This is a genomic window from Myroides phaeus, from assembly GCF_900099675.1.
Classification (GTDB): domain Bacteria; phylum Bacteroidota; class Bacteroidia; order Flavobacteriales; family Flavobacteriaceae; genus Flavobacterium; species Flavobacterium phaeum.
The window spans coordinates 1-94,485 of the sequence record NZ_FNDQ01000012.1; the positions used below are offsets into that span (position 1 = coordinate 1).

Genomic DNA, 94,485 nt, shown 5'->3' on the forward strand with positions numbered 1-94,485 from the left:
TAAAGTATAATCTCGTTGACTACGCTTTTCCCTTGTGTTTTCTGTCTCTTTCATAAATAAGTCTATTTTGTGTAAACCTATTTTAGGACGGGACATTTAAACATAAAAAAGCCACAATGTTCATTGTGGCTTTTTCTATATGCGATTAAACTTGTTCTCCTTTCATCATTTTCTCCCAATACAAATAAGGCAATAAATGTTTCTTCAACATCCATAGTCTCCAGTGTTCTTTATGACTTGAGAAGACAAGCATTTGTTTTAATTTAGGATCAGGAATAAACTCATTTTTATAGTTGAACTCCGCCAACACCATTTTGCCATATCCCGTAACCAACGGACAAGAAGAATATCCTTCGTATTCCTTGTTGTCAGCTACTTTCTTTTGAATTAGCTTACAAATATTATCAACTACAACCGGTACTTGCTTACGCACTGCTGCTCCCGTCTTAGCGGTTGGCAATCCTGCTACATCTCCTAATCCAAAAATATTAGCAAACTTCTTGTGCTGTAAACTATTCAGATCTACATCTAACCAGCCTGCTTCATTAACCAAAACAGACTCTTTTACAAACTTTGGCGCAGTTTGCGGTGGCGCTAAGTGTAAAAAATCGAATGACATTTCTACCACACCATCTTCTAAGTGGCGAACAGCTGTATCATCTGACGTTACAAAACAATGATTGTCTTGTGTATTGGTCATTTTGAAGTAAACCTTCTTATTAGCTGCATCTATCTTAATCGGATTGTGAAACGGTTTAAAGTCGATACCATATCGCTTCACGACATCCAGAAGTGTATCTGCAATTTTCTTTACCCCAAATATCACGCTACCTGGCATTGGAAAATATACCTTTGTCTTTGTGTCTAATCCGTTCTTGCGGAAATAATCACACGCTAAGTACATAATCTTTTGAGGTGCTCCTCCACATTTTATAGGTGTACTTGGTTGTGTAAAAATAGCTGTTCCCCCTTTAAAAGCTTGCAACTGTTTCCACGTATATTCAGGATCAATGTAATTACTACAAACCACCCCTTTATCTACTGCCTCTTGCAGTCCTTCTATCATTGTTAAATCGTTCACCAAACCAGGGCATACCACTAAATAATCATACGTTAATACCGTATTTTTATCTGTTGCCACACTATTGTTATCCACGTCAAAAGAAACCACCATCTCTTTAATCCATTCCACACCAGTTGGAATTAAATCCTTTGTATTTCTAATTGTCTTTTGCTTGTCATACGCTCCCGCACCAACTAATGTCCACGCAGGCTGATAATAATGTAGTTCAGAAGGATCTATAATTCCAATTTCAAGAGATGAATCCTTCTTTTTCAGCTGAGCCGCAGTCATAATTCCCGCAGTACCAGCCCCTATAATTAATATTTGATAATGAGTTTTCATTTGTTTGATCTTTTTTGGTTGGTTACCAAAATATAAAAATATACCCTTTTCTTCTGTAACATTTGTTACAAACTAACCAATACTCCTTTATTTTTACTATTAACGCAAGACATACATCAAATCGTATTATTTAATGTAAATACGACAATCGCCTAAATAGTTTATTTATGTTTTTCGCAATCAAATTTACTGTAATTATAAGGGGTATCGCAATTTTTGAAGATTAAAAACACAAACAAGACCAATTATTAAACATAAAAAAAAGAGACACAATCTCTTGTGTCTCTTTTCTATAATCTAAATACGAAATGTGCTTATTCTCCTTTAAGTGCTTTACGAGAACGCGCTAATAGCGTATTTTTTAATAACATTGCAATTGTCATTGGTCCTACTCCTCCAGGAACAGGGGTAATGAATGCTGCTTTTTTACTTACCTCGTCAAAGTCAACATCACCAGCGATAACGTATCCTCTTGGCACATTAGCATCAGCGACACGAGTAATTCCAACATCCACTACTGTAACTCCCTCTTTTACCATATCTGCTTTCAAGAAATGAGGCACACCCAAAGCAGAGATAATAATATCTGCCTCTCTTGTGATAGCTTCAATATTCTTAGTACGGCTGTGCGTTAAGGTAACAGTAGCATCTCCAGGATACCCTTTTCTACTCAAAAGAATACTCATCGGACGCCCCACAATATGAGAACGACCAATTACCACTACATTCTTTCCAGCTGTTTCAACTTTATAGCGCTCTAACAACTCCATGATTCCATAAGGCGTAGCAGGCAAGAATGTTTCCATTTCCAATGCCATTCTACCAAAGTTTGTAGGGTGAAAACCATCTACATCTTTGTCAGGGTCGATTGCTAATAAAATCTTTTGTTCATCGATGTGTTTAGGCAAAGGCAACTGAACAATGTACCCGTCAATAGCAGGATCAGCGTTCAATTCTTTTACTTTAGCCAATAGTTCATCCTCTGTTGTGTCTTCTGGTAAAGCTACTAAAGTAGATTCAAAACCTACTTTCTCACAAGACTTAACCTTACTTCCTACGTAAGTTAAACTTGCTCCGTTGCTTCCAACAAGTACTGCTGCTAAATGAGGAACTTTCTCCCCGCGAGATTTCATCTGTTGAACCTCAACAGCAATCTCATTCTTGATATCTTCCGATACCTTTTTTCCGTCTAGTAGTTGCATTAAAAAATAATAAGTGTGTGTTGTTATATATGTAAACTAAAGAAGGTTTAAACTTCATTACGAACCTTAAACCTTCTTGTTTTTATTTTTATTGCATGCCTTTCATTTGGCCCATCATCCTCATCAAATTCTTACCTTTTGAACCTTGCATCATTTTCATCATTTTGCTCATTTGGTCGAATTGCTTAAGCAATTGATTTACTTGTTGGATATCCGTTCCTGATCCTTTAGCAATTCTTTGCTTGCGTTTAGCATCAAGTAAAGACGGTTTAGCGCGCTCTTTTGGAGTCATTGAGTGAATGATAGCTTCTATGTGCTTAAAAGCATCATCTTCAATTTCTACGTCTTTCAACGCTTTTCCAACACCTGGCAACATTCCTACCAAGTCTTTCATACTACCCATTTTCTTCACTTGTTGAATTTGAGATAAGAAATCGTCAAATCCGAACTCGTTTTTCGCAATTTTCTTTTGAATCTTACGAGCTTCCTCTTCATCATATTGCTCTTGCGCACGTTCTACTAACGAGATAACGTCACCCATCCCAAGGATACGATCAGCTAAACGTTCTGGATAGAACACGTCAATTGCATCCATCTTCTCACCTGTACCAATAAACTTAATTGGTTTATTAACTACAGATTTAATAGAAATGGCAGCCCCTCCACGAGTATCCCCATCTAATTTAGTAAGGATAACCCCGTCAAAGTTTAATCTATCATTAAATGCTTTTGCAGTATTTACAGCATCTTGTCCTGTCATAGAATCCACTACGAATAATGTTTCGTGTGGCGTGATTGCTTTGTGAATATTAGCAATCTCCGTCATCATCTCTTCATCAACTGCCAAACGACCAGCTGTATCGACAATAACTACGTTGAATCCATTTGCTTTTGCGTGCTTAATAGCATTCTCAGCAATTTGTACTGGATTGTTATTTCCTTCTTCTGAATAAACCTCAACACCAAGTTGTTCTCCAACTACGTGTAATTGGTTAATCGCAGCAGGACGGTAAACGTCACACGCTACTAATAAAGGAGTTTTATTCTTTTTAGTTTTTAAAAAGTTAGCCAATTTACCAGAGAAAGTAGTCTTACCAGACCCTTGTAAACCTGACATTAAAATCACAGTTGGATTACCTGACAAGTTGATACCAGCGGCCTCTCCACCCATCAATTGCGTTAGCTCGTCTTTAACGATTTTAACCATCAACTGACCTGGTTGTAGAGTTGTAAGTACTTCTTGTCCTAAGGCTTTTTCTTTTACTATATTGGTAAAATCTTTCGCAATTTTAAAGTTAACGTCGGCGTCTAATAACGCTCTACGTACTTCCTTTAAAGTGTCTGCTACATTGACTTCAGTAATTTTACCATGTCCCTTAAGGATATGAAAGGCTTTATCTAATTTATCGCTTAAATTATCAAACATATCGGTATTATTTTAATACTTTGAGTCGCCAAAGATACTATATAACTCTTTAAGTCACAAAAAGCAAAAGCAGGAAAACATACTTTTTTTAAATAATCTTTTGGCAAACCTACTTTTGACAGATTCTACGTCTTCTTTTTCAATACTTTTTAACTCACTTTTTGAAGCACAAGAAATATAACTTTCCCCTTTTTATCCCTATTTTTGCCACTTAATAAACAACAATATGCCTACTTCTAAACCTCTTTTTAGAGTTTTTCAATCTGATATAAGTGCAATCGAACTGCCTAAAAAGTTCACTTATCCCTTTTATTACGAACCTCATCAATTATCTATTCTTGCCGCTAAAGAATTACAAGAAGAGTTAGCTACAAATCCTGTAATCACACCTTTTTTTGACAAGAACAGTCCTAATTACCTATTTTCTGGTAAGATGTTTGGCGTTTTAATCGTAAAAAATAAAGCGGGGGAATTAGGTTATTTCACTGCCTTTTCTGGTAAGTTAGGTCCTCTTTCTCACTTAGAAGGATTCGTTCCTGCTGTCTTTGATATATGGGACAAAGAAGGCTTTTTTATTAAAGATGGGGCTATTCTGACTACGATTAACAATAGAATAGAAGAATTAGAGGCTGACAGTGCATACCAAGAGGCAAAGGAACTATTAGTTAAGCAATTAAAAGAAGAAGAAACTGCTATATCGGATAGAAAAGCTGAGGTGAAGCGTTTAAAAAATGAGCGTAAAGCTGCGAGAAATGAGCAAATAGCTATTTTGTCTGATGAGGAGTTTACTGCTTTTAACGACGACTTGATTAAACAAAGTCTTAGAGATAAACACGAATTAAGAGTATTGACAACTTATTGGCAAGAACAAATAGCACAGACAAAAGAGGTTATTGATTCGTTTGAAAATGTGATTAAAGACCTTAAAGAAGAAAGAAAACAAAAGTCGAATGCCTTACAAACAAAGTTGTTTGAACACTACCGCTTTTTAAACAACAGAGGAGAACAACGCGACTTATTAGATATTTTTGAAGAAACGCCAATACAACCACCGGCAGCAGCGGGAGATTGTGCTGCACCTAAATTATTGCAATACGCTTACCTAAATGGGTATAGTCCTATTGCTATGGCCGAGTTTTGGTGGGGCGAATCACCTAAATCTGAAATTAGAAAACACCAACACTACTACCCTGCTTGTCGCGGTAAATGTGAGCCTATTTTAGGACATATGCTACAAGGATTGGAGGTAGATGACAACCCTTTATTGCTTAACCCTGCCTTAAACAAACCGTTAGAAATTGTTTTTGAAGATGAGTACTTCGCGATTGTCAATAAACCAGAGGAATTCTTGTCTGTTCCTGGTATTTTTATTCACGATTCTGTACAAGAACGCATGAAGTTGAGATACCCTAAAGCAAGTGGTCCTTTGATTGTACACCGTTTAGATATGGCTACATCGGGAATCCTAATCATTGCAAAAGACAAAGATTCACACAAAGCATTGCAAAGTCAATTTATCAGAAAAAAAGTTGAGAAACGCTATGTAGCTTTACTTGATGGAGATGTTGCTGGCGATGAAGGACTAATCGACTTGCCATTGCGCGTGGACTTAGACGATCGACCTCGTCAGATGGTTTGCTATGAATATGGCAAATACGCACAAACAAGATGGGAAGTTATAGAGCGAAAAGAAGGAAAAACAAAAGTGTACTTCTATCCTATTACAGGACGTACGCATCAGTTGAGAGTACACGCTTCTCACCCAATGGGGTTAAACACGCCAATTATTGGTGATGATTTGTACGGAACTAAAGCTAATAGACTGCACTTACACGCTAATAAAATTACTTTTAAACATCCAAAAACACAGGAAACAGTATCATTTGAGGTAAAAGAAAACTTCTAACGTCTTATTTTTTAATAACTTTACTTTTTAACTCATTTATATATGCCTGATAAAAAAGCACAATTGCGCAAACACAAACAGATTGCTACTGGATTATTTATCCTAATGGCTATAGTGTATGTGGTAATGGTTTATAGTTTAAAACACGCCCCTGCAGCTTGGATGGGATATGTCAAAGCCTTTTCAGAGGCAGCAATGGTCGGTGCATTGGCAGATTGGTTTGCTGTTACGGCTTTATTTCGCCACCCGATGGGATTGAATATTCCGCACACAAATTTGATTGTTAATAGTAAAAATAAAATTGGAGACAACTTAGGAGACTTTGTTACTGACAACTTTCTAACCTCTACTAATATTCGCCCTTATGTTGAAAAGATTGACTTGGGAACACTCATTTCTACTTATATAGCAAAAGAGAAGAATCAACAGCTATTAGAAAATGAAATAGCCAATTTAGCCAAGAGAATACTAACTGATTTAGAAGATAAAACCGTTGTTTCTTTCTTAGCTGGAAAAGCGAAAGAAGGTATTGCTGCTATTAATGTACAGAGCTTTGTAGCACAAGGTGTGATGTATGCTGTAGAAAAGGGAGAACACAATAGATTAATTGATGTGATTATTCCGAAAGCACAGGTTTATGTTAAAGAGCACCGAGAAGAGATTTATGCAAAGATTGTTGAGAAACAACCTCTTTTAGGACTTATCGGTGGTAAAACAGTAACAAATCAATTGGTCAATGGGGTAAATACCTTTTTAGAAGATATTGCTCAAGATCCAAATCACAAGATTAGAAAAGAAATCACCCTTCGCTTAGAAATGCTGGCTGTAGATATTGAGGCTTCTGATAAGTGGAAAGCTAAGTTTGATGAGATTATTGGACAGTTTATTACCGATGACCGCATTGAGGATTATATCAGAGATTTCTGGACTTCTACAAAAGACAATTTATTAAAACAATTAGAGGACAACAACTCTATGTTGAGAACATACATTCAAAAAAGCTTGGCTAATATAGCGGTGGACTTAGAACAAAATGAAGAACTAAGAGCTAAAATAAATAAGTGGATTCAACATACTATTTATCGCCTTGCCCTTAAAAACACAAAAGAAGTTGGTCAACTAATCCGAAATACCGTTGATAGTTGGGACGGTCGTGAATTAAGTGACAAATTAGAACTTGAAGTCGGAAAAGACTTGCAGTTCATCAGAATTAACGGAACTATTGTTGGGGGACTCGTAGGATTGCTTATTTATATCGTTACCAGTTTTATCTAACATTTAGATACTAAAAAAGGCTACAATTCAACATTGTAGCCTTTTTTATGTTTAGTTATCAGCAACTCCTTGTTTGCTAATATCTTTTCCTTTTTTATCTGTAATAGTAATACTCACTCCGTGAAGTGCTTCTATTTCTTGTGCATCTAATAGAATGGTAATTTCCTCTGTTGTCTTTTTGTTTTTAAACTCCAATACTCTTGTTCCCATCGAACCTTGCAGATCTAAGCATCCTTCCAAAACCAAAGTTGGATGTTCGTTCATCTTAACTCCTTTCTTCCAAATCACAAGACGCATAACCTCATCATTAATATTGTCAATACGCCAAGTTTCTCCTTCTACCTCAATCACCGCATAAGGTTCTTTATACTTTTGAACGCTCTTGTGTAAACGTGTTCTATCTTGTTGTATCAATGACTTTCGCCACTTTTTTTCCATTGGCGTATCGCGATTAATTCTGTAAATAATCCCATTGTCATCCATCCACAACAAACCGTCTTTCAACATCGTTCCTCTCCATCCTACCGTACTCCAATCGTCAAGCGTTGACTTGGCAATTGCATTAATCAACTCCTTGTCGAAAATTTGGTCAAAACGAACAACAAGCTCCTTTGCTGTGTTCACCTCTGGAATAGGGTAACTTCTATTTAAGGGATAACCAATGTGATTAGCTATTTCCTCTTTGTCGTTATTTTGGAAAACAGCAATTAGCTCATTTACCTTGTCGGCAACAGCAGGAGAAAGATTATTCTCTTGTGCCCAGCTATTCATTCCAATAAAAAGAACGAATAATAATGCGATATGTTTCATAGTGTTATTTGTAATGTAGTGTCTATTTTACAAAACGAGTTCTCAAATGGTCTGACAACATTTTCTGTACTTGTCCATCAGATTCCGTAGCCTTTAGGTAGTCAAAGTGAGCTAAAATCTCTTGTCTTCTCGCCTCTGATAAAGTGATATTTGCCGTACTTAAAAAAGTATCAAAAGAAACGTGTGCTGCACAAACGTAGTCATACAAATAGTCTTTCCCTCCTCTTTCCAAAAGCTCTTGGGCTAATAAATTAAATTTGTTGAACACAACAAAATTTAACTGAGCAGTCATCCCCATTGTGATAAACAACTCTCTAACAAGATCAAGACTAACAGTATGTATTTGCTCACATACCAATTCGGCAATTTGTATTCTAAAAAGGTAGTTTGCGTCTTTAAACTTTGCACCGAATTTTTCATTCCACTCTAAAGCGAGCCACTCGCTATCCTCCTGCGTGTAGTTATCAATAAACTCTTGAAAACTCAGATTAATCATTTGCATACTTACTTTTTTTGTATTCTACCCTTTTTGCAAAACTACAATTATTATAAGAGTTAAAATCAAATAGGACACTAAATATAAAACAAAATGCAGTATTATTATTCTTGTGAAATAACAACACTGCATTGGGTGCTTCTCTTTTTTTAAAGCGTAATAACCAATAAGGTTAATCTATATTTTAGCTTACTTTAATATCAAGTACTGTTCTCTCAGGTTCTGTTACAGAAAACACTTTGTTACAAACCCACTTCTGACTTTCTTCTAATCCTTGTACCGTATTTCCGTCTTCAATAACTTCTCCTACGTGAGCTAAGTAATAAGCGTAATCCCACAGGCGATTAGCAATGCTATCTATCAAACTATCATCGTTATAAAAAATCTGTAAATCAGACAAACCTAAAGCGTGTAATCCTACTGTATCCATCAACAACCTGCCTTGTTCTGTTTCCTCTACATTATACAAACGCACATTAATAAACAAATCTAAGGCAATGTAATTAGGGTCTTTACAATCTTCTACAAACGCCTGAGTATCTAATAATTTTTGTCCGTGTACAGAAACGATTACTTGTGGATTACTCACTTTAATCATAGCAGCCAACAATTGTTGAACCAATACAATTCGAATACGAGGATCTAAACTACGGCTTAAAAAATCTGTAACTACAATTTCATATTTACACGCAGCATAAGCTTCTTCTGCTTCTTGCCAATGCCAGTTTTGTTGAAAATAAGCATCCGTTAATTCTGCCTTCTGATCGTCTTCAGTACGGAGTACCACACATTGTGCAGGACCTGTTCCATTCTTTAATTCAATTTGACAATCGGGAAATATAAACACATTAGCATCATTGTCATAACTTGCGTTTGGATATACTTTGTGCAGCTCAGTTAAAACTGCCTCCATATCAATTGTTGGCTTTTCAGTGTACAACAATTTAAACATAGCTATTTTTGGTGCGTTACCTATTTTCTTATGCTTCATAGTTCATTTTATTTTAAGCTGAAGTAACTTCAGTAGATTAATTCTTTATTCTTTATAAATGTAAGGAAAACTGCCTATAAGCCCTAAACTTATTTAACATTTTCGCCTTGTTTACTATGCAAAAGTGAAGCCAATTTAACAAGGGAGTCAACTTATTTTTGCAGTTTCTCTGTCTTATAACCCAATTCGTGTAATAAAGCGATTCCGTCTAACACTACTTGTGCTTCTTGTGGTCGCCATCCCTTGCGAATACCGTAATCCAAGGCATAACGTATAAACTTAGGTCGATTCAGATTGACGATTTCCTCTTCTTTCATTTGTTCATTGTACAACAACACTCCGTGGTTTAAAGGATTGCCAACGTAGTAATCATCCAGCGTTCGAAAATGTATGAGCAACGCAAAACGACTATATGCATCGACAAATAAGCGAATGCTAAAAACACTTTCATCTGTCTCTGAAACACGAGTAACCTTTGTAGAAAACAAATAAAAACAAGTACCTACTCTTAATGTTCTAATCGACTTTTTCATACGCATAAAAAAAGGTATGCGACAAAATCACATACCTTCTGTATTATTTTTAATTGAAGTGCTTATTTCAAACGCTCAATTAATTCTTCTAAACTAACTACAGTTTGTTCTCCAGAAGCAAGTTCTTTTAAAGTAAACTTATTGTTACTCATTTCCTCACTACCTACTAACACTGCAAAAGGAATTCCCTTTTTATCTGCAAATTGGAACTGCTTACCAACTTTAGCTTTATCTGGGTATAGTTCTGTTTTTACTCCTGCATCTCTCAATTTCATAACCGCTTGCATTGAGTAACTCATTTCTTCTTCTCCCATATTTAAGAACATCACTTTAGACGCTGCATTTACCGCTTCTGGGAAAAGGTTTAACTCCTCCATTACTAAGTAAATACGATCTAAACCGAAAGAAATACCAACACCACTCATATCTTTTAATCCAAAGATACCAGTAAGGTCATCATAACGACCACCTCCACCAATAGAACCAAGCTTTACTGTTTCAGGAGCTCCAATTTCAAAGATAGCACCTGTATAGTAATTTAATCCACGAGCTAACGTAACATCAAGATTAAGTTTAGCTGTTGCTAAACCAATTTTCTCTACTTCTTTACCTACAAAAGCAAGCTCTTCTACTCCTTTAGTTCCCTCTTCCGAAGTAGCTAATAACTGGCGTAATTTCTCTAATTTCTCTTCGAAAGTACCTGTAAAGTTGAACAATAATTTCACTTTATCAATCGCTTCAGCTTCAATTCCTTTTTCAATCATTTCAGCTTTAACTCCGTCTTCTCCGATTTTGTCTAATTTATCTAAAGCAACAGTAAAGTCGATTAATTTATCACTTGCTCCGATTACCTCAGCAATACCTGATAATATCTTTCTGTTGTTTAATTTGATAGTAACACCGTGAACTCCCAATGCAGTAAATACACGGTCGTAAAGCGTTACGAACTCAACTTCTTGCCATAGTGATTTAGAACCGATAACGTCAGCATCACATTGGTAGAATTCTCTATATCTTCCTTTTTGCGGACGGTCTGCACGCCATACTGGTTGCATTTGGTAACGCTTAAATGGAAAGTCAATCTCATTTTGGTGCATTACAACGTAACGTGCGAATGGCACTGTTAAATCATAACGCAATGCTTTTTCTGAAATTTGGTTTGTCAGTTTCAAACTGTTTTTACTTTCTAAAATAGTTTCATCTACTTTACTTAAGTAATCACCAGAGTTAAGAATTTTAAAAATTAAACGATCTCCCTCTTCACCATACTTCCCTAACAATGTGTCTAAATTCTCAAATGAAGGAGTCTCGATGGGATGGAAACCAAATTTTTCAAATCCATGTCGAATAGTTTGCATGATGTATTGTCTTCTTGCCACTTCTGTAGGAGAAAAATCTCTTGTACCCTTTGGAATTCCAGGTTTCTTTGCCATCTCTAATTAATTTTTATTCATTTAACATTATACTACAAAACTACTACTTTTTTTAAAAAAACCCTATTCTGAGCGATAGCAATAACAATTTGTTTACTGCAATTAAATAAGTGTCCCTTTTTCATTATTTTATTAATTCTGTTCAATTTAGAGAGTGAATCAAATAATTTTCGATATTTTTACTTCTAAAGCCACATCAATAGTAACGTCTAACCTTCATGATAAAACTTAGTTTAGAGAATATCCGAATTGCCCTTACCAGTATTAAGAGTCAAATCTTGCGTACTTGCATTACTATTTTCATTATTGCAATTGGAATATGGGCGTTGGTAGGAATACTATCTGTGGTGTCTGCGCTAAAGAATACCATCTTGACAGACTTTGCATCAATGGGAGCTAATACCTTTACGATTAGTCAATATGACGTAGCTGGTAAAATGGCAAAAAATAAATCGGTACAACAAGTAAACCCTCCTATTACTTATGCACAAGCACAGAGTTTTAAAGAAGATTATGCCTTTCCTTTGTCTACGGTTTCTATCTCTTTTCAAGCAGCTACAAATATTGAAGTAAAGAACGATATGATGAAAACAGATCCGGAGATTTCTGTTTTAGGGTGTGATGAAAATTACTTATCTAACAGTGGCATTAAAGTAGAGAATGGACGTAACTTTAGTTATACGGATATTGTAAACAATCACTTTGTATGTGTGGTAGGTTCAGACTTTTCTAAGAAAATGTTTAAAGACTTTAGCCCTATTAATCAAATCATTTCTATCAGAGGATATAAGTTTAAAATCATCGGAATTCTAAAAGAACAAGGAAGTACTTTTGGTCAGAATGAAGACCAGCGAGTGTTTATTCCTATTCAAATTGCCAGAACGATATTCAATGCCTCAAATATAAATTACGAATTAAAGGTTAGTTTATTGCAAGACCATTTATTGGACCAAGCAACAGACCAAGCTATTTTGGACTTCCGAAATATCCGTCGCTTATCTCCGGCTCATAAGTCTAACTTTGGGATTGAACGCAGTGATGATATGATTCGCTCTATGCTAACACAGGTTAATATGCTAAATGTTGCCGCTTGGGTGATTGGCTTAATTACAATCTTAGGGTCGTCTATTGCTTTAATGAACATTATGCTGGTATCTGTTACTGAGCGTACCCGTGAAATTGGGGTTCGTAAATCTTTAGGCGCTAAGCGAAAAACAATTGCTTTACAGTTCTTTACAGAAACGGTTATTATTGGCCAACTGGGTGGACTTATAGGTACGCTATTGGGTATTTTAACTGCGTTTGGTTTGTCTAAAGCAATGAACTTCTATTTTGTTATTCCGTGGACTGCCATCATTGCCGCTTTTGTAACAACGTTTATTGTTGCGGTGATTTCTGGTTTGTATCCTGCGGTTAAAGCAGCTAAACTTGACCCAGTAGAAGCCTTGAGGTATGAGTAATCAGTGATCAGTAATCTGTATTAGCAATCAGTGATCAGTAATCAGTGATTAGTAATATGTTTTCTAAGTATATACAAGAACAATAACCCGAAAACTGTAAACTATAAACCTACTTATAAAACTCTTCTAAATCAAATCCTAATACAGCATTATACTTAGTGTACTGTTCATCAATAGTTGCACGTAGTTTAATGCGTTCTTGTGTTATTGGATGATCAAACTCAAGTTCTAATGCGTGAAGTAGCATAGCGCCAAGGTTATGTGTATCTAACCACAACTTGTTTTGTTTATTACATCCGTGAGGCCGACTACCGATAATTGGGTGGAAGATATGCTTGAAATGCTTGCGCAATTGATGTTGCCTCCCTGTTTCAGGATGTGCTTCTACCAAAGAATAACGAGAAGTTAGGTGTTGCCCAAAAGGCATATCTACCTCAACGCGTTGCAAGGTTTTATAATACGTTTTTGCCTCTTGTGTTTGCCCACTATCATTTGTAAGCGCGTAATCAATTGTTTCTTCGTCAATAGTGTACCCACGAACAATAGCGATGTATTTCTTCTCAACTTTTCGCGTTGCGAAGTCGTCATTCAACACCTTAAGCGTTTCTTTATCTAATGCAAATAACAATACACCAGAAGTTTTTCTGTCTAATCTGTGAACAGGATAAACGTATTGTCCTATCTGATCTCGCAAGATTTGAATAGCATACTCCTGTATATCGCTCGCGATAAACGACTTGTGTACCAGTAAATCTCTTGGTTTATTAATTGCAACGACGTACTCGTCTTGGTAAAGAATTTCTAACATAAGCGCAAAGATAAAATAAGTCTGCACATTCTAAATAGCTAATTCCTAAAAATCAAAAGCTCCTTTCTTGTGGAGAAACAAATACCTTATAAATAGTTTTTAAAGTATCAATACCACCTTCTTTGCTATAAAACATAAAAAATCCCCAAGCACATAGCACTTGGGGATTCAATTACTTTATTTTGTAGGCTACTCTGCTGTAGCTTTTCTAATCATATCTACGTGTGGGATATTGTCTTCCAAATAATCCTCTGACACTGCTTCAAATCCAAATGAACCGTAAAACTTCTTTAAGTAACACTGTGCTCCGATTTGAATATCTTGCGCTCCAAACTCCTCTTCTATCTTATCAATTGCGTGTTGCATCAATACCTTGCCATAACCATCTTTGCGATAATCAGCGTGAACAGCAACTCGTCCAATAGATATTTCAGGATAACTCAAGCCCGGTGGTACAATACGCGCACAAGCGATAACTTGATTTAATTTAGTTGCATATACGTGAAGACACTGTTTGTCCTTTCCATCTAATTCTGGATAAGCACAATTCTGTTCAACTACAAAAATATCTGTACGCAAACGTATAATATCATATAGTTCCTCATTTGTCAATTCTTCAAATAATTTCGTGTGCCAATGTACGCTGTTCATATAGTGAGCTTTTAAGTTCGACACAAAGGTAAATAATTCTCAAAAAAATCAAATAAAACATTAACACTAAATAGCTTACATCTCAGGAAAATATTTCATTCCGATATAAAACACGGTAAAGGCAAAGCCATTGTTTAAGGCGTGAAACAAGTATCCGTACCAAAAACCAAAGCGTATTCGCACATACCCCATCCCTACTCCTAAAATCAACTGAGGCAAGGTAATCAATGGGAATAACAACAACAAGCGCAGTGATACTGTGTCAAAATTAAATATGTGCACAAACCCAAACAAGATACTGTAACCGTAAAATACATATATAAAATTCTGATGCCAATACTTAGCTATTCGTTCTTTAAAACGAGTAATAACATAAATTCCCCCTGCCAAAATAGCTAAGAAAACTCCGCTAATACTAATGCCTTTCGCTATGCTAATATCTCCTAATACCTCAACAATAGAAAAAGTACAATACAACAACAATAAAACAAAGCCTATACTAATATACTTAATCCGAAACCGCATAGGCAAACGAAAGATTACCTCTTCTAAAAAAGGTCCAATAACAACTGCAAAAACAAAAAAAAGAGTAAAACCAAATTGCTCTATTAGCTGTTCAAACCCATCGTGCATTGGTAAATCAAAAAACTCATCTATTACACTACTACTGGTTATAACAATCAAAAAGGTAATTAACCACAATTGAAATGTTCGAACCATTTTATACGGTTTACTCGCCACCATTCCCGATAAATCAGGTTTCCTTACAAAAGACAAATAGTCGCTTAGCAACTGATTAAAATTCATAATACAATTCTTTATGCCCAAGATAAATAAAAAAAGCGACTACTCCTGTAAGAATAGTCGCTCTATTATATCTATTTTTTATTGACTAAAAAAGACCTTTTAATGCATCAAGTGCACCACCTAATCCTTCTTTTCCTCCTGTTAAAGAGCTCAATAAATCTTTAGCATTTCCACCACCTAAGCTGCTTACTAAATCAGTTACTTGGAAACCACTTTCTCCTCCTTTAGATTTAGAAACTAAGCTCTCGATAATTTTTGGAATTACAGAACCTGCGAAGTTCTTAGCAATTCCGTCAGATAATCCTACTTTACTTGTAAGACCACTAATTAAGTTAGTAACCATTCCCATTACAATAGGGTTTGACATTAAGTTATTTGTAGAACCACCTAATAAGCTTGTCAATCCACCGATATCTCCAGCAGAAAGACTGCTTTTTAATCCATTGATGATACTATCACCTGTTTCTTTTGTAACTGCACCTGCTAAGTCAGAAGAGATTCCTGCTCCACTGATTTCGCTTGAACTAACTTGTTCAATTAATTTTGAAATTTGCTCTATCATAGTATTTATTTTTTTGTGTGCTAAAACTAACCAATTATTTTCTCAATACTTGAATTTTATCAAATATTTCATCCCAAATTAACACTTTACTCTCATCTGTTGAAGCATTAACATTAGGGGATAAAGAAAAGGCTGGTTGCATTAAAACCTGAATAGCAGGATGTGGTTCTTCTTCAAAACGGTCTATTCCAGCAAATAACAAGGCTTCTTCATTAATCTTGTCCACTAAGTCAACCTCATTGATTGCTTCTGGATAAGCACAATTGACAATTCCCAACAAATGGTGTGCATTTTCTAAAACCTCTTTATCTACTAAATAACGTTCGAAATGACGTGTGTGAATTGTTAAAAACTGCGCATCGTGAATAACCTTGTGCTTGTCTGTACTTTTTAGATCAACAGGAAAATGAATTCCGTTTGGCAATACATATTCTCCTTTCAACTCTTCAATCGAATCATCATTATACAAAACGTGCATTCCCAATGCCAAAGCTTTCTGAGCTACTAACTCCCCTGCTTTGTTCATTCCTAAAATACCCAAAGTTTTACCAGCTAATTCAATTCCATTGCCATAAGACTCTTGTAACATCTTGAAGCTTGCATCTCCTTCTAACGGCATATTTCTATTTGACTCTTGTAATAAGCGACACCCCGTTAACAAATGAGCAAACACCATTTCGGCAGTTGCATTAGCCAGTGCCTCTTCAGCCCAAATAACTTTGATACCGTTGCTTTTTAAATGGTCTATAGTTTCTAAATTAACTTGCGTTCCTGAAAAAACAACAGCCTTTAAATGCGCTAATTCATCTATCGTATTTTTGTCTAATAAAGTTCCTCTTTGAACCAATAAGACTTCTATTTCATTCTTTTTAGTATAATTAACCAGTTGTTCGTGAGCAACTCTAACTTCTTTTACTTCAAATCCTATTTCTTCTAAGGCAACCTTAACTTCTTCAGGGATGCCGTCATTTGCTAAAATTCTCATTTGTTCTATTTTATCAATTATACTTGTTTTAACTTGTTTACTTATCTCCCCCTATCTGCTTGTTACGTTGACAACGGTTTACACAAAGCTAAATGTACTAAACAAGGGAGTTCATCTGCTGTAACACAGAAACTAATACTTCTACGCTTTCTAACGGCAATGCGTTATACAAAGAAGCTCTATAGCCACCAACAGAACGGTGTCCTTTGATATTCATTATTTTCGTATCCTGACATAGCGCATCAAAAAGAGGTGCCATTTTCTCTTCTACAAAATCAAAAGTAACGTTCATCTTAGAACGAGAGTCTACTTTTGCAATTCCATTGATAAAATCACAATCGTCAATTGCCTTGTACAACAAAGCTGCTTTTTGATTATTAACTTTTTCTATGGCTGATACCCCTCCTAAATTGTGTAACCATCTAAAGTTTAATAAACTTGTATAGATTGCAAACACGTTGGCTGTGTGGTACAAACTCCCTTTATTTATATGCTCTTGATAGTTCAGCATATTGGGAATAGAACGCGATGTTTTACCTAATACCTCTTCTTTAATCAAAACAACACTCAAGCCGGCAGGACCTATATTTTTTTGTGCTCCTGCGTAAATAACATCTATTTTGTCGTAATCAAATTCACGCGAATAGATATCAGAACTCATATCACACACCATAGGGCAATCTGCTTTAGGAACAGCGTTAAACTGTGTTCCGTAAATCGTATTATTTGATGTAAAATGAAGGTAATCAAGTCCGGTTGGTACTATAATATCTTTCGGAATATAAGTAAACTTTTGATCCTCAGAAGAAGCGATTAAGTCCACTTCTCCAAACTGAGTAGCTTGTTCCAAAGCTTTAGTAGCCCAAGTGCCGGTATTGATATAACCAGCCCTGTGCGCTAATAAATTATAAGGAATCCGCATAAATTCCATACTGGCTCCCCCTTGTAAAAACAAGGCAGTATACCCTTTGTTTTCCAATCCAAGTAAAGACAAAGCCAATGCTTTTGCTTCTTCTAACACGGCGATAAACTCTTTACTTCTATGCGAAATAGATAAAATAGACATACCGCTACCGTTGAAATTCTGAACAGCTTCAGCCGCTTGTTCATACACTGTGGTTGGCAACAAACAAGGACCAGCCGAAAAGTTATGCACCTTTTTCATTTTCTATAAATCTAATAAGAAACGCAATGTATCTACATTATCAGCATAATCCCATAACTGTGGGCTTTGCGTTTGTCCAAATGCAATACTTCCGTCAATTAAATTGTTGGATACGATACACTGGATTTTCTCGTGATCATTTGCAAGACGTGTTTTCACTTCTTCAATATCGTCATAATACTCGTAAAATACAGACGATATAGGTGATGCATAAGTAGTATCTTCTTTAATTGTCAAGAAACCATTGTCTAACAATTTGAACTCACTCATCAAGAAAACTGCTTTGTTATAGTCGTAGTTATTTGAGTATTTCTCATATTCAATAACATCGCGGTATTCGTACATTCCTTGGTAAAAACCATCAAATACAAAACCTCTTGGTACGAATAACTTAGACACGTTTCTACATCCTAATCCGTAGTAAGTAAATACGTCTTTCCCTAAAGCAACCATATCATCGTGGCTTTCTTCGCCATTTAAAACAGCTACTGAGTTTCTGTTTTTACGAATGATATTAGGCACTTTGCTAAAGTAGTAGTCAAAATAACGCGCAGTATTATCACTACCCGTTGCAATAACAGCATCAAAATCTTCCAATTTACCTTTCACAAAAACTACGCGATCAGCAAATTTAGGTTCAACCTCTACCAAGTAATTTGACAAGAAAGGCAATAGTTTCTGGTCGTTTGAAGACATTTTTACTAAAGCGATATTTCCTGACATAAGAACAGATAAGAAATCGTGGAACCCTACTAACGGAATATTTCCAGCTAAAATAAGTCCAACTTTCTTTAAAGGTTCTTTTTCAAAATCATATTGTGAAGTCCACTTTTCTAAGTTTTCTTTAGTCAAAGCATCAGCCCAAGAGCTAATCGAATTAATAACTTGTTCTCTTGTAAACCAACCATTGTAGTTTACGCTACTATTAATTAATTCTTCAAATTCGCAATAAAATCTATCATTATGACAAACATCATTGTTTCTTATAAACTCATTTGTAGCGAATTGGCGTAAAAAGTCTCCAATTTTAACAAATGCAACTTTTTTAACATCTAAATCCATATTGACTTGTATGTGAATTGTTTTGGGTGTAAATTTGCCACAAAGTTAATACATATAAAACAAAAATATAAGCTATGGCAATCATTATAACAGACGAATGCATTAATTGTGGAGCTTGCGAACCTGAATGTCCAAATACAGCGATTTATGAAGGTGCAGATGATTGGAGATACAAAGATGGTACAGCCCTTTCTGGTAAAATCGTTTTACCTGATGGATCTGAAGTAGACGCTGATGCGGCTCAAGAACCAGTATCTGATGAATTTTACTACATCGTACCTTCTAAATGTACGGAGTGTAAAGGATTCCACGAAGAACCTCAATGTGCTGCTGTATGCCCAGTTGATTGTTGTATTCCAGACGACAATCACGTTGAAAGTGAAGAAACACTTTTACAACGTCAAGCATTTTTACACAAGCACTAAAATATAGAAAGCGAAACTTAATAGTTTCGCTTTTTTTGTGCTTAAACACTGTTAAATAAAAAAGACGATTAAGCTAAATATAGTTTCATACTTTAGAGTATTACTTTTTTTGACTATTTTTACTTAAAATTAAATTTTTAAACAATTAATTTAAACAAAAATGGAAAAGAAAAACTGGTTATTAACACTTACTTTAACATTAGTCAGTACATTTGCTATGGCAAATGATAGTACAACAAACTTATCTCAAGGAGGTTTGTTTGGTGTAAGCATCGGTTCATTGGTTGCTGTATTTTTATCTTGGAAAAGAAATAAATCAATCTTATGGGCAATACTACACTTCTTATTTGGATGGTTTTATGTAATCTATTACTTCCTATCTGGAGGTTCTAAAAAATAATAGACAACTAAGCCCTTTCTTAAATGAAAGGGCTTTTTTATTAGCATTGTCTCTCTTAATAAGACCTTCTTATCACTTCACTTTTCTCTTACTTACTCCTTTTTTATTCTTCATAAACACTACCTACTTTATTTTAATTGTTTTTCATACTATTACCATACATTTTTCATAATTCTTATAGCCTTTAAAAAAAACACAAAAAAATTGCTATAAAACTAATTGCATCAAGCTTTTTTAAGCTACTTTAATTATATATATGATATCCCCCTCTATTTTGAGACTCAAGCAAAAAAATTAGAAACTAAGCTTAAATAACTCTTTCCTAAAATAAACAAAGATTTACAATGAAATATATTGAATTGTACTTGCGATAAAGAACCTATAAAAATGAAGTTTTAGACGTACCATGTTCGACACTTCTACCACATTAGTACCACACACTCTCCAAAAAGAGGCTTTTTTACCGAAGATGTGTGGTACTAGTGTGGTACTAATGTGGTACTAGTGTAAAACAAGAATTAAAAATACTTCTAATAAAAATACTTTAAACCCCATATAACACCTTGTAATTGGTAATTCATGTACTTTATATCTATTATTAAATAAGCATTTTAATTGTTCTACTATCTCTATTTAACACCCTTTTAATGTTGTTATTGTATTAAGTATATCCTTTTTCTACTTACCTTCACACTTCAATATAAATACTTATTATATTGTAAAAAAATAGGGATAAATCTTTTAAAAGATTTATCCCCCTACCAAAAACTAAAAAATGTAAGATGCTTACAAAATTTAAACTATTCTACCTCATCCAAAATTGGAATCGGTTTAAAATCATCATTCAATGCTACTAAAGTAAACACACCACTTACTACTTGTTGTCTATAATCTTCTTTCATCTTCTCTCTATAGACTTCTACGCGGATGCGAATACTTGTATTTCCAATTGACTCAACATTACCTACCATTTCAACTAACGAGCCTGCAGGTATAGGTTTAGAGAAATCAATTTTATCGCTACTAACGATTACAAAGTTCTTTCTACAAAATCTTGTTGCTGTCATAAAAGCTGTTTCTGTCATCATCATAATCACACGACCACCAAACATTGTGTTGTGGTGATTTGTAGTATCAGGAAAAACGACTTTAAATACGTGTGTTTCTGCTTTTACTTTTCTCTCCTCTACTGTTTCTTTAAGAACCATTATTATTGCTTATAACTATTTCAATTCAATCAATACAATCTGTGATTACTGATAACAAATGAGAATACTCTTGTTATAGCAACTAACACTGACGTAAAAACGATATGGGAATGGAAAAATAACGTGAAGTATGAATACAGCAAAATGCGATTTAGTTAGTAAAACATAAAACTAAATCAATACTAAAGTACTTTTAGGATGTACTTATTATACTTGTAATTCAACTTGACATTAAGCTCTAAACCGCGAAAGCATCGTCTTTAAAAGAATAGGCAGGTCTCCTGACTTGTAACAACTTTTATCAACCTTCCCATCGTTTATGACGACAGTGGTATCCTTTGGATAAAAGCCTATGCATTACTTACAGTTGCGCGACAGTTCGTGATTTTAACACGATTCCCTTTTCATACACAGTTAAGTGTAACCTCTCTTTGTTGGTAAATTCTCCTATATTCTTGGAGAACTAAAAAGCGAATATAAAAAAAGTTTTGAGAATAACTATAGATAAGTTTCCTTAAAACAATAGAATAGTTTAAAAAAGTAAACAATTACAGGTGAAGAAAGTTACTTCACTTTAGTGTTTTATAGAAATTAAAGAATTTAAGAACACCTATTATTACTTACTAAAAGAAAGACTCCCACACTATTCGAAAACAAAGCTATCTACATTAATTATAAATTCTCACATTATATACTATATTTAGTTACCTTTTCTATTATATTTGCAAGAGAAGGAAAACTCAAAAGAAAAACTAAAAATATTTTTCAAAACATTTTGTAAGAGTAAAAAGACTTTTATATATTTGCACTCGGTTTTGAAAGGACAAGTATTTCGAAGCTAATTTTTTGAGATAGTAAAATTTAAGATTTAAAGATAAAAGCAATGAGCAAAAGAACGTTTCAACCATCGAATAGAAAAAGAAGAAACAAGCATGGTTTCATGGAAAGAATGTCTACTCCAAACGGTAGAAAAGTATTAGCTGCAAGAAGAGCTAAAGGAAGACATAAAATCTCTGTTTCTTGTGAAACAAGACATAAAAAATAATGTTTGTATAAAACATAGCTAAAGGTGTTACTATTATTCGTAACGCCTTTTTTTATAGTCTGTCGGAAACAAAACTATCTATCACACACAACAACACTAAACTTACTTTACTGATTATAAAGTAATTAACATAACAACACAATTTTAAAGATGCCTAAAGACACTTCCATTAAAACTGTACTAATCATTGGTTCAGGACCAATCATTATCGGACAAGCTTGTGAATTTGACTATTCAGGTTCACAGTCAGCAAGATCTCTAAGAGAAGAAGGAATTAAAGTTATTCTTATTAACTCTAACCCTGCTACAATTATGACTGACCCTTCAATGGCAGATCATATTTACTTAAAACCTTTAACAGCAAGATCAATCATCGAGATCCTTGTAGCGCATCCTGAAATTGATGCTGTACTACCGACAATGGGAGGACAGACAGCATTAAACTTATGTTTAGAATGTGACGATAAAGGTATCTGGTCTGACTTTGGAGTTCGCCTTATCGGAGTTGATATCAACGCTATTAACGTAACAGAGGACCGTGAGCAATTTAAACAATTGTTAGAAAAAATTGACGTTCCTGCTGCACCTGCAAAAACTGCTACTTCTTACTTAGAAGGAAAAGAAATTGCACAAGAATTCGGTTTCCCATTGGTAATTCGTCCTTCGTTTACTTTAGGAGGAACTGGAGCTGCTTTTGTTTACAAAGCGGAAGACTTTGACGAACTATTAAAAAATGGTCTTGAAGCATCTCCAATCCACGAAGTTTTAATTGACAAAGCTTTACTTGGATGGAAAGAATATGAATTAGAATTATTACGTGATAAAAATGATAACGTAGTTATCATATGTACTATCGAAAATATGGACCCTATGGGAATTCACACTGGAGATAGTATTACTGTAGCACCTGCTATGACATTATCAGATAGAACATTCCAAAGAATGCGTGATTTATCTATCAAAATGATGCGTAGTATCGGAAACTTCGCTGGTGGTTGTAACGTACAGTTCGCTGTATCTCCAGATGAAAAAGAAGATATCGTTGCTATTGAAATTAACCCTCGTGTATCTCGTTCTTCTGCTTTAGCATCTAAAGCAACTGGATACCCTATTGCTAAAGTAGCTACTAAATTAGCGTTAGGTTATACATTAGACGAGTTACAAAACCAAATTACTAAATCTACTTCAGCTTTATTTGAGCCAACTTTAGATTATGTAATTGTAAAAATCCCTCGTTGGAACTTTGATAAATTTGAAGGAGCTGACCGCACATTAGGTCTTCAAATGAAATCAGTTGGTGAAGTAATGGGTATTGGACGTTCTTTCCAAGAAGCATTACACAAAGCAACACAATCATTAGAAATTAAACGTAACGGTTTAGGAGCTGATGGTAAAGGTTATACAAACTATGATCAAATCATTGAAAAACTAACTCACGCAAGTTGGGATAGAGTTTTTGTAATCTATGATGCAATCCAACACGGAATTCCATTAAGCAGAATTCATGAAATTACTAAGATTGATATGTGGTTCTTAAAACAATATGAAGAATTATATATGCTTGAAAAAGAAATTTCTAAATATACTCTTGAAACTTTACCAAAAGACTTAATGTTAGACGCAAAACAAAAAGGTTTTGCTGACAGACAAATAGCACATATGCTAAAAACAGTTGAAAGTAAAGTTCACAATTTACGTGATGAACAAGGAATTAAACGTGTGTTCAAGTTAGTTGATACTTGTGCTGCTGAATTCCCTGCTAAAACACCATACTACTACTCTACTTTTGAGTCTGAAATAGAACGCCCTGACGGAACTCGTTATGTTTCTAATGAAAGTGTTGTATCTGACAAGAAAAAAGTAGTTGTATTAGGATCAGGACCTAACCGTATTGGTCAAGGTATTGAGTTTGATTACTCTTGTGTACACGGGGTATTAGCAGCTGAAGAATGTGGATACGAAACTATTATGATTAACTGTAACCCTGAAACTGTTTCTACAGATTTCGATACAGCTAATAAATTATACTTCGAACCTGTATTCTGGGAACATATCTACGATATTATTCAACACGAAAAACCGGAAGGTGTTATCGTTCAATTAGGGGGACAAACAGCACTTAAACTTGCTGAGAAACTTGAAAGAAACGGTATCAAAATATTAGGTACAAGCTATGATGCATTAGACTTAGCTGAAGACCGTGGACGTTTCTCTACTTTATTAGAAGAATTAAACATCCCATTCCCTCAATTTGGTGTTGCTAAAACAGCTGAACAAGCTTTAAAATTAGCAGACGAACTTGCTTTCCCATTATTAGTACGTCCATCGTACGTATTAGGAGGTCAAGGAATGAAAATTGTAATCAACAAGAAAGAATTAGAAGAACACGTAATTGAATTATTAAACTCAATTCCTGGTAACTCTCTTCTTCTTGATCATTATTTAGCTGGTGCTATTGAAGCGGAAGCAGATGCTATCTGTGATGGAGAAAATGTACACATCATTGGTATCATGGAACACATTGAGCCTTGTGGAGTTCACTCTGGTGATAGCCACGCAATGTTGCCTCCATTCAACTTAGGAGAGTTTGTATTAAACCAAATTAAAGACCACACAAGAAAAATTGCTGTAGCTTTAAAAACAGTTGGTTTAATCAACATTCAGTTTGCAATTAAAGATGACGTTGTTTACATCATTGAAGCAAACCCAAGAGCATCTCGTACGGTTCCTTTCATTGCTAAAGCATACGGTGAACCTTATGTAAACTATGCTACTAAAGTAATGTTAGGTGAGAAAAAAGTAACAGACTTTACTTTTAATCCTCAATTAAACGGATACGCTATTAAAACGCCAGTATTCTCTTTTAACAAGTTTAAAAACGTGAATAAAAACCTTGGTCCTGAAATGAAATCTACAGGAGAAAGCATATTATTCATCGACAATTTAAGAGATGACCAATTCTACGAAATCTACTCTCGTAGAAAAATGTACTTAAGTAAATAAGCTTTTATCTACTATACTCAAAAGGGAGGTTGGTTTTGTACTAACCTCCCTTTTTTTGCTACAAACCATAGCAATACTTTATACGCCTACAATCGTTATATTCCTTACTTTTGGGATTTAAAACAATTTCTCTATGTCACAAGAAATCTTAATTGGTCTATTAGCAATATTAATTATTGTAGCCTTTTTTATTGGAAAATCAGGAAAAAAAGATGGTTCTACTAATGAGTCAACGATTAAACTACAAGCCGAAAATGACTTTCAAAACAAGCAAATTCACCAACTTCGAGAAGAGAAGGAAAGTTTGGAAGATAGCAATGAAATCTTACGACAAGACAACCAAGAATTAATTGCCCGTATTAGTATTCGCGAAACGGAATTTGCTAATCTTAAAGAACGTCTTGAACAACAGCAACAAGAAACCCAAGCGTTGCAAGAAAAGTTTACAATTGAATTTGAAAACTTAGCTAACAAGATCTTAGAAGAAAAAAGTGAAAAGTTTACCAAACAAAACAAATTGAACTTAGAAACAATTCTTACTCCTTTGCAAGAAAAAATACTTCACTTTGAACAAAAGGTAGAGCAAACACACAAAGAGAGCATTGACCACCACGCGGCATTGCGCCAACAAATCTTTGGTTTACAACAAACCAATATGAAGATGAGTGAGGAAACGCTAAACCTGACAAAAGCACTAAAAGGAGATAATAAAATGCAAGGGAATTGGGGAGAAATGATTCTTGAAAGTGTTTTAGAAAAATCTGGTTTAGAAAAAGGCCGCGAATATGAAACACAACAAAGTTATACGACTGAAAATGGAAACAAACTTCAACCAGATGTTGTTATCTATTTACCAGACCAACGCCATATGGTTATTGACTCTAAAGTATCTTTAGTTGCTTATGAACAATATGTAAATACAACAGATGTAGATGAACAAAGACGTTATTTACAAGAACACCTAATATCTATCAAACGCCACATAGATGGTCTATCTGAAAAGAATTACTTTGAATTGTACAAAGGGACAAGTCCTGATTTTGTCTTATTGTTTATTCCGATTGAAACAGCTTTCTCAACTGCTATTAATGCAGACAATAGTTTATACACAAAAGCATTTGAGAAAAATATTGTTATTGTAACCCCTTCAACGTTGTTAGCTACTCTTAGGACTATTGAATCTATGTGGACACAGCGTAAACAACAAGAAAACGCGTATGAAATAGCAAGACAAGCTGGTTTATTATATGATAAATTTGTTGGTCTAATTACTGATTTAACAAAAGTTGGTAAAAAAATTGATGAGACTAAAAACGAATACGAAAGTGCTTTTAATAAATTAAGTGAAGGAAAAGGGAATCTAATTACTTCTGTACAAAAATTAAAAGATATGGGCGCTAAAGCAAAGAAGAGTTTAGAAAATAATTTACTTGACAAATCGGAAAATAACTCCTAATTTTTCTCTGTTTTATCAACTTTTGTATTTGTTTTTAATATAAAAATCAATAGAAATTTTAAAATATGCATTCTAAAGCTTATTTTTGTATTTGTTATTTATCATATCAGTTATAATTACTTTACAAACTTCATCCTATGACTTTTACAGATATGCACCCAGCAGATATTGCTGAAGCTATTTCAGAAATGAAAAGAAAACAGCGAAACCTTGAATTTTTAAAGCTTTCGCCCGACTTAAAGGTTGAAGTTTTTTCTTTTCTTGACATCAATATACAAGAAGAAATTGTACACAGTATGACACAAGAGGATTATGCTGATGTATTAAATAACCTTGAGCCAGATGACCGTACTGAATTATTAGAAAACTTTCCGGATGAGTTAATTAAGTATTCTATTAACTTATTAAATGATACGGAAAAACAAATAGCTTTAAACCTAATCGGGTACAAAGAAGATAGTATTGCCAGACTGATGACACCTTTGTACATTCAAACAAAGGCTAACAGAACGGTAAAACAAGTTCTTCAGCATATCAAGAAATACGGAAAAAAAGCAGAAACATTAAACTACATCTATGTTGTTGATGACAACAACAAATTAATTGATGACTTAAAGTTAGGGGAGCTTGTACTTGCAAATGAAGATACTTTAATCTCTGAATTAGTAGATAATACTTTTGTTTCAATCACCTCAACTACTCCAATGGAGGAAGCGTTTGATACGTTTGAAAAATACGATCGATCTGCTTTACCAATTATTACCGAAAAAGGAGTATTGGTAGGAATTGTAACCTTTGATGATATCTTAGATAAAATTAAAGAACGTGATACTGAAGATATCCAGAAATTCGGGGGGATGGAAGAATTAGATTTATCATATACACATACACCCCTATTTGAATTAGTTCGCAAACGTGCTGGTTGGTTAATTATCCTATTCTTAGGAGAAATGTTAACTGCCTCTGCTATGGGGTATTTCGATGAAGAAATTGAAAAAGCAGTTGTACTTGCTTTATTCGTTCCATTGATTATTTCAAGTGGTGGTAACTCAGGTTCTCAAGCAGCATCACTTGTTATTCGTGCTATGGCATTAGGAGAATTAAAATTAAACGACTGGTGGTATGTAATGCGTAAAGAGCTTGCTTCTGGAGTTATGCTTGGAGGACTATTAGGTACAATTGGATTTATCCGTATTCTAATTTGGCAAGAAGCAGGAATATACGATTATGGAGAACATTGGGTATTCGTAGGGTTGAGTGTATCTGTATCGTTGTTATTCATCGTTCTTTGGGGAACACTATCAGGCTCGTTAATTCCATTTATACTTAGAAAGTTCGGAATGGACCCTGCAACAGCATCTGCTCCATTCGTAGCTACTTTAGTAGACGTTTCTGGATTGATAATCTATTTCTCTATTGCAGCAATGTTCTTAACAGGAAAAATACTTTAAAACGACTTAAAATCGATATAACAAAAAAGCTTGAAGTTTATTCTTCAAGCTTTTTTATTTTCTCTTATCACTAATGCGTTTGTAATAGATAAGCATCGCAATCGTCTTTCTTTATTTCGTTGTTCTATAAACTGTCTTAGATAGAAACTCTTTCTTGTTTTACTCCACAATAAACAGCTTTCGAAACTATGCAAAACTATGCTATATAAGTTATCCTCTATCTAAATACAGGTTTTAGCAAACTAATCTATTTCAGTTGCCTTGCCTTGTTACTTGTTTACATCAAGTATTGTTGGACTCTAATAATAACCTTCTTAACCCTACTTTTTGATTAATAGAAAATTCTTGTTATCAATCGTATTATAAGTCTGTGGATTTACCGTATCATTATAAACAGTTACACGAGTTGTGTATTCTTCTTTAAAGGTGCTTTCTTGCTTCATCACAACCACTTTTTTTTGCGAATTCTTAATAACCACTTTCTCTTTGCTCACTGTACAACCAACACAGCCTATAACTACTACAAACAAAAACAACTTACTCATAATCAACATATTTAATTAATAATCATAAATATACTCAACAATATTATACTTCCTCTCTAAACTTCACTTTTTTCATATTAGGCAAAAAGGCAGCTATAATTCCAATTAAAGGTAAAAAAGCACAAATGTGGTATATGTGTTCAATAGACGTTTTATCTGCCCACACCCCTAATATAGCTGATCCTAAACCACCCATACCGAATGCAAAACCGAAAAACAAACCAGATACCATACCTATCTTCTTAGGCAACAATTCTTGTGCATACACTAAAATAGAAGGAAATGCAGAGGACATAATTAAACCGATAATAACGATTAATATACCTGTCCAAAACAAATCTACATAAGGCAACAGCAGTGTAAATGGCGCTGCCCCTAATACAGAAAACCATATAATATATTTACGCCCTACTCTATCTCCAAAGAAACCTCCGATCAAAGTACCTGCGGCAACGGCAATTAAAAAGTAGAATAAATATACTTGTGCTTGGACTTCACTTACGCCAAACTTTTCCATCGTAAAAAATTGGAAATAACTTGAAATACTCGCTACATAGAAATACTTTGAAAAAATCAGCAATAACAAGACAGCTATAGCTGAGTTAACACGAAACTTAGACAGTTCAGGAATGCGAATTACCTTTTTCTTTTTGTGAACCGGATTACTTAAAATTCCCTTATACCAAGTACCTATAAAATAATATACAAACTGTGCGACTAAAGCTACAAACACAAACCACAATAAGTGTTGCTGTCCTTTTGGTAATACAATCCACGCTACTAATAGCGGAGCTAATGCCGTACCTGTATTTCCACCTATCTGAAAAATAGATTGTGCTAAACTTCGCTTTCCACCTGAGGCTACAAAAGATACTCTTGACGATTCTGGATGAAAAATAGAAGACCCTATTCCAATCAATACAACGGAACATAGAACAATAGCGTAACTTGGTGCAAAACTCAACAACATCACCCCTAACATTGTGCAAATCATTCCATACATTTGAGAATAAGGTTGTGGATGCTTATCTGTATAATTTCCAACTAAGGGTTGTAGTAAAGAGGAAGAAACTTGATAACAAAAAGTAATCATACCTATTTGAGCAAAACTCAACTTATAGTTTTCTTTCAACATTGGATATACAGCAGGCACCACTGCTTGTAATAAATCATTACATAAATGTCCAAAGCTAATGGCCAATAAAATAGGATATACTGTCTTTTGAGCCAGCGATTGTTGTCCTACTTTATCCAACCATTTCTTTTGAAAACCGATAAAATTAATCATATAAATATAGTTTGTGAGTTCGTAAATATAGCTGTAAAAGCCCTAAAACTTGGTTAAAGTGTATTTTAATTTTTAACTGAGGAGATTTTTACTAATTTTACTACTCACACATCAAAAACACTTACTTCATGCATTCGTCTAATTTACAAATGAATAACAAATCGGCATTAAAAGAAAATGAAGGGGTTGAACAACCTCACATTACTAATGCTAATGCTATTCAACGTTTTCAACAAAGACGCAAGCAACGTATCAGTACGGAAGAAATTATCAAGCGAATTACCAACCACGATAAAGTGGCTTTAAGTCAGGGTATCACGCTTATTGAAAGTCTTAATCAAGACCACCATAAACAAGCAGAAGAAATTATTCAAGGTTGTTTGCCTTTTGCAAACAATTCTATACGCATTGGTATAACGGGAGTTCCTGGTGTTGGAAAAAGTACGTTTATCGAGTCATTCGGACAATTATTAACAGCAATGGGTAAAAAGGTAGCTGTATTAGCTATTGACCCAAGTAGTAGTATTACCAAGGGAAGTATTTTGGGAGATAAAACAAGAATGGAAGAACTTGTGAAAGATCCTAATGCTTATATCCGCCCTTCTGCATCAGGCGATAGCTTAGGTGGGGTAGCTCGTAAAACAAGAGAAAGCATCATATTATGTGAAGCGTGTGGTTTTGACACTATCTTGGTAGAAACAGTTGGTGTCGGACAAAGTGAAACAGCTGTTCAAAGTATGGTTGACTTCTTTTTGTTGCTTAACTTAGCTGGTGCTGGAGATGAGTTACAAGGAATTAAAAGAGGGATTATGGAAATGGCTGATGCTGTTGTTATAAACAAAGCTGATGGTGAAAATGTAAAAAGAGCTCACCAAGCTAAGTTAGACTTTAATAGAGCATTGCACCTATTCCCTAAAAAACCTTCTGATTGGACTCCAAAAGTTACTACTTGTAGTGCTTTACAGAACACAGGAATTCAAGAAATATGGGATATAATTGAAAAGTATTGTGAATTAACAGCACAAAACAATTACTTCCAAAATCGCAGACAAGAGCAGAATCAATATTGGATGATGGAAACCATTAATGAGAACATCTTAATGAATTTCTACAATCACCAAGGTATTAAATCGCTGATTACAGAAAACAAAAAAGCAGTGCAAAACAATGAATTATCACCTTTTGCAGCTGCTCATAAAATCTTAGAATTCTATTTTAAAGAATAAGGATTAGTCTTCTTCTCCTAATTCTTCATCTTCTACATAACGTTCCATTTCTCTCTCGTAAAACTCTCCAGCTTTAACGATTAATCCTTCCATTTCAGCTTCTACTTCAGCTTCTTCATTCTCCTCAATAGTTTCTAAAAACTCGATTTCATCTGTATTTAAGTTGATAATGAATCTTGGAAAATCTAAATGTACAATGAAGATATCATCTGGAAACTCTGTATTATCTGCTAAAACAAATTTAGGTAATTGCATATTATATGATTTTAATTATTTATTAATTTATTTGATAGTTTGTGGAAGCGAAGATATAAAAATATTGCCGCAGTAGTTAATCCTGCTAATAATCCTATCCATATACCTGGTGCTCCTACATCTGTGTATAATCCTAAATAAATTGACACAGGGAACCCTATAATCCAATATGATATAAAGGTAATAATCATTGGTACATTTACATCTTGTAATCCACGCAATGCACCAAGTGTCACCACCTGAATACAATCTGATATTTGGAAAATTGCAGCTACTAATAATAATTGTCCTGCTACTCTAATCACTTCGTCATTCAACAAAGCGTTTACCTCATCTTTGTTATCTAAAAACAACATTGGAATATAGTTGTGAAACAATACAAAACACAGAGCGAATACAGTATAAATGATAATTGCCATTAATAAAATAGAACGAGCAACAACTTTTAGCTGCACATAATTTTTAAGTCCTTTCTGGTTTCCAACGCGAATCATTGCTGCTACGCTCAATCCACTTGCAAACATAAATGTCATTGAAGACATACTCAACGCAATTTGATTTGCCGCTTGAGCCACTGTACCAATCATTCCTGACAGCCAAACAGCTCCAACGAATAATGCAACTTCAAAGAAACTCATCATTCCAGAAGGAATTCCAAGTTTACTTATTCTATTTAGCATATCCTTTTTTAAGTCAGTCAACTGCATCTTAGACATAAATGGCTTGAACATCTCTTGGCGATTCAAAGCAAAATGCATATACACAATCATCACCAAACGCGAAATAAGTGTACCATACGCTGCCCCTAACATCCCCATTTCGGGGAAAATCCACACACCATAAATCAAAACGTAGTTACAAACAATATTTGTTACATTGGCAATTATGGTTGCGTACATTGAATTTTTGGTTTGACTTTTACCATCGGCAAACTGCTTGTAAGCTTGATACATTACCATTGGGATTAAAGACAATGCCACAATATCTAAAAATGGCTTTGCTAATAAAGTAACATCCTCTGGTTGCCCCATATGCATTAATAACGGCTTAGAAAAAAAGATTAATAAAAACAATCCAATTCCTAAAGTCGTACACAAAAACAAGCCATTCACAAAAATACTTCTTCCTGTATCTACGTCATTCTCAGCATCACTATGTGCTACAAGAGGGGTTATAGCAGTAGAAAAACCTACTCCTAAAGAGATGGCAATAAAGACAAAACTATTAGCTAACGAAGCAGCTGCTAATTCAGTTGCGCCAATTTTACCAACCATTATATTATCTATTACTCCAACAATTGTATGTCCCAACATGGCTAAAATAATTGGATAGGCAAGTCGGATATTATAATTAAACTCTTTAAAGTAAATAGATAAATTCATCTTTTTTTTGCAAATATACAGAGTTGAGCCCGAAATAAAATTTTCACTTCTCTTAATAAATTAAAAATGTTTAGTCAACGGCAAGTTTTTTGTTTATATCATCCACAATAAAACTAATAAAACTCAAAACCTATGTTCGCATTAAGTAAAAAATTCGCTTTTACTTTACTAACAGGAGCCTTATTTATAGCTTCACCAGCTATGGCTCAACAAAAAACTAAAGCTTATTACCCTAAAGGATTCCGCGTTGGTTTCGGAATTAATGGTGGAGTACCGACAGATTCGAAATACGATGCTGCTTTAGGTGTTGATGCAAGATTACAATATGATGTAAGTAAAAAAACATCATTTACACTTACCTCTGGATATACTCATTTATTTGATGGAGATAACGGAGATTTAGGTTTAGTACCTATAAAAGCAGGTTTCAAACAATTCTTAAGCAAGAACATTTATGCTATGGGAGAGTTAGGAGCTGCTATTGGTACACATAAAGAAATGGGAAACTCATTCCTATGGTCGCCTTCAATTGGTTTTGCAAACAAATTCATTGATGTTAGTTTACGTTATGAAAACTACAATGACTATAACACAGACCAAATTGGCGTACGTGTTGCTTATGGTTTTAGCTTAAAGAATTACAAAAAGCACAACGAAAAAGCTAAAAATAAGTACAAAAAGAAACAGAAGAAAAATAAATAAGCCAGCCAAAAAACACAACAGAAAACAAGCCACAATTAAAAACGCCTACAGCATATTGCTCGTAGGCGTTTTACTTTTTATATTTTATGCTGTAGAAAAGGTCAATCATTCTTCTTCATTCCCTTTTGTTTGTACATCCCCCTCTAACAACATTTTCTTATACCTTTCTAAATCACCTTTTATATCTTCAGAAACCTCTGGTATTTTCACATCTGTAAACTCACTAAATATTTCATCTAATATCTTTGCAAAAATATACCTACAAACTGCTTTGTCATCTGCTGGGATAACATACCACGGACATTCTTCTGTTGATGTTGCGTTTATTGCTTCTTCATAATATTGTTGATATAAATCCCAATATTCCCTTTCCTTTACATCTTCAGGCGCAAACTTCCAATTGTGCTTCCCTTGGTCTAATCTCCTTAAAATTCTCTTCTTCTGTTCATCTTTACTCAAGTGTAGAAATATCTTAATAACCACTATCCCATTGTTTTGAATATGTTTCTCAAAGTTCTTAATCTCATCTAACCTATTTTCCCAAAACTCCTCTGTAATATCTTCTTCTTTTGTTATGTGTGGTAAGCGTTCATTTAAAACAATCTGTGGGTGAACTCTTGAAACAAGTACGTTTTCATAATGTGTACGATTAAATACTGTAAACTTTCCTTTCTCCGGTAAAGCTACATAATGACGCCATAAATAATCGTGTTCTAACTCATAAGAAGTCGGCTTCTTAAAACTCTGAACAACTACTCCCCTTGCGTTAAAAGAGCGAAACACCTCTCTAATCAAACTATCTTTCCCTGCTGTATCCATTCCTTGTAAGCAAATCAAAACGCTGTATTTATTGTGTGCATACATCACATCTTGAAACTTACTTAGTTTTCTACTCAATCCTTCTAACTTGCGAATAGCCTTCTTTGAAGTAATATCTATATCGGGTTTCGTTGATAATTTTTCCAACTCAATTGGATTGTCTATCCTATAATTTTCTCTTACCTTCATAACGTACTTTTTGTAAAGTATAATTTACTACTTTTTATTAGTTAAACGAATTATATTCAAATATTTATTTCAATGAAGCAATTTGCATTAGAACTACTTTTCCAAATATTCGGTATAAGCGCAGCATCTGGCCTTATCTACAACGATAATCAAATTCACTTAATTGCTGACAACTCAACCAACTTCTACCATTACAATATGGAGAAAGAACAACTTTTTAAAACACCCTTAACAACGGATGGTAATGGTGCAGACAATATTGTGAAAAGTGTAAAGCCAGATTATGAGGCAATAACAACAGATGGAATCAACTATTACATCTTTGGTTCTGGTTCAAAGTCTAACAGAATAAATCTGGTGGAAATAAACAGACTAACGAATGAGGTAATTAGTGAAAATGACTTAGATATTTTATACGATTCTATGAGGAGTTTCGCAGACTTATCTGAAGAAGATTTTAATATAGAAGGAGTAGTTTTTGATAACGAACAATGGTACTTTTTTAATAGAGGAAATGGCCCTAAAGCGGCAAATGGTATATTTGTTGTAAAAGGAGCAAATATTTTAAATGACTTTCAAATCACTTATACCCCTATAAAATTACCTAAGATTCAAAAAGTACAAAGCAGTTTTACAGATGCGGTAAGAGTAGGTGATAAACTATACTTTTTAGCAGCTGCAGAAGATAGCCAATCTACTTATGCAGACGGCGAAATAAAAGGAACATTAGTCGGACGTATTGACTTAAAAAAGTTGAAAGTAGAGAAAACAAAAGTGATTTCTGAGACACATAAGTTTGAAGGTATTACACTGTTTGACCAAAACCAATCAACAACAACCTTCTTATTGTGTGAAGACCCAGATAATGACGATAAAGCAACGAGTATTTACAAGTTGACCTTATCAAATTAAAAGTATAATTAAACTGTTATCTATTCTCAACAGCAAAGATTTATGACAAAACACATACATTTTCTTTTCTAATTGATATATAAAAAGGGGAAGTATACTTGATATACCTCCCCTTTTCGTTTCAAATTATATTGAATCAGTTTTTTTTTCTTGTTTACAAAATCTACTATTAGTCCATACAGCCAGTACAAAATAAAATATACAAACTGCCCACATCTGAATAAGCAGACTTTTCATTTCAGATAAAGAAGCACCAAATTGACTTAATGCTACAAAGCCTTGAGCTCCAGTAGTACTTGGTACAAAAACAGACACAATCTTGGCCCAAGTAGGAAAAGCAACTGTAGGCCACGATATTCCAGACAATAATAACGTAGGAATAGAAAAAATAGTGACTGTCATAATTGCATCTTCTCTTCTTCTAAATAAATTTACAAGAGCCATTCCCATAAAAGTAACAGCTAAAATAAATGGAATTAAGAAGACCATAATTTCAAATAAGTTACCTCTTTGTGGAAACGTAAAAATATGCATAACCACACAGATTTCAATTAACAATAACACCATTGAAATTATTAAATAAGTTAGTGATCTTCCTAAAGTCAAAAACACACTTCCAAAACGCCTGTTAGCAAATGCAAATGTTTTAGAATACTGATTTAATTCTCTCATCGTACCTCCTAAAATCCCCATTCCTGTCAATTGTAATGTTTGCAATGCAATAATAAAAACAACAGGAATTAAGAATGTAGCATATCCTACATTTATGTTATACAAAGGAGTCGCTGTAATATTAAATGGTCGTCTTGTAGCAACAGCTTGTTCCATTGGAATACCACTTGACAGCATTTTATTTACCTCAACTTGACCGTTAAAAGTACCTAAAGCCTGCATAACAGCCCCTATTGTTTGCTTATAATACAACATATAAGAAGCATCACAATAAGCAGAAACGTGAGGCATTAATCCCTTCTGTATATCTCTTCCAAAATCAGCAGGTATAACAATAATTCCCTTTACTTCTTCCTTTTCATATAACTCTTTCGCCATGTCAAGACTTGATGTATGATAAGCAATAGTTAATTGAGGAGTAGCCTCAATCATTCTACTCACTTGCTGACTTAAACTTGAATGGTCTTTATCAACCACAGCAACCGGCAAATCGTTAAATGTTTCGTGAGAATACACGTACGAATAAAAGAAACCAACTAATAAAACTGAAATTATATAAGACATCACAATTGCTGAATCTGCAAAAATCAGTTTAAATTCTCTCTTACAAGCCTCTATTATTAAAGCAAAACTTTCTATAATTCCCTTAAACATTGTAGCCTCCTCTCTTTAATTTATTATAGTAAAAAGGTATCCCTATAATTCCGACACATACAAAAACAGCAAGTGTAATCACATACGTTTGTTGTACACTATTATATGCAAACCCTCTAACAGCATAATCCACAATAAATCGCAAATAAGCGTGGAATGGGAAAATATAATTAAACCCTCTAATAAAAGCACTCATCCCTTCAGGAGGAAATGTATATCCTGCAAAAGAAAAAGCTAATGCAGCATAAGAACCTCCTATTGTAAGAGCTGTTCTCATACTAAACATTACAGATGCTAAGAAAAAAGCCATACTTTGACATACCACAATAAAGGATATGAAAAACAAGTTAATTACAAAAAAACTACCCTGAAATGGAATACCTATTTTGTAATATAGCAATGTATTCATAAAAAAACCTATGATAGAAAAGACAATTGTATAAGGCAATATCTTACCTAAAATAATAGTAAATATATTTCCATTTCCTTGTACTAATAATTCTCGGCCTTTTCTATATCTCAATACAGAACCAAATGCATAGATAGAAACAACCATAATCACAATCTGAAATGCCATAGGCATAAATGCAATTGTAAGGTAATATTCATAACTTGTATACGGATTGTATAAAACATGAGAATCTGTACCTACAGGAGAAACCATTGTTACAGCTTGCTCTAACATTGCTCCTCCTTGTTGTAAAACTTGCACACGAGCACCTGCTGCAAAGATACCAGCAGTCAATTGAAAATCACGAAGAATTAAACCTGCTGGCAACAAATATTGTCCATTATAATAACAAGTAATATTTGTATAAACACTTTTCTGTACATTCTTTTGAAAATCTTTAGGAATAATAACCATCGCAAATGACTCTCCCTTACGAACAGTTTTCTGTCCTTCAACTTCATCGGCAACCTCATAAGCAATTTTCATTGTTGATGTTGACTCCAACGTACGTGCAAATTGACGAGATAAATTACTTTTATCTAAATCTAACAATGTTATCGGTAAATCCCTTGAAACTCCTTTGCCTAATAATGAGGCATAATAGATAAACAGTATCAAAGGGACTCCCAACATCAATACTAATAGCCTCGGACTTGTAAAAATCCTTGTGCATTCTCCCTTAAATATGGACCAAAAACCCTTTTTCACTTTACTATTTATTTATTTCAAACTACTTTCTAACACTAATGCACTCATCCCTGGTCTTAGACCTTCAACTTTAGTTGTTGGATAAGCTTTAATTAGAAATGTTTTCATATCAAAATCACCTTGTGCTTTTGTAGCACTCCATGTAGCATAATCTCCTTGTGCAGCAATATATTTTACTTCAAGTTCAATATTATCTTGTCCTAAAGCAGGAATACTAACAGTAAACTTAGTATTCATTTTAAACTTTGGCATTAAGTCTTCTCTAATGTTGAAATAAATCCAAACATCACTTAAATCTACTAAGTTAACTACTGGATAACCTGAGTTTACAATTTCTCCTTTATTTGGCATAATTGTTAATACCTCAGCATTTTGAGGTGCTTTAACTTGCCCTTCACTTTGTAATATTTTTACTTCTTCTACAACAGCCATTGCTTGGTGTACCTGAGCCATTGCAGCAGCTTTATCCTCAACACGCGCACCTTTCAATGCCATTTGATATTGAGAATGAGCAGCCTTTTGAACTTCTTGTGCTGCTTTATATTGTGTATAAACCTCATCTCTTTTTTGAGCAGGTAATACTTTCTCATTAAACAAGTTTTCAATACGTGCAAACGTCTTTTCTGCTAATTCAGCTCCAACTTTTGCTTGTTGCCACATATTAAAAGCAGCTTGAATTTCTTCTTCTCTTGCTCCTTTTTTAGCTTTATCATCTAAAGCTTGTGCCGCTTTTTGCACAGACTCTGCTTGTGCTAACTTTGCATCAATCTCTGGAGTACTAATTTGCAACAAAACCTGACCAGCTTTTACTTGTTCTCCTTCTTTCACATAAATATCACTAATACGACCTGGTATTTTAGAAGCTACATTAATTTGTGTTGCTTCAACCTGACCTTGAATATAAGACTCTGTCGGAGCACTCATATACCACAATGATACTGTTAAGATAACTACGATTACAAATAGTCCTACAATTGCGCTTACTATCTTATTTCTTTTCATTTCTAAATCTTATATTACTTTGTATACTGTAAAAACTCATTACTCAATCCTGTGAATTCAAATAAAGAAGCCAAAGCTACTGCATAATTAAAATGCGCTTGTAACTTCATTAGCTTCACTCCTGACAATTTCATCTCTGCATCTACCACATCTGTTGACGTAGCAAATCCTTCTGAAAACGCCTTATTTCTAACACGTAAAAACTCTGTAGCTAATGTTTCTTGAACATTTAAATTATTAATTTGTTCTTCTTGCTTTTGAATATCCTGATATAACTTAGCTACTAACATCTTAATATCACTTTTGGCTTTTACTTCAAACAGCTCTACGCTTTCTTTTGTAGCCTTAGCAGCTTTAATTTCATTCTTATTTTTAAACCCTTCAAATAAAGTATAAGTAACTCCCACACCTATAGTCCAAGGTTTGTTATCATTATACAATATATCTAATCCATTCACAGGGTTATTATGTGCTAAAATAGTTTGTCCAAATGCCAACACTGTTGGATAATTTGCAGATTGCTTTACCTTCACCCCTTGCTCTGCTAATTCTTTTTGCAAAGCTACTTTTTGTAATTCAGGATAATTTTCAACTGCTGACTCTTGATAAACCGTTAGCTCCTCTAATGAGGGTACAATAAAAAAGTCACTCGCCAATTCATTGTTTACTATTTCTACTTCTAAAGTATTAGCTAAAGCTACTCTTGCTAAATTTGCGTCTTTTACTGCCGCATCTAATTCTCGTTTAGCTTCAGATACCGCTACATCCGCAGAAAGCTTTTCAACCGGAGCTATAATTCCATTCTCTTCCAGTTTAGTAGCATCATGTAAATGGTTTTCCATTCCTTTCAGAACCTCTTTACGGACAACTACTGCTTGTTCTGCTAACTTAACAGTAAAATAGCGTTGAGCAAGTTCAGAAATCAATTTATTCTTAGCACTGACTAGCTCTTTTTCTCCTATTTTTTTCTCTATTTCACCAGCTTTTATAGCAGCATTAATTTTTCCTCCCGTAAACAAAGGCATTGTTGCCATAAAACCTCCCATGGCCATACCGCGTTTATTTAAAGTAATGTCCCAATCTCCAAGTACACCAGGATTTGGAAGGTGTATAAAATCACCAATGCCATTTTTCAATCCGTTCAAATCAATTCCTAATTGACGATCTTTATATAATCCTAAACCAAAAGCACGCACTGTAGGGTAACGAAGCCCTTTTCTTGCTTTCCATTCAAATTCGTGAACCTCCTCTTTTTTCTCAATAGCTTTTAACAAACTATTCTCTTTGTTCATTATTTCATAAGCTTCTCTAAATGTCATAGACTGCCCAAAAGCAGCATTTGTTCCACATACGCAAAGAAGAATTCCCCCTACTATAGAAAGACATTTATTCAATTCCAATTTCTTCATTAACTTACATTGTTATTTTAAACATACACAAATATAAAAACTATAAAACTTTAGCCTTGACTATTTTAAAAATCAGCATAAAATTAAACTATTTTATGTAAAAGTAAAGTCATATTTGAAAATTTTAATACTCCAAACCACATATTACTCATTTTATTTAGAGCTTAAACACAAACTTTAACTTAATACTCTTTTTTTCATTTGCTTCTTTTTTTTCGCAAATTATCATTAAACAAAACATATGCCATTTATGCTTTTAAAGATCCGCAAAATAAATAGAGCATCCTTCTAAATTTAGAAGGATGCTCTATTTATTTTGCGTAAAAAACCCTGCTACGCGTTTATTTTAAAATTACCATTACTAATAATTAAGTAAGTTCTGCTATTTCTCTATTTCACGCAAACTTTCCATTTTTTTAAACGCTAAGAAACCTTTGATATCTTCAAAGTGTTCCACAACTCTTTTATTCCCAAATTCGAAAACTTTTTCTGCTAATCCATTTAAGAAATCACGGTCGTGAGAAACTAAGATTACTGTTCCTTCAAACTCGTTTAAAGCATCCTTGATAATATCTTTTGTTTTCATATCAAGGTGGTTTGTAGGCTCATCCAGAATAAGAACATTATAAGGTTCTAACAATAGCTTAACCATTGCTAAACGAGTTTTCTCTCCTCCTGATAACACCTTCACTTTTTTATGAATATCATCTCCAGAAAACATAAACGCTCCTAAAATATTCTTGATTTGTGTTCTGATATCTCCTTCTGCAATACGATCTACTGTTTCAAATATAGTCAGGCTTTCATCTAACAATGATGCTTGATTTTGTGCAAAATACCCAACTTGAACATTGTGTCCTAACTCTAAGCTTCCTTCATAGTCAATTTCCCCCATAATTGCTTTAATCATAGTAGATTTACCCTCACCATTTTTTCCTACAAAAGCAACTTTCTGTCCTCTTTCAACAACAATATTAGCATTTTTAAATACTACATGGTTTCCGTAAGACTTACATAATTCATTAACTACAACAGGGTACTGACCTGAACGAGCTGCTGGAGGAAACTTCAAACGCAAAGCAGAATTATCTACTTCATCAACTTGAATAATCTCTAATTTCTCTAACATCTTAACACGCGATTGTACTTGTAAAGTTTTAGAATAAGTCCCTTTAAAGCGCTCAATAAACTCCGTGTTTTCAGCAATCATTTTTTGTTGCTCTTCATATGCTTTCAATTGGTGTGCTCTACGATCTTGACGCAATACCAAATAATCTGAGTATTTCGCTTTATAATCATAGATTTTACCCATCGTTACCTCAATCGTACGGTTTGTGATATTATCTACAAAAGCACGGTCATGGGAAATTACCATAACAGCTTTAGCCGAATTAATCAAAAACGACTCTAACCATTGAATACTCTCGATATCCATGTGGTTTGTAGGCTCATCAAGTAAGATTAAATCTGGCTTCAACAAAAGAATTTTAGCTAATTCAATACGCATTCTCCATCCACCACTAAATTCAGAAGTTGGTCTATCCATATCTTCACGACTAAAACCAAGTCCTTTTAAGATTTTCTCAACTTCGGCTTCGTAATTAACTTCTTCAACAGAATAGAATTTTTCACTTAATTCAGATACACGCTCAATTAACTTCATATAACTATCACTTTCATAGTCTGTACGTACAGTTAATTCTTCATTAAGTTTATCTATTTCATCTTTCATTGAAAAAATGTCAGAAAAAGCCTTAGATGCTTCTTCTCTAACAGTACAATCGTCTTGCGTTAATAAATGCTGTGGTAAATAAGCAATTACGGCATCTTTTGGTGCTGAAATTGATCCAGAAGAAGGTTTGTTTTTTCCTGCTACAATTTTTAATAAAGTAGATTTACCTGCTCCATTTTTTCCCATAAGAGCAATCTTATCATTCTCATTAATTGAAAAGTTAACCCCACTAAATAAAGTAGTACCACCAAACTGAACTGAAATATCATTAACTGTTATCATGTAATCTTGTGTATCTGATTTTTAATTAAGTTGCAAATATAGTATTTGTTAGATATCCTATACTATATTATACACAATAAAAAATGCCCAGTAAACGATGTTGTTTACTGGGCATTTTTATATTTTATTACTGAGTTTTACTACTCTTGTTTTTTCTTTCCTAATACACTTAAAAGTAAATATCCTAATATTCCTCCCAAACCAGAAGCAATTAAAATACCTAATTTAGCTTGATCTGGAAACTCTGGATGTAAATTAATATCAAATGCTAATTCTGTAACGAATAATGACATTGTAAATCCAATAGACGCTAAAAATCCAAGTCCAATTAAATTTCCGTATGTCATTCCTTTCGGCATTGCTACCACTTTTAGCTTAATTAGTAAACCTGTTAAACCAGCAACACCAACTACCTTACCTACAAGTAAACCAAATGCTACACCTAAAGTAACAGCACTTAATCCACTACCTCCTCCTAAAGAAATTGGAATAGCCGCATTGGCTAAAGCAAAAACTGGCATTACAAAGAAGCTAACAAAATTATGCATACTGTGCTCTAAACGAATAGCTGGTGGTAAAGCATCAGTAGAAACCTTCTGCATACCTTCAACACATTCCATTTGTTCTCCTGTTAAGTTAGGGATTTTGTCATCTGGATCAATCTTGCGAAAACGCTCTCTCAATTTATCCATTTTATTTACAAAATAAGCTTCGTGCACTTTTGCTGTAGATGGAATTGCAAATGCAGCTAAAACAGCAGCAATTGTTGCGTGTACTCCTGATAACAAGAATGACAACCAAACTCCTCCAATACCTATAATTGCATAATAAACAGTATTTCTAACTCCTAATAAATTACTGATGATTAACAATCCGAAGAACCCTAATCCAATTCCAAGGTTCATTAAAGACAAATCGTTTGTATAGAAAATAGCAATAACCAATACAGCACCTAAATCGTCTGCAATTGCCAATGCTGTTAAGAACACTTTTAAAGACGTAGGAACGCGATCTCCTAATAAGAATAAAACCCCTAAAGCAAACGCAATATCCGTTGCCATTGGAATTCCCCATCCGTGAGCTGCATCTGTTCCTCCGTTAAAAAACAAATAAACTAAAGCAGGTATTGCCATTCCTCCAATTGCAGCAATAATTGGTAACATTGCTTTTTTAGGAGATGACAATTCTCCCGTAGTTAACTCTCTTTTTAATTCAAGCCCCACTACAAAGAAAAATATCGACATTAATCCGTCATTGACCCATTCCTTCAAAGAGTGATTTAATACGCTCTCGTTAAAAGAGAAACCTATATGGTTATTTTCCCAAAAATTCACGTACTCTGCTGCCCAAGGTGAATTAGCCATAAAAATGGCAATCAAAGCCGCTAAAAACAATACAACTCCTCCAGATGTAGATTTACTCATAAATCTGCTAACTGGATTTGTAATCCATTTATCTGCAGGTGTAACTTTAATTTGATTCTCCATTTTTTAAAATATTTGTAAGCGAATATATGTTTTCTGTAGATTTTGGACAAATACAACCACTATTTTTTTACTTTTTTTAAAACATTTTTCTTTTGAAAATAATCAAATTATGTATAATCAACTGTTCTAATTCCTAAAATTCACTATCAAAACACCACCTATATTCTTAATTTATTAAATCCTCTTTATTCATTTCTTATATAATTTTTCTTCTGTTTTTTTTAAGCGTTAAATTCAGCTGATTTAATTAGTTATCTAAACAAGTAATGAGCTAAGCCATATGCTTTTTAATATTTGAATATAAGTTTAATACTACTATCATTAGAACCTTCATTGTTACTTATTTGAGACAAGTACCACACTAACCCCACATTAGTACCACACACTTTCGGGAAAAATGTCCTATTTCCGAAAGTGTGTGGTACTTGTGTGGGAGATGTCTCGAACATGGTGCGTTTAAAACTAAGCTTTAATATGTTCTTTACAACAAGCAGAATCAATAATATTGCACTTATCCCTTCGTTTTTTAGAATAAAACGCATTAGCTTCAGCACTTAAAAACTCGGCAACATCAGTCCAAACAACACCATTATGTAGAATTTTACTTAATAAACATTCCAACCATCTATATTGACAAAAAACAGCATCTATATTCCGAAAACAAGTAATATCCTTCATTTCACAGCCATTTACACCTCATTAAAAACCTACTAACTCCCTATCATTAGTAACTTTACAATCTAAAAGCGACATTTTTAATCTAATCAAAATGTACAATGACTAAGTTTAAGTATATTTGTACTTTGATAAACTGAAAAGTATGAATACAATTTTAGACTCAAATATAGAACCTAAAGCTAAACCAAAATGGTTACGCGTTAAACTTCCGACAGGAAAAAAATACACTGAACTAAGAGGATTAGTTGACAAATATAAGTTAAACACCATCTGTACATCAGGTAGTTGTCCTAATATGGGAGAATGCTGGGGAGAGGGTACTGCTACCTTTATGATTTTAGGTAATATCTGTACTCGTTCTTGTGGATTCTGCGGAGTAAAAACAGGACGTCCAGAGACAGTGGATTGGGATGAACCAGAAAAAGTAGCTCGTTCTATCAAGTTAATGTCTATCAAACACGCTGTAATTACAAGTGTGGACCGCGATGACTTAAAAGATGGAGGATCTATCATTTGGGCAGAAACAGTTGAAGCTGTGAGACGTATTAGTCCAGGAACTACAATGGAAACCCTAATTCCAGACTTCCAAGGTATCGAACGCAATATAGACCGTATCATTGAAGTTGCTCCTGAAATCGTTTCTCACAATATGGAAACTGTACGCAGATTGACAAGAGAAGTTCGTATTCAAGCAAAATATGACCGTAGTTTAGAAGTGTTGAAATACTTAAAAGACAACGGTGTCAATAGAACTAAATCAGGAATTATGTTAGGGTTAGGAGAAACAGAAGAAGAGGTTATCCAAACAATGCATGATTTAAGAGCTGTAAACTTAGATGTACTGACTATTGGTCAATACTTACAACCAAGTAAAAAGCACCTACCTGTGAAAGAGTTTATCACTCCTGAACAATTCGAAAAATATGAAAAAATCGGATTAGAATTAGGATTTAGACACGTTGAAAGTGGCGCTTTAGTGCGTTCTTCTTACAGAGCACAAAAACATCTTTTATAATAAAATACAAGGTCGCTTACACAGCGACCTTCTTGTTTTTATATTTATGAAAAAAATAAATATTGCTATTAATGGTTTTGGCCGCATCGGTCGTAACTTGTTCAAACTTCTTTTAGAAAATCCATCGATTGATGTTGTGGCTATAAATGACTTAGCCGACACCAAAACAATGGCTCACTTACTTAAATATGATAGTATTCACGGAATACTAAAACACGATGTAAGTTGTGATGAACACCATATTATTATAGACAACAAGAAAATACCTTTTTATAACGAAAAGGAAATCTCAGGTTTAGACTGGAAAGCTTTAAATGTAGACTATGTTGTTGAAGCTACTGGAAAACGTAAGACTTACGACTTACTTAAACAACATATAGACCAAGGGGCTGAAAGAGTCATTCTTTCTGTTCCTCCTGAAGATAATGTTATCAAAACAATTGTACTTGGTGTAAATCAAGATATTCTAACGGGAGAAGAGTTAATTATATCTAACGCAAGCTGCACTACAAATAATGCTGCTCCAATGGTTAAAGTGATTAAAGAGCTTTGTGGTATGGAACAAGCGTATATAACTACTGTTCACTCTTATACAACAGACCAAAGTTTACACGATCAACCGCATAAAGATTTACGTAGAGCAAGAGGTGCCGCACAGTCAATCGTTCCTACTACAACTGGGGCTGCTAAAGCTTTGACAAAGATCTTTCCTGAATATGAAGGAAAAATTGGTGGTGGTGGTATCCGTGTTCCTGTGCCTGATGGATCACTGACAGATATTACTTGTTATGTTAAAAGAGACGTAAGCATTGATGAGATCAATACAGCTTTTAAGCAAGCGGCAGAAACTGATTTAAAAGGAATTCTTGCTTACACGGAAGATCCGATTGTTTCTGTTGATATTTTAGGCAATACTAATTCTTGTCTTTTTGATGCACAATTGACTTCTGTACTAGATAAAATGGTTAAGATTGTTGGATGGTATGACAATGAAATTGGATACTCCTCTCGACTAATTGATTTAATCACTTACTTCGATAAGATTAAAAAATAATAGACATAAAAAAGCTCCTCAATTAAATTGAGGAGCTTTTTTAATATAAAGACTAATTAAATTAGTTTGATGCATTTAATTTTTGGCTCATCTCCATAGAAATTGAAGAACGCTCCATTTTAATTTTACCAGCCATTGTTTCTAAAACAATAGTACCTTCTGATAACTCAGCAATTTTACCGTGAATACCTGACTTAGTTATCACACGCTCTCCTACTTTAATACTTGCTTCGTATTCTTTCTCTTTTTTCGCTCTTTTTTGTTGTGGGCGAATCATTAAGAAATAAATTACCGCAAACATTAAGATAATAGGTAAAAACTGTTGTAATTGTTCCATTGAATTTTAATTTTTAAGTTAGTTCATTATTCGTTACGAGCAGCAACATTAGCTTTAATAGATAAGACTTCTTCTCCTTTTTCAGAGTTAGTAACTAACGTTACAGTCTTACTTTGTTGTCCTTGAGCTCCTGTTTGAAATCTTACTTTCAACTTAGATGTTTCACCTGGTTTAATAGGTGTTTTTTGATACTCAGGAACTGTACATCCACAAGAAGCACTTGCATTAATAATAATCAAATCTGCATCTCCTTCGTTCTTTAATTCAAACTCCGTTGTTACAGCTTCATTATTTTCAATATCTCCAAAATCATGTACCAGCCTGTCAAAAGTTACTTTAGGATACACTCCTTGTTCTTTATTAGATGCTACAATCTCAGCAGCTTTCTCAGGGTCTATACGACTTGATGCGTCTGTATCTTTACAAGAAACAGCTACAAATGCCAAACCTAAAGTTAATAAAATTGCTTTTTTCATAATCTTTTTAGTTTTTCTAAAACTACATTAGACCTTTTCCGATCTTATTTAATTTATCACCTTCTTGGTATGCTTTAGAAATATTATCTAAAACTCCGTTGATAAATATACTACTTTTTGATGTAGAATATTCTTTAGCAAGCTCTAAATATTCGTTTATTGTAACTTTTACTGGAATAGAAGGGAACTTTAAAAACTCACAAATAGCCATTTTTAAAATAATTGTATCCAATTCAGCAATACGCTCTGGATCCCAGTTAGGTGTTTTATCTTCAAACTCTTTACTTAATTCTTCAAAATTAAGAATTGTTTTTCTGTATAAATTGATTGCAAACTCTTTATCCTCTGAGTCTTTATAAACTTTAGGAACAAAAATTTGAAGATCACTTTCTTTTAACTGGCGTAATTGTTTCTGAATCATTGTATTTACCACTGGTAAATCATCTAAATAAGTAAGTTTACTATCTTCAATGAAAGAATAAATCTTCTCGTTTGGAGCGATGATTTCAGTAAAAAGATCAACTACAAATTGACGATCGTCATTGAATGTAACCTCTTTTTTACTCATATAAGCTTTGTAAAAATCACTTTCTTTCATTTCATCCAATATCATTTGGATATAATGATCGTGAATTTGCCAATCTGTAATTTTTTTCTCTTCTACTTTCGTAGTAATAGAAACTGAATTTTCTAACAAATTCAATACAGCGTTTTCGATAAGACGTCTATTGGGATTTCGTTCTTCTTGTGTAGCTAAATGTTTCTTTTGAGCAAGTGAAACATATTCTTCTTCTTTCTTTCTAACCTCTATTAAAGCAGTGATCATTAATAAGTACAAATCTTGTATACTTTCAATGCTGTGGATTAGAAACTTTTCTCCTGACTGAACCTGTTCAGAATTACTTTGTTGCATCGCATAAAGCGTTTGCATAACCTTTATACGGATGTGTCTTCGGTTTAACATGCTACTTAAGAACTTTTTTATTATTGGATTGTCGTTTGTATAACCGCGCAAAGGTATAAAAATATAGTTTTAATCAAATTATATTTTTTGATAAGTATGTAATTTAACTCTTTTTTAAAACCTATATTCTCTTTTTTCTCATCAAAAAGAACTTTTCTATACTTATTTCACTTTTAATCAGCTGTACAAAAATAACTTAACAAACTATTTATAAATACTTTACAAGTATTTCTTAGCATTCTTTAAAGCTAAAAACACCAACTAAGTTCATTGTATTTCAAGCTCCAAAAAGTCTTCTAATAAATTATTCTCCACTACATTTTTTCAATTCTAAACTAACTCTTCTTTATTCTGAAACAAATAAATATTGATAGTTTTTTTAATTTTCGAACAATACCTCTTCTACAATAAACCTTTATCTTTGCACACATTAGTAGTTAAACAACTACATAAACTATACAACAATTTGTCATTGCTCTTAATTGAGCATTATTAAATACTATGAGTGCATTACGTCATCTAAATAAATACTTCTATAAATATAAAACTCGCTTTACAATTGGGGTTTTAATAACAATAGTAGCACAAATATTCACCCTTTATACTCCGAAATTAGTTGGGGATTCTATTCGAGTATTAGAACAAATGAATGTTTTTGACAAGCAAGAAGTAACTAAATTACTGTTGAACAATATTCTATGGATATTAATTACAACACTTATTGCTGGTTTCCTTACTTTCTTAATGCGTCAAACGTTAATTGTAATGTCGAGGCACGTTGAGTTTGATCTGAAAAATGAAATATTCAAACACTACGAAGTGCTATCTCAAAGTTTTTACAAGAGAAATAGAACGGGTGATTTAATGAATAGAATCAGTGAAGATGTTGGAAAGGTAAGACAATATGTGGGTCCTGCTGTTATGTACTCTATCAATACGATTATTCGTTTTGCTGTGGTATTAACGCAAATGTACTTAATATCCCCGCAACTAACTTTATACTCTTTACTACCGCTTCCTTTGTTAGGGTATTATGTATTCAAATTAAGTCGACAGATAAATCAACGCAGTTCTATTTTTCAAGCCAATTTATCTAAACTGACAACATTTACGCAAGAGATGTTCTCTGGTGTGCGCGTAATTAAAGCATACTCCATAGAGAAAGAAAAACAAGACGAATTTAGAACGCTAACACAAGAGAGTAAAGACAAATACTTAAACTTAGCTAAATCAAGTGCTTTGATTATGCCTTTGATGACTTTCCTAATCGGACTAAGTAATCTTGTTGTTATTGCCGTTGGAGCTTTATTATTCTTCAATGGTAAAATTCCAGATATAGGTATTATAGCCCAGTTTATCTTATACATCAATATGCTTACTTGGCCTGTAGCGTCTTTAGGTTGGGTATCTACGATGATTCAAGAGGCCGAGGCTTCTCAAAAGAGAATTAATGAGTTCTTAGAAGAGAAACCTGAGATTTATAACACTAATCCAAACCACACTGATGTAGAAGGTAAGATTACTTTCGAAAACGTGTCTTACACATACGAGGATACAGGTATTAAAGCACTTGATAATGTTTCGTTTATCTTGAACAAAGGACAAACCTTAGCGATACTTGGAAAAACAGGTTCTGGTAAATCTACTTTACTTACTCTTATTAGTAGAATGTATGATGTTAATGAAGGACAAATTCTAATTGACAATACTCCTATTAAGGAATGTAATTTAGAAGATTTACGAAATAGTATTGCAGTTGTTCCTCAAGATGCATTCTTGTTTTCTGACTCAATTGCTAATAATATTCGATTTGGTAAAGAAGATGCAACTGAAGAAGAAATTATTGAGGTTGCTAAAAAAGCTGCTGTACACGAAAACATCGTCCAATTCAACGATGGTTATAACACAATTTTAGGAGAAAGAGGGTTAACGCTTTCTGGAGGTCAAAAGCAAAGAGTTTCGATTGCCAGAGCCTTAATTAAAGACGCTCCTATTCTTATTTTAGATGATTCTCTTTCGGCTGTTGATACTGAAACGGAAGAAAGAATTCTACATAATCTGGAAAAACACAGCAAAGATATAACTACCTTAATTGTAACACATAGGGTGTCCTCAGCAAAGAATGCAGACTTGATTATCGTTTTAGAAGACGGGAAAGTAATCGAACAAGGATCACACAATGATCTAATAAATAGCAAAGGGTACTATAGTGACCTGCATCAAAAACAACTAAATGAAAAAGAAATCTTATAAATAGTTGGTTTATTAGGTTTTTTTTTAGACTTTTGAATGCTATATGAACAAATCAATTAATTGATAAGAAGGAATTATGAGAGATAACGAAATGTTAGAAAAAGAGGAAATTTTCTCAAAAGTTTTAAGAGCAGGTAGAAGAACCTATTTCTTTGATGTAAGATCTACAAAAGCAGATGACTATTACATAACAATTACTGAGAGTAAAAAGTTCACAGAAGAAGATGGATCATTTCACTTTAAAAAACACAAAATCTACTTATACAAAGAAGACTTTGGTGCATTTAGAGAGATTTTAGACGAAATGACACAATTCGTTGTTGATCACAAAGGGGAGGAAGTTATTTCAGAAAGACACCAAAAAGATTTCAAAAAAGAATATCAAAAAGGTGATGACGTAAATTCATTTACAGACATTAGTTTTGACGATATTTAATCGTTTAACAACAAAATATTTAAAAGTCCGATTTATACAATCGGACTTTTTTTATACCTTTGTATGACATTTTTATAGGCAATGATGTCTGCCTTGAACCGCTTCTAATTATGAATGCTGATGACGTCTAACATAATAAGTAATATAAATACTATATAACTAAATGATAGACTATGGCATTAAATGACTACTTTAAAAAAGAAGCTCTTACTACAAAAACACTTTTTTCGTATTTTTTAAAATGGACTGTAATCAGTACAATTGCGGGTAGTTTAATTGGCTCTTCTTCTGCCCTATTTTTATTTCTTTTAGAAACAATAACGGACCTTAGAATTGACACGCCTATCTTACTATACTTTTTACCTTTAGGTGGATTAATTGTTGGCTTAGTTTATTACTACTGGGGTGGTGAGGCTAATAGAGGAAACAACTTATTAATTGACGAATACCACACCCCCACGCAAACGATGCCTTTAAAAATGGCGCCTTTGGTTTTAATTGGTACCTTAATTACACACCTATTTGGTGGTTCTGCCGGTAGAGAAGGAACTGCTGTACAAATGGGAGGAGCTATTGCAGACCAATTCACTAAATACTTTAAGGTATCACATCAAGATAGACAAACCATTATTCTAATCGGTGTTAGTGCAGGGTTTGCCTCTGTTTTTGGTACTCCTATAGCAGGAACATTATTTGCATTAGAACTAATGCTTGTTGGAAGAGTAAAATACCAATCGCTATACCCTGTTTTGATTGCTGCACTAACAGCACACTTTACTTGCTTAGCCTGGGGTATTTCACATACTATCTACCTAATAGATAGTATTCCTAATTTCTCACTTCTATTACTTCTAAAACTAATAATTGCCGCTTTTACTTTTGCCATAGCTGCTATTTTATTCGTTAAAACAACAGACTTGTGGTCTGCTTTATTTAAAAAGTACATCGCCTTCCCTCCTATGAGACCTTTCGTTGGAGCAATTCTCTTTATAGTATTAATACTAACAATTGGCAACGATACTTACCTTGGACTTGGCGTACCTACTATTGTTGCGTCTTTTGATGTATCACAAGAATGGAATGTTTTTTTACTTAAAATACTTTTCACAGGGTTAACCTTAGGAGCAGGCTTTAAAGGAGGCGAAGTAACTCCCCTCTTTTTTATCGGTGCAGCATTGGGTAGTTTTTTAGCGCTGTATCTAAACTTGCCTATTAGTTTTCTTGCTGCATTAGGTTTTGTATCTGTTTTTTCAGGTGCTACTAAAACACCTTGGGCATGTACTTTTATGGGAATTGAATTATTTGGCGCAGATGTTGCTATATATATAGCGCTGACTTGCATTGTTGCTTTTATGCTCTCAGGAAAACACACAATCTATAAATCACAACGTTTCACCTCTGAGATAAACGCAAATAATAACGCGAAATAAAATAAGAAATCATTAAAAATAGCTCACATAAATAACATATTACCAATTAACTACCATAATTTTAAGATTTAATTATCATATTGTTATTTTTACAATTTTAGAACCGCAAAATTAAGGTTACAAAAAGTCTAAAAATTCAAAATCTTTGCTACCTTTGTCCGGTATCTATGCTAAATTATTGATTGATTTGAAAGTAGAAAAAAAGCATCTTTTAAAATCAATTAACTTTAGAAATGGAATAACTAAATACACTAAAACTATTACAAACTAAACAACAAAAAGATTACATTAAATTCTATTTTATGTTTCACAAAAAATTTTTAAATCGATTTACATTTGGGCAATTGACGGTTGCCATTGTAGTAATTTATTTACTTTATTCTGTAGTATCTGTAGTTCTTTCTTTGAACCCAACCCCTTCTACAGCAAGCATTGTTAACTTAGTTATTTCAGGTATTCTTGCTATACTTGCTTTTACAGACCTTACACAAAATAAACACACAATTCGTAAAAACTACCCAATCTTTGCTCGTTTCAGATATATGTTTGAATCTATCAGACCTGAAATGCGTCAATACTTCTGGGAAGGTGAATTAGATGGTAAACCTTTTAATAGACGTGAGCGTTCTATTGTTTACCAAAGAGCGAAAAATGAAAAACAAACAGTGTCTTTTGGTATGCAAGATGACCCTAACCGTTTAGGTTATGAATGGGCAGCACACTCTGTATATCCAAAACACGTTTCTGATACAAACTTTAGAACTTTAATCGGTGGTGACCAATGTACACAACCTTATAGCGCAAGTGTTTACAACATTAGTGCAATGAGTTACGGTGCGTTGAGTAAAAAAGCTATTACTGCTTTAAACGAAGGTGCTAAAATTGGAGGATTTGCTCACAATACTGGTGAGGGAGGTATTAGTCAATACCACCGTTCTGGAGGTGATTTAATCTGGCAAATTGGTACAGGATACTTCGGATGTCGTGATGAAAAAGGTTTCTTTAATGATGCCTTATTCGAAGAACGTTCTAACTACCCTGAAGTTAAAATGATTGAGTTAAAACTTTCTCAAGGAGCTAAACCTGGACACGGAGGATTACTTCCTGCTGAAAAAAATACTCCAGAAATTGCTGCTATTAGAAGTATTACTCCTCATACAACAGTTCACTCTCCATCTGGACATACTGCATTTTCTAACCCTACTGAATTAATTAATTTCGTAGCTAAACTTAGAAAATTATCAAATGGTAAACCTGTTGGTTTTAAAATTTGTATCGGTAAAAAAGACGAGTTCTTAGATATCGTTAATGCAATGCTTGAAACAGGTATTCATCCTGACTTTATCACGATTGATGGTGCTGAAGGAGGAACAGGAGCTGCTCCTTTAGAATTTATTGATTATATGGGTATGGCATTAAACGATGCTTTAGTTTTTGCTAACAAAACATTAATCGAAAACGGTTTAAGAGATAAAGTGAAATTATTAGCTTCTGGTCGTATTATCTCTGCTTTTGATATTTCTAAAGCAATGGCTTTAGGTGCTGATGCTTGTTACAGTGCACGTGGTATGATGTTCGCTTTAGGATGTATCCAAGCATTACAATGTGATAGCGGATATTGTCCAGTAGGTATTGCAACTCAAGATGAAACTCTTTACAAAGGTTTAGATGTTACTGATAAGAGAATGCGTGTAGCTAATTTCCACAAAAACACAATGAAAGCTTTAGGTGAATTTATTAGTGCTTGTGGTTATGAAGATCCTAAACAAATCGACGCTAAAACTTTCCACAAACGTATTGAACATGGAGTTAATAAAACTTTCCAGGAGATGTACTTCGGAGAATTAGATACAAGAAAAAAACAAGCTTAATTAAAAGCTTACTAAATACAGAAAAGACTGCAATATAATTGCAGTCTTTTTTTTTATCTTCGCTTTTCACATATTAATCAAATCGTCTTGCAAATAAAACTAAAACACTGGGTTACTTTATTTATACTTTCTCTGGTATGGGGATCATCGTTTATTCTAATTAAACGAGGTATTGAATATTTTACCCCCATACAAGTTGGAGCACTAAGAATTACATTAGCTGGCTTATTCTTACTTCCTATTTCAATTAAACACATTAAGAAAATGCCTAAGAAAAACTTTCCTTGGTTATTTCTAACAGCTGTAGTTGGTAGTTTTATTCCAATGTTCTTATTCCCAATTGCAGAAGTACACTTGAATAGTTCAATTGCAGGTATTTTAAATGCACTTATGTCCATTTTTGTAATTGTATTAGGTGTAATGTTCTTCAAATACAAAACACACTTAGGCGAAGTATTAGGTGTCTTATTTGCTTTCATAGGAGTTGTTTTATTATTACAATCACCTGAAAATAGTGTTGCTGTACCTAACGAATGGTTTTACCACCTACTTCTTATTATAGCTGCACTAATGTATGCGTATAGTGGTTTATTGACACAGAAATATATGGGAGATATTCCTCCTATTGTATGGACAGCCTTCATAGAATTAGTACTTCTCGTACCTGCATTAATTGTCTTAATTAGTTCAGGATTCTTTCAAACTATTTTAGAACATCCTGAAGCATTAAAAGGAATTGGGTTTGTATTCTTATTAGCTTTATTCGGAAGTGCTTTAGCAAATATCTTTTACTATAAATTAATCAACGAAACCAATGCAAGCTTTGCATCATCTGTTTCTCTATTAATGCCTCTAATCGCTTTTTGTTGGGGATTATTAGATGGGGAATACTTAGGGTTACTTCAAATATTAGGAGGTGTACTGATTATAGCTGGATTGTATTTTGGTAGAAAAAATATACAATTACCTAAACGTAAAAAAGCAATTGAAAAAGTATAAAAAAAGGGAAAGATAATCATCTTTCCCTTTTTCATTTTATATCGTGAATTAATCAAATGGCAGGTTGTCTAAATCAACATTACCACCCGTTAATATAATTCCTACTTTTTTACCACTGAATTGTGGGCGTTCTTTAATTAACACTGCTAATGCCACAGCACTACTTGGTTCTACAATAATTTTCATGCGTTCCCAAATAACGCGCATTGCACTGATTATCTCGTTTTCACGAACTCTAACAATACTTTCTACATTGTCTTTTATAATCGGAAATGTAATATCCCCTAATTGCGTACGTAAACCATCTGCAATCGTATTAATTGTCAAATTTCCTTCTATATGTCCACTTGCCAAAGAGCGGAAAGCATCATCTGCTTCAAGTGGCTCTCCTCCGATTACAACAATTCCCTCTTTTCCAAAATGTTTAGCTGCAAGCGATGTACCAGCAATAAGTCCGCCACCACCTACTGGCGTGATAATGACATCTAAATCCGGATGATCTTCTAAAAACTCCATTGCTGCAGTTCCTTGTCCAAGAATCACATTCATATCATTTGACGGATGTATAAACGTTGCACCTGTTTCATCCATAATTTGCTTACTCACGCGCTCTCTTGACTCCATAGTTGGAGAACATTCGTGAATATCTCCTCCGTAAACCATAACAGCATTTCTCTTTACTGCCGGAGCATCGTGAGGCATAACAACATAACACTTGACATTCAAATAACGACACGCTAACGCTAATGCTTGCGCAAAGTTACCCGACGAGTGTGTGATAACACCCTTTTCTCTTTGTTCGTCACTTAATTGTAGAACAGAATTAATCGCACCACGCATTTTAAACGCACCAGCACGTTGAAAGTTTTCACATTTAAAATACAAATCACTACCCAAAAAGTTTTCTATATGCCCTGACTCCATAATAGGAGTATTGTGTATATACGGCTTAATACGCTCGTGACAAGCCATCAATTCTTGTTTCATAAATCGCTGATTTTATAAAGAAAAAACTCCCAATCCGAAGACTGGGAGTTCAAAAATATTTTATCTTATTTTACGTCCATTAATTCTACGTCGAATACTAAAGTTGCATTTGGAGGAATAACTCCACCTGCACCGTTTTCACCGTATCCTAAGTAAGAAGGGATAATAAATCTTGCTTTATCTCCAACTTGTAACAAAGCAATTCCTTCGTCCCATCCTTCGATAACATAACCTTGTCCTAAAGGAAACTCGATTGGTTTTTTACGTTTGAATGAGTTGTCAAACTCTTTACCATCAGCTAAAGTACCTTTGTAGTGTACAGAAACGATTTTACCTTTTTCTGCTTTCTTACCAGTACCTTTGATAATCATTTGGTAACGTAAACCACTTTCTGTAGTTTCAAATCCTGCTGCTAATTCTTCTACTGCTTTATCAGCCGCAATTTTTGCTTCTTGTTCTCTTCTTGCTCTTGATCCCTCAAAAACTCTGAAAGCTTCAACTGCATTAAACTTTTCAGCTTCTGCACCTACTCTTACGATTTCAATTGACTCGATAAGATCTCCTTGAGCTACTGCATCAACTACATCTTGTCCTTCAACTACGTGTCCGAAAACAGTGTGTTTACCATCTAACCAAGGAGTTGCAACGTGCGTAATAAAGAACTGAGAACCATTTGTTCCAGGTCCTGCATTAGCCATCGATAATACTCCTGGTTTATCATGTCTTAATGAAGGGTGGAATTCATCGTCAAACTGGTAACCTGGTCCACCTGAACCTGTACCTTGAGGACATCCTCCTTGAATCATAAAGTCTGGAATAACTCTATGGAATTTTAATCCATCGTAATAAGGTTTCCCTTGTGGACGAGCATTATTCTCAAGATTTCCTTCTGCTAAAGCTACGAAGTTACCTACTGTTCCTGGTGTTTTATCCTCTGTTAACTTTACTAAGATTGCTCCTTTTGACGTGTTAAACTTTGCGTAAATACCGTTTTCCATTGTTTATTATATTTTGCATTTAAAATGACGCTTCCTTTTATTCAAAAAAAGCTGTTTTATACTTTCTAATTTCTTCTTGAGCGCAGATAAATCACAAAAGACATCCCTGCTAAAGCCATTCCGCCAATGCAAACTCCACTCCATCCGAAATATTTCCACAAATATAAACCAAAAGCCGAGCCAAACGCAGTTCCAAGGAAACTAAATGACATATAGACAGTATTTAATCTATTTCTGGCTTCCGGTAATAAAGAGTAAATTCGGGTTTGATTAGACACATGAATTGTTTGCAACCCTAAATCAATCAACACAATACCAATAATCAACCCTATAACAGAAGTGCTTGAAAAGTAAAAAACAACAAAACTTAAACCTGTCATAAGTATGCCATAAAGTATCAATTTTCTCGCACCTCCTGCTCCTCCTATTTTTCCAACTAATGGCGCTGCAAAGGCTCCACAAGCTCCTATTAACCCAAAAGCTCCTATCAAGGCCGAATCATAACCAAAAGGTTCATTGTGTAACAACAGAACCATTGTAGTCCAAAAAGCACCAAATTGAGCAAAAGCTAAACTCGTAATTCCCGTTGCCTCTCTTAAAACAGGCTCTTGTTTAATTAAAACAAACAACGACTTATATAAATCTATTAAATTCCCTGTAAACACAGGTTTATTCTGTGGTAACCTAATTTGAATCATTATAACCAATAGAACACTAACTGCTGTTGCAATCCAAAACATACCTCTCCATCCTAACCATACGCCCACAAAACCACTTATTGTTCTTGAAAACAATATTCCAATCAACAAACCACTGACTACTGTTCCAATTACCTTTCCTCTTTGTTCATCTGATGACAAACTCGCCGCCATTGGTAAAACTAATTGAGGTACTATAGATGTGGCACCAAGTACAAAACTGATGATTTGCAATATTAAAAAGTTCTTCACAACAGCCGTTATGGCTAAAGCAATCGTTGCTAAAATAGTGGTGAATATAATTTGCTTCTTGCGTTCTAATTTATCACCAAGGGGAATCATTAAAAACATTCCTATTGCATATCCTGCTTGTGTTAAATATGTCAAAGTACCCGCAGACGATTCTGAAACACCAAACTCATCAGCTATCAAAGGAATTAAAGGTTGACAATAATATAAATTGGCTACAATTAACCCCGTAATTGCAGCCATAAACAAAACATTCGATTTAGATAAACTCATATGGCAAAAGTATAGAAAATCACAAAAACAATTCTAATGCCAAAAAGCTAAATAGATAATTATTACAACTCTTAGATAAATAGCATAATAACTTTCTATAGACTAAAGAGTATCAAAAAAATGCTAAAAAACTATATATCTATCTCTTAATTGATATTTTTGTCGAAAAAATTGAAGAACCTTCTATTCTTATTAGTAGCTATTTTATTAGAAACTATAGCAACAAGCACACTAAAAGCAAGTCATAATTTCACTAAGTTACTTCCGTCAATTGTAACAATTGTAGGTTATGCTGGAGCTTTTTACTTTCTAAGTTTAACCCTGCGTACCATTCCAATTGGTATCGCTTATGCTTTGTGGTCAGGAATTGGAATTGTATTAGTAACTATAGCAGCATACTTTATCTATAAACAAAAATTAGACGTTCCTGCTTTAATCGGAATTGCCTTCATTATCATAGGAGTAATTATCATTCAACTATTTTCAAAAAGTCAGGCACACTAATACAATTTTGTTAACTAAGATTTCGATTGTACATTTGCCAAAATTTCACATTTATTATGCGCATAGATATTATTTCAGTTTTACCAGAACTAATAGAAAGTCCTTTTCAAGCTTCTATTTTAAAAAGAGCAATTACTAAAGGATTAGTAGAAGTACATTTTCACAACTTACGTGATTATAGTACCAATAAGCATAAGAATGTAGATGACTATCAATTTGGTGGTGGTGCAGGAATGGTAATGAGTGTTGAGCCAATTGACAAGTGTATCACAGCGCTTAAAGCAGAAAGAGAATACGACGAAATTATTTATATGACTCCTGATGGAGAAACATTAAACCAACAGATGGCTAATGGAATGTCAATGTTGAAAAACATCATTATCCTTTGTGGACATTACAAAGGAGTGGATCAACGCGTACGTGACCATTTCATCACAAAAGAAATTTCTATTGGTGATTATGTCTTATCTGGTGGTGAACTTGGAGCTGCAATTTTATGTGATGCTATCATCCGTTTAGTTCCAGGTGTATTGAGCAATGAAACCTCAGCACTTACAGATAGTTTCCAAGATAACTTACTTGCTCCTCCTATTTACACAAGACCAGCAGAATACAAAGGATGGAAAGTTCCTGATATTCTATTAAGTGGAAACTTTGCTGCTATTGACAAATGGAGAGAAGATAAAGCTTATGAGCATACAAAAAATAGAAGACCTGATTTATTAGATAGAGAATAGGTTCTAAAATATTCCTGCTCTAAGCCGTTTCACAATATACTTGCTAATGCAATTTTTTAAAAGTAAGAATACAGGTGACGAAAAATAGAGAATACAAAGAAATAAAAAACTAACAAACAGAATAACAAGTAGTTATTATTAAAAAATAATTACTTGTTATTCTGTTTTATTTTTTATATTTGCACTCGATTTAGATCAACCTCTGGCGAGGTCCGTGTATGTTGTTCTAAGATTAACAAATTATACATTATTACAATGGCAGATTTAATGAAATTCGTTCAAGACGAATTAGTTGCAAAAAAAGATTTTCCTGCATTCAACGCTGGAGATACTATCACAGTTTACTACGAAATTAAAGAGGGTGACAAAAAAAGAACTCAGTTCTTTAAAGGAGTAGTTATTCAAAGAAGAGGTACTGGAGCTACTGAGACTTTTACTATCCGTAAAATGTCTGGAAACGTAGGTGTAGAGCGTATCTTCCCTGTAAACATGCCAGCTTTAGAAAAAATCGAAGTTAATCAAAGAGGTAAAGTTCGTAGAGCTCGTATCTTCTACTTCAGAGAACTTACTGGTAAAAAAGCAAAAATCAAAGAAAGAAGAAGATAATCAACTTTCTGAGAGTTATAAAAAAAGAGATTGTAGTAATACAGTCTCTTTTTTTTTGTGCCTAAATTCAGCTGTAATAGTATTGAAAACAAGTTCTATTTACTATCAAAACGAATTGGATTATCTGAAGTATTATTACACCTAACTTCTGCTATACCATAGTTAAGTACACAAAAAAAGGAGCTTTCACAATGGAAAACTCCTTTACAAAATATACTTAATTTATTACAACTTTCTACGGTTGTCAAAAGAACGAGTATCAATCAATTTGTAATACGGATCTATACCAACTTCTGTTGGTTCTTCATCTACAATAATTGTAAACTCATTTTCAATTGCAGTTATTTTTACTTTTTTCAAGTAAAGCACCTTTTCATCTTTCGAATTCTTATCACTTGCCTCTTTTGATTTGTCAACCTTTGTAAAAACACCTACCTCAACATAATCTGCCAAAGGAAGAGATTCTATCACCAAGTCTTTATCTCCTTTAAAAGTTAATTGTTTACCTCCCTTATCAGCATACAACTTCTCTCCTTTTTCACCTGCTCTATGTTTACTCACAAAAGCCTTTATCTTCACTTCATACTTGCCGTTGTCTAACTTTTTAACCTCTGCTTTATCAACGTAATTATCGTAAAGTGTTATCGTTTCAAACATATCTTTAATCATATATTGCAACGAATCTGGTGTAACTACTTTTAAATCGGCTACTAACTCCGCTGTTGTTGTAAAAGGAGCCTCTTGAAAAGCAACCTTTTTAATATATGCTTTCAACGTACCATTTAGCTTATCATCTCCAATATAATCACTCAATGTATAGAATACTAAAGACCCTTTGTTATAGTGTATGTATTGTTGATTTTCGTTATACATCAATGGTTGCTCTTTCTTTCTCTCGCTACCTCTTCCTCTCAAATAACCATCTAACGCATCTTTTAAGAAACGACGCATTTGTCCTTTTCCATATTCCTGTTCTAATACTTTAAGCGAACTATATTCAGACAAACTCTCTGATAACATCGTTACCCCTTGTACGTTTCCTCCAATCACTTGATGTGCCCACCACTGATGTGCTACCTCGTGAGAAGTAACAGAGAAAGGGTAATCTACTGCATTTTCATCTGTCTCATCTACATCTGCTACAAACCCAATTGTTTCTGAAAAAGGAATTGTATTCGCAAACGATTGGGCAAATGACCCCATTGTCAATGGAAACTCAATAATACGCACTTGCTTATGTTGATACGGACTAAACTCTTTACTGTAATAAGCTAATGACTTTTTCACACCTGAAACCATACGATCTACATTATATGGATGTCCTTTATGATAGTACACTTCTATATTAATGCCATTCCACTTCTCTGCTTTCACTTCATATCGTCCAGAATTAAACGCATAAAAGTTCAACATCTTTTGGTCCATCTTGTAGTGGAAATAACGTCTATCACCATCTGTCCACTCTTTTTGCAAATACCCAGGAGCAATTGCAATTTGGTCAGCTGCTGTGCTTACAGTTGTTTCAAATCGAATCCAATCAGAATCGCTACTGATATACGTATTTTGCAACGCCTTTTTATCCGATTGCTTTGCCATACGCTCTTTCGGCTGTAAATCGTATTTCTTACGTACCTCATCGTCGGTTAACTCACCTCTCTCGCTATACCCTAAAGATGGAAATATACTATTATTGATAAAAGTACCATTCTCTAAGACAGGCGAATTTGAACGCAGTAACGTATTCGGTTTATTAGCAACAGTAAATGTCATCTTCACAGAATCACCAGGTTGAAGTGGTGTTTTAAAACGGTAAAACTGCAACCCTTGCACACTATCTTGAGACAAGAAGTCAGCTCCCTCAATCGCTATCGTATTTTTGTAATCAACCAAATAATTAACAAGTAAACTATCTACTGCTTGAGTAGATTTATTCTTCAACACATACGTTCCTTTTGCAGAGAAATCACGCGTATTAGGAAAAATATCAAAGTCCACTTTTACATCAACAATACGAGGTAACACTAACGAAGCATACTTTTTATACGTCTTTTCATATTCCACTTGAAGCAACTCCATTTCTTTCGCTGAATGGTAAGTATTCAGTACAGTCGCTTCATAATACAAATAACTACCTATCGATAAAAAACCTACTAAACACAACACTGTTGGAACAACAATCAATGCATTTGCTCTTTGTTTTGCATAAAAAATACGCTCTTTTAAACTACTAAATGTTCCTCTTCTCCAAAACAATAAAGTCAATCCACCTAAGAAACCAACAAATAAAAGCCAGTAAAAAGCATAGATATAGAACTTCATTGCTCCACTGCCAAAACCATTCATATCTGAATAAGAAGACTTTGGTAAATCATTAAAGAAAAACAGCTGTTGCTCTATTCCAATAGCAGTCAATTCAGGCCAAGCAATAGATACGGTTAACAACACAAAGAAACCAATAATATAGTTTCTAAACATCGTTTGAACAGCGATACTAAACAACGCCCAAATGATATAACCTACCCACGAAAAAGCAAGTAAACTACGTAAATACAAGCCTATTTCAAATTGGTAATAACCATTGTAAATTTGAATTCCTATTCCCGTTACCATAACCAATAATAACAATACAAACTGCAATGCTATTAAGGCAAAAAACTTAGAAACAAAGAACACCCAGTTTGGTGTAGCTGTTGAATCTACTAATAAGTTCATTTTAGACAACGAACCTCTTTGTACTAATAATCCAGAACCAAGGAACGTCATAATCAAGATAAACAAATCAAATGTGCTTCCTGGTATTTCTAAGATACTACGGGTTAATGGGAATGTTTTAGTACCATACATCGTCATAGCAAATCTACCTACAGATACCATAAACAATATCCCCACACCTATTAAGATTAAGAATACTCTATTCTTTGCTAAATATTTAAAATCAAGTTTTGCAAATGCCCATACATTAGTCCAATCTCTTTTACACGAGTAATCGTAAGTTACTTTCGGCAATTCAATTTTAAAAATTCCGATAAAGTTGTTTTTAGTAACGCGTTCTCCTTTTACTTTTTTACCAAAAGACAATGTCATTGGGTGTTGAGAAAAACGGAACATCTTTCCTAACAACACTAAGAAAAAGGCAGTAACACCTAACCATATTAAACGGTTGATGATAAACCATTTTTCTAACGGAAGTCCGTTGTAATTCATCTCATTTACAGTCCAATATTGTGTGTAATAACGCAAAGCTTGTCCACCTGTCGGATCAATCAACGCTGCTACCACACGATTGTCTAAATCAGATGCTATACCACCTACAACCCCTTGTAAGATGATTAATATCAAAATAACCACAAAACCGATGTACACATTTCGAGTCAAGGTAACTACTGCAAACACAATAGCCCCCATAAACAGCATATTCGGAATGACATTGAACAAATACACTTGTACATAGTTCATAATATTATTGGGTCCAACCAACGTCTCATTTGCCCACGGTAAAAGCGTAGCGATAAACGCAGCTACTCCCATAGACAATGAAATCATCAGGGTAACCAAGAATGAACTCAAGAATTTACCTGCTAAATAATCAACTTTAGAAAAGGGATAAGCATAAAGTACGTGATGCACATTATACTTGTAATCCCTGTATATTGAAGCTCCAATAATAGATGGAAACAAAAAGTACAACAGCGAATTAAAGCTATAAATGAAAGAGTTTAACATCAATGGCGAATTGACAAAACGCAATGAGCTTGTCGTATTCTTTACGGAGTCAAACATTCCCAATGAACTAACCATTGCGAAAAAACACAAGGTAAAAAATATCGCTATGTACAAATAAAAAGTCCAGTTCTTAAACCAACGTTTAAGCTCAAAAGAAAAAATAGTTCCAAACATAGCTTAATCGTTTTTAAGTGCCACAAAATAAACATCCTCTAAGTTTGGTTTCACTTGTGTAAATCCAGCATCAGCTAAAGAGTTTTGTGAGTAAGCACGTACATTTAGTTTATTGTCTTGGTTGTATTTTCCAGAAAGAATAGTCAATTCTTTGTTTAACACCTCAGCCTCTTCACGAACAACCTCCTTCGTCCAAATCATTCCCTCTAACTTTTGTTCTGCTTGCTTAGGCGTACTTCTTTCTAATAGTTTTCCTCCGTTCAAAATAGCCATCTCGTGACATAATTCATTTACATCATCTACAATATGCGTCGAGAAGATAACCGTATTATTATTACCAATCTCGCGAAGTACATTTAGAAAACGGTGTCTTTCTGCAGGGTCTAATCCCGCAGTAGGTTCATCTACAATAATCAATTTAGGGTCATTTAACAACAACTGAGCAATTCCAAAGCGCTGTTTCATTCCTCCTGAATAACCACTAACACTTTTGCGTCTTACCTCGTATAAATTTGTAACATCCAATACGCTTTTTACAATTTCACTGCGTTGTTTTGCATTTGAAATACCTTTCAAACGCGCGAAATACTCTAACAAATCAAGGGCTGACATATTCGGGTAAACACCGAAATCTTGAGGCAGATACCCCAGTATTTTTCTAAACTCATTTTGCTGTTCTAACACATTGATATCACCAAAATGAATAGAACCACTATCTGGTTTTTGCAACGTAGCAATCGTACGCATTAACGAAGATTTACCAGCACCATTCGGTCCTAATAATCCAAACATTCCTGCACCTATCTCTAAATTTAAACCATCTAATGCTTTAACCCCATTTTTATAAGTCTTACTTAAATTTTCTATAACTAATTTCATAATTCTACTTTTGGTTTACCCTATTAGTGAGTAAAAGACTCTGATTGTTACATCTTTTTTCAAAAAACTTTGATGCTATTGACTATTTGATTTTATAGTATCTATGACTTCTCTTCAAACGCAACTACTATTATATAAAGAATCGCATTAAAATAATTAACTATATTTGAAAATACCTTAACCTTATAAAAACCAACTACTATGTTAAAAAAAGCACTATCTATTCTCCTAATCATTTTAGGAATTTATATGATTTACTTAGGCACAAAAGCGAATATGCTCCCTCCTTCTATCACGGGAATTGGCTTTATAATTATCGCGGCATTATTTAATCTTCCAAAAGAAAAAATAAACTAAAACAGTATTTTTACAAATAACTAAAAAACAACACATTACACAAAAACACATCGTTTGATAGTATCATATGATACTATCAAACGAACTATCACATACAAAAAAAGCACCTCAATTGAGGTGCTTTTCTATAGCATAACGCAAAGCTTACTTCACGTAGTTGATTTCATTTTTAGGCTCTCCATCTAAAAATCCTTGTTGCTCCATCCAAGCGTCGCTATAAATTTTACTCATATAACGAGAACCGTGGTCTGGGAATAACATTACAACAACGCTATCCTTGTCAAACTCACCTTCAGCAGCATATTGTCTTGTTGCTTGTAACACAGCACCAGAAGTATATCCTAAGAACAATCCTTCTGTACGAGCTAATTCGCGAGCAGCTTGTGCAGCATCCTTATCCGTCACTTTCATAAACTTATCAATTACAGAAAAGTCAGTCGCAGTAGGAATAAGGTTTTTACCTAATCCCTCAATTTTATAAGGAGCAATTTCATTAGGGTCTAACTCACCTGTTTCGTGGTATTTTTTCAGTACAGAACCATAAGCATCAACACCTAATACTTTTACGTTAGGATTCATTTCCTTTAAGAACCTTGCAGTACCAGAAATAGTACCACCAGTACCAGAACAACAAACAAAGTGTGTAATCTTCCCATTTGTTTGGTTCCATATTTCAGGACCAGTAGATAAGTAATGAGCCTCCGTATTCAACTCATTAAAATATTGGTTGATATAAATAGAACCAGGTAATTCTTTATGTACGCGTTTTGCAACTTCGTAATATGAACGAGGGTCATCAGCCGCTACGTTAGCAGGACATACATAAACTGTAGCTCCCATTGCACGTAACATATCGATTTTATCCGGAGATGATTTATCACTAACAGACAACACACATTTGTATCCCTTAATAGCACTTACCATTGCAATACTAAATCCAGTGTTTCCAGAAGTAGTTTCTACAATCGTATCTCCAGGTTTTAAAATCCCTTTCTTCTCAGCTGTTTCAATGATATGTAAAGCAATTCTATCTTTTGCAGAATGCCCTGCATTAAAAGCCTCAACCTTTCCGTAGAAGTTTCCTTCTAACTTAGCAGTTGCTTTTGGCAATTTTACTAAAGGTGTATTTCCTACAAAAGACAATACATTATCATACGCTTGAATCTCTTCTTTCATAATTTTATTTTTTATTATAGCCTTCACATTGCTGTATCGACTTCCTTTATACCTAACAAATTTACTAAAAAATAGTGCTAACTATTTCGTAATTCCTTCTAAATCGAACATAAAAGCAAACTCTTTTGCTACTTCTTTTAAAGCTTCAAATCTACCTGAAGCTCCTCCGTGTCCTGCATCCATATTTGTATCTAAAAATAACTGATTGTCATTTGTTTTCATCGCTCTTAATTTAGCAACCCACTTTGCAGGTTCCCAATATTGCACTTGCGAATCGTGTAATCCCGTAGATACATACATATTCGGATAGGCTTGCTCTTTTACATTGTCAATTGGCGAATAAGACAACATATAGTCGTAATACTCTTTATCATTTGGGTTACCCCACTCATCATACTCCCCTGTTGTCAACGGAATACTATCGTCTAACATCGTTGTTACCACATCTACAAAAGGTACTTGTGCAATAACACCATTATACAAATCAGGGCGTTCGTTTACAATAACCCCCATCAACATTCCCCCTGCAGAACCACCCTCTGCATACAAGTGTTCTTTAGAAGTATATCCTTCTTTAATCACGTGTTCAGAACAAGCGATAAAGTCGTTAAACGTATTTTTCTTTTCTAACAACTTACCATCTTCATACCAATCACGTCCCATATCTTCCCCTCCGCGAATATGTGCAATTGCATACACAAATCCTCTGTCTAACAAACTCAAACGCGTCGTTGAAAAATAAGGTTCCATCGAATATCCGTACGAACCATAAGCATATAACAAGAAAGGATTAGAACCATCTTTCTTCATTCCCTTTTTATACACCATTGAAATAGGCACTTTTACTCCGTCTTTTGCTGTAGCCCAAATACGTTCTTCTACGTAATCGTTCTTGTCAAAAGTTCCCAAGACCTCTTGTTCCTTCTTCACCTCTTTCTCTTTCGTTTTCATATTGAAATCAATGATAGAAGCAGGCGTATTTAACGATTGGTAACCATAACGCAAGATGTCTGTGTCAAAGTCAATATTCGTTGTTGTATAAGCGTTATACGTTTCACTTCCGAAAGGTAAATAATACCCTTGTTCAGGATTGTTCCAAGGCAAAATACGCAAGTGAACAAGTCCGTTTGAACGCTCAGAAATAACCAAATAATCTTTAAAAATATCAATATCCTCTAACAATACATCCTCGCGATGAGGGATTACCTCAACCCAGTTTTCTACAGATGTTTGCGTTTCTGTACATTTCATCAACTTAAAGTTGTCTGCATCATCTAAGTTAGTCGTTACATAGAAGTGTTCTCCATAATGAGAAATATTGTACTCCAAACCGCGAATACGCTCTTGGAAAACGCGAAACTCTCCATCTGGGTTATTAGACTCTAATATACGGTACTCACTTGTCAGTGTACTTTCAGAACCAATAACAATATATTTATGTGATTTTTCTTTACTTACATACGTATCAAAAGTTTCATCCTCCTCAAAATACACCAATACATCTTGGTCAACAGCAGTTCCCAATTTGTGTTTATAAATCTTATCTGCTCTAAGCGTTACCTCATCTTTACGAGAGTAAAACAACGTCTTATTATCTGCAGCCCACGTAGAACTACCCGTTGTATTTGTAATTTCAATCGGAGAAATCTCACCTGTAATTAAGTTCTTTACATATAGTGTATATTCTCTACGCGAAACTGTATCCACACCATAAGCAACCCATTGGTTGTCTTCAGAAACGTTTACTCCACGTAAATGGAAATAAGCGTGTCCTTCTGCCATTTGGTTACAGTCAAAAAGAATTTCTTCTTCTGCCTCCATACTGCCTTTTTTACGAGACATAATAGGATAACATTGCCCTTTTTCAAAGCGAGTAATATAGTAATAACCATTGTAGAAATAAGGAACCGAACTATCATCTTCCTTAACTCTCGCTTTCATTTCTTCAAACAAATCCTTTTGAAACTCTTGTGTATGAGCAGTTTGCTCTTGGTAATATGCATTCTCTGCATTTAAGTAATCAATTACTTCTTGATCTTCTCTGTCGTTTAACCAAAAGTAGTTGTCAATTCGTGTATGGTTGTGTGCCGTTATCTTGTGAGGTTTCACCTTAGCAACTGGCGCTTGTATATCTATTTTCATCATATTCATTAAAAGTACAAAAGTAAGGTTTTATAACTTGTAGGCATAAAGTTTAGGCATTTAGATTAAGGGGGAAAAAAAAGAGGTATAACTTTGATAATAAAAATATAAACAGTCTAAACTACAATGGTTACGTAATTTACAATAGTACACTAAAACAGATTAAATAATACGTTTTGCTGTTTACACTTTTCAAGCGAAATTGCTTCAACTCCTTATAAACACAGGACTTAACCAGTATTCGTTACAATCTCATACGGCCTTTAGTCGTAGATGAGTCGTAGATAAGTCGTAGATGGTTCGCCAAAAAGGCCTTTAGGTGAGGTATCTACGGCTTATCTCTGGTGTATCTCCGAACAACCCTTATCCAAAACCCTTTCAATCCCTTTATAGATAAGGGTTTAGAGAGAACTGAGTACAAAAGTGGGACGAAGTTTATAGTGCAGATGATGTCATTTGATAGCAAATGATAGCAGATGATGTCAAAATAACCGCTTTGCCGATTTCTTTGTTTTGACTCTTCCTACTTTTGCAGTAGATATAACAGACATTTATTCTGCTTATCAACCCAATACAAGCTTGCTAAGTTCTTTTATATCCTTCTAAAACAGTAACATTCGTTTATTATTACACAACTATGGTTTTAATCATAGTCGTACCATGTTCGACACTGACACCACACAAATTCGAGAGATGTTCGGAAAACACCCCCTGTTTCCGAGTGAATGTGGGCGTTGTGTCGAACTTGTGTGGTACATGGTATAAACAAAACTCGCCTAAGCCTCGTGTTTACTGTGATACCCAAAACAGCATTTGTGCAATAAACAACTATAATTAAGCAGCAATCAATGTGTTGTTTTTGGAATGCTACCATACTGCTCTCATCAGAATTATGGAAAATGTATGGGAACATAATAAGAGCATTGTGTTTGCTTTTTGGGAGCATACCAAATAAGACCAATAGCATTTTGCATATAATTACTATCTAATTATCAACAACTAAAAAAACAATTTAATTGTTATTATTTTTTTATAACTTTGAATATTAATAAGTTGTAAATGGATATACAAACAAGAAAATTAGAATTCATTAAAGAATTTCTAAAGGTTCACAATGAAGAACTTATAAATCGTTTAGAAAACCTATTGTATGCTGAGCCAATTTCCTATGACGATACAATAGAAGAAGTGATGAGTATTCAGGAACTGAAAGAGAGAGTTGAAAAATCACTTTCTGACTCTAAAAATAATCGTCTTACTTCAAATGAAGATTTACTTTCAGAAATAGAACAATGGAAGTAACGATCTATTGGACAGATTTTGCAAAAGAAGAACTACATTCTATCTATAATTTCACGCGAATTAAGAATAGTGCTAAATTTTCTAAAAAGATTATCAAGAAGATTATTGATTCGATTATAATATTAAAATCTTTTCCTGAACTTGGACAGATAGAAACTTTTTTACAAGATAAAAAACAAAGCTTTCGCTTTATCATTCAAGATAACTACAAAATCATCTATTGGTTCAACAAACCTAACAATAGAATTGAAATCATCGATATCTTTGATTGCAGACAAAATCCCATCCTACTAAATCGCATTAAATAACCTCGTTTCACCTTAATTTTGTCCCTTGTCAACTCACTCAAAAACGACTGCTTTTTATATTTTAAGTATTCTATAACATTTCTGTAGAACTTCAAAAGATTTTAATATTTTTGCTCAACAAATTTTTAATACATTAGATATGTTTGGAGACTTAATGGGTATGATGGGTAAATTACAAGAGACCCAAGCGAAGATTGAAGAAACTAAAAAAAGATTGGATACTGTTCTTATTGACGATAAGAGTAATGATGGTTTATTGCAAGTGACTTTAACTGCAAACAGAACTATTCGTTCTCTTTCTATTGCTGATGAATTAATGGAAGATAAAGAGCAATTAGAAGATTATCTTGTTATGGTATTAAACCGCGCTATTGAAAAAGCGGGTACTATTAACGAAGCTGAATTAGCTGCTGCAGCTAAAGACGGAATGCCAAACATCCCTGGATTAGACCTATTCAAATAAAAATATGAAAAAAATTCTTTACACTCTTTTAATAGCTACTGGAGCACTTTTCGTTTCTTGTAATAAAGAAAGCGGAAAAGGTAACTTAATTGTTACTGGAAAAGTAGATGGCTTTAAACAAGGTAATTTATACTTGTATCAAATACAAGACACTGTTTTTAAAGCAATCGACTCTTTAGCTGTGACTGGCGATTCAAGCTTTAAATTTGATTTAAATATTGATTCACCAGAGGTATTCTTTTTGACGTTAGACAGAGGACATACAAATTCTCAAGACAACCAAATTATGTTTTTTGCTGAACCAGGGCAAATGACTGTTAATACTACTTTGAAGAATTTTTATGCTGATGCTAAAGTAACGGGGTCTAAATCTCAAGAAACATACGAAAACTACTTAAAAACAAGATCTGCTGTTTTAGATAAGCAAAACGAATTGTTAGTAGCGCGTTTCAACGCTGAGAAAGAAAATAATACTGCTAAAATTGATAGTATTACTAAACTTTCTAAAAAGTTTTTGGTTAGAAAATACCTTAACGCTGTAAACTTTGCATTAAATCACAAAGATTCTGATGCTACTCCTTATATTGCATTGACTGATTTATATGATGCAAATGTGAAATACTTGGATACGATTTACAAATCGCTTTCTCCTGAAGTAATGGCACATAAATATGGTAAACAATTAGAAGAGTTTATTAAAGAAAGAAAAGCAATGGAAGAAGAATTAAAGAATAATTCTACTCCTCAAGAATAATTGATTAACGCCCTACTTTTTTCGTAGGGCGTTTCTTTTTTGTTATTTTTGACTATGCCAACATTTTCAGAAAAACTTCAAAGTAGCTTACAACTTTCTGTTGAAGAAATTAAAATAGCAGAAAACTTATTCTCCCCAATTACTTTTAAAAAGGGTGAATTATTACTTGCTACCACGCAAAAGTGTAACCACCTCTACTTTATACAATCTGGCTTTGCAAGAATATATGCTATACAAGACGACAAGGAAATTACGCAGTGGATTAGTATGCCTAATTACTTTGTAACAGACTTATCTGCCTGGTTATTCAACACTACAAGCAAATGGAATATTGAAGCCTTAACACCTATTCAGGCACTTGTGATTTCAAAATCAGATTATCTTACTTTAGAACAACAAATTGCTAATTGGTCTGCAAAAGAAAGAATGTTTATAGCGCATTGTTTTGAACAGATGGAACAGCGTATCTTTCAATTTATTTCTCTTAACGCAGAACAACGATATACGCATTTTTTTAATGAATACATGGGACTATTCAATGAAATACCTCATCAATATATTGCGTCTATTTTAGGAATAACACCAGAGACACTCAGCCGTATTAGAAAGAAATCAATTTCCTTATAAACGTTTATTCTTATACTGATATATTACGAATTAAGTTATATTTGTGTAAACCAACTTACTACACAATGACTTTTGACGAGCAACTTCAAGAAAAAATTGACTTAAAAACAAAACCAATAAAAGCACTTGGACTATTAGAGGATATTGCTTTTAAAATAGGGAGAATTCAACAATCTTTAACGCCACAACTTATTAATCCTACAATTGTGGTTTTTGCAGCAGACCACGGTTTAGCTAAAGAAGGTATTAGTGCCTATCCTCAAGAGGTAACGTTTCAAATGGTCAGTAATTTTCTAAATGAAGGAGCGGCGATTAATGTGTTTTGTAAACAAAATAATATCGACTTAAAAATTGTGGATGCTGGTGTAAACCACAACTTTCCTTTATCTCCAATATTAATAGATGCTAAGGCAGGATATGGTACAAAAAATTTATTAGCAAATCAGGCGATGTCTGAAAGTGAATTAAACTTTTGTTTCAAAATGGGACAAAAGATAGTAGGTGATATCGCTAAAAAGGGTACAAATATTATTGGCTTTGGAGAAATGGGAATTGGAAACACTTCTTCTGCTTCTTTATTAATGAGTGTTTTCTTGGACTTGCCAATTGATAAATGTGTAGGCAATGGTACTGGATTAAATGCAAAACAATTGCAACAGAAAAAACAGACACTTACTGCTGTATTAGACGCACATCCAAAACCAAAAACACCACAAGAAACACTTATGTTCTTTGGTGGTTTTGAAATTGCACAAATGTGTGCTGCTATGTTAGAAGCGTATGAACACAATATGATTATCTTAGTAGATGGTTTTATTGCTTCAAGTGCTTTTTTATGTGCTAATAGAATTAACCCTAAAATAATAAACAACGCGATATTCTGTCATAAATCAGATGAAATTGGCCATAACTTAATGCTTCGCTCTTTAGAACAAAAAGCGATTTTAGACTTAGGAATGCGCTTAGGAGAAGGGACGGGCTGTGCTTTAGCTTATCCTATTATCGAAAATGCTGTTGCCTTTTTAAATAATATGGCAAGTTTTCAATCTGCTAATGTGTCAAACAAATGATTCGGAGGCAACTAATTTATATTGCAACAGCTATTATGTTCTTCACCAGAATACCTATACCGTTTAAAATACCGTATAGCGAAGAAATAATGAATAAATCACAGCGATACTTTCCCTTTATTGGTTATATCGTAGGTGGTGTGGCGGCAGCGAGCTTTTTCTTATTCCAATTCTTATTTTCAATTGACATCGCTATTGTACTATCAATGTGTATCTCTGTGTTATTAACAGGGGCATTTCACGAAGACGGTTTTACTGATGTATGTGATTCTTTTGGTGGTGGTTATGGCAAAGAAAAAATAATGACTATTATGAAGGATAGTCGTATTGGTGCTTATGGCGTAATTGGTATTGTACTGTTGCTTTTACTAAAATTTCTTGCCTTACACGAACTTGGAAGTGCATCTATTTCATTAGTAGTCATTACGCTAATAAATGCGCATATTACCAGTAGATTTCACGCTTCTACAATGATTTACACACATCAATATGTACGCGACACAGACCAAAGTAAATCAAAACCATTAGCTAATAAAAGGTTACCTTATCAATCATTATTATTTTCACTTACCATAACACTTGTTCCCTTTTTCCTTTATAACAACTGGATTTTTATTCTCAGTTTTTTTATCAGCTATTTGGGTAAACTCTATTTAGCTTATTACTTTAAAAAACACATCGGTGGATATACAGGCGATTGTTTAGGAACCATACAACAAGTATGTGAAGTGCTATTTTACCTATCAACTATACTATTATGGAAATTTATGTAATGCGACACACCGCGGTAGATGTCCCCACTGGCGTATGCTACGGTCAAACTGATGTACCCTTGTTAAATGGCTACACAGATGAAATAAAAATAACCAAGCAACGAATACCTAACGATATTGATGCAATCTTTTCAAGTCCTTTGAGAAGATGTACGTTTATCGCAGAAGAATTCAACCAGTTTTACTCCACTGATGATAGGCTATTAGAAATGGATTTTGGAGCTTGGGAAATGCAACCTTGGGATGAGATTTCGAAACAAAGTTTTGACAACTGGATGAGCGATATTGTGAATACATCTCCTCCTTATGGGGAGAACCTTATGACTGTACAACAAAGAGTAACGTCCTTTTTAGACGAATTAAGACAGCAGAAATACAACAAGGTTTTATTAATTACACACGGAGGTCCTATGAGATGTATGTGGAATTATCTTTTGAATACGCCTTTAGAAAATACATTCAAAATTCCTGTTGGCTATGGTGAGGTCTTGCACTTTAACCTTGGAGAAACGAAGAAAGACGACTATATCGTTGAAAAAATGTAGGCATACTATAGCAACTTCTCAGAAGGTATTTTCTTGATTAAAGTCAATAGTTCTTTGTTTGTGAAGTCACATCTTTGTCATATATATACTTGACAAGATGAAAATAGAAACACGTATAACTATTCAAGCGACTAAAAAACAAATTTGGGATGTATTAATGGACTTTCAAGAATACCCGAATTGGAATCCCTTTATTTCGCATATAGAAGGACAGGCTGTGATTGGAATGCCTTTGTTTATTCAACTTCCTACAATGTCTTTTAAACCAATTGTATTTAGCAATAGAAAAGAACGCTACTTTAGTTGGAAAGGAAAATTACTATGCAAAGGTATTTTTGACGGACACCATTGTTTTACAATAAAACAGATTAATGAAGGACAATGTGAGTTTTACCACTGTGAAGAATTTTCAGGAATCCTTGTTCCTTTCTTGAAAAAAAAATTACAAACTGAAACTTTAGCTGGTTTCATTGCGATGAATAAAGCTTTAAAAGAACAAGTAGAAAAGGTGCATTTATAACATAAAAAAAGCTCGTTGAATCAACGAGCTTTTTTATCTTATTCTAAAATTTCTATTTCTTTCTCTACACGTAAAGGGTCGTAACTAATCACTTCCCAATCTTTATCTAATAAATTGATGTAGTAATAATTTACATTATCATCTTTATCAAACGCACCATTTTTATTAATATCTTCAATTGTTCTAAAGTACAATCTATTTTGAGCATCTATTACAGTCCAATCTAACACTTCGTGTAAGTTTTCACTCAACCTTTTAAAACTTTTCCCATTAGACCTACTAATGTAGAGTGTCTTGATGTCATTAGAGTCAATCTTACCATCTCTATTTGTATCCGCGTCAAAAATACTATACACTAAAATATTCTTATTGAATTTCTCGGCAATAGTGTTTAAATAGGTAACACTTTGGATTTGTATTTTAGCATCCGTCAAGGGTCTAATTTCTAAAGAATCTTTGTGTTGAAACATCAAATTCTCAAGATATCCTGTTAATTCAAAAGGTGCATAATTTGAAACAGTATAAGAAGTTTGACTTACTTTACTCATACCACTTTTAGAAGTATAGCTATAAACGCGTACTTCACCAACTGGGTGAATTAAATAATTAGACTGCCCCATTAAAACAGGTAAGTCAGCGATACGAATATCCTCTGCTCTTTCTTTTTCTTTTACTGGTTCAGTACCAACCGTAGAAGAACTCTCGTCTTTATAACTAACTTTTGGCTTCCCTTCTTCTTGTTTACAAGCTCCAAATACTAAAAATATTCCTAAAAACAATCCTACGCCTAATTTCATAATATGAGTGTTTAATAAATCAAAGATACTTAATTCGTGTTTTTATACATCAAAATGAGTAATCTATTTTTTAGCTAAAGTTCCCTACAACTATATAGACTACCCTTAAAAACATATTCATTGCCTATTTAATGAAGAAATGAGATTCAAAAACACCTTCATTTCCTACATTATCAGTAACTTTTATAACAACGTCATTTCTTCCTGAAACAACAACCTTATCGCTAAACTTATGTACAATTTTCTTTGTTTTATAATCGTAATCTAACAAAGCCCATTTTCCGTTAATTGTTCCCACAATAGATGAAATACCAGCTACATCATCAGAAATTAAAAAAGAAACTTCTGTTGCACTACTAATCCATTGTCCTTCTTCAAAACTCGGTTTGTAAATCTTAGGTGCTAATTCATCCGTTAAAATCTTATAGTCTCCAAAACTCTTTGTGTAGATAGTCCACAGATTTCCTTTTTTAGTTGTTTTGAAATAATCTCTTTTTCCCCCATCAACACGAGCGATAAATGCTTTATCTCTATTTGATATATCCATATTAGAAGTATCAAATGTAATGGCAATACTTTTCGCCATTGGAACAACAGGCTTATGTAATTTCAACACATTATTTGCAACAGACATATTCATTTCAAAATCATTGTAAAACGCTTTAACAGGTATACTCACTGTTACGTTCTCCTTTTCAAAAATATAATCTCTATCTGCATTAATTTTATACTCTCCCGACTCCACTTTTCTTGTATTCTGAACTACTTCATCAGCATATTCAACCGGAATGCTAATTGTTTTTGTGTTTCCGTGATAATCAGCCAGCACGATTTTATACGTATAATTCTCCCCTGCTTTCACATTAATTTGTCCTTTAGAAGCATCTATTGATAAAACCGAAAGATTATAAGGTTTGTCATAAAACAACTTCTGTACTTTCTTTCTTGTTGTAACAAAGCGTTCATAGTCAATTAATGCATTAACCAATCCGCTTTCAGCAAATGAAAAACGGTCGAACTTATAATTAAAGACGCGCTTGCTATTTACAAATGTTTCAACAGCATAAACACCATTTTTATTTGTGTTGAAATTAGCCGTATCGTGAATATCAATTCCAAAACCAATAGTCCCTTTCGCTTTAATAGGCGAAACTAAAAGCGTTCCATCACTTTGAGTAACATACGATAATTGCTGAGGAATTTGTCCTTGGTTTACAACTGCATCATCACTCAATGGATAGACAAAAACGGCATTAACAGAAGGAACCTGCGTATCAGTCAACATTTTATCCATTCCCTCACCCAATGGGTTTAAGATTTGTTGCGTCTGCGTATCTCTAAACTCATAGTGTAAATGTGGTCCACCAGAGCCACCCGTATTACCAGTATAGGCAATAATTTGTCCACGTTTTACAGCAAGTTGATTTTTACGAGGAAATATTTCAATTTCAAAACTCTTTTCAGCATAATGTCTGTTTTTCACTAAATCCGCAATTTCGCCAGCATAGCTATCCAAGTGTCCGTAAACAGTTGTTTGTCCATTTGGATGATCGATATATAAAGCTTTACCATATCCCCAAGTAGAAACTTTAATTCGCGATACGTAACCATCAGCAGGAGCATAAACCGGTAGTCCTGTACGCTGTTGCGTCTTAATATCAAGTCCGGCGTGGAAGTGAGTTCCTCTTAACTCTCCAAAATTACCAGAAGCATTAATAGGAATATGTAATGGATTGTCAAATTGAAGGGCGTTGTTATTTTGAGCGTAAACACCGAAACCGCATAAGATAATACCAGTAAGTACTCTTACATTCATAACAATAAAACTTTTTGGCTAAAATACATAATAACAGCCAAAATAATTAGTATTATAACTTAAAATGAACAACATAGCTAACAGCTTGTAAATTATGTACAGAAATTTTCTTTTTTTTTTATGAAAGCTTTTTAAATATGAATACTAATTGTAACTTTGTAGTATTAGGATAGTGAATATTAAGCGTAATGAGTGAACTAACTGATGTTGTCAATTCTTTGGAAATTAAGTTTGCAAGACTTGTACAAAGACTGAATGTATTAGAAGCTGAAAATACAGAGTTGAAAAAGACTTTGCTTTCAGCAGAAGAGGAAATTCGAAGAAATGAAAAGCAGTTAGATTCAATTTATGAAAAGTATGAATCGTTACGTTTAGCGAGTTCACTATTGGGCAGTGAAGAGAATAGAAGAGATACGAAACTGAAGATAAATTCATTGATTAAAGAAATCGATCAATGTATAGCTCATCTCACAAAATAGGGGTATATGAGTAAAAATGATGAACAATTAAAGATTAAATTATCAATTGCAGATAGGGTTTACCCACTAACAGTTGGTTATTCTCAGGAGGAGGCCTTGCGTTCTGCTTCTAAGAAAATTGATATAATGATTCATCAATTTGAAGAAAATTATGCTGTTAGAGATAAGCAAGATGTTTTAGCGATGTGTGCATTACAGTTTGCCTCGCAAAAAGAACAGAAAACAATTGACACTACAGAAGGATATACAAAAGCTGTGGATAGATTAATAAAACTGGATGAAGCTTTAGATCGTATTCTATCAAAATAAATTCGACATCACGTTCTTTACATAAGACTAAAAATACTGCTCACATTAGTACTGTTTGATAAACTCAACACAAACAAATTAAAATGGGTGAATCTTTGCTACTAAAGCACGCTGCGTTAAGCAGATCCTTGAACAGCAGGCTAACTCAAAACTTGTTATTTAGAGAGTTTACGCGACTCAAACTGATGTGAGCTTTTTTTATATATAATTTATAGGAACATTTATGGAAATATTATTGATGACCATTGGAGGAATTGTGATCGGTGCCGCAATAGGCTTCATGGTAGCAAAATACCTTGAAAAAAACCATGCTTCTTCTATATTGAAAAACGCAGAGGGGGAAGTAAAGACAATTTTACGTGACGCAAAAGCAGAAGGTGAAGCAATCAAGAAAGAAAAAATATTACAAGCAAAAGAGAAATTCATTGAATTAAAATCTGAACACGAGCAAGTAATATTAAGTAGAGATAAAAAAATTGCTGAAGCTGAAAAGAGAACAAGAGATAAAGAATCTCAAATCTCAAGTGAATTAGCTAAAGCAAAGAAGGCTGTTGAAGAAGGAGAAAAAAGAGTTAAAGATTACAATCATAAACTTGAAATTATTGAAAGAAAACAAGAGGAAATTGAAAAACTTCACCGTACTCAAGTTGAACAATTAGAAATAATCTCTGGGTTAACTGCAGAAGAAGCTAAAAACCAAATCATTGAAAGTTTAAAAACAGAAGCTAAAGCAAACGCAATGGCATCTATTCAAGAAACAATTGAAGAGGCGAAACTTACTGCTCAACAAGAAGCTAAAAAGATTATTATCAATACTATCCAACGTATTGGAACAGAAGAAGCAGTTGAAAACTGTGTATCTGTATTCAATATCGAATCTGATGATGTAAAAGGTAGAATTATTGGTAGAGAAGGAAGAAATATTAGAGCTATTGAAGCTGCAACTGGTGTAGAAATCATCGTTGACGATACTCCAGAAGCTATTATCCTTTCTTGTTTTGACCCAGTAAGAAGAGAGATTGCTCGTTTATCTTTACACCGTTTAGTAACAGATGGTCGTATTCACCCTGCAAGAATTGAAGAGGTAGTTGCTAAAACTACTAAGCAAATTGAAGAGGAGATCATTGAAATTGGTAAAAGAACTGTTATTGATTTAGGAATTCACGGATTACACCCTGAATTAATCAAAATAGTAGGTAGAATGAAATACCGTTCATCTTATGGACAGAACTTACTACAACACTCAAGAGAGGTTGCTAAGCTTTGTGGTTTGATGGCGGCTGAATTAGGATTAAATGTTAAGTTAGCTAAACGTGCTGGATTACTTCACGATATTGGTAAAGTGCCAGAAACAGAAAGCGAACTACCACACGCAATCTTAGGTATGCAATGGGCTGAGAAATATGGTGAAAAACCAGAGGTTTGTAACGCTATTGGAGCTCACCACGACGAAATCGAAATGACTACGTTAATTGCTCCTATTATTCAAGTATGTGATGCTATTTCTGGAGCAAGACCAGGTGCAAGACGTCAAGTATTAGATTCTTACATCCAACGTCTAAAAGATCTTGAAAGCATTGCTAACGAATTCAACGGTGTGAAAAATGCTTATGCTATTCAAGCTGGTAGAGAATTACGTGTAATCGTAGAGAGTGAAAAAGTAACTGATGATATGGCGGCAACGCTTTCGTTTGATATTTCTCAAAAAATTCAAACAGAAATGACTTACCCAGGTCAAGTGAAAATCACTGTAATTAGAGAAACAAGAGCAATTAACATTGCTAAATAATAAAACAAAAAAGGAGTTATTTTTCAATAACTCCTTTTTTTATGCTTAAAACTAATGTTCTTTATTCATCTTGTTCATCAAATAGCTCTTCTAAATTATAATCACTTCCATTTTTAGAAGAGTGAAACTAAAGCCAAACTACTTTTCTCATATATACCCCCCATAGATCTACCTGCCAGCTTATTTTTATTTGTGTTAAGCAAAATAGTCTGCTATTTATTATTATCCAACATCTATCTACTTCTTATAAATTAGCCACAATTCATATTTTTTTACTGCATTTGACCAAACACCTTAAACACTAAACTTAAACAAGCAGACCAATAAATATTAGCTATTTCTTTGACCTTGGATGATAATCCTCTAAAACCACTCTTAAACGTTCTGTTGTAATATGTGTATATATTTCTGTCGTTGTAATAGATTCGTGTCCTAACATTACCTGAATTGCCCTAATGTCCGCACCATTCTCTAATAGATGCGTTGCAAATGAATGACGAAAGGTATGTGGACTTATATTCTTGTTTAACTCTACTTCTATGGCTAAGCGCTTTATAATCGTAAATATCATCGCACGTGTTAATTGTGCTCCCCTTCGATTTAAAAAAACAATATCACTACTCTCTTTTTTTACTGTGTATTGTGAGCGAATAGTATTTATATATAAAGTGATTAACTCCATCGAGTGCTCATCAATAGGCACAAACCTATGTTTACTTCCCTTACCTATTACACGAATAAACCCTTCTTCAAAAAACAAATCAGATAGTCGCAAACCAACCAATTCACTAACGCGAAGTCCGCAACTATACAACACCTCTAACATCACCTTATTTCTAAAACCTTCTGGTGTTGACTGATCAATTGCGCTAATTAACAAATCTATTTCCTCTAAACTAAGTGTATCTGGTAATTTGCGCCCTGTTTTAGGTGCTTCTATCAACTCAACAGGTGATTTCTCTATATATCCTTCAAGAATAAAATAATTAAAAAAATTCTTCAATCCTGAAATAATACGTGCTTGGGTAGTAGGCGCTACAATTTCTGCAATTGAATATAAAAACTCTTGCACTAAAGATGTGTCAATTTCCTCAAGCTTATACTCTTGTTCATATCCACCTAAATACATCAGAAACTTGCGAACATCAAGTTCATAACTCTCCAAAGAATTTTCTGACAATCCCCTTTCCAACTTTAGATAAGTTGTAAACATTTTTATATTTTTCTCCCAGTAATTAGATAACATAAATTGATTTTATACCTTTCAAATATACAAACAAAAAAAGAGCCTCTCGAAATGAGAGGCTCTTAATAATATAAGTTTTACTTATTCTATTAATTAGAATTTGTAAGTTAAACCAAATTTAGCATTATCAAAGAAGTTATTGAAAATGTTAACATTAGCGTTAGTGTTAGAAACAGTATTTGTTTTTTTACCATCCTCTTTTACATTGTAATTAGCGTAAGAGAATACGTTAGCAACGTTGAAAGAAACTGCTAAGTTTTGAGTTAAGAAGTAGTTGAAACCTAAGTCTAAACCAGCACGGATACCAGTTGCTTTGTTAGAAACTCCGCTTACATCCATTTTACCTTCGCTAAATCCAACACCTACTTCAGCAAAAGTTTTGAAACGTTGACCAACTTCTAAGAAGTAGTAACGAGCAAAAACACCAGCGTAAGTTGATTTAATATAATCTGCATCAACACCATCAAAAGCACCATCAAATAATTCGTTGTCAAGACCTAATTTACCGAAACCTACAGAAGCTCCAACAGCAAATTTATCGTTTAACATATAACCTACTTTAGGGTTAACTTCGAAAGTAGTAGTTTTAACTTTTGTATCAGTTCCAGTCATTTTTACATTAGAATCAGAAATACTGAAACTTCCTTCTACAAATACATTAGACTCTTGGAATCCGTAAGTTGGTTTTTCTTTTTCTTGTGCGTTAGCTGCAAAACCAAAAGCTGCAACTGCCATAACTGAAAGTACTAATTTTTTCATATTTAGCTATTTTTAATTTTTAACTAAGTCAAATTTACAAACTAGGTTTAAAAGCGACAGAATTTTTAATAAATAAATAACAGATACAATGACAATCACCCTACTAAAACACCATAATAGATTATTAATCAATAAAATACACATTTTGTTTTTTTACTTAAAATATTGTTAATTAAAGTAAAACACACCACTAACTATTGAATATAATTACATAAGACACGAAATAAACACAAAATAAAAAAACTATTAACACAAATAATCACTTATCTATTATTAATACCTTATAAATTAACACATACAACATCCTTAATACAGCACCTATTTATTATACATCCCTTCAACTAGATCCTGCCTTATGCATTAATGACAACTTTTGTACTATAGTATTAGATAATATAATATATTTGTTTGTACTTAATAGAATAAATATGAAAGTATTAATAATTAATGGTCCTAACCTAAACTTATTAGGAACACGTGAACCTACGATTTATGGTAATCAATCATTTGAAGAATATTTCTTACAATTACAAAGCAATTACCCAGAAGTACAATTAGAATACTATCAATCTAATATTGAAGGAGAACTTATTAATAAATTACACGAAGTAGGCTTTTCTTATGATGCGATAATTCTAAATGCAGGTGCTTACACTCATACGTCTATTGCTATTGCTGACGCTATTGCTGCGATTGAAACTCCTGTTATTGAAGTTCATATTTCGAATACATTCAAGCGTGAAGAGTTTAGAAAACATTCATATATATCAAGTGTTTGTCAGGGAACAATAGTTGGTTTTGGATTAAAAAGTTATGATTTAGCCATAGCATCCTTTCAAATTTAATGTCAAAACATCTATTTAATTCAGTAATTACAACTATAGTTTTACTACTTGTTACTTGTAATGCTTATTGTCAAACAGCTACTATATTAGGACGAGTAACCTCTCCTAACGGAAAAGCATTGCCTAATGCCAAGGTATTTGTCAAAAACACTGATAGGCAAACAAGTACTAATATAGATGGTATTTTTAAAATTGATGTAAAGCAAAAAGACATCATTTTTATACAAGAACAAGATTATATCACAAAAAAAATAGAATACACTGATAATAATACTCCAAATGGTCAATGGGATATTATCTTAAAACCGTTAGATCAAGTAGATTTCTTTTATGAAAATCCTCAAGATGAATATGCCTTATTTATAATGGGGTTAGTTGCTAAAAATCTGGAACAAAATACCCTTACTAAGTATTCTTTTGACTACTATTCTAAAGGAAACTTACAATTAGCAACTTCCAGAAACTCATTTTTAGGCCAGAAAAGAAAAGATTTAGACCCTTCATTAGATATTGATCCCTCTGGAAATTTTGTTTACCTTGGTGAAATCTCCTCAAAAGTTACTACATTAAATGAAAATCACACAACAGAAAAAGTAATTGGTCTTAAGGAAGTAGGTATTTCTAAAGACTTATACTTTTTAACTGCTTCAGATAGCGATATTAGTCTGACTAATAAAATTGCTTCAAAACAGTTTAATTTAGTTTCTCCTCTAATGCCTTATGCTAAAACGTATTACTATTTTACAGTTAAAAGCATTGACAAAGATAGCAATGGTAATATGCTATATGAAATAGAATTTACTCCCAAAAGAGATAGGGAACCTATTATGAAAGGTACAATGACCATCACAAGTGACCAGTGGCAAGTAACACACTTATATGCTGCAATAGATGGAGAAAATATTGGGCTAAAACATATACAGCAATTGGTATTAGTACAAAATTACAAACACGATAATAGTTTCAATAAGTACATAAAGAGTTCACAGAATATATATCTAAAAGGAAAGTTTCTTGTTTTCAATTTTACTGGTCAATTTGATGCTATTTATAGCGATTACCAATATGACAACTCTTTACAAAAAAGCGACTTCTCTAATGAGCTTATCCAATATTCAAACAACTTTCTAAACAAAACAGATGATTATTGGGATAACCTAAGACCTTATACTTTGAAACAAAAAGAGATTGAGACCTTTAACTCACAAACTATTTTTGCACAAGAGGGAACTAAAGCTACTTTAGATTCAATAGATAAAAGATCTAATAATTTCACTTTATTCAAATTCATCAAAGGATACCAATATATTAACTCGTATAAAGCTACTTCTTATACTTATAGAGGATTGCTTTCAACGTTTGCTTTTAATGCCGTGCAAGGATTTAATGTTACCACTGGGCTTGACTACGTAAAAGATTATGATGACTTCCAACAAATACAAATGGGAACAATTGTTAATTATGGAGTATCAGAAAACAAATATCGAGTTTCAGGATATGCATCTCATATTTTCAATCAAAAAAACTATAATAAAGTTACGCTTTCAGGAGGAAGCTCAATCTTACAATTCAACCAAGATGACCCAATAAAAACGCCAATCAACTCATTTGCAAGTGCCTGGTTTGGTAAAAACTATGCAAAATACTTTCAAAAGAGTTTTCTTAAATTACAATATGAACAATATGCTTTTAATGGTTTAAAACTTACAACAAGCTTAGAATACTCCTCAAGAAAAGCGCTAAGTAATCACATTAACACACCACCTTTTGTACCACACTTAACCTTTTCATCAAATAATCCATTAGATCCAAATGATACAGAAAATCATCCTTTTGAAGACAACAAAATATTTAAATTAAACATAGGTTTCAACTTAGTATTTGACCAAAAAATAATAAGTTACCCCAATCGAAAACAATATATACCAACATCTAAATACCCTATCCTATTTTTAAATTTAGAAAAAGCATTAAACTCAACAACAAGTGACTATAATTACACTTATGTTTCATTATCAACTAAATATAATGACAATATTGGAAACATTGGTAATCTATATATTGGTTTAAGTGCTGGTAAATATTTAGAACAAAATAATATTGCTTTTACAGACTATAAGCATTTTAATGGTAATAATACTTTCATAGGATCTTCCGCTGTGTACAACAAACACTTTAACCTATTACCTTATTATGAATACAGTACTAACAAATCATATATTGAATTACATTTAGAACACGACTTTAGAGGGTTTATCATTAATAAGATACCTATATTAAATAAAACGAGATATTCATTAGTTGCCGGGTATCATATGTTACACGTGCCAGACAAAGATGTATATGGTGAATTTAGTATCGGATTAAACAACGTTGGTTTTGGTAAGTTTAGACCATTTAGAATAGACTATTTCCGCGCTGTATCAGCTGACGCTCCAAATAAATACGGAGTCGTTTTTGGGATTAAAATACTTGATTTACTTCAAAAATAAAGAATAAAAAAGGCTACGTGAATTTTACACGTAGCCTTTTTTATTACTTATTTGGCTTATTTGTTTAAACAAATAGACCAACTATATTTAGTCCTCTATTCTCTCAATATGTGCACCTAAAGCCCTCAATCTCTCATCAATTCTTTCGTACCCTCTATCAATTTGTTCAATATTCTGTATCACACTTACTCCTTTAGCAGAAAGTGCAGCAATTAACAAAGAAATACCAGCACGAATATCAGGAGATGACATATTAGTTGCTTTTAACTGAGATTTGAAGTCGTGTCCAATCACCACTGCTCTATGTGGGTCACATAAGATAATCTTTGCTCCCATGTCAATCAACTTATCGACAAAGAACAAGCGGCTCTCAAACATCTTTTGATGAATTAACACCTCTCCTCTTGCTTGTGTTGCCACTACTAAAATAACACTTAATAAATCAGGTGTTAATCCAGGCCAAGGAGCATCAGCAATTGTTAAGATCGAACCATCAATAAAGCTTTGAATTTCATATCCTTCTGTATGAGCAGGGATATAAATATCATCACCTCTTTTTTCCAGTGTAATACCTAATCTTCTAAATGTGTTTGGAATAACACCTAAATGTTCCCACCCTACATTTTTAATTGTAATTTCACTTTTAGTCATTGCAGCCAATCCAATCCAAGAACCAATCTCAATCATATCTGGAAGCATTGCGTGTTCACAACCGAAAAGTTCCTTAACTCCTTCAATTTTCAACAAGTTAGAACCTACTCCTTCAATCTTAGCTCCCATTGAAATCAACATCTTACATAATTGTTGAATATATGGCTCACAAGCAGCATTGTAAATAGTAGTTTTTCCTTCAGCTAAAACTGACGCCATTAAGATATTTGCAGTACCTGTCACAGATGCCTCATCAAGTAACATATCAGCTCCTACCAACTTTTCAGCTTCAACTCCGTAAAAATACTCTTCTTTATTATATCTAAACTTTGCACCTAATTGAATAAATCCATCAAAGTGCGTATCTAATCTTCTTCTTCCAATTTTATCTCCTCCTGGCTTTGGTATATAACCTTTTCCAAAACGAGCTAATAATGGTCCTACCATCATAATAGAACCTCTAAGAGCTTTTCCTCCACTTTTAAAATCGTCAGAAACTAAATAATCTAAGTTTAGATCATCTGCTTGAAAAGACTTTTTATTAGGTCCTAATTCCTCAATTTTAACCCCTAAATTTCCCAATAACTCTATTAACTTATTAATGTCAATAATGTCAGGAATATTAGAAATAACTACCTTTTCAGGCGTAAGTAAAACAGCACATAAAATTTGCAAAGCCTCATTTTTAGCTCCTTGCGCGTGCACCTCACCTTTTAATTGGAATCCTCCTTCTATTTTGAAAGTACTCATTATTTTTTACCTTTAGAGTGATAGTTATTATTTGTTTTAAACTTCTTGTTATTATTGTTATTGCTATTTGTACCCGCGTTCTTTTGATTACTTGTAAAATTAGCCTTATTTGATTGTTTTTTATTTACTTGAATTAGATTTGCTGTAGTAGATAGCTCTTCCTCTTTCTTAAACAAGTTTATTTTTCCATTTGACAATTCGCATAAATGTTCAAAAATAACCTCGTCTTTAACTGTTTCCTTATTCCAGCTCAAGTAACTTTTTTTCATATGATTAGCAATAACCATAATTAAAGCATCTTTCATTTCTCCATCTTCCCACGCAATAGCTTTATTAATCATATAGGTAATATTATTACCATAAAATCTATACTTAGGATGATTTTGAGGATACGCTAATTTTTCAGGTTTACTAAAAATAGTTTCTTGGGTAGCAATTGGAAAAGGACTATCAACATCTAATTCAAATTTTGACATCATAAATAATTGATCCCATAATTTGTGTTGAAAATCAGGCACATCTCTCAAGTGAGGATTCATACTCCCCATTACGCTAATTACATAACGTGCAGCTTTGTTTCGTTCTTCTCTATCTTCAATTTTACAAACATGGTCAATCAAACTTTGCATATGACGCCCATACTCTGGAATGACAAGAGCTTTTTTAGAAGTATTATAATCTAAATTATTTACTGCTTCTCGAGAATTAAAATTCATAGGATACTATAATTATAAATGATGCGAAATCAATTCAGCTAAATATACTAAAAAAGGAATTCGCAATAAAATAAATGTTCTAATTAAAATTAAAACGAAGTTATAAAGAAACAATACCTTCTATTGAAGATACTGCAATATATTTATCAATAATTTCTTGAGCATTATTGACATTTAATTTTACAGATACGCTTGAGAACTTACCTGTACTTGAATTTTTGATTTGAATATCAGCTTTACATCCGTCAAAAGCTTCTTCTACTTGGGCAATTTTACTTGCATCACCTGGCACAATAAATTTGTATAAATAAGGTCTTGGCCAATTTTTATCGCTCTCTAATTGCTCTTTAAGTCTTGCGTAAAATTCTTGTGTTTTTTCGTCCATAATCTTTTTATTAGGCAAATATAATCATTTTTAGATGTAGTATTTTCAAAAGATGTCGTTAAAACTCTTTCAAACCAAACATTTTATTGTAATTTTGCGCCTTTGATATTTACAGCAAAATGAACACAAAATTAATCTTAATCATAGGAGGCCCAGGATCTGGTAAAACGACGTTGATTAACGAACTTACTAAGAAGGGATATATTTGCTATCCAGAAATATCTCGTGAAGTAACTAAACAAGCTCAACAAAAAGGAATTGATCAACTATTTTTAACAGAGCCTTTACTGTTTAGTCAATTACTTTTAGAAGGGAGAATTAAGCAACATAAAGAAGCAATTAGCGAAAAAAGTAATATTGTTTTTATAGATAGAGGAATACCTGATGTATTAGCTTATATGCACTACAAAGGAGATAATTATCCTGAAAGTTTTGATGCAGCCTGCAAAGAGCATATGTATCATCAAATTTTCTTGTTGCCTCCTTGGGAAAACATTTATATTAGCGATGAACAACGTTATGAAAGTTTCCAAGAAGCAAGTGAAATTCACGAACACTTAATTAATACATATTCTAAATATGGATATGATTTAATTGAAGTTCCACGCGACACAGTTGAAAATAGAATTGACTTTATATTAAGTAAAGTTTAATAAAATATCACAATAACACTAAAAGGGTTATAGTTTTCTAACTATAACCCTTTTCTTTACCATAAAATACTTATATTCGTTACAAAACTTCTTGTAGTTAACATATTATGGTTACACCTCTTGAAATACTTCAAAAGTATTGGCAATACGATAGCTTTCGTGAACCACAACAACAGATTATTGATTCTGTTCTGAAAGCAAATGACACTTTTGCTTTGTTACCAACTGGTGGTGGAAAAAGTATCTGCTTCCAAATTCCTGCACTTGTAATGCAGGGAACTTGCTTAGTTGTTTCTCCTTTAATTGCTTTGATTGAAGATCAAGTTAATAATCTAAACAAACTCAACATAAAAGCTACTGCTATTATCGGTGGCACTCCAATGCATGAGATTGATGCTATCTTTGATAATTGTCTCTATGGTAATTACAAGTTCCTTTATGTTTCTCCAGAGCGTTTACAACAAACCTGGATATTAGAAAGAATAGAAAAACTTAACATCAGCTTAATTGCAATTGATGAGGCACATTGTATTTCTCAATGGGGACATGATTTTAGACCCTCTTATTTAGAATTAGGAAAACTACGAAACTTATTTCCAAACACGCCTATCATAGCATTAACAGCTTCTGCCAACCAAAAAGTAGTTGAGGATATTTGTACCAATCTACATTTAAAAGAACCTAAAGTTTTTACGAAAAGTTTTTATAGAGAAAACTTAATCTATGGTACATATAAAGTAGAAAATCAGATTAATATTGTTGATCGAATTCTACGCAAAAACCCTGCTCCGAGCATTATATATGTTAGAACAAGAAAAGAGGCTTTTTTCTTTGCACAACGCTTAAATCAACTCAACTTTAGTGCTACCTATTTTCATGGTGGACTGACTATAAATGAGAAGAAAAAAAGAATGCAAGACTGGATAGAAGAAAAATGTCCTATCATGGTTGCAACAAATGCTTTTGGAATGGGAATAGACAAAAAGAATGTGAAAAATGTCATTCATATTCAAATTCCAGAAAATATTGAAAACTATTACCAAGAGGCAGGACGTGCTGGTAGAGATGGTAACAAAGCTTTTGCAACACTCTTGTTTTCAGAACAAGAATTACAACAAAATACAGCGCAATTTAAAGATAGCTTATTCGACAAAGAATTTTTAAAATTACTCTATAGAAAGTTAAACAACTTTTTAGGAATAGCCTATGGCGAAGGATATAATAGTGTAAATAGTTTCAATTTTAATCAGTTTTGCTTTCACAATAAATTCCCTTACCGCAAAGCGTACAATGCTTTACAATTTTTAGACAGACAAGGAGTTATACGTTTAAGTCAGAATACAGGAAATAAAACTAAACTAATATTCACAGCTTCAAGTAGTGATATTTTAGACTTCTCTTATGATAGTGAAATGTATGAAAATATTTTATTGTTTATTCTTAGAACTTACCCCGGTATTTACGAATACGAAACAGATATAAATATTGATCTTATTTCTCAACATACAGAAGAAACCCAAGAAGACATAATTAAATGTCTTCAAGAATGTCAACAACAAGAACTATGTAGATTTACTCCTGAAGAGAATGATATTACAGTTATTTTCAACGAAGCATGGGAAGAAGATCGAGCACTATATAGAACTTTTACGCATTTAAAAAATTACAATGAACAAAAAATAAAACAATACAACGCTCTATTGTTTTATATTCAAAATGAAGATATTTGCAAAAACAGAATTCTTTTAAAATATTTTGATGAAGAATCTGATAAAGATTGTGGTACTTGCTCTACTTGTATGACAAAGAGATTAAGCCTTACTACAAAAGATAAAGCAGCTGTAACAGCAGAAATTTACAAGCTCTTACAAGAAAAACCCTTAAGCATAAAAGACATTGACTTGTTAAATCAATTTACAAAAGATGAAATCTTATATACTATTCAAGTTTTACTTGAAGAAAATAAAATAAAACCAAACGATAAAAATCAATATCAAATAATATGAAAGACTTACGTATCATTTTTATGGGAACACCTGACTTTGCAGTTGGAATCCTTGATGCTATGTATCAAAATAATTACAATATAGTAGCAGTAATTACTGCACCTGATAGGCCAGCAGGTAGAGGTCAAAAATTAAAATACTCAGCTGTTAAAGAATATGCTCTTGAAAAAAGCTTACCTATTCTTCAGCCTACAAACCTAAAAGATGAAGCTTTTTTAGAAGAGCTTAAAAGCTACAATGCTAATTTGAATGTGGTTGTTGCTTTTAGAATGTTACCAGAAGTAGTTTGGAAAATGCCCGAATTAGGAACCTTTAACTTACACGCTTCTTTGTTACCTGATTACAGAGGTGCCGCACCTATCAATTGGGCGATTATCAATGGAGAAACAAAAACAGGTGTTTCAACTTTCTTTATTGACGAAAAAATAGATACTGGGGCTATTATCTTGAAAAAAGAGACTCCAATCAACGAAAACGAAAGTGCGGGTGAACTTCATGATAGGTTAATGGTTTTAGGAGCAGAAACAGTAATAGAAACACTTTCTTTAATAAAAAACGAAAAAGTTGTGACAACTACTCAACCTAAAGAGGAAACAAAAACAGCTTATAAACTAAATAAAGATAATACTAAAGTTGACTTCTCTAAACCAGGTGCTGCTATTCACAATTTGATTCGAGGACTTAGTCCTTACCCTACTGCATGGTGTACAATAACAGACAATGGACAAGAGTGGAACGTCAAACTATATGAAACTTCTTTTGAGAAAGAAGTACACAATTTACCATTAGGTACAATTACTCATACAAAAAAAGAAATAAGAATAGCTATTGAAGATGGTTTCATTAATATTCTTAGATTACAATTTCCAGGAAAGAAACCGATGAAAGCAAACGAATTGCTAAATGGAATCTCTTTCACAGAGGAAGCAAAAGTACTTTAATGGTATAAAAATCAAGGTTTTAAAGTCAAAATACTCATAGCTTAAAAAAAACCTAATTAAAACTTTAACTTTTTCTGTTTTTTTGGGCAAAACGCTTGTTTTATAAGAGAATAGCCCTAAATTTGTAAGAGGACGTTAATAAAGTTAACCATTAAAAAAATTATTATGAACAAAACAGAATTAATTGACGCAATTGCTAAAGATGCAGAAATCAGTAAAGTAGCAGCTAAAAAAGCATTAGAATCATTTTTATCAAACATCGAAACAACTTTAGCTAAAGGAGATAAAATTTCATTAGTAGGTTTCGGTTCTTGGTCTGTAACTGATAGAGCGGCAAGAGAAGGTAGAAATCCTCAAACAGGTAAAACTATTAAAATTGCTGCTAAAAAAGTTGTAAAATTTAAAGCTGGTTCTGAATTAGAAAGTGCTGTAAATAAGAAAAAGTAAGAATCAATAAAAACTACTTTTTTTAAAGATTTAAAAGACTTCATTTTTTATTAAGTGAGGTCTTTTTTTGTATATTAGGCTATAAACAATACTTTTTTTCTAAATGGCTAACAAAAAAAACATTTCTAAAGGTGATATCCTTATTTCTTTACCTTCAGGAAACTTGATCGATTTATCTTTCTCAAGATCACTAATCTTATTGGCAGACCACGAAGAATTAGGCTCTGTCGGATTTGTACTTAACAAACCTATTGAAATAACTTTAAGCGATTTAATTCCTACAACGAATGCTCAATATACTATTTACGAAGGAGGGCCTGTAGAACAGGATAAAATATTCTGCATACATAAAAGACCAGATATTATACCTAATTCTTTACATATAAACGATGAGTTATATTGGGGAGGCGATTTCGATACCATTTTAAACCTAGTAAACACGGGAGTACTCTCTAAAGATGATATACGGTTTTATTTAGGTTATACAGGATGGGATATTGACCAATTAGAAAATGAAATAGAAGACAACTATTGGATAACAATTGACAAGTTTGAATATGATTTACTTTTAACTATTCCTTCTAAACAAGTATGGAAAAAAGCCATCAAATCGTTAGGTCAAGATTATACTATTTGGCTAAATGCACCAGAAAATCCGAACTTCAATTAAAGAAGTCGGATTTTTGCATTTAATCTATTTAATAAATCTTTAGAAAGATCATTTTTAAATTCTTTCTTACGGTATTTAGTTACAGCTTGAATACCTATAATAACATTTGTCAAGAAAATCTCATCTGCTTTTTGTAATTCAAAAGGAGATATCGAAACCTCTTCTAAAGTATAATCAGGGTGTTTTTCAAGTAATTCTATTACTTGCTTACGCATGATTCCTTTTACACATCCATCACTTAAAGGAGGTGTTTTTACCACTTTATCTTTAACAACAAAAATATTAGCATTCAAAGCTTCTACAATATTTTTACTGTCATTCAATAAAAAACAGTTTTGATATCCATTCTCATCAGCAAAAATACTACCTGTAACATTTATCAAACGATTATTTGTTTTAAGCGTAGATAGTAAATGTGCTGTTACATAAAAATCTTTGTACAACTCAACTTCGTATGCTGTTTCATCAAAGCTATAAACTGATTGATCTAAACACTCTGCAGTTGCGATATAACCAATTTTTCTATCTGTTGGTAAATATCTACCATTAGCATTACGATAAACATTAAAACGAACTCTAATAGCGTTTGAATCACTTTCTAAAGCTTGTGCTGTTTTAATAATTTCCTCTTGAAAATATTCCATTGTAAACTCCATTGGAATTGCCATTCTCAAAATTCTCATTGAAGACATTAATCTAAAATAATGGTCTTCAACAAATAATACTTTATTATCTAATACTCTAACTGTTTCAAAAACAGCATCTCCATATAAAAACCCTCTATTATTTTCTAATGATATCTCACTATTAGAAACAATTTTGCCGTTAACATTAATCATATTTCAATTATTCTGATTACTATTAACGGCAAATATAAGTTATATTTTATGGAATTATGCAGATCCTAACACTTGTTTTAAATCCATTATCTGATTTTCCCACAGTTGTTTTGATTCATTTATTTCATCTGGCTCTGCAAAATCAGTAACAATTATTGTAACGTCTTTTGTTAGCTCATCTCTATTAATTCTTAACTCAAAGTAATATTCTGTATCTTTATCATCTTCATCCAGCCATCTATATTTCACTCTCTCATCTGTCTTACGAGTAACAACACGAGCTTTTTCTTCAGAATCTCCCCAAATAAAAGTGTAGTATTCTCCTCTTGAGTTTACGTTATCAGCAAACCACTCGCTTAATCCAGATGGATCAGAAATATACTGAAACAATAACTGCGGAGAAGAATTTATCGGAAATTCAAGTTCGTATTTTTCTTTCATAGCCATAGCTTTAATTTTTAATTTTTTCGAATATAGACATTTTTTTTAAATAAAAAAATATTTTTTTCTTACATCAGTATTTGCATTGTATTAATTTTATTATATCTTTGCACCCGCATTACAGAAGTAACAGTCAAGACCAAATTAATGGCGAGGTAGCTCAGTTGGTTAGAGCGCAGGATTCATAACCCTGAGGTCACGGGTTCAACTCCCGTCTTCGCTACAAGGTAAAAGGACATAATCTACAGATTATGTCCTTTTTTTTTTACAGATGCTTATAAAGAATCAAACGAGAAAGCTGGGATCAGGTGCAAAAGTTGGGGACTAAGCAAAAAGTTTCGTCAATCTAAACAGGAAAAATGACTTATCTCTTACACCTCTATACATCATTCTAAA

At 33.5% G+C, this 94,485-nt stretch carries 88 protein-coding genes, 1 tRNA gene, 1 other RNA gene and 2 riboswitches; of the genes, 44 read left to right on the forward strand and 46 right to left on the reverse strand.

The genetic code is table 11. From position 1 onward, the window contains the following. Window positions 1-145: 145 nt before the first annotated feature. The 3 genes from BLT46_RS07480 to ffh all read right to left on the reverse strand — a co-directional run bounded on the left by BLT46_RS07480 (window position 146) and on the right by ffh (window position 4,033). Window positions 146-1,405, reverse strand: a complete 1,260-nt coding sequence (locus BLT46_RS07480; RefSeq protein WP_090408575.1) for an NAD(P)/FAD-dependent oxidoreductase — start codon at window positions 1,403-1,405, stop codon at window positions 146-148. A 314-nt stretch (window positions 1,406-1,719) separates the two neighbouring features. After that, a complete protein-coding gene (locus tag BLT46_RS07485) occupies window positions 1,720-2,607 on the reverse strand; it encodes a bifunctional 5,10-methylenetetrahydrofolate dehydrogenase/5,10-methenyltetrahydrofolate cyclohydrolase (RefSeq protein ID WP_090408578.1) in 888 nt (295 codons plus the stop codon). Between the two features lie 88 nt (window positions 2,608-2,695). Next, window positions 2,696-4,033 carry a signal recognition particle protein gene (gene ffh, locus BLT46_RS07490; RefSeq protein WP_090408581.1) on the reverse strand — a complete coding sequence of 446 codons (1,338 nt, stop codon included), beginning with the start codon at window positions 4,031-4,033 and terminating at the stop codon, window positions 2,696-2,698. Between the two features lie 226 nt (window positions 4,034-4,259). Between ffh and BLT46_RS07495 the strand changes: the two genes are divergently transcribed. Next, window positions 4,260-5,939 carry an RluA family pseudouridine synthase gene (locus BLT46_RS07495; RefSeq protein WP_090408586.1) on the forward strand — a complete coding sequence of 560 codons (1,680 nt, stop codon included), beginning with the start codon at window positions 4,260-4,262 and terminating at the stop codon, window positions 5,937-5,939. 42 nt (window positions 5,940-5,981) lie between these two features. Next, entirely contained in the window at window positions 5,982-7,214 is a 1,233-nt protein-coding gene (locus BLT46_RS07500) for a DUF445 domain-containing protein (protein ID WP_090408590.1), read from the forward strand. A 51-nt stretch (window positions 7,215-7,265) separates the two neighbouring features. Here BLT46_RS07500 and BLT46_RS07505 read toward each other — a convergent pair whose 3' ends face one another. The 5 genes from BLT46_RS07505 to hisS form a co-directional block, all read right to left on the reverse strand. Further along, window positions 7,266-8,024: a hypothetical protein gene (locus BLT46_RS07505; protein WP_090408593.1), complete on the reverse strand. Its 759-nt coding sequence runs from the start codon at window positions 8,022-8,024 to the stop codon at window positions 7,266-7,268. Window positions 8,025-8,046: 22 nt separating this feature from the next. Then, window positions 8,047-8,526, reverse strand: a complete 480-nt coding sequence (locus BLT46_RS07510) for a hypothetical protein (protein WP_090408596.1) — start codon at window positions 8,524-8,526, stop codon at window positions 8,047-8,049. Window positions 8,527-8,704: 178 nt separating this feature from the next. Then, window positions 8,705-9,511 (reverse strand): DUF4261 domain-containing protein, encoded by an 807-nt coding sequence (locus BLT46_RS07515; protein WP_090408598.1) that lies wholly within the window; start codon window positions 9,509-9,511, stop codon window positions 8,705-8,707. A gap of 152 nt (window positions 9,512-9,663) precedes the next feature. Further along, window positions 9,664-10,044 (reverse strand): hypothetical protein, encoded by a 381-nt coding sequence (locus tag BLT46_RS07520; RefSeq protein ID WP_245722962.1) that lies wholly within the window; start codon window positions 10,042-10,044, stop codon window positions 9,664-9,666. 62 nt (window positions 10,045-10,106) lie between these two features. Then, complete coding sequence (gene hisS, locus BLT46_RS07525) at window positions 10,107-11,477, reverse strand: histidine--tRNA ligase (RefSeq protein WP_090408603.1); 1,371 nt, start codon at window positions 11,475-11,477, stop codon at window positions 10,107-10,109. A gap of 218 nt (window positions 11,478-11,695) precedes the next feature. Between hisS and BLT46_RS07530 the strand changes: the two genes are divergently transcribed. Beyond that, window positions 11,696-12,937, forward strand: coding sequence for an ABC transporter permease (locus BLT46_RS07530; RefSeq protein ID WP_090408606.1), 1,242 nt, complete (start codon window positions 11,696-11,698; stop codon window positions 12,935-12,937). A 109-nt stretch (window positions 12,938-13,046) separates the two neighbouring features. On the opposite strand, the gene BLT46_RS07535 is transcribed toward BLT46_RS07530, so the two are convergent. From BLT46_RS07535 to BLT46_RS07565, 7 genes are all read right to left on the reverse strand, one after another. After that, window positions 13,047-13,745 (reverse strand): pseudouridine synthase, encoded by a 699-nt coding sequence (locus BLT46_RS07535; RefSeq protein WP_090408609.1) that lies wholly within the window; start codon window positions 13,743-13,745, stop codon window positions 13,047-13,049. A 189-nt stretch (window positions 13,746-13,934) separates the two neighbouring features. After that, the gene (locus tag BLT46_RS07540; protein ID WP_090408612.1) at window positions 13,935-14,396 is read right to left on the reverse strand and encodes a GNAT family N-acetyltransferase; all 462 of its coding nucleotides are present in this window, start codon (window positions 14,394-14,396) and stop codon (window positions 13,935-13,937) included. Window positions 14,397-14,471: 75 nt separating this feature from the next. Beyond that, window positions 14,472-15,203, reverse strand: a complete 732-nt coding sequence (locus BLT46_RS07545; protein ID WP_090408615.1) for a CPBP family glutamic-type intramembrane protease — start codon at window positions 15,201-15,203, stop codon at window positions 14,472-14,474. A gap of 85 nt (window positions 15,204-15,288) precedes the next feature. Then, entirely contained in the window at window positions 15,289-15,765 is a 477-nt protein-coding gene (locus tag BLT46_RS07550; RefSeq protein WP_090408619.1) for a hypothetical protein, read from the reverse strand. A 34-nt stretch (window positions 15,766-15,799) separates the two neighbouring features. Beyond that, the gene (locus BLT46_RS07555; RefSeq protein WP_090408621.1) at window positions 15,800-16,750 is read right to left on the reverse strand and encodes an NAD(P)-dependent oxidoreductase; all 951 of its coding nucleotides are present in this window, start codon (window positions 16,748-16,750) and stop codon (window positions 15,800-15,802) included. A 97-nt stretch (window positions 16,751-16,847) separates the two neighbouring features. Beyond that, window positions 16,848-17,915 (reverse strand): 3-phosphoserine/phosphohydroxythreonine transaminase, encoded by a 1,068-nt coding sequence (gene serC, locus BLT46_RS07560; RefSeq protein WP_090408624.1) that lies wholly within the window; start codon window positions 17,913-17,915, stop codon window positions 16,848-16,850. 3 nt (window positions 17,916-17,918) lie between these two features. After that, window positions 17,919-18,977 carry an acyl-CoA reductase gene (locus BLT46_RS07565; RefSeq protein ID WP_090408627.1) on the reverse strand — a complete coding sequence of 353 codons (1,059 nt, stop codon included), beginning with the start codon at window positions 18,975-18,977 and terminating at the stop codon, window positions 17,919-17,921. Between the two features lie 74 nt (window positions 18,978-19,051). On the opposite strand from BLT46_RS07565, the gene BLT46_RS07570 reads away from it, so the two are divergent. Together BLT46_RS07570 and BLT46_RS07575 are read left to right on the forward strand one after the other, a co-directional pair. Then, window positions 19,052-19,402 carry a 4Fe-4S dicluster domain-containing protein gene (locus BLT46_RS07570; protein ID WP_090408630.1) on the forward strand — a complete coding sequence of 117 codons (351 nt, stop codon included), beginning with the start codon at window positions 19,052-19,054 and terminating at the stop codon, window positions 19,400-19,402. 160 nt (window positions 19,403-19,562) lie between these two features. Next, the gene (locus BLT46_RS07575; RefSeq protein ID WP_218127651.1) at window positions 19,563-19,802 is read left to right on the forward strand and encodes a hypothetical protein; all 240 of its coding nucleotides are present in this window, start codon (window positions 19,563-19,565) and stop codon (window positions 19,800-19,802) included. Between the two features lie 800 nt (window positions 19,803-20,602). On the opposite strand, the gene BLT46_RS07580 is transcribed toward BLT46_RS07575, so the two are convergent. Beyond that, a complete protein-coding gene (locus tag BLT46_RS07580; RefSeq protein ID WP_090408633.1) occupies window positions 20,603-21,010 on the reverse strand; it encodes an acyl-CoA thioesterase in 408 nt (135 codons plus the stop codon). Window positions 21,011-21,264: 254 nt separating this feature from the next. Next, a riboswitch (cobalamin riboswitch) is annotated at window positions 21,265-21,454 on the reverse strand. Between the two features lie 439 nt (window positions 21,455-21,893). On the opposite strand from BLT46_RS07580, the gene rpmH reads away from it, so the two are divergent. From rpmH to mgtE, 4 genes are all read left to right on the forward strand, one after another. Next, window positions 21,894-22,055 (forward strand): 50S ribosomal protein L34, encoded by a 162-nt coding sequence (gene rpmH, locus BLT46_RS07585; protein ID WP_081498613.1) that lies wholly within the window; start codon window positions 21,894-21,896, stop codon window positions 22,053-22,055. Window positions 22,056-22,205: 150 nt separating this feature from the next. Continuing rightward, on the forward strand, window positions 22,206-25,058 hold the full coding sequence (gene carB / locus BLT46_RS07590; RefSeq protein ID WP_090408636.1) for a carbamoyl-phosphate synthase large subunit: 2,853 nt from the start codon (window positions 22,206-22,208) through the stop codon (window positions 25,056-25,058). A 133-nt stretch (window positions 25,059-25,191) separates the two neighbouring features. After that, window positions 25,192-26,514, forward strand: a complete 1,323-nt coding sequence (locus tag BLT46_RS07595; protein WP_090408639.1) for a DNA recombination protein RmuC — start codon at window positions 25,192-25,194, stop codon at window positions 26,512-26,514. Between the two features lie 137 nt (window positions 26,515-26,651). After that, a complete protein-coding gene (gene mgtE, locus BLT46_RS07600) occupies window positions 26,652-27,965 on the forward strand; it encodes a magnesium transporter (protein WP_090408642.1) in 1,314 nt (437 codons plus the stop codon). Window positions 27,966-28,285: 320 nt separating this feature from the next. On the opposite strand, the gene BLT46_RS07605 is transcribed toward mgtE, so the two are convergent. Together BLT46_RS07605 and BLT46_RS07610 are read right to left on the reverse strand one after the other, a co-directional pair. Continuing rightward, on the reverse strand, window positions 28,286-28,510 hold the full coding sequence (locus tag BLT46_RS07605; protein ID WP_143021878.1) for a hypothetical protein: 225 nt from the start codon (window positions 28,508-28,510) through the stop codon (window positions 28,286-28,288). Between the two features lie 43 nt (window positions 28,511-28,553). Further along, entirely contained in the window at window positions 28,554-29,798 is a 1,245-nt protein-coding gene (locus BLT46_RS07610) for an MFS transporter (RefSeq protein ID WP_090408648.1), read from the reverse strand. A gap of 128 nt (window positions 29,799-29,926) precedes the next feature. Here BLT46_RS07610 and meaB point away from each other — a divergent pair, with 128 nt between their 5' ends. Then, window positions 29,927-31,024, forward strand: coding sequence for a methylmalonyl Co-A mutase-associated GTPase MeaB (meaB, locus tag BLT46_RS07615; RefSeq protein WP_176770740.1), 1,098 nt, complete (start codon window positions 29,927-29,929; stop codon window positions 31,022-31,024). Window positions 31,025-31,027: 3 nt separating this feature from the next. Here meaB and BLT46_RS07620 read toward each other — a convergent pair whose 3' ends face one another. Beyond that, complete coding sequence (locus BLT46_RS07620; protein ID WP_090408651.1) at window positions 31,028-31,279, reverse strand: hypothetical protein; 252 nt, start codon at window positions 31,277-31,279, stop codon at window positions 31,028-31,030. Between the two features lie 11 nt (window positions 31,280-31,290). Beyond that, window positions 31,291-32,661 carry an MATE family efflux transporter gene (locus tag BLT46_RS07625; RefSeq protein WP_090408654.1) on the reverse strand — a complete coding sequence of 457 codons (1,371 nt, stop codon included), beginning with the start codon at window positions 32,659-32,661 and terminating at the stop codon, window positions 31,291-31,293. A gap of 132 nt (window positions 32,662-32,793) precedes the next feature. Between BLT46_RS07625 and BLT46_RS07630 the strand changes: the two genes are divergently transcribed. Next, window positions 32,794-33,363 (forward strand): hypothetical protein, encoded by a 570-nt coding sequence (locus tag BLT46_RS07630; protein WP_090408658.1) that lies wholly within the window; start codon window positions 32,794-32,796, stop codon window positions 33,361-33,363. A gap of 105 nt (window positions 33,364-33,468) precedes the next feature. Here the strand turns inward: BLT46_RS07630 and BLT46_RS07635 are convergent, their stop codons facing one another. Beyond that, window positions 33,469-34,371, reverse strand: coding sequence for a PPK2 family polyphosphate kinase (locus BLT46_RS07635; protein WP_090408661.1), 903 nt, complete (start codon window positions 34,369-34,371; stop codon window positions 33,469-33,471). 72 nt (window positions 34,372-34,443) lie between these two features. On the opposite strand from BLT46_RS07635, the gene BLT46_RS07640 reads away from it, so the two are divergent. Next, complete coding sequence (locus tag BLT46_RS07640) at window positions 34,444-35,283, forward strand: DUF6929 family protein (RefSeq protein WP_090408664.1); 840 nt, start codon at window positions 34,444-34,446, stop codon at window positions 35,281-35,283. Window positions 35,284-35,409: 126 nt separating this feature from the next. Here BLT46_RS07640 and BLT46_RS07645 read toward each other — a convergent pair whose 3' ends face one another. The 6 genes from BLT46_RS07645 to nhaA all read right to left on the reverse strand — a co-directional run bounded on the left by BLT46_RS07645 (window position 35,410) and on the right by nhaA (window position 43,680). Then, complete coding sequence (locus BLT46_RS07645; protein WP_090408667.1) at window positions 35,410-36,609, reverse strand: ABC transporter permease; 1,200 nt, start codon at window positions 36,607-36,609, stop codon at window positions 35,410-35,412. Then, window positions 36,602-37,768 carry an ABC transporter permease gene (locus BLT46_RS07650; RefSeq protein ID WP_262492396.1) on the reverse strand — a complete coding sequence of 389 codons (1,167 nt, stop codon included), beginning with the start codon at window positions 37,766-37,768 and terminating at the stop codon, window positions 36,602-36,604. The genes BLT46_RS07645 and BLT46_RS07650 overlap by 8 nt, the downstream gene beginning before the upstream one ends. 12 nt (window positions 37,769-37,780) lie before the next feature. Further along, window positions 37,781-38,770, reverse strand: a complete 990-nt coding sequence (locus tag BLT46_RS07655; RefSeq protein WP_090408673.1) for an HlyD family secretion protein — start codon at window positions 38,768-38,770, stop codon at window positions 37,781-37,783. Between the two features lie 14 nt (window positions 38,771-38,784). After that, entirely contained in the window at window positions 38,785-40,179 is a 1,395-nt protein-coding gene (locus BLT46_RS07660) for a TolC family protein (RefSeq protein ID WP_090408676.1), read from the reverse strand. A gap of 382 nt (window positions 40,180-40,561) precedes the next feature. Then, on the reverse strand, window positions 40,562-42,193 hold the full coding sequence (locus tag BLT46_RS07665; protein WP_090408679.1) for an ABC-F family ATP-binding cassette domain-containing protein: 1,632 nt from the start codon (window positions 42,191-42,193) through the stop codon (window positions 40,562-40,564). Between the two features lie 140 nt (window positions 42,194-42,333). Continuing rightward, complete coding sequence (gene nhaA, locus BLT46_RS07670; protein WP_090408683.1) at window positions 42,334-43,680, reverse strand: Na+/H+ antiporter NhaA; 1,347 nt, start codon at window positions 43,678-43,680, stop codon at window positions 42,334-42,336. Window positions 43,681-44,500: 820 nt separating this feature from the next. Here nhaA and lipA point away from each other — a divergent pair. Together lipA and gap are read left to right on the forward strand one after the other, a co-directional pair. Then, the gene (lipA, locus tag BLT46_RS07680) at window positions 44,501-45,373 is read left to right on the forward strand and encodes a lipoyl synthase (RefSeq protein WP_090408688.1); all 873 of its coding nucleotides are present in this window, start codon (window positions 44,501-44,503) and stop codon (window positions 45,371-45,373) included. A gap of 46 nt (window positions 45,374-45,419) precedes the next feature. Then, the gene (gap, locus tag BLT46_RS07685) at window positions 45,420-46,427 is read left to right on the forward strand and encodes a type I glyceraldehyde-3-phosphate dehydrogenase (RefSeq protein ID WP_090408691.1); all 1,008 of its coding nucleotides are present in this window, start codon (window positions 45,420-45,422) and stop codon (window positions 46,425-46,427) included. 61 nt (window positions 46,428-46,488) lie between these two features. Here the strand turns inward: gap and yajC are convergent, their stop codons facing one another. Genes yajC through nusB form a run of 3 tightly spaced genes read right to left on the reverse strand, consistent with a single transcriptional unit; the run spans window position 46,489 to window position 48,204 of the window. Beyond that, window positions 46,489-46,764, reverse strand: a complete 276-nt coding sequence (gene yajC / locus BLT46_RS07690) for a preprotein translocase subunit YajC (protein WP_090408694.1) — start codon at window positions 46,762-46,764, stop codon at window positions 46,489-46,491. Window positions 46,765-46,790: 26 nt separating this feature from the next. Beyond that, window positions 46,791-47,240 (reverse strand): DUF1573 domain-containing protein, encoded by a 450-nt coding sequence (locus BLT46_RS07695; protein ID WP_090408697.1) that lies wholly within the window; start codon window positions 47,238-47,240, stop codon window positions 46,791-46,793. A 22-nt stretch (window positions 47,241-47,262) separates the two neighbouring features. Next, the gene (nusB, locus tag BLT46_RS07700; protein ID WP_090408835.1) at window positions 47,263-48,204 is read right to left on the reverse strand and encodes a transcription antitermination factor NusB; all 942 of its coding nucleotides are present in this window, start codon (window positions 48,202-48,204) and stop codon (window positions 47,263-47,265) included. 501 nt (window positions 48,205-48,705) lie between these two features. On the opposite strand from nusB, the gene BLT46_RS07705 reads away from it, so the two are divergent. The 5 genes from BLT46_RS07705 to BLT46_RS07725 all read left to right on the forward strand — a co-directional run bounded on the left by BLT46_RS07705 (window position 48,706) and on the right by BLT46_RS07725 (window position 55,193). After that, window positions 48,706-50,457, forward strand: coding sequence for an ABC transporter ATP-binding protein (locus BLT46_RS07705; protein ID WP_090408700.1), 1,752 nt, complete (start codon window positions 48,706-48,708; stop codon window positions 50,455-50,457). 76 nt (window positions 50,458-50,533) lie between these two features. Next, complete coding sequence (locus BLT46_RS07710) at window positions 50,534-50,893, forward strand: PUR family DNA/RNA-binding protein (protein ID WP_090408702.1); 360 nt, start codon at window positions 50,534-50,536, stop codon at window positions 50,891-50,893. Window positions 50,894-50,961: 68 nt separating this feature from the next. Continuing rightward, window positions 50,962-51,030, forward strand: a riboswitch (Fluoride riboswitch). Window positions 51,031-51,066: 36 nt separating this feature from the next. Beyond that, window positions 51,067-52,323, forward strand: coding sequence for a chloride channel protein (locus BLT46_RS07715; RefSeq protein ID WP_090408705.1), 1,257 nt, complete (start codon window positions 51,067-51,069; stop codon window positions 52,321-52,323). A 302-nt stretch (window positions 52,324-52,625) separates the two neighbouring features. Beyond that, window positions 52,626-54,194, forward strand: coding sequence for an FMN-binding glutamate synthase family protein (locus BLT46_RS07720; RefSeq protein ID WP_090408708.1), 1,569 nt, complete (start codon window positions 52,626-52,628; stop codon window positions 54,192-54,194). Window positions 54,195-54,281: 87 nt separating this feature from the next. Next, complete coding sequence (locus BLT46_RS07725) at window positions 54,282-55,193, forward strand: DMT family transporter (RefSeq protein WP_090408711.1); 912 nt, start codon at window positions 54,282-54,284, stop codon at window positions 55,191-55,193. 48 nt (window positions 55,194-55,241) lie between these two features. Here the strand turns inward: BLT46_RS07725 and BLT46_RS07730 are convergent, their stop codons facing one another. The 3 genes from BLT46_RS07730 to BLT46_RS07740 form a co-directional block, all read right to left on the reverse strand. Next, a complete protein-coding gene (locus BLT46_RS07730) occupies window positions 55,242-56,180 on the reverse strand; it encodes a pyridoxal-phosphate dependent enzyme (protein WP_090408714.1) in 939 nt (312 codons plus the stop codon). Between the two features lie 65 nt (window positions 56,181-56,245). After that, window positions 56,246-57,178, reverse strand: coding sequence for a peptidylprolyl isomerase (locus BLT46_RS07735; RefSeq protein ID WP_090408717.1), 933 nt, complete (start codon window positions 57,176-57,178; stop codon window positions 56,246-56,248). A 65-nt stretch (window positions 57,179-57,243) separates the two neighbouring features. Then, complete coding sequence (locus BLT46_RS07740; protein WP_090408721.1) at window positions 57,244-58,398, reverse strand: MFS transporter; 1,155 nt, start codon at window positions 58,396-58,398, stop codon at window positions 57,244-57,246. A gap of 171 nt (window positions 58,399-58,569) precedes the next feature. Here BLT46_RS07740 and BLT46_RS07745 point away from each other — a divergent pair, with 171 nt between their 5' ends. From BLT46_RS07745 to rplS, 3 genes are all read left to right on the forward strand, one after another. Continuing rightward, on the forward strand, window positions 58,570-58,902 hold the full coding sequence (locus BLT46_RS07745) for a DMT family transporter (protein WP_090408724.1): 333 nt from the start codon (window positions 58,570-58,572) through the stop codon (window positions 58,900-58,902). A gap of 56 nt (window positions 58,903-58,958) precedes the next feature. Further along, a complete protein-coding gene (trmD, locus tag BLT46_RS07750) occupies window positions 58,959-59,639 on the forward strand; it encodes a tRNA (guanosine(37)-N1)-methyltransferase TrmD (RefSeq protein WP_090408726.1) in 681 nt (226 codons plus the stop codon). A 255-nt stretch (window positions 59,640-59,894) separates the two neighbouring features. Then, entirely contained in the window at window positions 59,895-60,245 is a 351-nt protein-coding gene (gene rplS / locus BLT46_RS07755; protein WP_090408729.1) for a 50S ribosomal protein L19, read from the forward strand. A gap of 225 nt (window positions 60,246-60,470) precedes the next feature. On the opposite strand, the gene BLT46_RS07760 is transcribed toward rplS, so the two are convergent. Together BLT46_RS07760 and BLT46_RS07765 are read right to left on the reverse strand one after the other, a co-directional pair. Then, the gene (locus BLT46_RS07760; protein WP_090408732.1) at window positions 60,471-64,142 is read right to left on the reverse strand and encodes an ABC transporter permease/M1 family aminopeptidase; all 3,672 of its coding nucleotides are present in this window, start codon (window positions 64,140-64,142) and stop codon (window positions 60,471-60,473) included. A gap of 3 nt (window positions 64,143-64,145) precedes the next feature. Continuing rightward, complete coding sequence (locus tag BLT46_RS07765) at window positions 64,146-65,021, reverse strand: ABC transporter ATP-binding protein (RefSeq protein ID WP_090408735.1); 876 nt, start codon at window positions 65,019-65,021, stop codon at window positions 64,146-64,148. Window positions 65,022-65,222: 201 nt separating this feature from the next. Here BLT46_RS07765 and BLT46_RS13190 point away from each other — a divergent pair, with 201 nt between their 5' ends. Next, complete coding sequence (locus BLT46_RS13190; protein ID WP_176770741.1) at window positions 65,223-65,378, forward strand: hypothetical protein; 156 nt, start codon at window positions 65,223-65,225, stop codon at window positions 65,376-65,378. A 144-nt stretch (window positions 65,379-65,522) separates the two neighbouring features. Here the strand turns inward: BLT46_RS13190 and BLT46_RS07770 are convergent, their stop codons facing one another. Continuing rightward, complete coding sequence (locus tag BLT46_RS07770) at window positions 65,523-66,554, reverse strand: cysteate synthase (RefSeq protein ID WP_090408843.1); 1,032 nt, start codon at window positions 66,552-66,554, stop codon at window positions 65,523-65,525. 81 nt (window positions 66,555-66,635) lie between these two features. Then, on the reverse strand, window positions 66,636-68,696 hold the full coding sequence (locus BLT46_RS07775) for a S9 family peptidase (protein ID WP_090408738.1): 2,061 nt from the start codon (window positions 68,694-68,696) through the stop codon (window positions 66,636-66,638). Between the two features lie 1,059 nt (window positions 68,697-69,755). Between BLT46_RS07775 and BLT46_RS07780 the strand changes: the two genes are divergently transcribed. The 9 genes from BLT46_RS07780 to BLT46_RS07820 all read left to right on the forward strand — a co-directional run bounded on the left by BLT46_RS07780 (window position 69,756) and on the right by BLT46_RS07820 (window position 75,058). Continuing rightward, the gene (locus BLT46_RS07780; protein WP_090408740.1) at window positions 69,756-69,998 is read left to right on the forward strand and encodes a hypothetical protein; all 243 of its coding nucleotides are present in this window, start codon (window positions 69,756-69,758) and stop codon (window positions 69,996-69,998) included. Continuing rightward, the gene (locus BLT46_RS07785; protein ID WP_090408743.1) at window positions 69,989-70,306 is read left to right on the forward strand and encodes a type II toxin-antitoxin system RelE/ParE family toxin; all 318 of its coding nucleotides are present in this window, start codon (window positions 69,989-69,991) and stop codon (window positions 70,304-70,306) included. The genes BLT46_RS07780 and BLT46_RS07785 overlap by 10 nt, the downstream gene beginning before the upstream one ends. 139 nt (window positions 70,307-70,445) lie before the next feature. Beyond that, entirely contained in the window at window positions 70,446-70,769 is a 324-nt protein-coding gene (locus tag BLT46_RS07790; RefSeq protein ID WP_090408745.1) for a YbaB/EbfC family nucleoid-associated protein, read from the forward strand. A gap of 4 nt (window positions 70,770-70,773) precedes the next feature. Then, window positions 70,774-71,523 (forward strand): DUF4369 domain-containing protein, encoded by a 750-nt coding sequence (locus BLT46_RS07795; RefSeq protein WP_090408748.1) that lies wholly within the window; start codon window positions 70,774-70,776, stop codon window positions 71,521-71,523. A gap of 54 nt (window positions 71,524-71,577) precedes the next feature. Further along, window positions 71,578-72,150, forward strand: coding sequence for a Crp/Fnr family transcriptional regulator (locus BLT46_RS07800; protein WP_090408750.1), 573 nt, complete (start codon window positions 71,578-71,580; stop codon window positions 72,148-72,150). Window positions 72,151-72,215: 65 nt separating this feature from the next. Continuing rightward, window positions 72,216-73,220 carry a nicotinate-nucleotide--dimethylbenzimidazole phosphoribosyltransferase gene (gene cobT, locus BLT46_RS07805; RefSeq protein WP_090408753.1) on the forward strand — a complete coding sequence of 335 codons (1,005 nt, stop codon included), beginning with the start codon at window positions 72,216-72,218 and terminating at the stop codon, window positions 73,218-73,220. Further along, the gene (locus BLT46_RS07810; RefSeq protein ID WP_090408756.1) at window positions 73,217-73,993 is read left to right on the forward strand and encodes an adenosylcobinamide-GDP ribazoletransferase; all 777 of its coding nucleotides are present in this window, start codon (window positions 73,217-73,219) and stop codon (window positions 73,991-73,993) included. Before cobT ends, BLT46_RS07810 begins: the two co-directional genes overlap by 4 nt. Then, complete coding sequence (cobC, locus tag BLT46_RS07815) at window positions 73,978-74,538, forward strand: alpha-ribazole phosphatase (RefSeq protein ID WP_090408759.1); 561 nt, start codon at window positions 73,978-73,980, stop codon at window positions 74,536-74,538. Before BLT46_RS07810 ends, cobC begins: the two co-directional genes overlap by 16 nt. 97 nt (window positions 74,539-74,635) lie before the next feature. Then, on the forward strand, window positions 74,636-75,058 hold the full coding sequence (locus BLT46_RS07820; RefSeq protein ID WP_090408761.1) for an SRPBCC domain-containing protein: 423 nt from the start codon (window positions 74,636-74,638) through the stop codon (window positions 75,056-75,058). Between the two features lie 38 nt (window positions 75,059-75,096). On the opposite strand, the gene BLT46_RS07825 is transcribed toward BLT46_RS07820, so the two are convergent. Next, window positions 75,097-75,855, reverse strand: coding sequence for a hypothetical protein (locus tag BLT46_RS07825; RefSeq protein WP_090408764.1), 759 nt, complete (start codon window positions 75,853-75,855; stop codon window positions 75,097-75,099). A 124-nt stretch (window positions 75,856-75,979) separates the two neighbouring features. Then, on the reverse strand, window positions 75,980-77,671 hold the full coding sequence (locus tag BLT46_RS07830; protein WP_090408769.1) for a M23 family metallopeptidase: 1,692 nt from the start codon (window positions 77,669-77,671) through the stop codon (window positions 75,980-75,982). Window positions 77,672-77,859: 188 nt separating this feature from the next. Here BLT46_RS07830 and BLT46_RS07835 point away from each other — a divergent pair, with 188 nt between their 5' ends. The 4 genes from BLT46_RS07835 (at window position 77,860) to rny (ending at window position 80,248) form a co-directional block, all read left to right on the forward strand. Beyond that, entirely contained in the window at window positions 77,860-78,150 is a 291-nt protein-coding gene (locus BLT46_RS07835; protein WP_090408772.1) for a hypothetical protein, read from the forward strand. A gap of 6 nt (window positions 78,151-78,156) precedes the next feature. After that, window positions 78,157-78,459, forward strand: coding sequence for a cell division protein ZapA (locus tag BLT46_RS07840; RefSeq protein ID WP_090408775.1), 303 nt, complete (start codon window positions 78,157-78,159; stop codon window positions 78,457-78,459). 62 nt (window positions 78,460-78,521) lie between these two features. Beyond that, window positions 78,522-78,629, forward strand: a non-coding RNA gene (gene ssrS, locus BLT46_RS07845) — 6S RNA. A 53-nt stretch (window positions 78,630-78,682) separates the two neighbouring features. Then, window positions 78,683-80,248, forward strand: coding sequence for a ribonuclease Y (gene rny / locus BLT46_RS07850; protein ID WP_090408778.1), 1,566 nt, complete (start codon window positions 78,683-78,685; stop codon window positions 80,246-80,248). 334 nt (window positions 80,249-80,582) lie between these two features. On the opposite strand, the gene xerD is transcribed toward rny, so the two are convergent. After that, window positions 80,583-81,494, reverse strand: coding sequence for a site-specific tyrosine recombinase XerD (gene xerD / locus BLT46_RS07855; RefSeq protein WP_090408781.1), 912 nt, complete (start codon window positions 81,492-81,494; stop codon window positions 80,583-80,585). A 93-nt stretch (window positions 81,495-81,587) separates the two neighbouring features. Then, window positions 81,588-82,253, reverse strand: coding sequence for an outer membrane beta-barrel protein (locus tag BLT46_RS07860; RefSeq protein ID WP_090408785.1), 666 nt, complete (start codon window positions 82,251-82,253; stop codon window positions 81,588-81,590). A 428-nt stretch (window positions 82,254-82,681) separates the two neighbouring features. Between BLT46_RS07860 and aroQ the strand changes: the two genes are divergently transcribed. Then, window positions 82,682-83,098, forward strand: coding sequence for a type II 3-dehydroquinate dehydratase (gene aroQ, locus BLT46_RS07865; RefSeq protein WP_090408788.1), 417 nt, complete (start codon window positions 82,682-82,684; stop codon window positions 83,096-83,098). Further along, on the forward strand, window positions 83,098-85,590 hold the full coding sequence (locus tag BLT46_RS07870; protein WP_090408791.1) for a DUF5686 family protein: 2,493 nt from the start codon (window positions 83,098-83,100) through the stop codon (window positions 85,588-85,590). Before aroQ ends, BLT46_RS07870 begins: the two co-directional genes overlap by 1 nt. An 87-nt stretch (window positions 85,591-85,677) precedes the next feature. Here BLT46_RS07870 and murA read toward each other — a convergent pair whose 3' ends face one another. The 3 genes from murA to BLT46_RS07885 all read right to left on the reverse strand — a co-directional run bounded on the left by murA (window position 85,678) and on the right by BLT46_RS07885 (window position 88,092). Continuing rightward, entirely contained in the window at window positions 85,678-86,991 is a 1,314-nt protein-coding gene (murA, locus tag BLT46_RS07875; RefSeq protein WP_090408794.1) for a UDP-N-acetylglucosamine 1-carboxyvinyltransferase, read from the reverse strand. Next, on the reverse strand, window positions 86,991-87,707 hold the full coding sequence (locus BLT46_RS07880) for a DUF4290 domain-containing protein (RefSeq protein ID WP_090408798.1): 717 nt from the start codon (window positions 87,705-87,707) through the stop codon (window positions 86,991-86,993). Before BLT46_RS07880 ends, murA begins: the two co-directional genes overlap by 1 nt. Window positions 87,708-87,807: 100 nt before the next feature. Next, entirely contained in the window at window positions 87,808-88,092 is a 285-nt protein-coding gene (locus tag BLT46_RS07885) for a DUF493 family protein (protein ID WP_090408801.1), read from the reverse strand. Between the two features lie 119 nt (window positions 88,093-88,211). On the opposite strand from BLT46_RS07885, the gene BLT46_RS07890 reads away from it, so the two are divergent. From BLT46_RS07890 to BLT46_RS07910, 5 genes are all read left to right on the forward strand, one after another. Continuing rightward, entirely contained in the window at window positions 88,212-88,745 is a 534-nt protein-coding gene (locus tag BLT46_RS07890; RefSeq protein ID WP_090408803.1) for an AAA family ATPase, read from the forward strand. 107 nt (window positions 88,746-88,852) lie between these two features. Then, window positions 88,853-90,751: a RecQ family ATP-dependent DNA helicase gene (locus tag BLT46_RS07895; RefSeq protein WP_090408813.1), complete on the forward strand. Its 1,899-nt coding sequence runs from the start codon at window positions 88,853-88,855 to the stop codon at window positions 90,749-90,751. Then, the gene (gene fmt, locus BLT46_RS07900; RefSeq protein ID WP_090408816.1) at window positions 90,748-91,692 is read left to right on the forward strand and encodes a methionyl-tRNA formyltransferase; all 945 of its coding nucleotides are present in this window, start codon (window positions 90,748-90,750) and stop codon (window positions 91,690-91,692) included. The genes BLT46_RS07895 and fmt overlap by 4 nt, the downstream gene beginning before the upstream one ends. Window positions 91,693-91,857: 165 nt before the next feature. Then, a complete protein-coding gene (locus BLT46_RS07905) occupies window positions 91,858-92,139 on the forward strand; it encodes an HU family DNA-binding protein (RefSeq protein WP_090408819.1) in 282 nt (93 codons plus the stop codon). A gap of 103 nt (window positions 92,140-92,242) precedes the next feature. Then, window positions 92,243-92,809 (forward strand): YqgE/AlgH family protein, encoded by a 567-nt coding sequence (locus BLT46_RS07910; RefSeq protein WP_090408821.1) that lies wholly within the window; start codon window positions 92,243-92,245, stop codon window positions 92,807-92,809. On the opposite strand, the gene BLT46_RS07915 is transcribed toward BLT46_RS07910, so the two are convergent. Beyond that, window positions 92,806-93,648 carry an aminotransferase class IV gene (locus BLT46_RS07915; protein ID WP_090408829.1) on the reverse strand — a complete coding sequence of 281 codons (843 nt, stop codon included), beginning with the start codon at window positions 93,646-93,648 and terminating at the stop codon, window positions 92,806-92,808. The genes BLT46_RS07910 and BLT46_RS07915 overlap by 4 nt on opposite strands. A 54-nt stretch (window positions 93,649-93,702) precedes the next feature. Next, window positions 93,703-94,089 (reverse strand): START-like domain-containing protein, encoded by a 387-nt coding sequence (locus tag BLT46_RS07920; protein ID WP_090408846.1) that lies wholly within the window; start codon window positions 94,087-94,089, stop codon window positions 93,703-93,705. Window positions 94,090-94,238: 149 nt separating this feature from the next. On the opposite strand from BLT46_RS07920, the gene BLT46_RS07925 reads away from it, so the two are divergent. Then, a tRNA-Met gene (locus BLT46_RS07925) sits at window positions 94,239-94,312 on the forward strand. The last annotated feature ends 173 nt before the right edge of the window (window positions 94,313-94,485 follow it).

Coding starts and splice junctions, on each gene's coding strand:
- BLT46_RS07480 (WP_090408575.1), bottom strand. CDS start 1,405: ATGAAAACTCATTATCAAATATTAATTATAGGGGCTGGTACTGCGGGA.
- BLT46_RS07485 (WP_090408578.1), bottom strand. CDS start 2,607: ATGCAACTACTAGACGGAAAAAAGGTATCGGAAGATATCAAGAATGAG.
- ffh (WP_090408581.1), bottom strand. CDS start 4,033: ATGTTTGATAATTTAAGCGATAAATTAGATAAAGCCTTTCATATCCTT.
- BLT46_RS07495 (WP_090408586.1), top strand. CDS start 4,260: ATGCCTACTTCTAAACCTCTTTTTAGAGTTTTTCAATCTGATATAAGT.
- BLT46_RS07500 (WP_090408590.1), top strand. CDS start 5,982: ATGCCTGATAAAAAAGCACAATTGCGCAAACACAAACAGATTGCTACT.
- BLT46_RS07505 (WP_090408593.1), bottom strand. CDS start 8,024: ATGAAACATATCGCATTATTATTCGTTCTTTTTATTGGAATGAATAGC.
- BLT46_RS07510 (WP_090408596.1), bottom strand. CDS start 8,526: ATGCAAATGATTAATCTGAGTTTTCAAGAGTTTATTGATAACTACACG.
- BLT46_RS07515 (WP_090408598.1), bottom strand. CDS start 9,511: ATGAAGCATAAGAAAATAGGTAACGCACCAAAAATAGCTATGTTTAAA.
- BLT46_RS07520 (WP_245722962.1), bottom strand. CDS start 10,044: ATGAAAAAGTCGATTAGAACATTAAGAGTAGGTACTTGTTTTTATTTG.
- hisS (WP_090408603.1), bottom strand. CDS start 11,477: ATGGCAAAGAAACCTGGAATTCCAAAGGGTACAAGAGATTTTTCTCCT.
- BLT46_RS07530 (WP_090408606.1), top strand. CDS start 11,696: ATGATAAAACTTAGTTTAGAGAATATCCGAATTGCCCTTACCAGTATT.
- BLT46_RS07535 (WP_090408609.1), bottom strand. CDS start 13,745: ATGTTAGAAATTCTTTACCAAGACGAGTACGTCGTTGCAATTAATAAA.
- BLT46_RS07540 (WP_090408612.1), bottom strand. CDS start 14,396: ATGAACAGCGTACATTGGCACACGAAATTATTTGAAGAATTGACAAAT.
- BLT46_RS07545 (WP_090408615.1), bottom strand. CDS start 15,203: ATGAATTTTAATCAGTTGCTAAGCGACTATTTGTCTTTTGTAAGGAAA.
- BLT46_RS07550 (WP_090408619.1), bottom strand. CDS start 15,765: ATGATAGAGCAAATTTCAAAATTAATTGAACAAGTTAGTTCAAGCGAA.
- BLT46_RS07555 (WP_090408621.1), bottom strand. CDS start 16,750: ATGAGAATTTTAGCAAATGACGGCATCCCTGAAGAAGTTAAGGTTGCC.
- serC (WP_090408624.1), bottom strand. CDS start 17,915: ATGAAAAAGGTGCATAACTTTTCGGCTGGTCCTTGTTTGTTGCCAACC.
- BLT46_RS07565 (WP_090408627.1), bottom strand. CDS start 18,977: ATGGATTTAGATGTTAAAAAAGTTGCATTTGTTAAAATTGGAGACTTT.
- BLT46_RS07570 (WP_090408630.1), top strand. CDS start 19,052: ATGGCAATCATTATAACAGACGAATGCATTAATTGTGGAGCTTGCGAA.
- BLT46_RS07575 (WP_218127651.1), top strand. CDS start 19,563: ATGGAAAAGAAAAACTGGTTATTAACACTTACTTTAACATTAGTCAGT.
- BLT46_RS07580 (WP_090408633.1), bottom strand. CDS start 21,010: ATGGTTCTTAAAGAAACAGTAGAGGAGAGAAAAGTAAAAGCAGAAACA.
- rpmH (WP_081498613.1), top strand. CDS start 21,894: ATGAGCAAAAGAACGTTTCAACCATCGAATAGAAAAAGAAGAAACAAG.
- carB (WP_090408636.1), top strand. CDS start 22,206: ATGCCTAAAGACACTTCCATTAAAACTGTACTAATCATTGGTTCAGGA.
- BLT46_RS07595 (WP_090408639.1), top strand. CDS start 25,192: ATGTCACAAGAAATCTTAATTGGTCTATTAGCAATATTAATTATTGTA.
- mgtE (WP_090408642.1), top strand. CDS start 26,652: ATGACTTTTACAGATATGCACCCAGCAGATATTGCTGAAGCTATTTCA.
- BLT46_RS07605 (WP_143021878.1), bottom strand. CDS start 28,510: ATGAGTAAGTTGTTTTTGTTTGTAGTAGTTATAGGCTGTGTTGGTTGT.
- BLT46_RS07610 (WP_090408648.1), bottom strand. CDS start 29,798: ATGATTAATTTTATCGGTTTTCAAAAGAAATGGTTGGATAAAGTAGGA.
- meaB (WP_176770740.1), top strand. CDS start 29,927: ATGCATTCGTCTAATTTACAAATGAATAACAAATCGGCATTAAAAGAA.
- BLT46_RS07620 (WP_090408651.1), bottom strand. CDS start 31,279: ATGCAATTACCTAAATTTGTTTTAGCAGATAATACAGAGTTTCCAGAT.
- BLT46_RS07625 (WP_090408654.1), bottom strand. CDS start 32,661: ATGAATTTATCTATTTACTTTAAAGAGTTTAATTATAATATCCGACTT.
- BLT46_RS07630 (WP_090408658.1), top strand. CDS start 32,794: ATGTTCGCATTAAGTAAAAAATTCGCTTTTACTTTACTAACAGGAGCC.
- BLT46_RS07635 (WP_090408661.1), bottom strand. CDS start 34,371: ATGAAGGTAAGAGAAAATTATAGGATAGACAATCCAATTGAGTTGGAA.
- BLT46_RS07640 (WP_090408664.1), top strand. CDS start 34,444: ATGAAGCAATTTGCATTAGAACTACTTTTCCAAATATTCGGTATAAGC.
- BLT46_RS07645 (WP_090408667.1), bottom strand. CDS start 36,609: ATGTTTAAGGGAATTATAGAAAGTTTTGCTTTAATAATAGAGGCTTGT.
- BLT46_RS07655 (WP_090408673.1), bottom strand. CDS start 38,770: ATGAAAAGAAATAAGATAGTAAGCGCAATTGTAGGACTATTTGTAATC.
- BLT46_RS07660 (WP_090408676.1), bottom strand. CDS start 40,179: ATGAAGAAATTGGAATTGAATAAATGTCTTTCTATAGTAGGGGGAATT.
- BLT46_RS07665 (WP_090408679.1), bottom strand. CDS start 42,193: ATGATAACAGTTAATGATATTTCAGTTCAGTTTGGTGGTACTACTTTA.
- nhaA (WP_090408683.1), bottom strand. CDS start 43,680: ATGGAGAATCAAATTAAAGTTACACCTGCAGATAAATGGATTACAAAT.
- lipA (WP_090408688.1), top strand. CDS start 44,501: ATGAATACAATTTTAGACTCAAATATAGAACCTAAAGCTAAACCAAAA.
- gap (WP_090408691.1), top strand. CDS start 45,420: ATGAAAAAAATAAATATTGCTATTAATGGTTTTGGCCGCATCGGTCGT.
- yajC (WP_090408694.1), bottom strand. CDS start 46,764: ATGGAACAATTACAACAGTTTTTACCTATTATCTTAATGTTTGCGGTA.
- BLT46_RS07695 (WP_090408697.1), bottom strand. CDS start 47,240: ATGAAAAAAGCAATTTTATTAACTTTAGGTTTGGCATTTGTAGCTGTT.
- nusB (WP_090408835.1), bottom strand. CDS start 48,204: ATGTTAAACCGAAGACACATCCGTATAAAGGTTATGCAAACGCTTTAT.
- BLT46_RS07705 (WP_090408700.1), top strand. CDS start 48,706: ATGAGTGCATTACGTCATCTAAATAAATACTTCTATAAATATAAAACT.
- BLT46_RS07710 (WP_090408702.1), top strand. CDS start 50,534: ATGAGAGATAACGAAATGTTAGAAAAAGAGGAAATTTTCTCAAAAGTT.
- BLT46_RS07715 (WP_090408705.1), top strand. CDS start 51,067: ATGGCATTAAATGACTACTTTAAAAAAGAAGCTCTTACTACAAAAACA.
- BLT46_RS07720 (WP_090408708.1), top strand. CDS start 52,626: ATGTTTCACAAAAAATTTTTAAATCGATTTACATTTGGGCAATTGACG.
- BLT46_RS07730 (WP_090408714.1), bottom strand. CDS start 56,180: ATGAAACAAGAATTGATGGCTTGTCACGAGCGTATTAAGCCGTATATA.
- BLT46_RS07735 (WP_090408717.1), bottom strand. CDS start 57,178: ATGGAAAACGGTATTTACGCAAAGTTTAACACGTCAAAAGGAGCAATC.
- BLT46_RS07740 (WP_090408721.1), bottom strand. CDS start 58,398: ATGAGTTTATCTAAATCGAATGTTTTGTTTATGGCTGCAATTACGGGG.
- trmD (WP_090408726.1), top strand. CDS start 58,959: ATGCGCATAGATATTATTTCAGTTTTACCAGAACTAATAGAAAGTCCT.
- rplS (WP_090408729.1), top strand. CDS start 59,895: ATGGCAGATTTAATGAAATTCGTTCAAGACGAATTAGTTGCAAAAAAA.
- BLT46_RS07760 (WP_090408732.1), bottom strand. CDS start 64,142: ATGTTTGGAACTATTTTTTCTTTTGAGCTTAAACGTTGGTTTAAGAAC.
- BLT46_RS07765 (WP_090408735.1), bottom strand. CDS start 65,021: ATGAAATTAGTTATAGAAAATTTAAGTAAGACTTATAAAAATGGGGTT.
- BLT46_RS13190 (WP_176770741.1), top strand. CDS start 65,223: ATGTTAAAAAAAGCACTATCTATTCTCCTAATCATTTTAGGAATTTAT.
- BLT46_RS07770 (WP_090408843.1), bottom strand. CDS start 66,554: ATGAAAGAAGAGATTCAAGCGTATGATAATGTATTGTCTTTTGTAGGA.
- BLT46_RS07775 (WP_090408738.1), bottom strand. CDS start 68,696: ATGAAAATAGATATACAAGCGCCAGTTGCTAAGGTGAAACCTCACAAG.
- BLT46_RS07780 (WP_090408740.1), top strand. CDS start 69,756: ATGGATATACAAACAAGAAAATTAGAATTCATTAAAGAATTTCTAAAG.
- BLT46_RS07785 (WP_090408743.1), top strand. CDS start 69,989: ATGGAAGTAACGATCTATTGGACAGATTTTGCAAAAGAAGAACTACAT.
- BLT46_RS07790 (WP_090408745.1), top strand. CDS start 70,446: ATGTTTGGAGACTTAATGGGTATGATGGGTAAATTACAAGAGACCCAA.
- BLT46_RS07795 (WP_090408748.1), top strand. CDS start 70,774: ATGAAAAAAATTCTTTACACTCTTTTAATAGCTACTGGAGCACTTTTC.
- BLT46_RS07800 (WP_090408750.1), top strand. CDS start 71,578: ATGCCAACATTTTCAGAAAAACTTCAAAGTAGCTTACAACTTTCTGTT.
- cobT (WP_090408753.1), top strand. CDS start 72,216: ATGACTTTTGACGAGCAACTTCAAGAAAAAATTGACTTAAAAACAAAA.
- BLT46_RS07810 (WP_090408756.1), top strand. CDS start 73,217: ATGATTCGGAGGCAACTAATTTATATTGCAACAGCTATTATGTTCTTC.
- cobC (WP_090408759.1), top strand. CDS start 73,978: ATGGAAATTTATGTAATGCGACACACCGCGGTAGATGTCCCCACTGGC.
- BLT46_RS07820 (WP_090408761.1), top strand. CDS start 74,636: ATGAAAATAGAAACACGTATAACTATTCAAGCGACTAAAAAACAAATT.
- BLT46_RS07825 (WP_090408764.1), bottom strand. CDS start 75,855: ATGAAATTAGGCGTAGGATTGTTTTTAGGAATATTTTTAGTATTTGGA.
- BLT46_RS07830 (WP_090408769.1), bottom strand. CDS start 77,671: ATGAATGTAAGAGTACTTACTGGTATTATCTTATGCGGTTTCGGTGTT.
- BLT46_RS07835 (WP_090408772.1), top strand. CDS start 77,860: ATGAGTGAACTAACTGATGTTGTCAATTCTTTGGAAATTAAGTTTGCA.
- BLT46_RS07840 (WP_090408775.1), top strand. CDS start 78,157: ATGAGTAAAAATGATGAACAATTAAAGATTAAATTATCAATTGCAGAT.
- rny (WP_090408778.1), top strand. CDS start 78,683: ATGGAAATATTATTGATGACCATTGGAGGAATTGTGATCGGTGCCGCA.
- xerD (WP_090408781.1), bottom strand. CDS start 81,494: ATGTTATCTAATTACTGGGAGAAAAATATAAAAATGTTTACAACTTAT.
- BLT46_RS07860 (WP_090408785.1), bottom strand. CDS start 82,253: ATGAAAAAATTAGTACTTTCAGTTATGGCAGTTGCAGCTTTTGGTTTT.
- aroQ (WP_090408788.1), top strand. CDS start 82,682: ATGAAAGTATTAATAATTAATGGTCCTAACCTAAACTTATTAGGAACA.
- BLT46_RS07870 (WP_090408791.1), top strand. CDS start 83,098: ATGTCAAAACATCTATTTAATTCAGTAATTACAACTATAGTTTTACTA.
- murA (WP_090408794.1), bottom strand. CDS start 86,991: ATGAGTACTTTCAAAATAGAAGGAGGATTCCAATTAAAAGGTGAGGTG.
- BLT46_RS07880 (WP_090408798.1), bottom strand. CDS start 87,707: ATGAATTTTAATTCTCGAGAAGCAGTAAATAATTTAGATTATAATACT.
- BLT46_RS07885 (WP_090408801.1), bottom strand. CDS start 88,092: ATGGACGAAAAAACACAAGAATTTTACGCAAGACTTAAAGAGCAATTA.
- BLT46_RS07890 (WP_090408803.1), top strand. CDS start 88,212: ATGAACACAAAATTAATCTTAATCATAGGAGGCCCAGGATCTGGTAAA.
- BLT46_RS07895 (WP_090408813.1), top strand. CDS start 88,853: ATGGTTACACCTCTTGAAATACTTCAAAAGTATTGGCAATACGATAGC.
- fmt (WP_090408816.1), top strand. CDS start 90,748: ATGAAAGACTTACGTATCATTTTTATGGGAACACCTGACTTTGCAGTT.
- BLT46_RS07905 (WP_090408819.1), top strand. CDS start 91,858: ATGAACAAAACAGAATTAATTGACGCAATTGCTAAAGATGCAGAAATC.
- BLT46_RS07910 (WP_090408821.1), top strand. CDS start 92,243: ATGGCTAACAAAAAAAACATTTCTAAAGGTGATATCCTTATTTCTTTA.
- BLT46_RS07915 (WP_090408829.1), bottom strand. CDS start 93,648: ATGATTAATGTTAACGGCAAAATTGTTTCTAATAGTGAGATATCATTA.
- BLT46_RS07920 (WP_090408846.1), bottom strand. CDS start 94,089: ATGAAAGAAAAATACGAACTTGAATTTCCGATAAATTCTTCTCCGCAG.